At 74.3% G+C, this 113,863-nt stretch carries 105 protein-coding genes, 2 tRNA genes and 1 pseudogene (1 of these 108 cut by a window edge); 69 read left to right on the top strand and 39 right to left on the bottom strand.

The features are described from left to right. From manA to hpf, 7 genes are all read left to right on the top strand, one after another. On the top strand, nt 1–1,031 hold the 3' portion of the coding sequence (manA, locus tag ABD644_RS00540) for a mannose-6-phosphate isomerase, class I (RefSeq protein WP_344686526.1). It extends 145 nt beyond the left edge of the window; only the last 1,031 of its 1,176 coding nucleotides appear in the window; its start codon lies beyond the left edge, outside the window; it ends in the stop codon at nt 1,029–1,031. A 166-nt stretch (nt 1,032–1,197) separates the two neighbouring features. Beyond that, the gene (gene ahcY, locus ABD644_RS00535; RefSeq protein WP_344686525.1) at nt 1,198–2,667 is read left to right on the top strand and encodes an adenosylhomocysteinase; all 1,470 of its coding nucleotides are present in this window, start codon (nt 1,198–1,200) and stop codon (nt 2,665–2,667) included. Nucleotides 2,668–2,798: 131 nt separating this feature from the next. Next, the gene (gene mtrA / locus ABD644_RS00530) at nt 2,799–3,515 is read left to right on the top strand and encodes an MtrAB system response regulator MtrA (protein WP_344686524.1); all 717 of its coding nucleotides are present in this window, start codon (nt 2,799–2,801) and stop codon (nt 3,513–3,515) included. A 40-nt stretch (nt 3,516–3,555) separates the two neighbouring features. Further along, nucleotides 3,556–5,283 carry an MtrAB system histidine kinase MtrB gene (gene mtrB, locus ABD644_RS00525; protein WP_344686523.1) on the top strand — a complete coding sequence of 576 codons (1,728 nt, stop codon included), beginning with the start codon at nt 3,556–3,558 and terminating at the stop codon, nt 5,281–5,283. Further along, complete coding sequence (locus ABD644_RS00520; protein ID WP_344686522.1) at nt 5,280–7,001, top strand: LpqB family beta-propeller domain-containing protein; 1,722 nt, start codon at nt 5,280–5,282, stop codon at nt 6,999–7,001. Before mtrB ends, ABD644_RS00520 begins: the two co-directional genes overlap by 4 nt. Before the next feature lie 71 nt (nt 7,002–7,072). Next, the gene (locus tag ABD644_RS00515) at nt 7,073–7,771 is read left to right on the top strand and encodes a ComF family protein (RefSeq protein WP_344686521.1); all 699 of its coding nucleotides are present in this window, start codon (nt 7,073–7,075) and stop codon (nt 7,769–7,771) included. 140 nt (nt 7,772–7,911) lie between these two features. After that, entirely contained in the window at nt 7,912–8,598 is a 687-nt protein-coding gene (hpf, locus tag ABD644_RS00510; protein WP_344686520.1) for a ribosome hibernation-promoting factor, HPF/YfiA family, read from the top strand. Nucleotides 8,599–8,645: 47 nt separating this feature from the next. Here the strand turns inward: hpf and ABD644_RS00505 are convergent, their stop codons facing one another. Together ABD644_RS00505 and ABD644_RS00500 are read right to left on the bottom strand one after the other, a co-directional pair. Continuing rightward, nucleotides 8,646–9,200 (bottom strand): GNAT family N-acetyltransferase, encoded by a 555-nt coding sequence (locus tag ABD644_RS00505; protein WP_344686519.1) that lies wholly within the window; start codon nt 9,198–9,200, stop codon nt 8,646–8,648. 69 nt (nt 9,201–9,269) lie between these two features. Further along, entirely contained in the window at nt 9,270–9,662 is a 393-nt protein-coding gene (locus ABD644_RS00500) for a pyridoxamine 5'-phosphate oxidase family protein (RefSeq protein WP_344686518.1), read from the bottom strand. Between the two features lie 64 nt (nt 9,663–9,726). Between ABD644_RS00500 and secA the strand changes: the two genes are divergently transcribed. Then, nucleotides 9,727–12,675 (top strand): preprotein translocase subunit SecA, encoded by a 2,949-nt coding sequence (gene secA, locus ABD644_RS00495; protein WP_344686517.1) that lies wholly within the window; start codon nt 9,727–9,729, stop codon nt 12,673–12,675. Nucleotides 12,676–12,770: 95 nt separating this feature from the next. On the opposite strand, the gene ABD644_RS00490 is transcribed toward secA, so the two are convergent. Together ABD644_RS00490 and ABD644_RS00485 are read right to left on the bottom strand one after the other, a co-directional pair. After that, nucleotides 12,771–13,319: an Rv3235 family protein gene (locus ABD644_RS00490; protein WP_344686516.1), complete on the bottom strand. Its 549-nt coding sequence runs from the start codon at nt 13,317–13,319 to the stop codon at nt 12,771–12,773. 49 nt (nt 13,320–13,368) lie between these two features. Next, a complete protein-coding gene (locus ABD644_RS00485) occupies nt 13,369–14,103 on the bottom strand; it encodes a LysM peptidoglycan-binding domain-containing protein (protein ID WP_344686515.1) in 735 nt (244 codons plus the stop codon). Between the two features lie 98 nt (nt 14,104–14,201). On the opposite strand from ABD644_RS00485, the gene ABD644_RS00480 reads away from it, so the two are divergent. Next, the gene (locus ABD644_RS00480) at nt 14,202–14,768 is read left to right on the top strand and encodes a hypothetical protein (protein WP_344686514.1); all 567 of its coding nucleotides are present in this window, start codon (nt 14,202–14,204) and stop codon (nt 14,766–14,768) included. Between the two features lie 21 nt (nt 14,769–14,789). On the opposite strand, the gene ABD644_RS00475 is transcribed toward ABD644_RS00480, so the two are convergent. After that, on the bottom strand, nt 14,790–15,041 hold the full coding sequence (locus tag ABD644_RS00475; protein ID WP_344686513.1) for a helix-turn-helix domain-containing protein: 252 nt from the start codon (nt 15,039–15,041) through the stop codon (nt 14,790–14,792). A gap of 192 nt (nt 15,042–15,233) precedes the next feature. Here ABD644_RS00475 and ABD644_RS00470 point away from each other — a divergent pair, with 192 nt between their 5' ends. From ABD644_RS00470 to ABD644_RS00455, 4 genes are all read left to right on the top strand, one after another. Next, nucleotides 15,234–15,932 (top strand): SAF domain-containing protein, encoded by a 699-nt coding sequence (locus tag ABD644_RS00470; protein WP_344686512.1) that lies wholly within the window; start codon nt 15,234–15,236, stop codon nt 15,930–15,932. Further along, nucleotides 15,932–17,224 carry a CpaE/TadZ family protein gene (locus tag ABD644_RS00465; RefSeq protein WP_344686511.1) on the top strand — a complete coding sequence of 431 codons (1,293 nt, stop codon included), beginning with the start codon at nt 15,932–15,934 and terminating at the stop codon, nt 17,222–17,224. The genes ABD644_RS00470 and ABD644_RS00465 overlap by 1 nt, the downstream gene beginning before the upstream one ends. Before the next feature lie 62 nt (nt 17,225–17,286). Next, nucleotides 17,287–18,666, top strand: a complete 1,380-nt coding sequence (locus ABD644_RS00460) for a WS/DGAT/MGAT family O-acyltransferase (protein ID WP_344686510.1) — start codon at nt 17,287–17,289, stop codon at nt 18,664–18,666. Between the two features lie 72 nt (nt 18,667–18,738). Then, nucleotides 18,739–19,251, top strand: coding sequence for a DUF6912 family protein (locus tag ABD644_RS00455; protein ID WP_344686509.1), 513 nt, complete (start codon nt 18,739–18,741; stop codon nt 19,249–19,251). Nucleotides 19,252–19,256: 5 nt separating this feature from the next. On the opposite strand, the gene ABD644_RS00450 is transcribed toward ABD644_RS00455, so the two are convergent. Continuing rightward, nucleotides 19,257–23,435: a type VII secretion EssC family protein gene (locus tag ABD644_RS00450; protein WP_344686508.1), complete on the bottom strand. Its 4,179-nt coding sequence runs from the start codon at nt 23,433–23,435 to the stop codon at nt 19,257–19,259. 153 nt (nt 23,436–23,588) lie between these two features. On the opposite strand from ABD644_RS00450, the gene ABD644_RS00445 reads away from it, so the two are divergent. Further along, nucleotides 23,589–23,882 (top strand): WXG100 family type VII secretion target, encoded by a 294-nt coding sequence (locus tag ABD644_RS00445; protein WP_344686507.1) that lies wholly within the window; start codon nt 23,589–23,591, stop codon nt 23,880–23,882. 180 nt (nt 23,883–24,062) lie between these two features. Beyond that, complete coding sequence (locus tag ABD644_RS00440) at nt 24,063–24,569, top strand: MaoC family dehydratase (RefSeq protein ID WP_344686506.1); 507 nt, start codon at nt 24,063–24,065, stop codon at nt 24,567–24,569. A gap of 30 nt (nt 24,570–24,599) precedes the next feature. Here the strand turns inward: ABD644_RS00440 and ABD644_RS00435 are convergent, their stop codons facing one another. Then, nucleotides 24,600–25,046, bottom strand: a complete 447-nt coding sequence (locus tag ABD644_RS00435; RefSeq protein ID WP_344686505.1) for an NUDIX hydrolase — start codon at nt 25,044–25,046, stop codon at nt 24,600–24,602. Nucleotides 25,047–25,157: 111 nt separating this feature from the next. Between ABD644_RS00435 and ABD644_RS00430 the strand changes: the two genes are divergently transcribed. The 5 genes from ABD644_RS00430 (at nt 25,158) to ABD644_RS00410 (ending at nt 28,625) form a co-directional block, all read left to right on the top strand. Next, entirely contained in the window at nt 25,158–25,781 is a 624-nt protein-coding gene (locus ABD644_RS00430) for a DUF6758 family protein (RefSeq protein WP_344686504.1), read from the top strand. A 166-nt stretch (nt 25,782–25,947) separates the two neighbouring features. Then, entirely contained in the window at nt 25,948–26,106 is a 159-nt protein-coding gene (locus ABD644_RS00425) for a hypothetical protein (protein ID WP_344686503.1), read from the top strand. A gap of 5 nt (nt 26,107–26,111) precedes the next feature. Further along, on the top strand, nt 26,112–26,744 hold the full coding sequence (locus tag ABD644_RS00420; protein ID WP_344686502.1) for a PH domain-containing protein: 633 nt from the start codon (nt 26,112–26,114) through the stop codon (nt 26,742–26,744). A 62-nt stretch (nt 26,745–26,806) separates the two neighbouring features. After that, complete coding sequence (locus ABD644_RS00415) at nt 26,807–27,664, top strand: PHP domain-containing protein (RefSeq protein ID WP_344686501.1); 858 nt, start codon at nt 26,807–26,809, stop codon at nt 27,662–27,664. A gap of 85 nt (nt 27,665–27,749) precedes the next feature. Beyond that, nucleotides 27,750–28,625: a RecB family exonuclease gene (locus tag ABD644_RS00410; RefSeq protein WP_344686500.1), complete on the top strand. Its 876-nt coding sequence runs from the start codon at nt 27,750–27,752 to the stop codon at nt 28,623–28,625. On the opposite strand, the gene ABD644_RS00405 is transcribed toward ABD644_RS00410, so the two are convergent. The 4 genes from ABD644_RS00405 to ABD644_RS00390 form a co-directional block, all read right to left on the bottom strand. Next, entirely contained in the window at nt 28,589–29,452 is an 864-nt protein-coding gene (locus tag ABD644_RS00405) for an oxygenase MpaB family protein (RefSeq protein ID WP_344686499.1), read from the bottom strand. The genes ABD644_RS00410 and ABD644_RS00405 overlap by 37 nt on opposite strands. Further along, complete coding sequence (locus ABD644_RS00400) at nt 29,449–30,360, bottom strand: alpha/beta fold hydrolase (protein WP_344686498.1); 912 nt, start codon at nt 30,358–30,360, stop codon at nt 29,449–29,451. The genes ABD644_RS00405 and ABD644_RS00400 overlap by 4 nt, the downstream gene beginning before the upstream one ends. Before the next feature lie 66 nt (nt 30,361–30,426). Next, nucleotides 30,427–31,569 carry an outer membrane protein assembly factor BamB family protein gene (locus tag ABD644_RS00395; RefSeq protein WP_344686497.1) on the bottom strand — a complete coding sequence of 381 codons (1,143 nt, stop codon included), beginning with the start codon at nt 31,567–31,569 and terminating at the stop codon, nt 30,427–30,429. A gap of 14 nt (nt 31,570–31,583) precedes the next feature. After that, entirely contained in the window at nt 31,584–33,131 is a 1,548-nt protein-coding gene (locus ABD644_RS00390; protein ID WP_344687180.1) for a DEAD/DEAH box helicase, read from the bottom strand. A gap of 514 nt (nt 33,132–33,645) precedes the next feature. Between ABD644_RS00390 and ABD644_RS00385 the strand changes: the two genes are divergently transcribed. Together ABD644_RS00385 and ABD644_RS00380 are read left to right on the top strand one after the other, a co-directional pair. Then, nucleotides 33,646–34,296, top strand: a complete 651-nt coding sequence (locus tag ABD644_RS00385; protein WP_344686496.1) for a ferritin-like fold-containing protein — start codon at nt 33,646–33,648, stop codon at nt 34,294–34,296. Between the two features lie 10 nt (nt 34,297–34,306). Further along, a complete protein-coding gene (locus ABD644_RS00380) occupies nt 34,307–34,969 on the top strand; it encodes an SDR family NAD(P)-dependent oxidoreductase (RefSeq protein WP_344686495.1) in 663 nt (220 codons plus the stop codon). A 124-nt stretch (nt 34,970–35,093) separates the two neighbouring features. On the opposite strand, the gene ABD644_RS00375 is transcribed toward ABD644_RS00380, so the two are convergent. Both ABD644_RS00375 and ABD644_RS00370 read right to left on the bottom strand, forming a co-directional pair. After that, nucleotides 35,094–35,330, bottom strand: coding sequence for a DUF3107 domain-containing protein (locus ABD644_RS00375; RefSeq protein WP_344686494.1), 237 nt, complete (start codon nt 35,328–35,330; stop codon nt 35,094–35,096). Between the two features lie 105 nt (nt 35,331–35,435). Further along, nucleotides 35,436–36,080, bottom strand: a complete 645-nt coding sequence (locus ABD644_RS00370; RefSeq protein ID WP_344686493.1) for a TetR/AcrR family transcriptional regulator — start codon at nt 36,078–36,080, stop codon at nt 35,436–35,438. Between the two features lie 71 nt (nt 36,081–36,151). On the opposite strand from ABD644_RS00370, the gene ABD644_RS00365 reads away from it, so the two are divergent. From ABD644_RS00365 to ABD644_RS00325, 9 genes are all read left to right on the top strand, one after another. Further along, nucleotides 36,152–37,219: an alpha/beta fold hydrolase gene (locus ABD644_RS00365; protein ID WP_344686492.1), complete on the top strand. Its 1,068-nt coding sequence runs from the start codon at nt 36,152–36,154 to the stop codon at nt 37,217–37,219. A gap of 100 nt (nt 37,220–37,319) precedes the next feature. Then, complete coding sequence (locus ABD644_RS00360; protein ID WP_344686491.1) at nt 37,320–38,231, top strand: DUF3152 domain-containing protein; 912 nt, start codon at nt 37,320–37,322, stop codon at nt 38,229–38,231. A gap of 85 nt (nt 38,232–38,316) precedes the next feature. Further along, nucleotides 38,317–39,219, top strand: a complete 903-nt coding sequence (locus tag ABD644_RS00355) for an ABC transporter ATP-binding protein (RefSeq protein WP_344686490.1) — start codon at nt 38,317–38,319, stop codon at nt 39,217–39,219. After that, nucleotides 39,216–40,853 carry a hypothetical protein gene (locus ABD644_RS00350; protein ID WP_344686489.1) on the top strand — a complete coding sequence of 546 codons (1,638 nt, stop codon included), beginning with the start codon at nt 39,216–39,218 and terminating at the stop codon, nt 40,851–40,853. Before ABD644_RS00355 ends, ABD644_RS00350 begins: the two co-directional genes overlap by 4 nt. Before the next feature lie 86 nt (nt 40,854–40,939). Continuing rightward, nucleotides 40,940–42,100: an adenylyltransferase/sulfurtransferase MoeZ gene (moeZ, locus tag ABD644_RS00345; RefSeq protein ID WP_344686488.1), complete on the top strand. Its 1,161-nt coding sequence runs from the start codon at nt 40,940–40,942 to the stop codon at nt 42,098–42,100. 119 nt (nt 42,101–42,219) lie between these two features. Then, nucleotides 42,220–42,801 (top strand): TIGR03086 family metal-binding protein, encoded by a 582-nt coding sequence (locus ABD644_RS00340; RefSeq protein ID WP_344686487.1) that lies wholly within the window; start codon nt 42,220–42,222, stop codon nt 42,799–42,801. Between the two features lie 102 nt (nt 42,802–42,903). Beyond that, complete coding sequence (locus tag ABD644_RS00335; protein ID WP_344686486.1) at nt 42,904–43,194, top strand: MGMT family protein; 291 nt, start codon at nt 42,904–42,906, stop codon at nt 43,192–43,194. Between the two features lie 162 nt (nt 43,195–43,356). Next, nucleotides 43,357–46,560 (top strand): ATP-dependent helicase, encoded by a 3,204-nt coding sequence (locus ABD644_RS00330; RefSeq protein ID WP_344686485.1) that lies wholly within the window; start codon nt 43,357–43,359, stop codon nt 46,558–46,560. Continuing rightward, nucleotides 46,557–49,886, top strand: a complete 3,330-nt coding sequence (locus tag ABD644_RS00325; protein WP_344686484.1) for an ATP-dependent helicase — start codon at nt 46,557–46,559, stop codon at nt 49,884–49,886. The genes ABD644_RS00330 and ABD644_RS00325 overlap by 4 nt, the downstream gene beginning before the upstream one ends. A 5-nt stretch (nt 49,887–49,891) precedes the next feature. Here ABD644_RS00325 and ABD644_RS00320 read toward each other — a convergent pair whose 3' ends face one another. Further along, entirely contained in the window at nt 49,892–51,070 is a 1,179-nt protein-coding gene (locus ABD644_RS00320; protein WP_344686483.1) for a winged helix DNA-binding domain-containing protein, read from the bottom strand. A gap of 134 nt (nt 51,071–51,204) precedes the next feature. On the opposite strand from ABD644_RS00320, the gene ABD644_RS00315 reads away from it, so the two are divergent. Together ABD644_RS00315 and ABD644_RS00310 are read left to right on the top strand one after the other, a co-directional pair. Continuing rightward, nucleotides 51,205–52,371, top strand: a complete 1,167-nt coding sequence (locus ABD644_RS00315; protein WP_344686482.1) for an acyltransferase family protein — start codon at nt 51,205–51,207, stop codon at nt 52,369–52,371. Continuing rightward, nucleotides 52,371–53,018 (top strand): class I SAM-dependent methyltransferase, encoded by a 648-nt coding sequence (locus ABD644_RS00310; protein ID WP_344686481.1) that lies wholly within the window; start codon nt 52,371–52,373, stop codon nt 53,016–53,018. The genes ABD644_RS00315 and ABD644_RS00310 overlap by 1 nt, the downstream gene beginning before the upstream one ends. A 1-nt stretch (nt 53,019) precedes the next feature. Here the strand turns inward: ABD644_RS00310 and ABD644_RS00305 are convergent, their stop codons facing one another. Beyond that, nucleotides 53,020–53,868 (bottom strand): alpha/beta fold hydrolase, encoded by an 849-nt coding sequence (locus ABD644_RS00305; RefSeq protein WP_344686480.1) that lies wholly within the window; start codon nt 53,866–53,868, stop codon nt 53,020–53,022. 36 nt (nt 53,869–53,904) lie between these two features. On the opposite strand from ABD644_RS00305, the gene ABD644_RS00300 reads away from it, so the two are divergent. Further along, nucleotides 53,905–55,341 carry a M20/M25/M40 family metallo-hydrolase gene (locus tag ABD644_RS00300; RefSeq protein WP_344686479.1) on the top strand — a complete coding sequence of 479 codons (1,437 nt, stop codon included), beginning with the start codon at nt 53,905–53,907 and terminating at the stop codon, nt 55,339–55,341. After that, nucleotides 55,338–56,981 (top strand): serine/threonine-protein kinase, encoded by a 1,644-nt coding sequence (locus ABD644_RS00295; protein WP_344686478.1) that lies wholly within the window; start codon nt 55,338–55,340, stop codon nt 56,979–56,981. The genes ABD644_RS00300 and ABD644_RS00295 overlap by 4 nt, the downstream gene beginning before the upstream one ends. 7 nt (nt 56,982–56,988) lie before the next feature. On the opposite strand, the gene ABD644_RS00290 is transcribed toward ABD644_RS00295, so the two are convergent. Then, a complete protein-coding gene (locus tag ABD644_RS00290) occupies nt 56,989–57,774 on the bottom strand; it encodes a putative protein N(5)-glutamine methyltransferase (protein WP_344686477.1) in 786 nt (261 codons plus the stop codon). Nucleotides 57,775–57,825: 51 nt separating this feature from the next. Between ABD644_RS00290 and ABD644_RS00285 the strand changes: the two genes are divergently transcribed. From ABD644_RS00285 to nudC, 4 genes are read left to right on the top strand one after another with little or no spacing between them, the layout of a single operon-like run. Further along, complete coding sequence (locus ABD644_RS00285) at nt 57,826–58,710, top strand: DUF2510 domain-containing protein (RefSeq protein WP_344686476.1); 885 nt, start codon at nt 57,826–57,828, stop codon at nt 58,708–58,710. Nucleotides 58,711–58,768: 58 nt separating this feature from the next. Next, nucleotides 58,769–60,079, top strand: a complete 1,311-nt coding sequence (locus ABD644_RS00280) for a M16 family metallopeptidase (protein WP_344686475.1) — start codon at nt 58,769–58,771, stop codon at nt 60,077–60,079. Then, a complete protein-coding gene (locus tag ABD644_RS00275; RefSeq protein WP_344686474.1) occupies nt 60,076–61,446 on the top strand; it encodes a M16 family metallopeptidase in 1,371 nt (456 codons plus the stop codon). The genes ABD644_RS00280 and ABD644_RS00275 overlap by 4 nt, the downstream gene beginning before the upstream one ends. Next, nucleotides 61,443–62,366, top strand: a complete 924-nt coding sequence (nudC, locus tag ABD644_RS00270) for an NAD(+) diphosphatase (protein WP_344686473.1) — start codon at nt 61,443–61,445, stop codon at nt 62,364–62,366. The genes ABD644_RS00275 and nudC overlap by 4 nt, the downstream gene beginning before the upstream one ends. A gap of 51 nt (nt 62,367–62,417) precedes the next feature. Here the strand turns inward: nudC and ABD644_RS00265 are convergent, their stop codons facing one another. From ABD644_RS00265 to ABD644_RS00255, 3 genes are all read right to left on the bottom strand, one after another. Then, nucleotides 62,418–62,765 carry a nucleoside/nucleotide kinase family protein gene (locus ABD644_RS00265; RefSeq protein WP_344686472.1) on the bottom strand — a complete coding sequence of 116 codons (348 nt, stop codon included), beginning with the start codon at nt 62,763–62,765 and terminating at the stop codon, nt 62,418–62,420. Nucleotides 62,766–63,064: 299 nt separating this feature from the next. After that, a complete protein-coding gene (locus ABD644_RS00260; protein ID WP_344686471.1) occupies nt 63,065–63,625 on the bottom strand; it encodes an ANTAR domain-containing protein in 561 nt (186 codons plus the stop codon). A 119-nt stretch (nt 63,626–63,744) separates the two neighbouring features. After that, nucleotides 63,745–64,011 carry a mycoredoxin gene (locus ABD644_RS00255; RefSeq protein ID WP_344686470.1) on the bottom strand — a complete coding sequence of 89 codons (267 nt, stop codon included), beginning with the start codon at nt 64,009–64,011 and terminating at the stop codon, nt 63,745–63,747. 156 nt (nt 64,012–64,167) lie between these two features. Between ABD644_RS00255 and ABD644_RS00250 the strand changes: the two genes are divergently transcribed. The 5 genes from ABD644_RS00250 to ABD644_RS00230 all read left to right on the top strand — a co-directional run bounded on the left by ABD644_RS00250 (nt 64,168) and on the right by ABD644_RS00230 (nt 67,816). Beyond that, a complete protein-coding gene (locus ABD644_RS00250) occupies nt 64,168–66,186 on the top strand; it encodes an ATP-dependent helicase (protein ID WP_344686469.1) in 2,019 nt (672 codons plus the stop codon). A 188-nt stretch (nt 66,187–66,374) separates the two neighbouring features. Beyond that, on the top strand, nt 66,375–66,653 hold the full coding sequence (locus ABD644_RS00245) for a hypothetical protein (RefSeq protein WP_344686468.1): 279 nt from the start codon (nt 66,375–66,377) through the stop codon (nt 66,651–66,653). Between the two features lie 144 nt (nt 66,654–66,797). Then, the gene (locus ABD644_RS00240) at nt 66,798–67,154 is read left to right on the top strand and encodes a WhiB family transcriptional regulator (protein ID WP_344686467.1); all 357 of its coding nucleotides are present in this window, start codon (nt 66,798–66,800) and stop codon (nt 67,152–67,154) included. 53 nt (nt 67,155–67,207) lie between these two features. After that, complete coding sequence (locus ABD644_RS00235) at nt 67,208–67,372, top strand: hypothetical protein (protein WP_344686466.1); 165 nt, start codon at nt 67,208–67,210, stop codon at nt 67,370–67,372. A gap of 243 nt (nt 67,373–67,615) precedes the next feature. Next, nucleotides 67,616–67,816 carry a hypothetical protein gene (locus ABD644_RS00230; RefSeq protein ID WP_344686465.1) on the top strand — a complete coding sequence of 67 codons (201 nt, stop codon included), beginning with the start codon at nt 67,616–67,618 and terminating at the stop codon, nt 67,814–67,816. Between the two features lie 7 nt (nt 67,817–67,823). Here the strand turns inward: ABD644_RS00230 and ABD644_RS00225 are convergent, their stop codons facing one another. The 3 genes from ABD644_RS00225 to ABD644_RS00215 all read right to left on the bottom strand — a co-directional run bounded on the left by ABD644_RS00225 (nt 67,824) and on the right by ABD644_RS00215 (nt 70,753). After that, nucleotides 67,824–69,146 carry an ABC1 kinase family protein gene (locus ABD644_RS00225; RefSeq protein ID WP_344686464.1) on the bottom strand — a complete coding sequence of 441 codons (1,323 nt, stop codon included), beginning with the start codon at nt 69,144–69,146 and terminating at the stop codon, nt 67,824–67,826. A 197-nt stretch (nt 69,147–69,343) separates the two neighbouring features. Continuing rightward, entirely contained in the window at nt 69,344–70,432 is a 1,089-nt protein-coding gene (locus ABD644_RS00220) for a ThiF family adenylyltransferase (protein WP_344686463.1), read from the bottom strand. A 168-nt stretch (nt 70,433–70,600) separates the two neighbouring features. Further along, nucleotides 70,601–70,753, bottom strand: a complete 153-nt coding sequence (locus tag ABD644_RS00215) for a DUF5679 domain-containing protein (protein WP_012950213.1) — start codon at nt 70,751–70,753, stop codon at nt 70,601–70,603. Nucleotides 70,754–71,178: 425 nt separating this feature from the next. Between ABD644_RS00215 and ABD644_RS00210 the strand changes: the two genes are divergently transcribed. After that, a complete protein-coding gene (locus ABD644_RS00210; protein WP_344686462.1) occupies nt 71,179–71,841 on the top strand; it encodes a M48 metallopeptidase family protein in 663 nt (220 codons plus the stop codon). Between the two features lie 7 nt (nt 71,842–71,848). Here the strand turns inward: ABD644_RS00210 and ABD644_RS00205 are convergent, their stop codons facing one another. Then, nucleotides 71,849–73,228, bottom strand: coding sequence for a zinc-dependent metalloprotease (locus ABD644_RS00205; protein WP_344686461.1), 1,380 nt, complete (start codon nt 73,226–73,228; stop codon nt 71,849–71,851). 120 nt (nt 73,229–73,348) lie between these two features. Between ABD644_RS00205 and ABD644_RS00200 the strand changes: the two genes are divergently transcribed. From ABD644_RS00200 to ABD644_RS00185, 4 genes are all read left to right on the top strand, one after another. Beyond that, nucleotides 73,349–74,371 (top strand): YlbL family protein, encoded by a 1,023-nt coding sequence (locus ABD644_RS00200; RefSeq protein ID WP_344686460.1) that lies wholly within the window; start codon nt 73,349–73,351, stop codon nt 74,369–74,371. A gap of 114 nt (nt 74,372–74,485) precedes the next feature. Next, complete coding sequence (locus tag ABD644_RS00195; protein WP_344687179.1) at nt 74,486–77,440, top strand: UPF0182 family membrane protein; 2,955 nt, start codon at nt 74,486–74,488, stop codon at nt 77,438–77,440. Nucleotides 77,441–77,512: 72 nt separating this feature from the next. Continuing rightward, nucleotides 77,513–77,586: transfer RNA gene (locus ABD644_RS00190), tRNA-Met, on the top strand. Nucleotides 77,587–77,818: 232 nt separating this feature from the next. Further along, nucleotides 77,819–79,891: a DEAD/DEAH box helicase gene (locus ABD644_RS00185; protein WP_344686459.1), complete on the top strand. Its 2,073-nt coding sequence runs from the start codon at nt 77,819–77,821 to the stop codon at nt 79,889–79,891. Between the two features lie 37 nt (nt 79,892–79,928). Here ABD644_RS00185 and ABD644_RS00180 read toward each other — a convergent pair whose 3' ends face one another. Next, complete coding sequence (locus ABD644_RS00180; protein ID WP_344686458.1) at nt 79,929–81,293, bottom strand: threonine/serine exporter family protein; 1,365 nt, start codon at nt 81,291–81,293, stop codon at nt 79,929–79,931. Between the two features lie 128 nt (nt 81,294–81,421). Between ABD644_RS00180 and ABD644_RS00175 the strand changes: the two genes are divergently transcribed. Continuing rightward, nucleotides 81,422–82,975, top strand: coding sequence for a BCCT family transporter (locus tag ABD644_RS00175; RefSeq protein ID WP_344686457.1), 1,554 nt, complete (start codon nt 81,422–81,424; stop codon nt 82,973–82,975). Here the strand turns inward: ABD644_RS00175 and ABD644_RS00170 are convergent. Together ABD644_RS00170 and ABD644_RS00165 are read right to left on the bottom strand one after the other, a co-directional pair. Beyond that, the gene (locus tag ABD644_RS00170; protein ID WP_344686456.1) at nt 82,962–83,762 is read right to left on the bottom strand and encodes a class I SAM-dependent methyltransferase; all 801 of its coding nucleotides are present in this window, start codon (nt 83,760–83,762) and stop codon (nt 82,962–82,964) included. The two genes, ABD644_RS00175 and ABD644_RS00170, sit on opposite strands and share 14 nt — an antisense overlap. A 28-nt stretch (nt 83,763–83,790) precedes the next feature. Continuing rightward, nucleotides 83,791–84,228: a hypothetical protein gene (locus ABD644_RS00165; protein ID WP_344686455.1), complete on the bottom strand. Its 438-nt coding sequence runs from the start codon at nt 84,226–84,228 to the stop codon at nt 83,791–83,793. 259 nt (nt 84,229–84,487) lie between these two features. On the opposite strand from ABD644_RS00165, the gene ABD644_RS00160 reads away from it, so the two are divergent. Continuing rightward, nucleotides 84,488–86,887 carry an alpha/beta hydrolase family protein gene (locus tag ABD644_RS00160; RefSeq protein ID WP_344686454.1) on the top strand — a complete coding sequence of 800 codons (2,400 nt, stop codon included), beginning with the start codon at nt 84,488–84,490 and terminating at the stop codon, nt 86,885–86,887. Between the two features lie 59 nt (nt 86,888–86,946). Further along, nucleotides 86,947–87,023 (top strand) — tRNA-Met (locus tag ABD644_RS00155). 44 nt (nt 87,024–87,067) lie between these two features. On the opposite strand, the gene ABD644_RS00150 is transcribed toward ABD644_RS00155, so the two are convergent. The 4 genes from ABD644_RS00150 to ABD644_RS00135 form a co-directional block, all read right to left on the bottom strand. Next, a complete protein-coding gene (locus tag ABD644_RS00150) occupies nt 87,068–88,666 on the bottom strand; it encodes a GMC family oxidoreductase N-terminal domain-containing protein (RefSeq protein WP_344686453.1) in 1,599 nt (532 codons plus the stop codon). Continuing rightward, entirely contained in the window at nt 88,663–89,331 is a 669-nt protein-coding gene (locus ABD644_RS00145) for a DUF5987 family protein (protein ID WP_344686452.1), read from the bottom strand. Before ABD644_RS00145 ends, ABD644_RS00150 begins: the two co-directional genes overlap by 4 nt. After that, nucleotides 89,328–89,906 (bottom strand): hypothetical protein, encoded by a 579-nt coding sequence (locus ABD644_RS00140; protein ID WP_344686451.1) that lies wholly within the window; start codon nt 89,904–89,906, stop codon nt 89,328–89,330. Before ABD644_RS00140 ends, ABD644_RS00145 begins: the two co-directional genes overlap by 4 nt. A 77-nt stretch (nt 89,907–89,983) precedes the next feature. Further along, nucleotides 89,984–90,601 carry an SRPBCC family protein gene (locus ABD644_RS00135; protein ID WP_344686450.1) on the bottom strand — a complete coding sequence of 206 codons (618 nt, stop codon included), beginning with the start codon at nt 90,599–90,601 and terminating at the stop codon, nt 89,984–89,986. Between the two features lie 99 nt (nt 90,602–90,700). Here ABD644_RS00135 and ABD644_RS00130 point away from each other — a divergent pair, with 99 nt between their 5' ends. From ABD644_RS00130 to ABD644_RS00115, 4 genes and pseudogenes are all read left to right on the top strand, one after another. Further along, nucleotides 90,701–91,999 carry a cytochrome P450 gene (locus ABD644_RS00130; RefSeq protein WP_344686449.1) on the top strand — a complete coding sequence of 433 codons (1,299 nt, stop codon included), beginning with the start codon at nt 90,701–90,703 and terminating at the stop codon, nt 91,997–91,999. Continuing rightward, the gene (locus ABD644_RS00125; RefSeq protein WP_344686448.1) at nt 91,996–92,190 is read left to right on the top strand and encodes a ferredoxin; all 195 of its coding nucleotides are present in this window, start codon (nt 91,996–91,998) and stop codon (nt 92,188–92,190) included. Before ABD644_RS00130 ends, ABD644_RS00125 begins: the two co-directional genes overlap by 4 nt. A 40-nt stretch (nt 92,191–92,230) precedes the next feature. Then, on the top strand, nt 92,231–92,551 hold the full coding sequence (locus ABD644_RS00120; protein ID WP_344686447.1) for a GNAT family N-acetyltransferase: 321 nt from the start codon (nt 92,231–92,233) through the stop codon (nt 92,549–92,551). Then, nucleotides 92,548–93,033, top strand: a pseudogene (locus tag ABD644_RS00115) (DsbA family protein); the annotation flags it as partial. The gene ABD644_RS00120 and the pseudogene ABD644_RS00115, both read left to right, overlap by 4 nt. Nucleotides 93,034–93,051: 18 nt before the next feature. Here ABD644_RS00115 and nhaA read toward each other — a convergent pair. The 4 genes from nhaA to ABD644_RS00095 are packed head-to-tail and all read right to left on the bottom strand — an operon-like array spanning nt 93,052 to nt 97,569. Then, nucleotides 93,052–94,458, bottom strand: coding sequence for a Na+/H+ antiporter NhaA (gene nhaA, locus ABD644_RS00110; protein ID WP_344686446.1), 1,407 nt, complete (start codon nt 94,456–94,458; stop codon nt 93,052–93,054). 10 nt (nt 94,459–94,468) lie between these two features. After that, complete coding sequence (locus ABD644_RS00105; protein WP_344686445.1) at nt 94,469–94,978, bottom strand: VOC family protein; 510 nt, start codon at nt 94,976–94,978, stop codon at nt 94,469–94,471. A gap of 60 nt (nt 94,979–95,038) precedes the next feature. Next, nucleotides 95,039–96,178: a cystathionine gamma-synthase gene (locus ABD644_RS00100; protein WP_344686444.1), complete on the bottom strand. Its 1,140-nt coding sequence runs from the start codon at nt 96,176–96,178 to the stop codon at nt 95,039–95,041. Next, the gene (locus ABD644_RS00095; RefSeq protein WP_344686443.1) at nt 96,175–97,569 is read right to left on the bottom strand and encodes a cystathionine beta-synthase; all 1,395 of its coding nucleotides are present in this window, start codon (nt 97,567–97,569) and stop codon (nt 96,175–96,177) included. The genes ABD644_RS00100 and ABD644_RS00095 overlap by 4 nt, the downstream gene beginning before the upstream one ends. Nucleotides 97,570–97,683: 114 nt before the next feature. On the opposite strand from ABD644_RS00095, the gene ABD644_RS00090 reads away from it, so the two are divergent. The 7 genes from ABD644_RS00090 (at nt 97,684) to ABD644_RS00060 (ending at nt 103,333) form a co-directional block, all read left to right on the top strand. After that, on the top strand, nt 97,684–98,697 hold the full coding sequence (locus ABD644_RS00090; protein WP_344686442.1) for an aldo/keto reductase: 1,014 nt from the start codon (nt 97,684–97,686) through the stop codon (nt 98,695–98,697). After that, complete coding sequence (locus ABD644_RS00085; protein WP_344686441.1) at nt 98,694–99,170, top strand: XdhC family protein; 477 nt, start codon at nt 98,694–98,696, stop codon at nt 99,168–99,170. The genes ABD644_RS00090 and ABD644_RS00085 overlap by 4 nt, the downstream gene beginning before the upstream one ends. A gap of 3 nt (nt 99,171–99,173) precedes the next feature. Beyond that, nucleotides 99,174–100,559, top strand: a complete 1,386-nt coding sequence (locus ABD644_RS00080; protein WP_344686440.1) for an FGGY family carbohydrate kinase — start codon at nt 99,174–99,176, stop codon at nt 100,557–100,559. 66 nt (nt 100,560–100,625) lie between these two features. Next, on the top strand, nt 100,626–101,312 hold the full coding sequence (locus tag ABD644_RS00075; protein WP_344686439.1) for a hemerythrin domain-containing protein: 687 nt from the start codon (nt 100,626–100,628) through the stop codon (nt 101,310–101,312). Further along, complete coding sequence (locus ABD644_RS00070; RefSeq protein WP_344686438.1) at nt 101,309–101,941, top strand: TetR/AcrR family transcriptional regulator; 633 nt, start codon at nt 101,309–101,311, stop codon at nt 101,939–101,941. The genes ABD644_RS00075 and ABD644_RS00070 overlap by 4 nt, the downstream gene beginning before the upstream one ends. A gap of 22 nt (nt 101,942–101,963) precedes the next feature. Further along, nucleotides 101,964–102,443, top strand: coding sequence for an SRPBCC family protein (locus ABD644_RS00065; RefSeq protein ID WP_344686437.1), 480 nt, complete (start codon nt 101,964–101,966; stop codon nt 102,441–102,443). Next, complete coding sequence (locus ABD644_RS00060; protein WP_344686436.1) at nt 102,440–103,333, top strand: nitroreductase/quinone reductase family protein; 894 nt, start codon at nt 102,440–102,442, stop codon at nt 103,331–103,333. The genes ABD644_RS00065 and ABD644_RS00060 overlap by 4 nt, the downstream gene beginning before the upstream one ends. Here ABD644_RS00060 and hisN read toward each other — a convergent pair. Beyond that, complete coding sequence (gene hisN / locus ABD644_RS00055) at nt 103,320–104,135, bottom strand: histidinol-phosphatase (protein WP_344686435.1); 816 nt, start codon at nt 104,133–104,135, stop codon at nt 103,320–103,322. The two genes, ABD644_RS00060 and hisN, sit on opposite strands and share 14 nt — an antisense overlap. A gap of 71 nt (nt 104,136–104,206) precedes the next feature. Between hisN and ABD644_RS00050 the strand changes: the two genes are divergently transcribed. Together ABD644_RS00050 and ABD644_RS00045 are read left to right on the top strand one after the other, a co-directional pair. Continuing rightward, entirely contained in the window at nt 104,207–104,743 is a 537-nt protein-coding gene (locus ABD644_RS00050) for a DUF2087 domain-containing protein (protein ID WP_344686434.1), read from the top strand. Between the two features lie 84 nt (nt 104,744–104,827). Then, entirely contained in the window at nt 104,828–105,592 is a 765-nt protein-coding gene (locus tag ABD644_RS00045) for a hypothetical protein (RefSeq protein ID WP_344686433.1), read from the top strand. A gap of 58 nt (nt 105,593–105,650) precedes the next feature. Here ABD644_RS00045 and rsgA read toward each other — a convergent pair whose 3' ends face one another. The 3 genes from rsgA to ABD644_RS00030 all read right to left on the bottom strand — a co-directional run bounded on the left by rsgA (nt 105,651) and on the right by ABD644_RS00030 (nt 109,441). After that, complete coding sequence (gene rsgA, locus ABD644_RS00040; protein ID WP_344686432.1) at nt 105,651–106,544, bottom strand: ribosome small subunit-dependent GTPase A; 894 nt, start codon at nt 106,542–106,544, stop codon at nt 105,651–105,653. A gap of 104 nt (nt 106,545–106,648) precedes the next feature. Further along, nucleotides 106,649–107,929 (bottom strand): 3-phosphoshikimate 1-carboxyvinyltransferase, encoded by a 1,281-nt coding sequence (gene aroA / locus ABD644_RS00035; RefSeq protein ID WP_344686431.1) that lies wholly within the window; start codon nt 107,927–107,929, stop codon nt 106,649–106,651. A gap of 48 nt (nt 107,930–107,977) precedes the next feature. Beyond that, nucleotides 107,978–109,441 (bottom strand): NAD-dependent succinate-semialdehyde dehydrogenase, encoded by a 1,464-nt coding sequence (locus ABD644_RS00030; protein ID WP_344686430.1) that lies wholly within the window; start codon nt 109,439–109,441, stop codon nt 107,978–107,980. Between the two features lie 134 nt (nt 109,442–109,575). Between ABD644_RS00030 and ABD644_RS00025 the strand changes: the two genes are divergently transcribed. The 4 genes from ABD644_RS00025 to ABD644_RS00010 all read left to right on the top strand — a co-directional run bounded on the left by ABD644_RS00025 (nt 109,576) and on the right by ABD644_RS00010 (nt 112,973). Further along, nucleotides 109,576–110,322, top strand: coding sequence for an SOS response-associated peptidase (locus ABD644_RS00025; RefSeq protein ID WP_344686429.1), 747 nt, complete (start codon nt 109,576–109,578; stop codon nt 110,320–110,322). 2 nt (nt 110,323–110,324) lie between these two features. Next, a complete protein-coding gene (locus ABD644_RS00020; RefSeq protein ID WP_344686428.1) occupies nt 110,325–111,821 on the top strand; it encodes a fused MFS/spermidine synthase in 1,497 nt (498 codons plus the stop codon). Nucleotides 111,822–112,216: 395 nt separating this feature from the next. After that, complete coding sequence (locus tag ABD644_RS00015; RefSeq protein ID WP_344686427.1) at nt 112,217–112,411, top strand: hypothetical protein; 195 nt, start codon at nt 112,217–112,219, stop codon at nt 112,409–112,411. 112 nt (nt 112,412–112,523) lie between these two features. After that, complete coding sequence (locus ABD644_RS00010; protein WP_344686426.1) at nt 112,524–112,973, top strand: cupin domain-containing protein; 450 nt, start codon at nt 112,524–112,526, stop codon at nt 112,971–112,973. Here ABD644_RS00010 and ABD644_RS00005 read toward each other — a convergent pair. Next, complete coding sequence (locus tag ABD644_RS00005; RefSeq protein ID WP_344686425.1) at nt 112,960–113,736, bottom strand: helix-turn-helix domain-containing protein; 777 nt, start codon at nt 113,734–113,736, stop codon at nt 112,960–112,962. The genes ABD644_RS00010 and ABD644_RS00005 overlap by 14 nt on opposite strands. Between the last annotated feature and the right edge of the window lie 127 nt (nt 113,737–113,863).

Below are 113,863 nucleotides of genomic sequence, written 5' to 3'. Positions count from 1 at the left end.
CCGACGGCCGCCCGCTCAACGTGGCGATCGCGAGCGACCCGGAGGCGCTGCTCGGGCCGGCCGCGGTGGCACGCTTCGGCCCCCGGCTGCCGTTCCTGCTCAAGGTGCTGGCCGCCGACACGCCGCTGTCGTTGCAGGCGCACCCGACCACCGAGCAGGCGCAGGCCGGCTTCACCGCCGAGGAGGCCGCCGGCATCCCGCGGGACGATCCGACCCGCACCTTCAAGGACCCGTTCCACAAGCCGGAGCTGCTGCTCGCGCTGACCACCTTCGAGGCGCTGTGCGGCTTCCGGCCGGTCGAGGAGTCGCTGCACTGCCTGGCCAAGCTCCAGGTCCCCGACCTGAAGCCGACGATCGCCGCACTGGCCCGCGGCGGGCTGCAGGCCGCCATCCCGCAGCTGATCGCCCTGTCGGGCAAGCGCCGCACGGCGCTGGTGAGCGCGGTGGCCGAGGCTGCCTCCCGGTTCGTCGCCGCGCACGACCCGGAGTTCATCAACACCTACCGGTGGGCCGCCTCCCTGGCGACGACCTACCCCGGTGACGCCGGCGTCGTCATCTCGCTGATGTGCAACCACCTCAAGCTCGCCCCGGGCGAGGCCGTCTACCTGCCCGCCGGCAACCTGCACGCCTACCTGTCCGGCGCCGGCGTGGAGGTCATGGCCAGCTCCGACAACGTGCTGCGCGGCGGGCTCACCGCCAAGCACGTCGACCTGGCCGCGCTCATCGAGGTCCTCGACTTCTCCGACGGCAAGGTTCCGGTGCTCCACCCGGTGCTCGGGCCCGGCGGGCTGCGCTACCCGGTGCCGGTCGAGGACTTCGACCTCACCCGCTGCCAGCTCGGCACCGATCCCGGGACGCTGACCACCAGCGGCCCGCAGGTCGTGCTCTGCACCGAGGGCACCGCGGTGCTCGGGTCGGCCGACGGCGAGGTGACGCTGGGCAAGGGGCAGTCGGTCTTCGTGCCGGCCGGGGCCCCGGTCAGCGCTCGCGGCCCCGCCGTCCTCTACCGGGCGACCACCAACCTCCCCTGAGCACGGGTCACCCGATCGTCGTTCCTCCGGGTACCCTGGGTGACGGCACGAGCCCCGCCGAAGCCTCGGCATGCTCGCTCTCCCCGCCGTGCGCGGGGATCGCAGCGACCTTGCATCCCGACATCACGCGTCCGGCCTCGGAGCCGGGCCAACCCCTGGAGCGACAGTGACCCACGTACTGACCGACGGCGACTTCAAGGTCGCCGACCTCTCCCTCGCCGGCTTCGGCCGCAAGGAGATGCAGCTCGCCGAGCACGAGATGCCCGGCCTGATGGCGCTGCGCGCCGAGTACGGCGACGCGCAGCCCCTGGCCGGCGCCCGCATCGCCGGCTCGCTGCACATGACGGTGCAGACCGCCGTCCTCATCGAGACGCTGACCGCGCTGGGCGCCGACGTGCGCTGGGTCAGCTGCAACATCTTCTCCACGCAGGACCACGCCGCCGCGGCCGTCGTCGTGGGTGAGGGCACCCCCGAGCAGCCCGCCGGCGTCCCGGTGTTCGCCTGGAAGGGCGAGACGCTGGAGGAGTACTGGTGGTGCACGCAGCGCCTGTTCGAGTTCCGGGACTCCTCCGGCGAGGTCGTCGGCCCGAACATGCTGCTCGACGACGGCGGCGACGCGACCCTCCTGGTGCACCTCGGCACCCGCTTCGAGGGCGACGGCGTCGTCCCCGACACGACCGAGGCCGACTCCGAGGAGTACGGGGTCATCCTCGACGTCCTGCGCGGCACCCTCGCCGAGGACAAGGGCTACTGGACCCGCATCGGCCAGGCGATCAAGGGCGTCACCGAGGAGACCACCACCGGCGTCATGCGGCTCTACGAGCTCGCGCGCGACGGTCGCCTGCTCTTCCCGGCGATCAACGTCAACGACTCGGTCACCAAGAGCAAGTTCGACAACCTCTACGGCTGCCGCCACTCGCTGATCGACGGCCTCAACCGCGCCACCGACGTCATGATCGGCGGCAAGGTCGCCGTGGTCTGCGGGTACGGCGACGTCGGCAAGGGCTGCGCGGAGTCGCTGCGCGGCCAGGGCGCCCGCGTGATCGTCACCGAGATCGACCCGATCTGCGCGCTGCAGGCGGCGATGCACGGCTACGAGGTGACCACCCTCGACGAGGTCATCGGCAAGGCCGACATCATCATCACCACGACCGGCAACAAGGACATCATCAGCGCCGAGCAGCTCGGTCGGACCAAGCACCAGGCGATCATCGGCAACATCGGGCACTTCGACAACGAGATCGACATGGCCGGGCTGGCCCGCACGCCCGGCATCACCCGGACGACGGTCAAGCCGCAGGTCGACGAGTGGCGGTTCGCCGACGGCCACACGATCATCGTGCTCTCCGAGGGCCGGCTGCTGAACCTCGGCAACGCCACCGGGCACCCCAGCTTCGTCATGAGCGCCTCGTTCTCCAACCAGGTGCTCGCCCAGATCGAGCTGTGGAACAACCGGGCGGCCTACGAGGGCCAGACCCCGGGCGTCACCGTGCTCCCGAAGAAGCTCGACGAGCACGTCGCCCGGCTGCACCTCGACGCCCTCGGCGTCAAGCTCACCGAGCTCACCAAGGTGCAGGCCGACTACATCGGCGTCCCGGTCGAGGGTCCGTTCAAGAGCGACCACTACCGCTACTGAAAGAGGACCCCGCTGCCCCCCCAGCCTTCGCAAGCTCAGGCCGGGACCCTGCAGCGGGGCCGTTCCATCAGTCGTCCGGGAGAGCGGCTCACCCTGATGGGTGGGCCGCTTTCCTTGCCTGACAGCGCAGAATGGGCCCCGTGCCACCCACCGCTCCCCAGAACGGGCCCAGTCGCGGCCGTGTCCTGGTCGTCGACGACGACGCCGCCCTCGCGGAGATGCTCGGCATCGTGCTGCGCCGCGAGGGGTACGAACCGGCGTTCGTCTCCGACGGCAACCGCGCAGTCGGCGTCTTCCAGCAGACCCGACCCGACCTGGTGCTCCTGGACCTGATGCTGCCCGGCCGCAACGGCCTGCAGATCTGCCAGGACATCCGCACCCAGTCGACGGTGCCGATCGTCATGCTGACGGCCAAGGGGGACACGATCGACGTCGTCCAGGGCCTCGAGGCCGGCGCCGACGACTACGTCACCAAGCCGTTCAAGCCGGTGGAGCTGGTGGCGCGCGTGCGCGCCCAGCTGCGCCGGGGGGAGACGGGGCAGGCGGAGAACCTGGCCATCGGGGACGTCCAGATCGACGTTCCCGCGCACCAGGTCACCCGGGACGGCGTCCCGATCGCGCTGACGCCGCTGGAGTTCGACCTGCTGGTCGCCCTGGCCCGCAAGCCGCGCCAGGTGTTCACCCGGGAGCTGCTGCTCGAGCAGGTGTGGGGCTACCGGCACGCCGCGGACACCCGGCTGGTGAACGTGCACGTGCAGCGGCTGCGCGCCAAGATCGAGCGCGACCCCGAGAAGCCCGAGGTCGTGCTGACCGTGCGCGGGGTGGGTTACAAGGCGGGCCCCCCGTGAGTCGTGCCGCTGCGGCCGCGGCCGCGGTGACAATGGGGTCGTGACCCGGACGGACCTGCCACCCGGCGACGTCGCGTCCCCGACGTCGCCGGAGCCCGCGCGGCCGTCCCGTCGCGCGGCCGGCCTGCGGCGTCTGCGCGGGGCCGCGGGCGGTCGCGTGCGCGACGGCCAGCGGCGCGCCCGTCGGGGGCTGCGCCGGTTCGCCGCCCGCGCCGTGCACACCTGGCGCTCGTCGCTGCAGATCCGCATCGGCGCGATCACCATGATCGTGGCCGGCACCGTCGTGGTCATCGTCAGCCTGGTGCTGTTCAGCCAGATCCGCGACCAGCTCCTCCGCGTGAAGCGGCAGGCCGCGATCGACCAGGCGCAGAACGGGGTCCTCTACGCTCAGAGCCAGGTGGCGGGCATCGCCACCGGCGACGCCGCCAGCGTCCGCACGGCCCTGGACCGCACCGTGACCCAGCTGCTCAACCGCGGCGGCGCGGCCGGCGACTTCGACGTCGCCATGGTCTACCGGACCGGCAGCCGCGAGACTCCGGCCGAGAGCAGCCGGTTCATCCTGGGCGCCCTGCCGGCCGACATGCGCGCCGACGTCGACAACGGCGGCCAGTCCTGGAAGTACCACCTCATGCCCGACCGGGACCGGGAGCTGCAGCCCTCGCTGCTGATCGGCGCCCCCGTGGTCGCCGACTCGCCCGGCGCCGAGCAGATCGAGCTGTACTACGTCTTCCCGCTGGTCCAGGAGGAGGAGAGCCTCTTCCTGATCCGCAGCACCGTGATCATCAGCGGGGTGGCGCTCACCCTGTTCGTCGTCGGCATCGGCGTGATGGTCACCCGGCTGGTGGTCGACCCGGTCCGCCGGGCGGCGGGCACCGCGCAGCAGCTCGCCGAGGGGCAGCTCGAGCAGCGGATGACCGTGCGCGGCGAGGACGACCTCGCCCGGCTGGCGACCAGCTTCAACGCGATGGCCGACAGCCTGCAGCGGCAGATCACGCAGCTGGAGGGGCTCTCCCAGCTGCAGCAGCGGTTCACCTCCGACGTCTCCCACGAGCTCCGGACCCCGCTGACCACCGTGCAGATGGCGGCCGACGTGCTGCACGAGGCCCGGGGCGACTTCCCGCCGCACGTGGCCCGGTCCGCGGAGCTGCTGCGCGCCGAGCTGGACCGCTTCGAGAGCCTGCTCACCGACCTGCTGGAGATCAGCCGGTACGACGCCGGCGCGGCCGTCCTCGACTCCGAGCCCAGCGACCTCGGCGCGATCGTCGCCCGGGTGGCCGCGGGCATGTACTCGCTGGCCGAGCGGCACGACTGCGAGCTGGTGGTCAACCGGCCCGACGAGGACGTCATCGCCGAGGTCGACGCCCGCCGGGTGGAGCGCATCCTGCGCAACCTGGTCGGCAATGCGGTCGAGCACGGCGCCGGCCACCCCGTGGAGATCACCCTCGCGGCCAACAAGACGGCGGCCGCGGTGACGGTGCGCGATCTCGGGGTGGGCCTGAGCTCGGCCGAGGCGCAGCACGTCTTCGACCGGTTCTGGCGGGCCGACCCGTCCCGCGTGCGCACCGTGGGGGGTTCGGGACTGGGCCTGTCGATCAGTCTCGAGGACGCCCGACTGCACGGGGGCTGGCTGCAGGTATGGGGGCAGCCGGGCGCCGGCGCCCAGTTCCGGCTCACCCTGCCGCTGGTCGCCGGCGGCGACCTGACCGGCTCACCGCTGCCGCTGCGCCCCACCCTGCTGCGCCCGCGTCCACCGGGGGCACCCTCGTGACCCGCCGCTCCGGGCGGCTCGCGGTGCTCGCCGCCCTGGTCGCGCTGCTACCCGGTCTGGTGGCCTGCTCGACGGTGCCGGAGGAGTCGGCGACGGTGCAGATCACCCAGGCCCCGCAGCGCCCACCCGAGGACGTCGGCATCGAGCCGCGGCCACCCGAGGCGGGGGCCACCACGGAGGAGATCGTCCGCGGGTTCATCGAGGCCGCCGCGAGCACGCTGGCCGGGCACCCGGTGGCCCGGCAGCACCTGACCGAGCAGGCGGCCGAGTCGTGGTCGGACGAGGCCGGGATCTCGGTGATCAGCCCGAGCTTCGCCGTCGTCACCGGGGACGAGGGCTCGGTGACAGTCACTGCGGACCTGGTGGGCACGGTCGACCAGCGCGGCATCTTCGCCGTGGGCGGGACCGGGGAGTTCACGCGGGTGTTCAACCTCGAGGAGGTCGAGGGGGAGTGGCGGATCAGTAACCCGCCCGACGGGCTCATCCTGCTGCAGCCGGACTTCGAGCGGCTCTACCACCGCCGGCAGGCCTACTTCCTCGACCCGACCGTCCAGCGGGTGGTGCCCGACCCGCGCTACCTGATCACCGGGGACGCGCAGCCCACGGTGCTGGTCCTCCAGCTCCTGGCGGGCCCGTCGTCGTCGCTGGCCGCAGGCGTCCGCAATCCGCTGGCCGGCGTGCAGCTGCGCAGCACGATCACCGTCGCGGGGCAGACGGCGGTCGTCGACCTGACCGGTCTGGACACCGAGCCCGCGCCGCTGCTGGAGGAGATCTCGCCGCAGCTGGTCTGGACGCTGACGCAGCTGCCCGGGATCAGGTCGGTCGAGGTCCGTGTCGACGGAGACGCGGTCCGGCTGGACGGGGCGCCGGCGGAGCAGACCACGGAGAACTGGGCGTCCTTCGATCCCGACGCCGTCCCGGTCGACGGGGTGGGCCACTACATCGACAACGGCGCGCTCCGCGTGGTGACCGAGGGGGTGTCGGTCCAGACTCCCGCGGGTGACGGCCGGTACGGCCTGGCGTCGGCGGCCGTGAAGGCCGAGCCGCGCACCGGGGAGCTGTCGTTCCTCGTCGGTGTCCGCACCGTCGACGGCCGGGCGCAGCTGCTCGCGGGTCCCTACGACGGCAACCTGGCCGTCGTGCTCGACGAGGCAACGCTCACCGCCCCCACCGTGGCCGCCACCCGGTCCGAGGCCTGGGTGGTCCGCAACGGCACGGAGATCGTCCGGGTGCCGGCCGGCGCGTCCCCGCTGCCGGTCGACGCGCCGACGTTGCCCGGGCTGGGCCGCACCGACGTGCTCGAGCTCTCGCCGGACGGCGTCCGAGCGGCGGTCGTCGTCGACAGCACCCTCTACGTCGGCACCGTGGTGCGGACCGAGGGCGGCAGCGTGGTGCTCCGCGACCTGCGCGCCATCGCGCCATCGCTCTCGCAGGTCGTCGACGTCGCCTGGCGGGACAGCGCGCAGCTGCTGGTGCTCGCCGGCGACGCGGGCGAGGACCGCACCGACCCCTACACGGTCGGCGTCGACGGCTGGGGGCTCGACGACGTCTCGACGTCCGGGCTGCCGACTCAGCCCACGTCGGTCGCCGCGGCGCCCGCGCGGCAGCCGCTGGTGAGCGCCGGCAACACGATCTGGCAGCTGGCCGGCGGCACCTGGGTGACCCTCGAGCGCGGCGCCGAGCCGCGGCCGGGCACCGCACCCTTCTTCCCCCTCTGATCGGGGACCCCGTCGTCCCCAGCCCTCGTGAGCTCGGGTCGGGCCCCGGGACGCGGCCATAGGCTGGCCGGGTGGACGGCGGGTGGCTAGGTGCTCTCGCCGACCTGCTGATGCCGCGCACGTGTGCCGGCTGCGGGCTCCCCGGATCGGTCCTCTGCGCGCGCTGCGCCGCGCTGCTGGCGCAGCCGCGACCGGCCTCGCCGCGGCGGTTCCCCGACGGGTTCCCGCCCGCCGCGGCCGCGGGCGCCTATGCCGGTCCGGTGCGCCCGGCGCTGATCGCGTTCAAGGAGCGCGGCCGGGCCGAACTGGCCGCGCCGCTCGGCGCTGCGCTGGCGCTCGCCGTGGCCGCCGTCGTCACCGCCGCCGGCCCCGGCCTGGCCCGGCCGGTGCTGCTGGTGCCGGTGCCGAGCACGCCGGCGGCGGTGCGGGTCCGGGGGCGCGACCACGTGCGGGAACTGGCCCGCCGCGCCGAGGCCGAGCTCCGGGCGGCGGGGCTGGACGCGCGGACGACGAGGCTGTTGCGGCGGCGCGGCCGGGTGCGCGACTCGGCGGAGCTGTCGGCGGCCGCGCGCCGGGCCAACCTGGCCGGCAGCTTCGTCGTCGACATCCGTCGCGCCGGGGTGCCGCGGGGCGCGCTGCTGGTGGTCGTCGACGACGTCGTCACCAGTGGCGCCACCCTCACCGAGGCAGCGGGGGCGCTGACGCGGGTCGTCGAGGGCCCCGAGCCGGTGCTCGCGGCGGTCGTCGCTGCGACCCCGAAACGGCCGTAATTCCTGCTACCGGGCGTCACCTGCACGTTGTCCGGCGACACGCCTGGGGACGTCCGGTCGGGCTGCCGGGCCGACTGTCGGACGCGAGCACGAGGGACTAGCGTCGAAGCGACCTACAACCCGTCAAACCGGGAGGTCTCATGGAGATCGTGGTCCGCGGTCGCAACGTCGAAGTTCCCGAGCACTACCGTCAGCACGTCGAGGACAAGATCGGTCAGGTCGACCGGTTCGACGGCAAGCTCAAGATCCTGCGGGTGGACGTGGAGCTCTTCCACGAGAAGAACCCGCGCCAGTCCGCCCACTGCCAGCGCGTCGAGATCACGCTGCGCGGCAAGGGCCCGGTCGTGCGGGCCGAGGCCGACGGGGCCGACTTCTACGAGGCGCTCGACCTGGCCACCGGCAAGTTGGAGAACCGGCTCCGCCGGGCAGCCGACCGCCGACGAGTGCACCACGGCCGGCGCACGCCGCAGAGCGTCCGGATGGCCGAGAACTCCGCCGAGCTCGGCGTCGAGGGCGCCCTGGATCTCGACCGCAAGCTCGCCGAGGGTCCGCACGTGACCGACCTCGACGAGCACCTGCCCGGGCGGGTCGTGCGCGAGAAGCAGCACCCGGCCACCCCGATGACCGTCGACCAGGCCCTCCACGAGATGGAGCTGGTCGGCCACGACTTCTATCTCTTCCAGTGCGCCGATACCGGCCAGCCGACGGTCGTCTACCGCCGGCACGCCTACGACTACGGGCTCATCCGGTTGACCGATGTGCCGCTCAACGGCGACGCCGCGCACGCGCCCAAGCACGCGGCCGAGGCCGTACCGGCGACGTCCTGACCTGACGAGGGGCCGGGGGCGCGGCACCGCCGCGTCCCCGGCCTCCGTCATCCGCCGGCCAGCCGGCCGAAGAGCACGGCGTCGCCCCGGCCGCCGTCCCGGTACTCCAGGCAGCTGCGGACGACGCCCTCCTGCGTGAACCCCGCCCGCCGTGCCACCGCCTGCGAGGCGGTGTTCTCGACGTCGGTGAACAGGTGCACCCGCGCCGCCCCCCGGTCGAGCGCCCACTGCGCCAGGCCACCGGCGGCCTCCGACGCGTAGCCCTGACGGCGGGCCCAGGGCGCGACCCAGTAGCCGACCTCCGGTCCGAGCCGGCCGGTGGTCAGCGCGTGCAGGCCGCACGACCCGACGAACTCGCCGTCGACGTCGATCGCGCAGCCGAGGTCGGTGCCCGCCGCCCGGCCGCGCGGCGCGATCCCGGTGACGAAGTCCGCGGCCGCCTCCCGCGTGTACGGCGAGGGCAGCGCCGTCAGCCAGCGCTGCAGGTCGGGGTGCTGGCAGGCGCGGTACACCGGGTCGACGTCCTCCGGGCGGTACGGGCGCAGCAGGAGGCGCTCGGTGCGCACCACCTCGGTGGTCAGGTCGATGCCGGAGAAATCCACAGGCTCATCATGGCCCCGTCCCGGGTCCCGCCCTGAGCCTGCGAAGGGTGGGGAGGACGGGGTCCTCTCTCACGCGTTGCCGAGGATCCGGTCGACCGAGATCTCGACGACCACGCGGGCCGGGTTCTCCCGCGGCTGCCGGTAGCGCCGGGCGTAGCGCTCGACGGCGTCGGCGACCGACGCCGCGTCGTCGCGCACCACCGCCGTCCCCTCGAGCGTCGTCCAGCGCCGCCCCTCGACCTGGCAGACCGCGACGCGGGCCTGGCCGGCCCGCACGTGGCGGGCCTTCGCCGACGTGCCGGAGGTGATCACCCGGGCCGTGCGGCTCGCCGCGTCGAAGGTGACCCCGACCGGGACCACGTGCGGGCTGCCGTCGGCGCGCAGGGTGGTCAGCGTCGCCAGATGGCGCTCGGTGAGGAACTCCAGCAGCCCCGCGGGGAGGTCGGTGAGGTCGTAGGCCACGTCGGCAGGCTACGGATGGGCCCGGTGACACCATCGGCCGTCGCGTGCCGCCTACGCTGGGGGCGTGGTGTTCCAGAAACTGCTCCGTGCCGGCGAGGGCAAGCTCCTCCGACGTCTCTCCAAGATCGCCGACGCGGTCGAGTCGCTCTCCGACGAGACCGCCGAGCTGACCGACGCGGAGCTGCGGGCCAAGACCGACGAGTTCAAGGAGCGGTACGAGGACGGCGAGTCGCTGGACTCACTGCTCCCCGAGGCGTTCGCCGTCGTCCGCGAGGCGGCCACCCGCACCCTGGGGCAGCGGCACTACCGCGTGCAGATCATGGGCGGCGCCGCCTTGCACCTGGGCAACGTGGCGGAGATGAAGACCGGTGAGGGCAAGACCCTGACCGGGGTCCTCCCGGCCTACCTCAACGCGCTCGCCGGCAACGGCGTGCACGTGGTCACCACCAACGACTACCTCGCCTCGCGCGACGCCGAGTGGATGGGCCGGGTGCACCGGTTCCTCGGGCTGACCGTGGGCACGATCGTGTCGGGTCAGGCGCCGCCGGTGCGCCGCGAGCAGTACCTCTGCGACATCACGCACGGCACGAACAACGAGTTCGGCTTCGACTACCTGCGCGACAACATGGCGTGGAGCAAGGCCGACCTGGTCCAGCGGGGCCACTTCTACGCGATCGTCGACGAGGTCGACTCGATCCTCATCGACGAGGCCCGCACCCCGCTGATCATCAGCGGGCCCGCCGAGCAGAGCGCCAAGTGGTACGGCGAGTTCGCCCGGATCGCGCCGCTGCTGAAGAAGGACGTCCACTACGAGGTGGAGGAGGCCAAGCGCACGGTCGCCATCACCGAGGAGGGCGTGGAGTTCGTCGAGGACCAGCTCGGCATCGACAACCTCTACGAGGCGGTCAACACCCCGCTCATCGGCTACCTCAACAACGCGCTGAAGGCCAAGGAGCTCTTCCACCGCGACCAGCAGTACATCGTCAGCAACGGCGAGGTGCTCATCGTCGACGAGTTCACCGGCCGCGTGCTGGCCGGGCGCCGCTACAACGAGGGCATGCACCAGGCCATCGAGGCCAAGGAGAAGGTGAAGATCAAGGACGAGAACCAGACGCTCGCCACGATCACCCTCCAGAACTACTTCCGGCTCTACGAGAAGCTCGCCGGCATGACCGGTACGGCCTCCACCGAGGCCGCCGAGCTGCACCAGACCTACAAGCTGGGCGTCGTCCCGATCCCCACGAACAAGCCGATGGTCCGCAAGGACCAGTCCGACGTCATCTACAAGACGGAGAAGGCCAAGTTCGACGCGGTCGTCGACGACATCGCCGAGCGCCACGAGGCCGGCCAGCCGGTGCTGATCGGCACGGCGAGCGTCGAGAAGTCCGAGCTGCTCGCGAAGTTCCTGCTCCGGCGCGGCATCCCGCACGAGGTGCTGAACGCGAAGAACCACGCGCGCGAGGCGCACATCGTCGCCCAGGCCGGTCGGCTGGGCGGCGTCACGGTGTCGACCAACATGGCCGGCCGCGGCACCGACATCCAGCTCGGCGGCAACCCCGAGTTCATCGCCGACGAGGCACTGAAGGCCCGGGGACTGTCTCCGACGGAGACGCCGGAGGAGTACGAGGCCGCCTGGGACGACGCCCTCGAGGCGGCCCAGGAGCAGGTGAAGGCCGAGCACGAGGAGGTCGTCGACGCCGGCGGCCTGTACGTGCTGGGCACCGAGCGGCACGAGAGCCGGCGCATCGACAACCAGCTGCGCGGCCGGTCGGGCCGTCAGGGCGACCCGGGGGAGTCGCGGTTCTACCTCTCCCTCGGCGACGACCTGATGCGCCGGTTCAACGGGCCGATGCTCGAGGGGATGATGAACACCCTCCGGGTGCCCGACGACCAGCCGATCGAGTCGAAGATGGTCAGCCGCGCGATCCGCTCGGCGCAGACGCAGGTCGAGCAGCAGAACTTCGAGGTCCGCAAGGACGTCCTCAAGTACGACGAGGTGCTCAACCGCCAGCGCACCGTCATCTACGACGAGCGGCGCAAGGTGCTCGAGGGCGCCGACCTGCACGTGCAGATCCAGTCGATGGTCGACGACGTGATCAGCGCCTACGTCGACGGCGCCACCGAGACCGGTTACGCCGAGGACTGGGACCTCGAGCAGCTCTGGACCGGCCTGAAGGCCCTCTACCCGGTCGGGATCACCGTCAAGGAGCTCCTCCAGAAGGAGGCCGACGGCGACCAGTCGGCGCTGTCGGCCGAGAGCCTGAAGTCCGAGCTGCTCGACGACGTGCACCGCGCCTACGAGGAGCGCGAGACCAAGCTCGGCTCGGAGGTCATGCGCGAGCTCGAGCGGCGGGTGCTGCTGTCGGTCATGGACCGCAAGTGGCGCGAGCACCTCTACGAGATGGACTACCTGCGGGCCGGCATCCACTTGCGCGCGATGGCCAACCGTGACCCGGTCGTGGAGTACCAGCGCGAGGGCTACGACATGTTCATGGCCATGCTCGACGGCATCAAGGAGGAGTCCGTCGGCTTCCTGTTCAACCTCGAGGTGAAGACCAAGGAGGAGCAGGAGGCCGAGGCCAAGGCCAAGCAGGACGAGGCCGAGGCGGCGGCTCTCGCGGCCGCCCAGGCCGGGACGGCGAAGGTGCTGGCCCGCAGGGCGGCGGAGGAGAAGGCGAAGGCTGCCGCGGCGGGTGACGGCGCGAGGACGGCGCCGAAGCAGGCGTCGGCCCGGAAGTCGGCACCTGCCGCTGCCGCGCCGGTCGCGGAGCCCGCGACGCCGTCGGGCACGGGGCCGCAGCTCGCGGTCAAGGGCCTCGACGCGCCGAAGACCTCGCCGGACCAGCTCAGCTACTCGGCTCCGACGCTCGACGCCTCCCCGAAGGAGAGCGGCACGGCCAAGGCGGCGAAGTCGGCCACGGTGACGGGCACCAAGGAGACACCGCGCAACGCGCCCTGCCCCTGCGGTTCGGGCAAGAAGTACAAGCAGTGCCACGGGGCGCCGGGCCGCTGACGCCGCTCGACTACCGCTTCGGGGGTGTTCCTCCCGCACCAGGGGTTCTGCAGAACCCCGGGGGCGCGAGGAACGCCCCCGAGCCGGTTCCGCCCTCAGCCGATCTGTAGCGCGGTGCACCGCCAGCGCCCGTCGATGCCTTCGAGGCGAGCGGCGACCGCGTGCGCGCGACCGGCCCGCCGTGCCACCGCGCTGACCTCGGCGACCCCGTCCACCGGCTCGCAGACGTGGACGTGCCCGACGAACAGCGGCGAGGCGCCCTCGGCGCACCACTGAGGACGACGTCCTCCGGCCAGCGCGGCGAAGACGCCCGGCGAGGTCAGCGGCTGCACCTGGGCGAGTGGTCGGCGCCCCGCGAGCGTCTCCAGGGTGAGCGTGATGAGCCGCCGTCCGGCCGCGCCGGGGTCGGGCAGATCGCTGCGCGAGGACAGCGTCGGGCCGAACTCGGCCGCGTCGGGGTCCTGCTGGGTCATCACCCGGGGCCGGGGACCGGGCCGGTGCATCCGGCGGGGGACGGGGACCCCCGGGAGGACGAGGCGGAGCGGCCGGGGTTCCACGAGCGGCGGCTGCGGCGTGCGGACGACGACCAGCCGCAGCGCCGGGCGCGCGGCTGTCGTGACCTCCGGGTGGGGGCTGGCGGTCATTCGGACTCCTCGGGGTGGGCAGGGGGGTGGATCGGGGCGGTCCGCCGGCTCACGGCGTCGCCGGGGGCCGGAGAGCCTGGCCGGGCAGGATCAGGTCGGGCTCGGGGCCGATGACGTCGGCATTGGCCGACCACCAGGCGTGCACGGCGGCGGCGACGTCGGCGGTCGCGGGTTCGGGTCCCGATCGCCGCAGTGCGTCCTCCGCGATGTCCCAGAGGCAGTCACCGGCGACCACGACGTGCGCACCGGGTGTCTCGCCGCCGGGCCGGTCGGGGACCGCGGTGCCATCGGCCGAGGGCCAGTCGGGGACCGCGGTGCCATCGGCCGAGGGCCAGTCGGGGACCGCGGTGCCGTCGGCAGACGGCCAGTCCGGGACCGCGAGCCGACTGGCAGCTGCCGGGCCGGGGTTCGGGCCGGTTGGCGTGCCGGCGAGGGCGGGGGCCGCGACGCCCAGGCCGAGACCCAGTCCGAGTGCCAGGGCGGCGCCGCGGCGGGCACCGGCGGGCAGGACGGCACGGAGGAGCAGCCGCGCCGCAGCCCCCGCCAGCCCCGGAGCGGCTGAGGCCGCGGTGAGCGCAAGGCCCAGTGCGCCCCATGCCCAGACGCACCAGGCGGCCAGGCCGGCCGCTGACAGCAGCAGCGCATCGGCTCCGGCGGTGTCGACGGTGCGCTGGGGAGTGCTCAGCGCGGCAGCGATCTCACCCGGGGCCGGCGTGACCCCGCTCAGGAGCAGGGCGACGGCGGCCATCCCGGCGCTGGTGAGCGCGAGTCGACGAACGGACATGACCCCTCCTCTGCGATGACGGATGCAGATGAAAGCAAGCAAATGCATCCAAACGCAAGTCAACGAGTGCATCTAGGCTGCTGGCAGGAGGTGGTCACGTGCGGTGGCAGCAGTTGTTCGCCGACCTGCAGGCGCAGTTCGAGGAGGAGGAGAGCGGGGCCGAGCGCGCCGAGGTGGCCTCTCGGGCGCGTGCCGAGATCGGGGGCCTCCGGCTGGCCGACCGCCTGCGCGGTGCGACCGGGACGCCGCTGTCGCTGCACTGCGGCGGGGCCGGTCGTGTGAGCGGCGTCCTGCTCGACGTCGGGACGGACTGGCTGCTGCTCGAGGACGATCTCGGCCGCGAGGTGCTCCTGGCCACGGCGGCGGTGCGATCAGTGGCAGGCCTCGGCCGGCGGACCGTGACCGCCGAGGACGCCGGGCCGGTGCGGGCTCGGCTGGACCTACGCCGGGCGCTGCGAGGCCTGGCCCGCGACCGGGCCGTCGTGCAGGTCGTGCTCGACGACGGCGTCGCCCTCTCGGGCACGGTGGACCGCGTGGGTGCGGACTACGTCGAGCTGGCCGAGCACGCGGTCGACACCCCGCGGCGGGCGGAAGCGGTCCAGGGCGTGCGGGCCGTGGTCATCGCAGCGGTGGCGATCGTCCGCACCGTGACGCCGGGGATCTGAGCCCCGCCGGCTGACCGTCGTTCAGGCCGGGGCGTCGGCCTCGTCGGTCTCCGGAGCGACCGCCGGTTCGGCAGGCAGCGTTCCGGCCCGCGCCTCGGCGTACTTCTGCTGGATGAAGCGTTCGAGCTCGTCGACCTCGACGCGCCACTGACCGCGGCCGCCGATCTGGATCGCGATCAGCTCCTTGCGCCGGACGAGCGCGTACGCCTGCGACCACGAGACGTTGAGGATCTCCGCGACGTCGTCGAGGGTCAGGAAGCGGGGCGTGGGCATCGGGTCGTCTCCGTCCTCTCGGGGTCAGTCTGGCAGCCCGGTCGGTGGAACGTGGCAACTGTCCACACCCGAACGTGTGGACGGCGAGTGCGAGCGACTGCGTTCATGACGCATCATCTGCATCCGATCGCCGTCAACGAGCGGCAACAGGACGCGACCGAGAGGTCGTCGCCGGACCAGAGAAGGAGCGCCGTGACCGCCGTCCGCACTCCCGTTGCGCCGACGCCGGCCGAGACGACGGCGGGACCTGTGCCGCGCCGGGTGCGGCCGCCGCGCTGGCTCGACCTCCGGCTCGTGCTCGGCGTGCTGCTGGTCCTCGGTTCGGTCCTGCTCGGCGCCCGCGTCGTGAGCGCGGCCGACGCCACCGTGCCGGTGTGGGCGGTCGCCGAGGACCTCGCTGCCGGTACGGAACTGGCGGCCGGCGACCTCGTCGCCGTCGACGTCCGCCTCGACAGCACGGCCGACGCCTACCTGTCGACCAGCACGCGGCCCGAAGGGCGGACGCTCGCACGCGCCGTGCGGGCCGGCGAGTTGCTGCCGCGCTCGGTGCTCGAGGAGCCGGCCGAACTGGTCCAGGTGGCGCTGCCGGTCCAGGCCGGCTACGTGCCACCGAGTCTCGAGCGGGGTCAGCTCGTCGACGTGTACGCGCTCGCGGATCCCGCCGCGGGCGCCTCCGCGGACGCCGACGGCAGCGTCACCCTCGTCGTGGAGGACGCGCCGGTGCAGGCGCTGTCGGGGCGCAGCGACGGGGTGCTCTCGACGCCCACCACGACGGTGCAGGTCGTCGTCGCCGTGCCCGCCGGGGAGGCCGACGAGGTGCTGGCGTCGATCGGCGGACGGCCGTTGGTGGTCGTCGTCCACGAGTCGGTGGACCAGGACCCGGCCGGCTGATGGCTCTGCAGGTGTTCACGGCCGTCACCGGTGCGGCGTGGGAGTCGGAGCTCGTGGGGGCGCTCGACCGTGCCGATCACGGCGTCACCGTCGTCCGTCGCTGTGTCGACGTCGCCGAGCTGCTGGCCGCCGCCGCCACGGGCACGGGGCAGGCGGCGCTGCTGTCGGCCGAGCTGCGCCGGCTCGACGTCGACGCCGTGGCCCGGCTCGACGCCGCCGGGGTGGCCGTGGTCGGGCTGGTGGAACCGGGCGACGAGCGTGCCGCCGGGCGGCTGCGCCAGTTGGGCGTGCACATCGTCCTGCCGGCCGACGCCGAACCGGAGGTGATCGCTCGGGCGCTCCGGGACGCCGTGGCAGGGGGCGCGAGCCGCACCCGTGACGTGGCCGACCCGGCGGCGGCCCTGCCGCGGCTGGGCGTGCCGGCCGACCCGGTCGACCGTCCGGCCGGCCGCGGGCGGGTCGTCGCGGTGTGGGGACCGACCGGTGCGCCCGGTCGCACGACGGTCGCCGTCGGCCTGGCCGACGAAACCGCTCGGCTCGGGGTCTCGACCCTGCTGTTGGACGCCGACGTCTACGGGGGAGTCATCGCCCAGGTCCTGGGTCTGCTGGACGAGTCCCCGGGGATCGCCGGCGCCGCACGGCAGGCGTCGGCGGGCAGCCTCGACGGTGACGCCCTGGTGCGGCTGGCCTGGGCGGTGCGCCCCCAGCTGCGGGTGCTGACCGGGCTGGCGCGTGCGGACCGGTGGCCCGAGCTGCGCCCGAGGGCGGTCACGGCGGTGCTCGAGGAGGCGCGACGTCTGGCAGACGTGATCGTCGTGGACTGCTCGTTCAGTCTCGAGGACGACGAGGAGCTGTCGTTCGACACCGCCGCCCCCCGCCGGAACGGGGTCACGCTGGCCGTGCTCGAGGCCGCCGACACGGTGCTCTGCGTGACCGGTGCCGACCCCGTGGCGCTGCAGCGGAGCATTCGCGGGCTCGACGACCTGCGGGACGCGCTGCCCGACGTGGACCCCCTGGTCGTCGTCAACCAGGTGCGCCCTGGCCCGGTGCCCGGGGATCCGCGCCGGGAGATCGCGGAGGCGCTGGAGCGTTTCACCGGCCGGGAGGTGCGCTTCTTCCTGCCCGCGGACCGGCGGGCGACCGACGCCGCGTTGGCGTCCGGCCGCACCCTCGCCGAGGTGGCCGCGTCGTCGCCGTTGCGGGCGGAGCTCCGGGCGATGGCGGCGACGCTCGCCGGGGTGGCGATGCCGGCCGTGCAGCGGCGAGGCCGCCGGATGCGCAGAGCCGGCTGACCGTGGCTGTCGACGGTCCGCCGGGCCGCCGTACCGTGAGCCCCCCGCCCCGAAGGAGATCGATGGCCGAGCGGCTCAGCACTCTGGACTCGTCGTTCCTGTACCTGGAGGAGCCGGGGACGCCCATGCACGTGGGCGGGGTGCTGATCCTGGAGGCGCCGACCGGGGGCGTCGAAGCGCTCGCCGATCTGATCAAGGCGCGGCTCTCGCTGGTGCCGCGCTACCGGCAGCGGGTGGCGGAGGTGCCCGGGCATCTGGCCAATCCGGTGTGGGTCGACGACCCCGACTTCGATCTCGACTACCACGTCCGGCGCTCGGGCCTGCCACGTCCGGGCACCGAGGCGCAGCTGCTGGACCTGGTGTCCCGGCTCACGGCGCGGCCGCTCGATCGGCGGCGCCCGCTGTGGGAGGCCTACCTGATCGAGGGTCTCTCGGGTGGGCGGGTCGCGGTCGTGACGAAGACGCACCCCGCGCTGGTCGACGGGCTCAGTGCCATCGACATCGGGCAGGTGCTGCTCGACGTCGCCCCGGACGCGCCCGCGCCCGAGCCCGGGGAGTGGCGACCACGACGGGCCCCGAGCGGTCCGGAGCTGGTGCTGCAGGCGCTCGACGACTACGTGCGGCGCCCCTCGTCCATCATCGACGCGGTGCGGGGAGCCGTGAGCGACGTCCGGGCCACGGCTGCGCGGGTCAGCGGTTCGGCGGGCGGGCTGCTCCGCACGGCGCGCTCGGCGATCCTGCCCGCACCGCACAGCCCCCTGAACGCGCCGATCGGCGGACAGCGGCGCGTCGCGGTGGCCCGCGCGGAGCTCGACGAGCTCAAGGAGGTGCGCAAGCTCTACGGCGGCACCGTCAACGACGTCCTGCTCACCGTGGTCACCGGCGCGCTGAGGGAGTGGCTGCTCTCCCGCGGTGAGCCGGTGCTGGCCGGAACCTCGGTGCGCGCGCTCGTGCCGGTGTCGCTGCAGGACGACGACACGGCCGAGGGCAATCGGGTCTCGTCCTACCTGGTCGACCTGCCCGTCGGCGAACCCAACCCGCGCGTGCGTCTGACCCGGCTCAGCTACGCGATGCGCGGGGTCGCGGCGCACGGCCAGTCGGTCGGCGCGGACAGCCTCATCGCGCTCACCGGCTTCGCGCCGCCCACCCTGCATGCCCTGGGAGCCCGGGCGGCACGTGGCCTCTCGCGGCGCCTGTTCAACCTGGTCGTCACCAACGTGCCCGGCCCCCAGGTGCCGCTGTACGCGGCGGGCAGCCAGATGCTCGAGGTGTTCCCGGTGGTGCCGCTGGCCCGCGGGCAGGGCCTGGCGATCGGCATGACGAGCTACGACGGGCGCGTGTTCTTCGGGCTCAACGCCGACCTGGACACGGTCGGCGACGTCGACGTCCTGGCCGACCTGCTCGAGCAGGAGGTCGCCGAACTGGTGGAGTCGACCCGCTGACCTGACGCGGGCCGGGTGCCCGCGGGCGGGCGCGTTACCGTCGCCGTTCCATCGACGAGAGGGGTCAGCCGCGTGCGCGTCTACCTGCCTGCGACGACGACGGTGCTGCGGCGCCTGGTGGACGAGGGGCAACTGGCCGGCCCGCACACCGCCTTCGCGGTCACGCCGCAGCTGCGCCGGTTCTACGCGGTGAGCGACGCCGACGCCGACACCGAGGAACTGGAGTACGCGGCCCTGCTCGCCGCGGCGCGGGCCAGCCTGCGCCTTCTCGACGTCGACCCCACCGCTGCGCGCCGCCGAGCCGTGGTCGCGGCCGACGTCCCCGACGACTCCGTGACGCCGATGGAGGATCCCCAGGTCGAGCCCGGGGCGGTGCGGGTGACCGCGGACATCAGGATGCGGGACGTCGCGAGTGCGCACCTCGACGAGGCCGGGGCGGAGGACGACGTCCGTGCGGCCACCGCGGTGGTGCTCGAGGCCGATCTGGGCAGCGAGGACTCGCAGTTCGTCGTCGACCAGGCCGAGGGGCACGAGCTCGCCTGGTACGCCACCCAGGAGATCGGTGCCCTGCTCGACCTGCTCTGACCGCTTCACGACGGACCGTGCCCCCGATGGCGGGCGACCTGCACCCGCTCGGTCCGGCTGCCGGAGACCAGCCAGCCCGCCCCCGCCCGTGCGGGCAGCGGTGTGCGGGGGAGTCGGATGCCGAGCAGGTCGGCGTCGCCCGGGCCGGGGCACAGCAGAAGCCCCACGCGGGCCCGCCGCAGCGCGGCGATCGGACCCTGGTAGTGCGCCGAGAGCTGGGCGGCGTGCCCCGCGGCGATCAGCGCCGTCCGGCCGGGGCCGGCCGTCGCAGTCACCGCGCTCAGCGCGGCATGGTCCGTCGGCGTGGCCACGTCGTCGGCCACCAGGACCCCCGTGCCCGGCGGCAGCGCCGCCATCCAGGTGCGGACGGCGGCGGCGTCGGCCGGGTCCGCCCAGCGCTCCAGGGCATCGCCCGCGGGCCGCAGAGCCGACGGCGGGTCGCCGAGGCGGAGCACCGGGACACCGGCGGCGAGCAGATGGCGCACGAAGGCGTCGAGGGTGGCGGTGCGACCGCTCCCCGGAGGCCCCGCGACGAGGAGCCCGCCGGTGCGCGCCAGGTCGACGGTCAGGGGGGCGCCCTCGTCGCCGCCCGGCCCGATCGGGAGGAGCAGCGGCCGGTCACTGGTCGCGATCGGAGCCGACGGCAGCGGCAACACCGGATCGACCGGCAGCTCCGGGATGCGCAGCGGCGCCGGCCCGGTCCGCGGAGGGTGCGCGGCGTCGTGGGCCGGCTCTCGAGGCAGCGCGAGCTGGCACTCGAGCGCGTCCTCGCCGACCAGCGCCCGGCCGGGCGGGCGATGGCCCGGGACGGCGCGGGGTGGCACCCCGGCCACGGCGTAGTCGGCCCGGTCGGGCAGCGGCAGCACCAGGCGCTGACGGGCGAGGGCGGCCAATCGGCCGCCGGGGACCGCCCGATCGGCGGTCACGACGCAGGTCAGGCCCGCGGCGGCACCGTCCCTGAGCAGGCGGCTGAGCGTGGTCGATCCGTGCCCGGGGTCGGCGTCCTCCAGGATGGTGGTGAGTTCCTCGATCCCGTCGACGAGCAGCAGGATGCGGGGGGCAGCGCCGCCGCCGGGCCCGGCCCGGCGGGTCGCGACCTGGTCGGCCAGGCGCTCCACCAGTCGCGCCGTGCGCAGGTGGTCCGCCCCGCTGATGACGGTGCCGGTGTGCGGGAGTGCCGCTGCTTCCTCGCCCAGTGATCCTCCGCCGGTCTCGATCACGTGCACGTGCAGGTCGTCGGGGCCTGACCGCGTGACCGCCTCCCGCAGGACGGTGCGCAGCACGGTGCTCCGACCGCTGCCCGGCCCGCCGATCACCAACCAGGTGCCGCCGATCGCGAGGTCGAGTTCGAGGGCTGCCTGCGCCTGCGTGTCGGGCAGATCGACCAGGCCGAGCGGAAGGACCGCCGCCGTCGTGCCCTGTGGCAGCTCCGGCGCGGTGATCCGGTCGGGCAGCGGCGGGCACCAGGGGCGATGGGGGCGACGCGTGCCGGTCGCCGCGGTGAGCTGCTCGATCGCCGCGGTCAGGCGCGCCAGGTCGGTGGGGCCGGGCGACTCCGGCGGCGGGTCCGCCGCGGGCACGGGCCACGTCCACCGGCGCACCCGCGGACCGTCTGCCGCTGCCCGCGGAGCGGTCGCGGCGACGCGGGCGACCTGGACCGCGGTCGGCTCGGCGCTGCCCACCCGGACGTAGGCGCGGCCCGGCACGTCGATCGGCAAGTGGGCCGCCGACGGGGTTCCCAGGACGTCTCGTGAGTCGGCCTCGTCCGTGGTGCGCAGGCAGATCCGCAGCGTGCAGTTCGCCCGGATCTCAGGTGAGACCACCCCACTGGGGCGCTGCGTGGCCAGGACGAGGTGCACTCCCAGCGATCGACCCCGCTGCGCGATCGAGACCAGGCCCGGCACGAAGGAGGGAAGCTCCTCGGCCAGGGTGGCGAACTCGTCGACCACGATCACCAGCCGGGCCAGCTCGACCGCGTCGGGCAGGGCGGCGATGTCGGGGACGCGGTGGGCGGCCAGGATCGACTCCCGCCGGGCCAGCTCGGCCGTGAGCGAGCGCAGCGCACGGGCGGTGGTCTGGCCGTCGAGGTCGGTGACCACGCCGACGGTGTGCGGCAGGGCCGCCGCCTCGGCGAACGCGGCGCCGCCCTTGTAGTCCACGAGCAGGAACGAGCACCGATCGGGGGGATGGGCCAGCGCCAGACCCGCGATCAGCGTCTGCAGCAGCTCGGACTTGCCCGAGCCCGTCGTCCCCGCCACGAGGACGTGCGGGCCGGAGCGGACCAGGTCGACCGCGTAGGGACCGTCCGCCGTGCGCCCCACCGCGACCTGCAGCCGGTCACGCGAGCGGGACCACGAGCCGGTGAGGCCGTCGGCGTCGAACCCGACCCCGGCGCTCGGCAGCTCGAGCAGGCGGACCGCGCGGGGCAGGATGCCGACCGTGTCCGCCGGGGCGAGGGCCGCCAGGTCACGCGCGAAGCGCGCCGCTGTGGCGGGGGGCAGCCGGTCGACCGCCGCGACGTGCACGTCGGGCAGTCCGCTGCGGCTGAGGACGGCGGCGTCCCCGGTCTCCCCGCTGAGCCGCAACGACACGGCCAACCCCACCGGCAGCGTGTCCGCGGAGACCGCCGACGTGAGCACGGCGACCCCGGCGTCCCGAGCTTCTCGCAGCAGCGCCACGAGACGTGGATCCAGTGGCCGGTCGACGAGCACGACCGCCTGGCTCCGCGGAGGTCCCGCCGTGCGTTCCGCGGCTGACCGGCGGGCGGCCAGCAGAGCGGAGAAGCGGCGGAGCAGTTCGTCGTCCGCCTCGGGGCGCCCGTGAGCCTGGACGTGCACCGAGGTCGGTGACAGGTGCGGGAGCCATCGTGCCCACGCCCAGCGCGCGAGCCCCGCGGTATCGGCGAGCAGGATCAGCTCGACCTGGCCCGGCGGATGCAACGCCGTCAGCTGCGCGACGACCGCACGGAGCACGCCGGTGGCCACGTCCACCGGACCGATCACGGCGAGCCCCCCGTCGCGCGCGAGATCCACCACGACCGGTGCATCGGGGGCGGTCTGCCGGCGACGGGTGCCATCGCCGTCCACCCGGGTCACGCCGGTGGGTCCCGTGCCCGTGCCGAGCCGGACACCGAGGGCGCCGGAGGCACCGAGCGTCCGGCTCCACAGCACGTCGGTCCGCCGCCGTGCCGCGGCGGTGAGTGTCGCCAGGTCGGGGTGGGTGCGCTGGAGGGCGCCCACGTGCGCGCGCACGGCCTCGTCGAGACGGGTGTCGGCAGCGAGGACCTCGACGGCGTGCGACGCGGCCGTGCGGCGCCCGGTGCGCCGACCGGTCCATCGCTCGGACAGCCACGTGCCGAGGGCGACCACCGGGCTGAGCAGGGCGAAGAACAGGAAGGTCGGGGCGCTGAGCAACCAGGCCATGAGCACGCCGGCGACGGCCGGCAGTGCGATCGCGGCCCAGGCGAGCCGCCGGGACGGCGGCGGCTCCGGTGCGCGGGGGAAAGCGACCTCGACGTCGGGGATCGGCGGCTCGAGGCGGGGGGACGGTCGGAGCCGGTGCCGCCCGCCGGGACCGGCGGCGAGGCTCGCGGACGACTGGCCCGGGCCGGCGATCGTCATCGCGGTGCCACCCAGCCGCAGCACGGCGCCGACCGGCCAGGGGCGCGGCTCCGCGTCGAGTTCGACGTCGCCGAGCCGGCTGCCGTTCGTGGAGCCGAGATCGGCCACCGTGATGCGTCCGCCGCCGACCTGCACCGCGACATGACGTCGCGAGACGTCGGGATCCTCGACGACGACGGTGGCCTCGCCGCCGCGCCCCAGGACGTGCCGTCCCTGCCCGAGGGGCAGCGTCCGGCCGGCCTCCGGACCCCCGACGACGTGCAGTTCGAGGGCGCTGGAGCGGCGCGCGCGCCACGCGGGGGGTACCGGCCGGCCGAGCCCGAGGAGGGCTCCGTGCGCGAGCGCCGGCACGCTGATCGGCAGATCCTCCGGCAGCCGCACCGAGCCGTCCCAGATGCCGTCGACCGGGACACCCAACGCTCGTGCGAGGGCAGGCAGCACGGTGCCGAGCGACGCGGAGTCCGGTGCGGTGAGCTCGACGTCGACGGCGCCGTCGGCGGCGAACAGGGTCCAGCACCGCGTACCCGGCGAGGGGGCCGGCGGATCGGACGGGGTGGCGGTCACCGGGGGATCGTGACCGACGATCCGCTGGCGCGGTGCCCGCGGGCGGCGACCTGTGGACAACCTCCGTACCTGTGGACAACGCAGGGGGCGGAGCGGCCGGACGCCCTAGCGTGCGGCAGGACCGGGAGGCTCCCGGCGCCCAGAGGAGGATCCATGAAGGTCGACATCGCGACCCTGCAGTCGATGGCCGGGCAGTGCCGGTCCGAGGCGGCCGAGAGCACCGCCCGGCACGCGACGCTCTCCAGCAGCATCAACGGCTCGGTGCTCGAGGGCTGGACCGACAGCCAGGCCGCCGTCCGCTTCACCGAGCTCTACGAGCAGTGGCGGATGTCGGCCCAGGGCGTCAGTGACGCGCTGACCGGCATGGGAACGCTGCTGACCAACGTCGCCGGCTCCTACCAGCAGCACGAGGCCGACATGGCTGCACGCATCGGCGCCATGCTCTGACGACGGTCACGGGGCCGGCCGGCTGCCGCCCGGGAGGCGGTCGCCGGCGCCGTCCGTAAGATCATCCACCGTCCAGACGGGTCGCCGGCGCTCCGTGGTGGGCAGTGCGCGCCCGTCGTCCGGGGCGCGGACCGCCCGGTGCCGGCGGGTACCCGCGCGCGTCGACGTCGGGAGCAGCACATGCAGTTCGGTCGGTACTACGAGGAGTTCGAGGTCGGGGCCGTCTACAAGCACTGGCCCGGGAAGACCGTCACCGAGTACGACGACCACCTGTTCTGCCTGCTCACGATGAACCACCATCCGCTGCACATGGATGTGAACTACGCGGAGAAGACCACCGACTTCGGCAAGAACGTGGTCGTGGGCAACTACATCTACTCGCTGCTGCTCGGCATGAGCGTTCCCGACGTGTCGGGCAAGGCGATCGCCAACCTGGAGATCGAGTCGCTGCGGCACGTGGCGCCGACCTTCCACGGCGACACGATCTACGGCGAGACGACGGTCCTCGACAAGACCGAGTCGAAGTCGAAGGACGACCGCGGGATCGTCCACGTGGAGACGATCGGCTACAAGCAGGACGGCACGGTGGTCTGCATCTTCCGGCGCAAGGTCATGGTGCCCAAGCGCTCCTACGGGGAGAGCCGCGGCGGCGAGCAGCCCGGTCGTCCCGAGCCCGCACCGCGCTGAACGCGACGGGCACGTGGGCTCCGGGATATCTCAGCGGGGGAGCAGGCCCCAGCTCCGCAGGGTGTCGACCAGCCGCGGCGTGCAGTCCAGCCGGTCCAGGTCGGCGCGGTCGGCGAACCTGACGTCGGCCGCGTCGTCCCCGGCCGTCGGTGTGGCCATGGGGTCGATCAGCGTGCAGGCGAAGTCGACGACGTCGTACTGCAACTCGCCGGCCGGGACCAGCACCCGCCCGACCACCTCCCCGACCCGGACGTCCAGTCCGGTCTCCTCCCGGATCTCCCGGACGACGGCCTGCTCGGGTGTCTCCCCGGCCTCCACCCGGCCGCCGGGCAGCGTCCAGCGACCGCGGTGCGGGTCGTGGCCCCGCTGGACGAGCAGCAGCCGCCCTGCCCCGTCGTGCACGACGGCACCGACGCAGGGGACGACCTGCGGGGACGTGCCGCCGGTGGCGGCGCCGTCGTCGTGGCCGGGGACCATGCGCGGCAGGCTACGCAGCCCGTACCCGCTGCCACGCCGCACCCACGGCACGCAGTCGAATGGCTGCGCTCCGCTTGACGATTCCGGCTCATCACAGGACGGTGTTGCCCGATGAGCGTGTCGCCGGTCTGCCCGCGCTGTGGTGAGCAGTTGGTGGTCCGCCCGGGGTCCGCGGCTCAGGCTTGGTGCCACGTACACGGAGCGGTCACCCCGCTGCACCACGCCGTCCTGCTGGCCCACGACGCGATCGTCGCGGTCACCGCCGATGCACGGGTGCCCGCCTGGGTGCCCGACCCCATGCCGTCGGGGTGGGCGGTCACCGGCCTGGCCTGGGGAGGTGAGCCGGGCGCTCGGGCGATCGTCGTCAACTGCGCCGGGCCGGCACCCCTCGGCGGTTCGGCCGAGCTCCTGCTGGTCGCCGAGGAGCCCGGAACCGGCGTCGGCTGCGGCTACGCCGGACTGCCGGGGCTCGACCCCGGCGACGTCATCACCGGCCAGTCCTCGGTCGACGTGAAAGCGGCCGGCCAGCGTGCGCCGTTGTGGGCCGTACCGACGTCCGACGACCGCGCCGCGTTCGTCGGCGAGGCCTACGGTGTGTGGCTGTGGCTGGTCATGTGGCCCATGAACGCCGCCTGGTTGCTGGCGGAGCAGCTGGAGCTGCTCGACCTGCGCGACCGCATCTACCCCGACCTGCCGCTCGGGCCACCGAGCGAGCACCTGCTGCCCGGCAGCTGAACCGGAACCCGACGGTCTTCTCCCAGGTCGGCGCGCCGCGGATGCGACGGGTGGGACCTGTGTTACCCATGGGACGAACGCGTCCGCCGCACTCCGGGCGGGCCGCCTGACCCCGACAGTCCGGCCCCCACCGGTCTGCCCCCATCGAGCGCACCCGGAGGTGACGGTGAACCTCAAGAAGGTCATCACCTGGCTGGTCGTCGCGTTCGTCGTCTTCTACGTGATCCAGGCCCCGGAGTCCTCGGCCCAGCTGGTGCGCAACGCCGGTGAGGCCCTCGGCGACGCGGCTTCCTCGCTGGCGGCGTTCGTCGGCTCGTTGGTCTGAGCCCCGTGTCGGGTCCGCCGGCCGGGCTGCCTACCCGGGCGCGCAAGGACGTCGCGAAGTACCTGCTGCCCACCGAGGACGCGGTGGTGGTCACCCGCCGGCACTGGGCGGTGCTGATCGAGCCGACGGCGAAGTTCCTGCCGGTCTTCCTGGCCGGCGGCTGGCTGCTGCTGTTCGACCCGGACAACCGGGTCACCAGCTCCGCCGGCCTGCTGGTGATCCTCGCCGCGCTGGTCTACTACGGCCTGCGCGTGGCCGAGTGGTGGATGCGCCACTTCATCGTCAGCCGCCGCCGGGTGCTGCTCACCTCGGGCGTCATCGTCCGCACGGTCACCCTGCTGCCGTTGCGCCGCATCACCGACCTGACCTGGCAGGAGACCCTCCTCGGCCAGGTGCTCGGCTACGGCACCTTCCGGTTCGAGTCGGCCGGCCAGGACCAGGCCCTGCGGCACCTCACCTTCATGCCCGACGCGCAGACCCGGTACCGGCAGGTCAGCGAGCTGTTGTTCGGCAGTGACGTCGGCGCCGCGACGATGGGCGACGACGAGGGCAACGACGAGCGCGAGACCGTCGGCCGGCCCCCGGGGGGTGTCGACCGCCGCGACACGCAGCCGATCCCGCGGCCGCCGCAGGCGTGACGTCCCGCTCGCCCGCCGACCCGGTGGGTGCCTGCCGGCCGCGTACGGCAGGCTGACCCGCGATGCGGATCGACCTGCACCTCCATTCCTCGGTGTCCGACGGCACGGAGGACCCGGCCACGCTGATGGAGACCGCGCGCCGTGCCGGGTTGGACGTCGTCGCGCTCACCGACCACGACACCACCGGCGGCTGGGCCCTGGCCGAACGCGCGCGGCCGCGCGGTCTCACCGTCCTGCCAGGCATGGAGTTCTCCTGCCGGTGGTTCCCGCCCGCGGACCGGCCGATCAGCGTCCACCTGCTCGCCTACCTCTTCGACCCCACGCACCCGGGCCTGGCCGCGGAGCGGGAGCGGCTGCGTGCGGAACGGCTCACCCGCGCCGAGCGGATCGTCCGGACCCTGGTCGACGGCGGCTACCCGCTGGTGTGGGAGGAGATCGTCGCCGGGTGTGCCGGGGGAGTGGTCGGCCGTCCGCACATCGCCCGGGCGCTCGTCGACGCCGGGGCCGCCGAATCGGTCGACCACGCCTTCGCGACCTTGCTGCACCACCGCAGCCCCTACTACGTGGCCAAGGCCGACACCGACGTCTTCGAGGGCATCGCGCTGGTGCGCGCCGCGGGTGGGGTCCCCGTCTTCGCCCACGGCCTGGCGACGAAACGGGGACGGACGGTCGGTGACGACGCGATCGCCGCCATGGCCGAGGCCGGCCTGCTCGGCCTCGAGGTCGACCATCCCGACCACTCACCGGCCGAACGCGCACACCTCCGGGGTCTGGCCGGCGACCTCGGCCTCATCGTCACCGGGTCCAGCGACTACCACGGCACCAACAAGCAGACCGTCATCGGCGCCTGCACCACCGCTCCCGCCCAGCTGGAGGCGCTCCTCGACGCGGGGATCGGCAGCGAGCCGTTCCGCGACTGACACGCGGCCACCCGGTGTCCAGGAACCGTCGGACCCCGCGGTTACCGTGACGCGACGGATCCACCGACGGCGAGGGGGTGCCCCGATGAGCCAGATCGAGATGCCGGGCATGCCGCGCCGGCTGTTCTCCGCGACCCCGAGCAAGCTCGCCTCGTTCGCCGACTGCCCGCGCCGGTACCGGTTCGCCTACGTCGACCGCCCGACCCCGCCCAAGGGGCCGGCGTGGGCGCACAACAGCGTCGGCGCCGCCGTCCACGCGGCGCTGCGCTCCTGGTGGGAGCTGCCGGTCGAGAAGCGGACGACGGGGGCTGCGCGCCAGCTGCTCTACACGGCCTGGTCGGCCAACGGGTTCCGCGACGACGAGCAGTCCGGCCGCTGGCGGGCCCGCGCCGCGGGCTGGCTGACCGACTACGTCGAGGAGCTGGACCCGACCGACGAGCCGGTGGGCACCGAGCGCACGGTCGGCGCCACCACCGAGCGGCTGGCGCTCTCGGGCCGCGTCGACCGCATCGACCAGCGCGGCGACGAGCTGGTCGTCGTCGACTACAAGACCGGGCGCACCCCGAGCACCGACGACGAGGCCCGCGGCTCGCCGGCTCTGGCGGCCTACGTCCTCGGCGTCCGGAGAACCCTCCGGAGGCCCTGCACCCGGGTCGAGCTGCACCACCTGCCCAGCGGCACGGTGGCCGCGTTCGAGCACACCGACCGATCGCTGGCCAACCACGTGCGTCGCGCGGAGGACATCGCGCTCGACATCACCGCGGCCACCGAGGCCGCAGCGGCCGGCGAGGACCCCGACGTCGCGTTCCCGACCACTCCCGGCATGCAGTGCAGCTGGTGCGACTTCCGGCCCAGCTGCCCCACCGGGCAGGCCGCCGCGCCCGCGCGCGACACGTGGAGCTTCCTCGCGGAGGAGGAGCCGGCTCAGGCAGCCGGGTCGGCCGCCGACACCCGTTCGTAGCCGCCCCACACGATCGGCGAGCGCCGCGCGCGCTGGGGGAGCCGCAGCATCGTCTGCCGGAACGCCTTCACCCCGGCGGTGGCTGCCGCGTCGGTGAGCCCCAGCCCGGGCAGCGAGTACATCCGCCGCGCCCACTGCGGCAGCAGCGCGACCGCCAGGGAGGCGAGCCCGCCCCACGCGGGCTGGGCCGGCGTCAGGTAGCGGACCCACGTCGGCATCGGCGGCAGCACGATCAGCCGGTAGGCGTCTCGCGCCGCCGGGGTCACCGCCAGCGCCGGCCGGATCTCCTCGAAGTAGGCGGCCAGCTCGGGCACCGACGCCGGCACCTCGTCCGGCGAGATCCCGATCAACTCCGCGGCGGTCACCTGCTCGGCCACGTACCGGTCCGCGTCGCCGTCGGTCAGCGGAACCCCGGCCCGTCGGGCGACGCTCAGCAGCGAGTCGACCTCGCAGCAGTGCACCCAGAGCAGCAGGTCGGGGTCGTCCACGCGGTAAGTCCGCCCGGTCGTCTCCTCGACGCCACCGAGCCTGCGGTGGATGTCGCGCACCCGGGCCGCCGCGCGCACGGCCTCGGTGCGGGTGCCGAACGTCAGCGTGTCGACGTAGGTGGCCGTCCGGATCAGCCGCGGCCACGGCTCCTCCCGGAAACCGCCGGAGAACCGCGCGACGCCGTCCATGGCCACCGGGTGCAGCGCCTGCAGCAGCAGCGCCCGGAGCCCGCCGACGGAGAACGTCGGGTCGGAGTGCACGCGCCAGCTGACGCTGTCCGGCCCGAAGAACCCGAGGACGTCCTCCTCGGGCGTCCACCCCGACGGCAGGGGGATCACGAGCGCACGCTCGCCCAGAAGTCCAGGAGCACCTCGAGCGTGCGGCGCGGGTTCTCCACCGCCGGCGAGTGGATGGAGTTGTCGATGACCTCGTAGCGGGCGCCCAGACGCCTGGCCATTTCGGCCTGCACGTGCGGGAGCCAGGCGTCGTCGGCCTCGCCGTGCGCGACCAGGAGCGGCACGCCGGCCGTCGCCAGCTCCGCGCACCGGTCGGGCTCCGAGAGCATCGCGTCGGCCATCCCGCGCAGTCCGGCGGCGGAGTTGGCCAGGAACCGCCGCGCGTAGAACTCGCGGGTGGGCGCGGGCACCGCCTGCGCCCTGGGGTCGGTCATCGCCACCTGCTCGAGCGTCTCGTGCACCAGCTGCACCCCGCCGGCGTCCAGCAGCGGCCCGAGGTGGGCGAGCAGGTCGGCCCGCCGCCCGGTCAGTTCCGACGGCCCCGATCCCAGCAGCGTGAACGACGTGAATGCGGCCGGGTCGGCGAGGACGGAGGAGCGGCAGACCAGCCCGCCGAAGCTGTGCCCGACCAGGTGCAGCGGCTCGCCGGACTCCTCCCGCAGCACGGCCGCGACGGCGAGGACGTCGGCCCCGAGTTCCTCGACCGAGTACCGCGCCGGGTCCTCAGGACCGGGGGACTCGTACTGGCCTCGCTGGTCGATGGCGACCACGCGGTAGCCGGCCTCGGGGAGGGGTGAGAACAGCGGCGCGAAGTCCTCCTTGCTGCCGGTGTAGCCGGCGACCATGAGCACCGTGCCGCGGACGCCGTCGCCGCCGGTGTCCAGCGCGGCCAGCGGGCCGGCACCGCCGGCGAAGGTGCGGTGCGCGGCGTCGTGGTCGGCGAGTTGCCGGAGATCGTCGGGGGCGATGGCGAGGGGCACGTCGGGAGCGGCGCCGCCGGGCAGGACCATGCCTTCAGTGAACCTCGCCGGCGGGCACTGCGCCGCAGCGGGTCAGCAAGAGAGTGCCGCAGCGGGTTATCTGTAGGCGACGACGCGGTCGGTCAGCTGGTGGACGAGGACCGGGCCCAGCGCCGTCGCGGCGCCACCCTCGGCGAGCCCCTCGACCGCCGCCGGATCACCCACGGGCTCCCCGGTCACGACGTCGCGGAAGACGAAGCCGGCCGCCTCCGGCACCACGACGACCCCCTCGGCGGTGCCGCGTTTCTCGGTCAGCGGCGCGGTCGGCAGTCCGAGGGCGGGGACGGCCCAGCGCTCGTCGCCGGTGGCCGGGTCGAGGGCGTGCAGGATGCCGTCGACCCGGAGCAGCGCGGCGACGCCGGCCGACGTCATGAGGGCGTCCCCGGCCGAGGGCAGCGACCCCAGCGGTGCGCCGTCCGCCCCGGAGAGCAGCTGGATCTCGTCGCGGACCACGACGCCGACCAGCCGGTCGGCGCCCAGCAGTCGCACCTCGTCGTCGGTCACGTCGGGCAGGTCCCGGCTCCACCGGGCGTCCCCGGCGAACCCGTCGAGCAGGCGCAGCTGGACGGCGGGGGATCCCGAGCAGCGCTGCAGCAGCGCGATCCCCGACGCCCCGGCCTGCGCGTCGAGGATGCGGCACCGCTCCGGCGGCTCGTACCGCCAGCGGATGTTGTCGTTGTTCGGGTCGAGGGTCACCAGGCCCGACCTGGTGACGGCCAGCACGATGCTGTCGGTCGACTCGAGCCGCACGTCGGCGCGGAAGTTCAGGTTGCGCGTCCAGGTACGCACCCCGGTGCCGGAGTCCAGCGCCACCGCCTCGTCGCAGCGGTCCTCGGTGCGGAACACCGCCACCGCGACGCCGTTGGTGACGGCGACGTCGCACAGCCGGGCGTTGCTGCGCGTGTAGTGCCACGCCTCGTCGCCGGTCAGCGGGTCGACCGCGCGCACCCCGTGCTCGGACGCCACGACCACGCGACCGTCGTCGACGACGTCCCCGGGCATCGGCTCGGAGACCGCCGACCACGCCTGCGACACGGTGCCGGCCGGCGCCCCCACGGGGACGCCGGCCGGCTCGGCGGTCGTGCTCTCGGTTGCGGCGGCGTCCGAACCCCGCCACAGCAGGGTGGCGACGACGACCAGCGCCACGGAGGCGGCGATCCACACCCATACCCGCAGCGGCGGGCGGTAGAGACGGACCACGGGCGCCGAGGCCGCTACGCGGCGGACTCGGAGCCGCCGCCGCGGTTGGCGCCGCCGCGGCGACGACGGCGACGCGGCTTGCCCGACCCGCCCTCGCCCGAGCCCTGACCGGAGCTCTGGCCCGAGCCCTGGCCGCTGGCGTCGGACGCCGGGACGGAGCCGCCGCCGAGGTCGGCGCCGGCGGCACCGGCCGCGGCCGCGCCGCTGCCCCTGGTGCGGCGCCGGGGACGGCTCTTGCCGTCACCGGTGGTCCGCTCGCCCTCGGCGGCGTCACCCGAGGCGCGGTCGCGCGAGGGGCGGTCGCCGGCGGGACGGCGCGAGTCGCCCCGGCCACCCGCGGCCGGGCGGTTGCGCTTGCCGGTCTCGCCGAGGTCCTCGAGGGTCTCGGCCTCCAGGCCCTCACGGGTGCGCTGCGACCGCGGGAGCCGGCCGGTCGCCGTCTCCGGGACGTCGAGGTCGCTGTACACCCACGGCGAGGTGGAGTACGTCTCCGGCGGGTCGTCGAAGCCGAGGCCGAGCGCCTTGTTGATCAGCTGCCAGCGGGGGATGTCGTCCCAGTCGACCAGGGTGACGGCGACACCGGTGCTGCCCGCACGGCCGGTGCGGCCGATCCGGTGCACGTAGGTCTTCTCGTCTTCGGGGCACTGGTAGTTCACGACGTGGCTGACGCCGGTGACGTCGATGCCGCGCGCCGCGACGTCGGTGGCGACCAGGACGTCGACCTTGCCGCTGCGGAACGCGCGCAGCGCCTGCTCGCGGGCGCCCTGGCCGAGGTCGCCGTGCACGGCGGCGGCGGCGAAGCCGCGGTCGACCAGCTCGTCGGCGACCTTCTGGGCGGTGCGCTTGGTGCGGCAGAAGACCATGACCAGGCCGCGGTCGCGGGACTGCAGGACCCGCGAGAGCAGCTCCGGCTTGTCCAGGTTGTGCGCCCGGTAGATGAACTGGGTGGTCTGCGGGACCGTCGATCCCTCGTCGTTGCCGTGGGCGCGGATGTGCGTCGGCTGCGTCATGAACGACCGCGACAGCGTCACGATCGGGCCGGGCATCGTCGCGGAGAACAGCATGGTCTGCCGCTTGTCCGGGACCATCGCCAGGATCCGCTCGATGTCGGGAAGGAAGCCCAGGTCGAGCATCTCGTCGGCCTCGTCGAGGACGAGGACCTTCACCTTGCCGAGGATCAGGTGGCCCTGCTGGGCCAGGTCGAGCAGCCGGCCGGGGGTGCCGACCACGATCTCGACGCCGTTCTGCAGCGCCTGCACCTGCGGCTCGAACGCGCGGCCACCGTAGATCGCCTGCACGCGGATGCGGCGCTTGGCGCCTGCGGCGGCCAGGTCGCGGGAGACCTGCACGCACAGCTCACGGGTGGGGACGACGACCAGCGCCTGCGGGACGCCGTCGCCGCCCTCGTCGACGGGGACGACGCGCTGCAGCATCGGGACGCCGAAGCCCAGGGTCTTGCCGGTGCCGGTGCGGGCCTGACCGATCAGGTCGTGGCCGGCCAGCGCCAGCGGCAGGGTCAGCTCCTGGATCGCGAAGGTGCGGGTGATCCCGACCTCGGTCAGCGCGGCGACGATGTCGGGGTGGACGTCGAAGTCGCTGAAGAGCGGGCTGTCGGGGGCGACGGGTGCGCCGCCGAGCTCCTCGACCTGCGACTCGATCTCCTCGGGAGCCGGTGCGCCGGTCTCCGCGTGGTCGAGGGCCGTCGGCTCCAGGTCGGGCGTGGACGTGGGGGTGTTCTCGGTGGAGGTCAGTGCTCTCGCCTCTGGTCTGCTGGGGGACCGGCTCCGGCGACGGGGCTCCGCCGCTCCGGACCTGTCCCGGTGGTTGTCGCGGGATCAGTTCCAGCGCCAACGCAGCCAGCAGAACCGGGCCGTGTCATCAGATCGGCCCGGGAGACAGCCCGTAGGGGCGTCGTCCAGCGGTCGTCAGCGCACAGATACACAGCGCGCCCGAGGGCTCGCCGATTCCCATCCTAACCTGCGGGGCCGGCCAGCCCCCTCTGCGCCGCGCGTCCAGGGACGTGCATCACACTCCTCGGGGGCAGTGCCGCCCACCCGAGCAGTCAGGAGCACGTGGATGACCCCGGTCGACTCGACGGCCGTCGCCGATCTGCTGGGCGTGCTCGCGTATGCCGAGCTGACGGCGTTCGACCGGCTGGCCGAGGACGCGCGCCTGGCGCCCACGCTGCACGGACGTGCGGCGCTGGCGAAGATGGCGGCGGCCGAGATCGGACACCACGTGCGACTCACCGAGCGGCTGGCCGAGCTGGGCGTCGACCCGGCGGCCGCGATGGCGCCGTTCGTCCCGGCGCTCGACACCTTCCACGAGAGCACCCGGCCCAAGACCTGGCTCGAGGGCCTGGTGAAGGCCTACGTCGGCGACGGGCTGGCCAGTGACTTCTACCGGGAGATCGCCTCGTTCCTGCCGGAGCCGGACCGCGCCCTGGTGCTCGAGGTCCTCGCCGACACCGGCCATGCCGACTTCGCCGTCCGGGAGGTGCGAGCGGCGATCGCCGCCGACCGCACCGTCGGTGGGCGGCTCGCGCTGTGGGGACGGCGGCTCGTGGGGGAGGCCATGACGCAGTCGCAGGCGGTGATCGCCGAGCACGACAGGCTGGCCGAGCTGATCATGACCGGCACCGGCGACATCGCCGGCGTGGGCCGGCTCATCGAGCGGATCACGACCGCGCACACCGAGCGCATGGCCACCCTCGGCCTGCGCGGCTGAGGAGGAGCCCGTGCCGCACCTGCTGATCATCGGCGCCGGCCCGGGCATCTCGGCCGCCACCGCCCGCCGGTTCGGGCGCGCGGGGTACGCGGTGGGCCTCGTCGCCCGGCGCGAGGAGCCGCTGGCCGAGCTGGGGGCGGAGCTGCGCGCAGAAGGCATCCGCACCGGATGGGCGGCTGCCGAGGCGGGCGACCCGGCGGCGCTGACCGAGGCGGTGCTGCGGCTGGTCGGGGAGCTCGGGCCGGCGGACGTCGTCCTCTACAACGTCTCCGTGGGGCGCGAGGTGACCGTGGCGGAGCTGACGCCCGACGACCTGCTGCGCGACCTCGCCGCCGGGACCGTCGGCCTGCAGACGGCGGTCCGCGCGGTCCTGCCCGGCATGCGGGAGCGGGGCGGCGGCACGGTGCTGGTGACCGGCGGCGGCTCGGCGGACAAGCCGATCCGCTCGATGGCGACGCTCGGCGTCCAGAAGGCGGCGCTGCGCGCCCTCGCGGAGCTGCAGGCCATCGCCCTGGCCGACGACGGCGTGCACGTGGCGACGGTGACCGTCCGGGGCTTCGTGGGCGAGGACCGCCAGATCACGCCGCAGCGGGTGGCCGAGCTCTACGCCGACCTGGTCGCCGAGACGGCGGGCCCGCGCGAGGGCTGGCGCACCGTCGTCGACCTGCAATGACACTGCGATCCTCCGGATCGCACCGCGGCCACGTGCCGTGCCCCGATGGCGCTGAGCGCGTCAGGGCCCTTCGGCGGGAGGCCTCCGGCCCCCGCGCCGAAGGGCCCGGAATCGTGTGCTTTGGCTACGCGCCCGCGATGAAGCCCACGCGCCGCTGGTCGGCCTGGGCGATCTCGACGTAGGCGATGCGGTCCACGGGGACGAGCACCCGCCGGCCGCGGTCGTCGACCAGCGTCAGCAGGCCGTCCTTGGTCGAACCGGCCATGGCGGCGGCCACGTCGGCCGCGATCTCGTCTGGGGTCTTGGGGCTGTCGATGACCAGCTCCCGGGCGGAGTGCTGAACACCGATCTTCACTTCCACGTGGGCGATGCCTCCTCGGTTCGCGCGACTGCCGCCAACGCTAGACCAGCCCCGGCCCGCGCGACCGTTCCGACGGGTGCGCCGACAGCGAACGCGGCTGACGGACTAGCGGGGGTCGCCGTCGACCCGGGGGAAGCCGGAGATGCCGCGCCAGGCGAGCGCGGACATCAGGGAGACCGCCTCGTCGCGGGACACGGTGCCCTTGCGCGGCAGCCACCAGCGGGCGCTGGTCTCGGCCAGGCCGGTGAGGCCCGAGGCCAGCAGGAGGGCGCGCTCGGGGTCGGCCCCGGTGTCGGCCGCGATCACCTCGGCGATCGCCTCGACGCAGACCTCGGTGCCGCGGTCGACGATGGCGCGCACGTCGCCGTCGTTGCGCAGGTCGGACTCGAAGACCAGGCGGAACGCCTCGCCCTCGGCGTCGATGAAGTCGAAGTAGGCCCCGACAGCGGCGTCGACGCGAGCGCGGTTGTCGTCGGTGCCGCCCATGGCCTCGCCGACCCGGTCGGCCAGCTCGGAAACGTGCTCCTCGAGCAGCGCCAGGTAGAGGTCCCGCTTGCCGGGGAAGTGCTGGTAGAGCACCGGCTTGCTGACGCCGGCCCGGTCGGCGATGTCGTCCATGGCGGCGGCGTGGAACCCCTGGGCGACGAAGACGTCCTGCGCCGCGCGGAGCAACTGGAGCCGCCGGGCGCTCCGCGGGAGGCGGGACGTGCGGCGGTTGCTGGCGTCGGCGGGGCGCGGGGTCGGCTGCATGACAGCGTCGATGTTACCGGCGAGTTGCGGTTCCGCATGTCCGGTGGCGGAAGTGTCCTACCGTCGGGGGGATGTCCGAGCAGCCCGTCCCGACCGCGCCCGCGGGTCCGCGCGCGGCAGCGCTGTCGGATCGGCCGCTGCCGCGGCTGACGACGCTGCCGCCCCCGTGGCCGGGCGCCGACGTGCCGGTCCGGGGCGGCCACGTGTTCGTCCGGCACACGCCGTGGCGCGGACCCGTCGAGGGCGATGGACGGGGCGCCCCGCGGGAGCGTGCGGTCTACGTCCACGGCCTCGGGGGTGCCTCCACCAACTGGACCGATCTGGCCGCGCTGCTCGCCGTCCGGTTCGACGGCTGGGCGCTGGACCTGCCGGGCTTCGGGCGGTCGCAGCCGCCGCCGCGCGGGCGGTACTCCATCCGCGGGCACGCCGGCGCGGTGGTCGACGTCCTGGAGCACGTGCGGCAGCGGCCGGGCGAGGCCGAGGGGCAGCCGGTTCACCTGCTGGGCAACTCCCTCGGCGGGCTGGTCAGCGTGCTCGTCGCCGCCCGCCGTCCCGACCTGGTGGCCTCCCTGACGCTCGTCTCCCCGGCGATGCCGGTCTACCGGGTGCCGCCCGCGTTCAGCCGGGCGCTCCTGCTGCTCCTGCTGCCGGGCATCCCGTCGCTCGCCGAGCGCCGGATGGCCGGCATCGCCCCGGAGCAGCACGTGCGGGCCATGGTGCGGATGTGCTTCGGGGACCCGAGGCGAGTGCCGCGACAGCGGATCGAGCAGGCCGTCGAGGAGATGCGCGAGCGGGCCGAGCAACCGTGGGCCGACCGGGCGCTCACCCGCAGCATGCGCGGCCTGATCACGTCCTACCTGCGCGTGGGTGGCACGAACGCGTGGCGCATGGCTCGCTCGCTCCGAATGCCGTCGTTGGTGGTGTGGGGGGACCGCGACCGGCTCGTCGACCCCGCGCTCGCCCCGCGGCTGGCCGGCGCGATCCCCGACGCGGGACTGCACGTCCTGGAGGGGGTCGGGCACGTGGCCATGCTCGAGGCACCCGAGCCGACGGCCCGCGCGGTGCTCGGGCTGGTCGAGCGGCGTGACGTGCCGATGTCTCGCGCTGCTGCCGCCGCGCCACGCAGCGTGAGACCCTGAGGCGGCCGACTGACGAGACCGGGAGGGGCGGCCAGTGGGAGCACGCCCGGCCGATGGCCGGCCCGAAGGTCCGCGGCGCGTCCGCCGGGACCTTCCTCCGGTGCCCCGTCCTCCGGCCGCCCGCCCGCAGGTGCGGACGGCGGGCCGCGCGCCGCTCGCCGCGCGGGTCGACGTCCTGGATCGTCCCGCCGTGCGGACGGCGGTCCGCGAGGAGCCCGGGCGGCTGCGCCGGTTCGTCCGGCGCTACGGCTGGCGCGCCTACGCCGTGCCGTTCCTGACCGTCGCGACGCTGCTGACCCTCGTCGACCTCGCGGTCAACGATCCGGCACCCGCCTCGAGCATCAGTACCGCGCCGTCGGTGGTGCAGACGCCGGCACCGACACCGGCGCCCACGCCGGTCGCCCAGGCGTCCGCTCCGGCCGCGGGCGACGCCGGCCCCACCGAGACCGCGCCCGTGCCCGCCGCAGGGACCTACGTCGAACTGGGCGCCGGCTCGCTGTCCGTCGTCGACGGCAGCTCACGGGTCTACGGCACCGGTCCGCTGACCCGCTTCATCGTCGAGGTCGAGCACGGCATCGACGTCGACGGCGCGGCCTTCGCCGAGGCTGTGACGCTGACCCTGGGCGATCCCCGCTCGTGGGGCGCCGGAGGCCGCATGTCGTTCCAGCGGGTCGGCGCCGCCGAGGCCGCGGCCGGCGAGTTCGACATCCGCGTCGCGCTGGTCAGCCCGGGAAGCATGGAGCGGTACTGCCCCGGCGTGGGAACCGGCGGCTACACCTCCTGCCGCTACGGCGACCGCGCCGTCATCAACCTCGCCCGCTGGGCCACCGCCGTCCCGCACTACGACGGCGACATCGCCACCTACCGGCTGTACGTGGTGAATCACGAGGTCGGGCACGCGCTCGGCAACGGCCACCGGCCCTGCCCCGGCCCGGGCGAGGTCGCGCCGGTCATGCAGCAGCAGACCCTCCGCCTCGACGGCTGCACCAAGAACGCGTGGCCGTACCCCTGACGCAGCCACATCGGGTCTAGGCTGCTGTTCCGGTGCGCCGGGAAGTCTGGTCGGCAGTCGAGTTCCCGACTGCGATCGGAGCGTCATGTCCGCTGTTCCCGCGCTGCGCGCCGAGGGGCTGAGCAAGCGCTTCTCCACCACCCTGGCGGTCGACGACCTCACGCTCACTGTCCCGCCCGGTGAGGTGTTCGGTTTCCTCGGTCCCAACGGGGCGGGCAAGTCCACCACCATCCGCATGGTGCTCGGCCTCCTCCGCCCGAGCGCCGGCGCCGCCTGGGTGTTCGGCGAACCCGTGGCGGAGGTGGAGCGGGCGCACTCCCGGCTCGCCTACGTGCCCGCCGACGTCGCCCTGTGGCCCGCGTTCACCGGTCAGGAGTGCCTGGACCTCATGGCCGGGCTCGGGCCGGGCACCGACCTGACCTACCGCGCCGAACTCGTCCGCCGGTTCGAGCTCGACACCGGGAAGCGGGCCCGCGCCTACTCGAGCGGCAACCGGCAGAAGGTGGCCCTCGTCGCCGCCTTCGCGACGCGTGCCCCGCTGCTCGTGCTCGACGAGCCGACGAGCGGGCTCGATCCGCTGATGGAGCGGGAGTTCCGGCGGTGCATCGCGGAGGCGGCCGAGCGGGGGCAGGCCGTCTTCCTCAGCTCGCACCAGCTCGCGGAGGTCGAGGCGGTCTGCCATCGGGTGGGCATCCTGCGAGCGGGCCGGCTCGTCGAGGTCGCCGGGATGAGCGAGCTGCGGCGCCTGCGTCGCACCGAGGTCGTCGTCGATCTCGCCCGCCCCGCCCCGGAGCTGGACCGGCTGGCCGACCTGCCGGGCGTCGTCGACCTGCGGCGGAGGTCGGACCTGCAGATCAGTCTGTCGCTCACCGGACCGCCGGGCGCCGTGCTGCGGGCCCTGGGGGAGGTCGACGTCGAGCGGCTCGACGTCCGGGAGCCGTCGCTCGAGGAGATCTTCCTCGACTACTACGGGGAGGTCCCGGCGTGAGCGCCGGGACGGCAGCCCGGACCGCCCGACCGCCGCAGGTCGCGCTCCCGCCCGCGACCGGGCCGGTCGTCGGGGCGGTCAGCCGGCAGCTGCGGCGCGGCACGCTCGTGGTCAGCGCCATCGCGGGGGTGATGCCCGCGTTCGTGGCGGCCCAGTACCAGGGCACGTTCAGCGGCGCCGTGCCGGCGTCCTCGCTGGAGGCGCTGGCGCAGAACCCGGCCATCCGGACCCTGTTCGGGCCGCCCGTCGCCCTCGACGACCCGGGCGGCTTCACGGTCTGGCGGCTGGGCACGGTGTTGGCGGTGCTGGTCGGCATCTGGGCGGCCCTGGCGGCGACCCGCGTGACCCGCGGAGAGGAGGAGGCCGGCCGGTGGGATCTGCTGCTGGCCGGGCGCCTGCGACTCGCGGTCCTGATCCGGGCCCACGTCGTCGTGCTGCTCGGCGCGGCGGTGCTGCCCGGACTGGCCGCGGCGCTGGGCCTGCTGCTCTCCGGCACGGATGCGACGGGTTCGCTGCTGTTCGGGACCATGATCGCCGGCACGGGCATGACCGGTGTCGCGCTCGGTGTCCTCGGGGCGCAGCTGCTCGCCGAGCGCCGCGCTGCCTCGGGTCTCGCCGTGGCCGTGCTGCTCGGCATGCTGCTGGTGCGCATGGTCGGGGACGGCGTCCCGGCGCTGGCGTTCCTGCAGTGGGCCAGCCCGTTCGGCCTGCTGGGCCGGGCGGAGCCCTTCGGCGCCGACCGGTGGGTGCCCGCCCTCGTCCTGATGGGCATGGTCTCCGTGGTGGCCACCGCCGCCGTCCGCGCCTCCGATGACCGGGACGTGGGCAGTGCCCGTCTGCGCGGCCGCGACCGGGTGTCCGCGCCCAGCCGGTTGGTCCGCTCTCTCGGCGGGCTGGCCGTGCACCGTGTCCGCCGTCCGGTGATCACCTGGGGCGCCGGTCTGGCGGCGTACTTCCTGCTCATCGGCCTGCTCGCCCGCACGATGGTCGACTTCCTCGCGGACAACCCGCTGTTCGCCCGGCTCGCCGCCCAGGCGGGGTTCGTCCAGCTCGGGTCGGTGGAGGGCTACGTGTCCGCGCTGTTCTCGCTGCTCGCCGTCCCGGTCGGGGCGTTCGCGGCGGGCCGCGTCGCGCACGCCGCCGCCGACGAACAGGCCGGCCGGCTGACCCCGCTGCTCTCGCTGCCGGTGTCACGGGTGCGATGGGCGGCGACCGAGGCGGTCGTCGTCACGGTCGGAACCACCGTCCTCGCAGCGGTCGCGGGCCTGGCGACGTGGGCGGGTACGGCGTGGGTCGGTGCGGACCTGGGCGTCGGTGCCGCTCTGGCCGGCGCGCTGAACGCCGTCCCCGTCGCCCTGCTGTGCCTGGGGGCGGCGCTCCTGGCGCTGGGGTGGGTCCCGGCATCGGTGCTCGCGGTCGGCGTCCTCCCCGCCGCCGGGGGCTACCTGCTCCTGGTCTTCGCGGACACCTTCGCGTGGCCGGAGTGGGTGCGTGCCGTCTCGCCGTTCGCCCACCTGGCGTCGGTCCCCGCCGAGTCCGTGGATGCGGGCGGGGCCGCCGGCATGCTCGTCGTGGTGCTCGCGCTGGCCGCCGCCGGGCTGGCCGGCTACGCGCGGCGCGACCTCCGGGGCTGAGCGGGAAGAGCGGGCCGTGTCACGCTGTTATGCGCACGAACGCCGGCTCCGCGCCGGTCGTGCCCGTACGTCGTGAGGAGCAACCCGTGTCCCTGCCACCCCTGGTGGAGCCCGCCGCCGACCTCTCCATCGAGGAGGTCCGCCGCTACAGCCGCCACCTGATCATCCCCGACGTCGGGATGGACGGGCAGAAGCGGCTGAAGAACGCCAAGGTGCTCGCCGTCGGCGCGGGCGGCCTCGGCTCGCCGGTGCTGATGTACCTCGCCGCAGCCGGTGTCGGCACGCTCGGCATCGTCGAGTTCGACACCGTCGACGAGTCCAACCTGCAGCGCCAGATCATCCACGGGCAGTCCGACGTGGGCCGGTCCAAGGCCGAGAGCGCGCGGGACTCGATCAAGGAGATCAACCCGCTGATCGACGTCCGGCTGCACGAGACGCGGCTGGACAGCGACAACGTCGTGGACATCTTCAGCCAGTACGACCTGATCGTCGACGGCACCGACAACTTCGCGACGCGCTACCTGGTCAACGACGCGTGCGTGCTGCTGGACAAGCCCTACGTCTGGGGCTCGATCTACCGGTTCGACGGCCAGGTGTCGGTCTTCTGGAACGAGCACGGCCCCAACTACCGCGACCTGTACCCGGTCCCGCCGCCGCCCGGCATGGTGCCGAGCTGCGCCGAGGGCGGCGTGCTCGGCGTCCTCTGCGCCACGATCGGCGCCATCCAGGCCACCGAGGCGGTCAAGCTGATCACCGGCATCGGCGAGTCGCTGCTCGGCCGGCTGATGGTCTACGACGCCCTGGAGATGACCTTCCGGACGATCAAGGTGCGCAAGGACCCGGAGGCCGAGCCGATCACGGGGCTCATCGACTACGACGCGTTCTGCGGTGTCGTGTCGGTCGAGGCGCAGGAGGCGGCCGCGGGCGCGACGATCACCGTCGACGAGCTCAAGGACATGATGGACGCCGGCAAGGACTTCGAGCTCATCGACGTCCGCGAGGTCAACGAGTACGAGATCGTGTCGATCCCGGGCGCGAAGCTCATCCCCAAGGACGAGATCCTCTCCGGCCGGGCGCTGTCGCAGCTGCCGCAGGACAAGCCGATCGTGCTGCACTGCAAGACCGGCGTCCGCTCGGCGGAGGTGCTGGCGGCGGTCAAGAACGCCGGCTTCTCCGACGCCGTGCACGTGCAGGGCGGCGTGACGGCCTGGGCGACCCGCATCGACAAGACGCTGCCCACGTATTAAGGACCCCGTCCCCCTCACGCCTCGCAGGCTCGGCGCGAGCCTCTGGACGGGGCCGCAGGGCCCGGTTCCGCTCCCTCCCCGGGGAGCGGGCCGGGCCTTCGGCATGTTCACTGGGGTGCATGGCTGACTTCTCACCCGTGGAGCTGCTCGAACTCTTCCAGCGCGCGCAGGCGCAGTTCACCGACCGGGTGGACGCCGTCGCGCCCGACCAGTGGGAGGACGAGGCACTGCCCGGCTGGACCGTCGCCGACCTCGTCGCGCACCTGGTGACCGAGGCGCTGTGGGTTCCGCCGCTGCTGGCCGGTGAGCCGGTCGCGGAAGGCCGGTTCCCCGAGGCCACCAGCGACCTGCTCGGCGACGATCCGTTCACCGGCTGGGAATCCGCCGCCGACGACGCGCTCTCGGCGTTCGCCGAGGACGACGCGCTGGTGCGCACCGTGCACCTGTCCCGCGGGCCGACGCCGGCGACCGAGTACATCTTCGAGATGACCGCGGACCTGACCGTGCACACCTGGGACCTCGCCCGCGCGACCGACGGCGACACCGAGCTGGACGGGGAACTGCTCACCGCGGCGCTGGTCTACGCCGACCGGCTGCCCGACGACGGCATCCCCGGCATCATCGACCCGCCGCTGGACGTCCCGCCGTCGGCCGATCCGCAGACCCGGCTGCTGGCGCGCTTCGGCCGCAAGGCCACCTGAGCCGGGCCGGTCGCCGCGCTCGATGTCCCTGAGCAGGACGTTTCCGCCGACGGAATGCCCGCCTCCGGGACATCGTCCGCGGCCGTGCCCGACGATGGGCCCGTGACGGATCCGATCGACGTCGACGAGGCGGTGTTCGACGTCGTCGAGCGGATCCCGCCGGGCCGGGTGAGCACCTACGGGGCGATCGGCCGGCTGGTCGGCATCGGGCCGCGCCGGGTGGCTCGGGCGCTGTCCTCCGGCGGCGGCGCCGTCCCGTGGTTCCGGGTGGTGCGTGCGGATGGCACCGTCGCCGAGCCGGTCCGCGTCGAGCAGCTGGCCCGGCTCGCCGCCGAGGGCGTGCCGGTGCGGCACGGGCGGGTCGACCTGCGCACCGTGGGCTGGCCCGACTGAAAGGACCCCGCTGCCCCGGGCCGCGCTTTGCGGGAGTTTCTCGCGCCTTGGGGGTCCTGCAGGACACGCAAGGCGCGAACAAACACCCGGAAAGGAACGGGCCGTCGACACACCTGCCCCGCGAGTCCCGGAACTGTCGGGGGGCCGTGCTTCCATCGGGGCGTGGCAGTTCGGGGGAGCGAGGCGGCGCCGGTCTACCGGCTGGTGCAGCCCGACGCCGCCGTGGCGGTCGCCCCGCCCCGTCTCGACCCGACCCAGCAGGCCGTCGTCGGCCATGCGGCCGGCCCGCTGCTCGTGCTGGCCGGGCCGGGCACGGGCAAGACGACGACGATCGTCGAGGCGGTCGCCTCCCGCATCGAGGCCGGCGTCGACCCCGAGCAGATCCTCGTCCTGACCTTCAGCCGCAAGGCCGCGGCCGAGCTGCGCAGCCGCATCACCGCCCGGGTCGCGAAGACCATCCGCGAGCCGCTGGCCCGCACCTTCCACTCCTACGCCTACGGCGTCCTCCGGCGGGCGGCACTGCTGCGCGGTGACCCGCCACCCCGCCTGCTCACGTCCGCCGAGCAGGACGCCGTCGTCGCCGAGCTGCTGCGCGGCGACGTCGAGGAGGAGGGTGCGGTCCGCTGGCCGGCCGAGCTGGCCCCGGCCCTGGCGACGGCGGGCTTCCGCACCGAGCTGCGGGAACTCCTGCTGCGCGCCACCGAGCGCGGCGTGGGTTCCGCGCAGCTCGCGGCGTGGGGCCGGGCGACCGGCCGCGACCACTGGGTGCTGGCCGCTGCGTTCCAGGAGCAGTACGAGGGCGTCACCGCCTTCTCCACCGCGGGGCGCGGCGACGCGTCCGGGTACGACCCGGCCGAGCTGGTCCGCACGGCGATCGCCGAGCTGGCGAGTGATCCCGAGCTGCTCGGGCAGGAGCGCGAGCGCGCGTCGTGGCTGTTCGTCGACGAGTACCAGGACACCGACCCGGCCCAGGTCGAGCTGCTCGACCTGCTCGCCGGCGGCGGCGGCAACCTCGTGGCCGTCGGCGATCCCGACCAGTCGATCTACGCCTTCCGCGGTGCCGAGCCGCGCGGGATCGTCGAGTTCCCCGACCGGTTCCGCCACACCGACGGCCGGCGCGCGGGGCGCGTCTCGCTCGGTGTGTGCCGGCGCTCGGGTGAGGAGCTGCTGCGGGTCACCCGTCGGATCGCCGAGAGCCTCCCGGGCCCGTGGGAGCACCGTCGGCTCGCCGCCGGTGAGTCCGCCGACCCGGGGAGCGCCGAGGTCCACGTGTTCGGTTCGGCCGCCGTCGAGGCCGCCTACCTGGCCGACGTCCTCCGCCGTGCCCATCTGCTCGACGCCGTGCCGTGGTCGCAGATGGCGGTCGTCGTCCGCACCGCGGGCGCCCTCGGCCCGTTGCGCCGGGCCCTCGCCTCGGCGGGCGTACCGGTCGCGGTCTCCTCCGACGACCTGCCGCTGGCCGCGCAGCCCGCGGTCGCCCCGCTGCTCAGCTGCCTCACGGCCCTGCTGCCGGCGGCCGGCGCCGGCCCGGAGGGGGCCGCGCCGCCGGTGGGCCTCGACGAGCCGGCAGCCGAGGCGCTGCTGGCCTCGCCGCTGGGCGGGGCCACCGTGCTCGACCTGCGCCGGCTGCGCCGCGCGGTGCGCGTCGCGCTCGCCAAGCAGGGCGTCGACCCGCTCGAGCGTGGCGCGCCGCTGGCCACCGCGATCGAGGACGACGCACTGCTCGAGTCGCTGCCCGAGCACCTGTCGCGGCCCGCCCGGCGGGTCGCGGCCGTCCTGGCGGCGGGCCGGTTCGCCCTCGCCGAGGGGGGCACGGCCGAGGACGTCCTCTGGGCGATGTGGCAGCGCAGCGGCCTGGCGGCGCGGTGGGCCCGGGCCAGCGCGGCGGGCGGTGCGTCCGGTGCCGTCGCCGACCGCGATCTCGACGCCGTGGTCGCCCTGTTCGACGCGGCCGCGGGCTTCGTCGACCGGCTGCCGTCGGCCGACGTCCGGGCATTCGTCGCCCACCTGTCGGCGCAGGAGCTGCCCGCCGACAGCGGCGCCTCACGCGCGGTCGCGGGGGAGACGGTGCGGCTGCTCACGGCGCACGCCTCCAAGGGGCTCGAGTGGGACCTGGTCTGCGTCGCGGGCGTGCAGGAGGGCGTGTGGCCCGACCTCCGGGAGCGCTCCTCGCTGCTGGGCACCGAGGAGCTCGTCGAGCGGGCGGCCGGCATCGACGCCACGTCCGTCGACCGGCGGACGCTCGCGCTGGCCGAGGAGCGGCGGTTGTTCTACGTCGCCTGCACGCGGGCCCGGCGCCGCCTCGTCGTCACCGCCGTGGAGGGTGCTCTCGACGGCGCCGACGCGGGCGCGACCGCGTCCCGGTTCCTCGACCTGGTCGCCCCGCCGCCCGACGAGGGCCGGGCACCGACCGAGCTCCCGCGGTCGCTGACGCTGCCGGCACTGGTCGCGGAGCTGCGCCGCGCACTGACCGACCCGCTCACGCCCCCGGCCCGGCGGTCGGCCGCCGCGTCCGTGCTGCGCCGCCTCGCCGACGACGGCGTGCCCGGGGCCGCGCCCGCACACTGGTGGGGGCTGGCGCCGCTGTCCGACGACGCGCCGCTCGTGCCGGCCGAGGAGCCGGTCCGCGTCCGGCCGTCGGCCATCGAGACGTTCCAGCGGTGCCCGCTGAAGTGGGTGCTGAGCGCGGTCGGGGCCGAGGCATCGCCCGACATGACGCGAACGGTGGGTACAGCGGTCCACGCCGTCGCCCAGCAGGTCGCCGAGGGCCTCCCGGCGGTGGACGCACCGGCGGTCCTCGCCGCCGAGCTCGACCAGCTCGACCTCGGTCCCGGCTGGTCCGACCAGCGGCAGCGGCAGGCGGCGCAGGACATGCTCGGCCGCTTCCTCGCCTGGCACGCCGCCGACGGTCGCGAGCTCGTCGGAGTCGAGGTCGAGTTCGACGCCACCGTCGGCCGGGCGCTGATCCGGGGCAAGGTCGACCGGCTGGAGCGGGACGCCGACGGGCGGCTGGTGGTCGTCGACCTCAAGACGGGCAAGACGGCCGCCAGGAACATCGAGGAGCACGGCCAGCTCGCCGCCTACCAGGTCGCGGTCGCGGCGGGCGGGTTCGGCGAGCACGGCAGCAGCCCCGGTGGCGCCGCGCTGCTGCAGGTCGGCACCGGGGCGAAGGCGAAGGAGCAGCACCAGGAGCCGTTGCCCGCCGACGTGCCACCGGAACAGACCTGGGCCGGCGAACTGCTGGCCGAGGTGGGCGAGGGCATGGGCGCCGGCACCTTCGAGGTGCGCACCGGCACGCACTGCGCGCGCTGCACGGCCCGGCGCACCTGCCCGCTCCAGGAGCCCGGCCGGCAGGTGACCGGATGAGCGTCGGCCACGAGCAACTCTCCTTCGACGAGCTGTTCGCCGAGGAGCCGGCGGAGGCGAAGCGGCCTGGCCGCCTGCTCGACCCGGCGGAGGTGGCCCGGCGCTGCGGGCTCTCCTACGGGCCGTCACCCGAGCAGGCCCGGGTCGTCGAGGCCCCGGCCGACCGGCCGCTGGTCGTCGTCGCGGGCGCGGGGTCCGGCAAGACCGAGACGATGGCCGCCCGCGTCTCCTGGCTGGTCGCCAACCGGATCGTGGAGCCCGAGGCGATCCTGGGGCTCACCTTCACCCGGAAGGCCGCGAGCGAGCTGAACGAGCGGATCCGGCTGCGGCTCGGGGCGCTGGCCCGCCACCCGGAGACGAAGCAGGACCTGCGCGAGCGGCTGGAGATCGCGCAGCCGACGGTCTCGACCTACCACGGCTACGCGGCCGCGCTCGTCGCCGAGCACGGGCTGCGGATCGGCGTGGAGCCCGGGGCCGGGGTACTGGGCCCCGCCATGTGCTGGGGGCAGGCCGCCAGCGTCGTGTCGGCCTGGACCGGCGACATGTCCGACGTGCCGCTGACCCTGCTCACCACGGTCGAGGACGTGCTCGCGCTGGCCGCCGAGCTCGGCGAGCACGACATCACCCCGGCGGCCCTGCGCGTCTGGACCGCGAGGCTCGAGGCGCAGATCGCGAGCTACCCCGACGCCCCCCGGAAGAAGGGGCCCTACGCCCCGGTGCTGGAGATGCTGGCCCGGCAGAAGGCGCGCGCGGCCCTGCTGCCGCTGGTCGAGGCGTTCGAGGCCCGCAAGCGCTCCGCGGGGGCCATCGACTACGCCGACCAGGTCGCCTACGCGGCGAGGATCGCCGTCGCCGCCCCCGAGGTGGGCCGCCGCGAGCGCGCCCGCTGGCAGGTCGTGCTGCTCGACGAGTACCAGGACACCAGCGTCGGGCAGCTGCGCATGCTCGAGGCCCTGTTCGGCCGCGACACCGGACATCCGGTGCTCGCGGTCGGCGATCCCCGACAGTCGATCTACGGCTGGCGCGGGGCCTCGGCCGGCACGATCGAGCGGTTCGCCCGCACGTTTCCCGGCGTCCCCGACCGGCGGGCGGAACGGCTCACGCTCGCCACCAGCTGGCGCAACGACGAGCGGGTCCTGGCCGTCGCCAACGCCGTCTCGGCCATGCTCCCCGCGCCCGAGCAGCCGCTGCCCGACCTCGCGCCCGCGCCGGCAGCCGGCCGGGGCGCGGTGACCGTCGGGCTGTACGAGACCGTCGCCGACGAGACCGAGGCGCTCGCCGACCGGCTGGCCGCGTGCTGGCACCAGCAGGAAGCACTCGACGGCCCCAGCGCGGACCGCCGGCCCACTGTTGCGGTGCTGGTCCGCGCACGGAAGCAGCTGCCGGGCATCGCCGCCGCCCTGCGCCGGCGCGACGTCCCGGTGGAGGTCGTCGGGCTCGGCGGCCTGCTCGAGGTGCCCGAGGTCTCCGACGTCGTCGCGACGCTCACCGTGCTGGTCGACCCTACGGCCGGGGACGCGCTCGGCCGCCTGCTCACCGGCGCTCGGTGGCGGATCGGGCCGCGCGACCTCGCCGCCCTCGAGGCCCAGGCGCGGGCCCTGGTGCACTCCCGCCGGCCGGAGCGCCCCACGGGGGACGCGCCGGACGCGGCGCCCGTCGTCGAGGCGCCCGCCGAGCGCGGCAGCATCGTCGAGGCGCTCGACGATCTCGGTGGCCCCGACCCCTACTCCGCGACCGGCTACCGGCGGCTGCGGCGGCTCGGCGCCGAGCTGGCGCAGCTGCGGACGCGGTTGGGGGAGTCGTTGCCCGACCTGGTCGACGAGGTCGCCCGCACCCTCGGCCTGGAGACCGAGCTGGCCAGCGCTCCGGGCGTCAGCCCCGCCGGCGCCCGCGCCCACCTGGACGCCCTGCACGGGGTGGCGGCGGAGTTCACCGAGCTGGCCGAGCTGCCGTCGCTGCCGGCGTTCCTGGGCTACCTCCGCGATGCCGAGGAGCGCGAGCGCGGCCTCGAGCCGGGGGAGGTCGCGGTCAACCCGGAGGCCGTGCAGCTGCTGACCGGGCACTCGGCGAAGGGCCTGGAGTGGGACGTCGTCGCCGTGCCCGGCATGACCGCCGACCAGTTCCCCGCCAAGACCGACACCAGCGACTCCTGGGTGAAGGACCCGGGAGCGGTGCCCGCCGAGCTGCGGCTGACCGACCGCGAGGAGCTGCCCCGGCTCCGGCTGCCCGTGCCGGGCTCCGGCGACCAGGCCGTGGTGAAGGCGGCCTTGGAGGAGTACGTCCAGGAGTGGAAGGACTTCGGGCTGGCCGAGGAGATCCGCCTCGGCTACGTGGCGGTCACCCGCGCCCGGCACCTGCTGGTCTGCTCGGGGAGCTGGTGGCGCGACGGGGTGAAGCCGTGCGGGCCGTCGTCGCTGCTCACGACGGCGCGAGCCGCCTGCGAGGCGGGGGCCGGTGACGTCGTGCACTGGGCCGAGGCGCCGGCCGACGACGCCACGAACCCGGCCCTCGCCGAGTGGCCGATCGGCAGCTGGCCGGCCGATCCGCTGTCCTCGGGCCGGCGCCGGGCGCTCACCGCCGCCGCCGAACTGGTCGACGGCGCCGCGCCGCACCCCCTCGACCCGGCGACGACGCTCGGCGAGCCCGACGACCTCGTGGCGCAGTGGGTGCGCGACGCCGACCTGCTGCTGCGCGAGCGGGCGCGCCACGCCAGCCCGACCGTCGACGTCCCGCTGCCCTCGCACCTCTCGGTCTCGGCGCTGGTCGCGCTGCGCCGCGACCCCGGGGAGCTGGCGCGACGGCTCCGGCGACCGATGCCGGCGGCCCCGGCACCCCAGGCCCGGCGGGGCACCGCCTTCCACGCCTGGCTCGAGGAGCGCTTCGGCGCCGCCCGGCTGGTCGACCTCGACGAGCTGCCCGGGTCCGGCGACGAGTTCGCCGCCCCCGACGGCGCGCTGGCCGACCTGCAGGAGGCGTTCCTCGCCAGCGAGTGGGCCGACCGGCAGCCGATGGAGGTCGAGGTGCCCTTCGAGACCCCCCTGGGACCGTTGATCCTGCGCGGGCGGATCGACGCCGTCTACGCCGACGCCGACGGCCGCTACGAGGTCATCGACTGGAAGACCGGGCCGCCGCCCTCGGGCGGGGAGCTCACCGCGGCCGGCGTGCAGCTCGCCGCCTACCGGCTGGGCTGGTCACGGCTCCTGGGCGTCCCCGTCGAGCACGTGAGCGCGGGCTTCCACCACGTCGCCGCCGGTGTGACCCTGCGGCCGGTCGACCTGCTCGACGAGGCCGGCCTGCTCGCCCTGGTCACCGGCACGGCCCACTGACGGGGTCAGCGGGGCACGGCATCGTCGAGGGGGTGCATGGCGGTGCGCCCTTCGGCGAGCGCGGCCATCGCAGTGTGCTCCAGCACCGGCACCGGCCCGCCGAACCAGAACTCGCCGACCGCGGCACACCGGTCCAGCACCGCGGACCGGTGCGGCTGCGCCGGGTCGAACAGCAGCACCCGGACGGCCGGCCGAGGGGCGTCGGTCAGGTCCCAGACGCCTTCGACGCGGCCGTCGACCAGCACGGTGGAGGTCGCGTTGCCTCCCCGGTCGTAGACGAGGGGACGGAGCGACGGGTCGAGGAACCTGTCCCGGTCGCGGTAGCCCATGAGGTACGGGTCCAGGACCGGGAGCAGCACCACGGAGCCCGCCCCGGCCGGTGCGGCGTCGGCGCTCGACAGGTCGTCGACGCTCATCAGGAGGTCGTCCGGAGCCCCGGCCAGACGCACCACGACCTGCGCCTCGACCAGCCCGTCGACCGCCGGCCGGACCGTGCTCAGGGGCAGTCCCGACCACCAGGCGACATCGCGGTGGCTGACCGGCCCGTAGGCCGCCACGTAGCGGTGCACCAGCAGCTCGATCGCGGTGGCCTCCGCCACCGCCGACAGGTCGAGGTCGGGGTACACGTCGTCCCATCGGCGGTAGCGGAACGCGCTGCTGCGCCGGGTGCCCGTCGGCCGGTCGCGAAGGATCAGCCCCTCGTCGCACAGCATCGAGACGACGGCGGGCAACCGGTCGTCGGCTCCGAGCAGCCTCCGCAGCTCGCCCGCGCCCAGCGCCCGCCCGCCCAGCGCGTCGAGCACCCTCGGCGCCCACTGCTCGTAGTGGTCGCGGGCCACGCGCAACCACCGGCGGTCCCCGGAGAGGGTGGCCGCCCGCGTCGCGGCGAAGAGGACCGGCGCCAGGTCCCGCGGCACGACGAACACGGTTCCGCGCATGCATTTGAGCCGCAGCAGCGACCGGCGCTCGTACAGCTCGCGGTCGAGGTCCTCCGGCCGGAACGAGGTCAGCCGGGCGAACGCCGACAGGTACGGGCTGAGCGAGCTGGTGGCGTGCAGGCCGATCAGGTCTCCGGCGAGCGAGACGACGTCGGCACCCGCCGAGCCGGGCGCGAGGTGCTGCTTGACCAGCAGGTGCGGCAGCAGCCCGGCCGGGGTGACGCCTTCCGGGTCGATGGTGCGCACGGACGCTCCCGTCGGTCGGCGACGATCCCCTGGGTACCGCCCGGCCCGGTGCCGCGCACAGGGGCTTACGGGCACGGGTGCCCGGGGCCCTCGTTCCCTACCAGCGTTCTTCCGTCGGGCGCACGCTCTCGGCCATGGCCATCCGGCCGGGCAGGGGACCGGCACCGTCCCGGCAGCCGGCGACGGCGGCAGCCCGCCACGCCTACCTGGACAACCTCAAGGTCCTGCTGATCGCCGCGATCATCGCCGCACACGCGCTGATCGGCTACTCCGATCTGGGTGGCAACGCGTGGGCCTACAGCGAGGTGCGCGAGACGACGCTGGCCGAGCCCACGTTCGTGGTGCTCGTCGTGGTCGCCTTCCCGTTCGGGATCTTCCTGATCGCCCTGCTCTTCCTGGTGGCCGGCCTGCTGACGTCCGGCTCCTACGACCGGAAGGGCGCCGGCCGGTTCGTCCACGACCGGCTGCTGCGCCTCGGGGCCCCGTACGTCGTCGGCACGCTGCTGCTCTGGCCGGCGCTCAACTACGCGCTGTACCGGCCGTTGGGCTACGAGCGCGGCTCCTACTGGGACGAGTTCGTCCGTGACGTCCCCACCGGCAGCGTCATGTGGTTTGCCGCCGTCCTGCTGGTCCTGTCCCTCGGCTACGCCGGGCTGCGACGGTGGCGGCCGGAGCGGGCCCGCACGAGCCGGCCGATCAGCCTGCGGGCGTTGCTGCTGCTCGCGGCAGCCGTGGCGGCGGTCAGCTTCCTCGTCCGGTTGGCGTCGCCCTACAACAGCTGGGGGCTCTGGGGCCTGCACGCCTGGCAGTGGCCGGAGTGCCTCGCCGCGTTCGCCCTCGGCGCCATCGCCGCCGGGCAGGGCTGGCTCGTCGCGGTGCCCGAACCGGTGCGGCGTCACGCGCGCACAGCCACCCTGCTCGGCGCCCTCGGGTTGGCCGTGTTCATCGCACTGCCGCTCGGCTTCCCCATCGACTACGCCGCCGGGGGATGGCACTGGCAGGCCGCGGTGGCGGCCGCACTCGAGGGCGTGCTCACGGTCTTCGGGCCGGTCTGGCTCCTTGCGGTCGCCCAGCGGCGCCTGGCCCGTCCGCTGCCGCACGGGACGGCGCTGGCCCGCAGCTCCTACGGCGCGTTCGTGCTCCAGGGCGTCTTCCTCTACGGGACCGCGCTGGCCCTGCGCCCGGTGCCGGTGCCCGCGGAGGTCAAGGCGGTGACGGTCGCGCTCGCGTCCGTCATCGGCTCGTTCGCTGTGTCGTGGTTGCTGATCAGCCGGGTCCCGGCGTTGCGGAGGGTGCTCTGATGACCGACGTCGAGGCGCAGCAGGCGCACTGGGCGGCCACGTTCGCGGCGCACCCGGAGATGTACGGCGGGCAGCCCAGCGCACCCGGCGCCTACGCGGTCGAGCTGTTCGTGCGCGAGGGGTGCCGAACGGTCCTCGAACTCGGTGCCGGGCAGGGGCGGGACACGCTGGCGTTCCTCCGCGCCGGGCTCCGCGTGACCGCCCTCGACTACGCGGCGGAGGCGCTGGCCGGCATCGAGCAGTCGGCCGGTGCGGACGCCGAGCGGCTGGCCACCGTCGCCGCCGACGTCCGACGGCCGCTGCCCCTGCCGGATGCGAGCGTCGACGCGGTCTACAGCCACATGCTGCTGAACATGGCGCTGACCACGCCGGAACTCGAGGCTCTGGCCGCCGAGATCCGACGCGTGCTCCGTCCCGGGGGCCTGCACGTCTACACCGTGCGGCACACCGGCGACGCCCACTGCGGCGCCGGTACCGCTCTCGGCGACGGCATGTTCGAGAACGGGGGCTTCGTCGTGCACTTCTTCGACCGCGCGCTGGTCGACCGGCTGGCCACCGGATGCACGCTGCTCGACCTCACGCCGTTCGAGGAGGGGGACCTGCCGCGCCGGCTCTGGCGGGTGACCCTGCGGCGGGAGGGGCCGTGAGTCAGCTGCCGGCGACCCGGTCCAGGATCGCCGCGGCCAGCTGCTCGGGCGCCTGCTCGGGGATCCAGTGGGTGATACCCGGCAGCTGCACGAACCGGTAGTCGCCGGTGACGAACTCGGCGCACGCCTCCGCGGCGATGCGGCCGATAGCCACGTCGCCGTCGCTCCACACGTAGGTGGTCGGCACGTCGACCTTGTCCACCCGGGTGCCGGAGCTCATCGCGCGGTACCAGTTCAGCGCCGCGGTCAGCGCGCCCGGCGCCGACAGCACCGCCACGTACTGGTCGATGGCCTCGGCCGGGATCCCGGTGTCGCCGTTCCCGCTCAGCATCCGCCGCAGCCGGCGTGCGTCGTCCTCCAGCAGCACGTCCTCGGCCTTGCCCGCCTGCCAGAACAGCCGGATGTAGGCAGAGCGCTCCTTCTGCTCCGGGTCCACGCGGTAGGCGACCGTGTAGGCGGCCGGGTGCGGCACCGACACCGCGGTCAGCGTGCGGACCCGGTCGGCGTGCCAGGCGGCCAGCGTCCACGCCACGTTCGCGCCCCAGTCGTGGCCGACCACGTCGACGCGGGGCAGCTCGAGCGCGTTCAGCAGGTCGACGGTCACCTGGGCCAGGCTCGGCATCGAGTAGGCCTCGACCTCCGCGGGCCGCGCGCCGGGGGAGTAGCCGAGCTGGTCGGGCGCGTAGGTCCGCAGCCCGGCGTCGGTCAGCAGGGGCGTCACCGCCGCCCACGACTGCGAGGTCTCCGGGAAGCCGTGCAGCAGCAGCACCGGCCGCCCGTCCTCGGGCCCGTCGACCCGTACGTCGAAGACGAGATCACCGACGTCGACCTGCAGTACCTGTCCCGACATGGGGTGGACGCTAGCCCGGCGCTACCGTCGGTGCCCGTGAGCAGCAGCCCAGAACGCGACAACGCCGAACGTGCCTATGTCCGTGCCCACCTCGACGACCTGCACGCCGACCTGGACGCCTGGCTGCGCATCCCGTCGATCTCCGCCGACCCGGCGCACGCCGACGACGTCGCCGCCAGCGCGGCCTGGCTGGCCGGAGCGCTGACCCGGGTCGGTTTCCCGATCGTCGAGATCTGGCCGACCCCCGGCGCGCCCGCGGTCTACGCCGAGTGGCCCAGCGCCGACGCCGGCGCGCCGGTCGCCCTGGTCTACGGGCACCACGACGTCCAGCCGGTCGACCCGCCCGAGCTGTGGGTGCACCCGCCGTTCGAGCCCACCGTCGTCGACGGCGAGGACGGTCCCGAGCTGCACGCCCGCGGCGCCATCGACGACAAGGGCAACGTCGCCTTCCACCTGCTCGGCCTGCGGGCGCACCTGGCCTCGACCGGTCGCGACACCCCCGCCGTCACGGTCAAGCTGCTCATCGAGGGCGAGGAGGAGTCCGGCTCGCCGCACTTCGCCGCGCTGCTCGCCGAGCGCAGGGACCGGCTGGCCTGCGACGTCGTCGTCGTCAGCGACACCGGCATGGCCGCGCGGGACATCCCCAGCGCGGTCGTCTCGATGCGCGGCCTCGCCGACGCCGAGATCACGCTGCGCGGGCCGGCGATCGACCTGCACTCCGGCTCCTTCGGCGGCGCCGTCCCGAACCCGCTGCACGCCATGGCGTCGCTGCTCGCCGCCCTGCACGACGAGCAGGGCCGGGTCACCCTGCCCGGCTTCTACGACCGGGTCCGCGCGCTCACCGACCGCGAGCGCGAGCTCATGGCCCGCGTGCCCTTCGACGAGAAGGAGTGGCTGGCGGGCCCGGCGGCCTCCCGCGTCGCCACCGGCGAGGACGGGTTCAGCACCCTGGAGCGGGTGGGCGCCCGGCCCACCGCCGAGGTCAACGGCATGTGGGGTGGCTACACCGGCCCCGGCCACAAGACGATCGTCCCCGCCGAGGCCCACGCCAAGGTCACGTTCCGGCTGGTGGCCGATCAGCGTCCGGAGGACGTCGGCCCGCAGCTGCGGGCCTGGGTCGAGGCCCATCTCCCCGACGGCATCGAGGCGGAGGTGCACACCCCGCCCGGCGGTGTCTCCCCGTGCGCCAGCGACCTGGACTCCCCGGCGATGGGCGCGCTGCTCGCCGCGATCGCCCGGGCCTGGGACAGCGAGCCCGGCGACGTGCTGTACCTCCGCGAGGGCGGCAGCGGGCCGGAGGCCGACCTGGTCGACGTGCTGGGCGCACCGCTGGTGTTCCTCGGCGCGGGCCTGCCCACCGATCGCATCCACTCGCCGAACGAGCGCGTGCTGCTCGAGATGCTCTACCGGGCCGCCGAGGCCGCGGCGCACCTGTGGCGAGAGCTCGCGGCGCTCCCGCGGGACACGCGGTGACGCCGGGCGCCGACCAGCCGGTCGAGACCTTCGGTCCCTACCGCGTGCTCGGCGTCCTGGGCAACGGCGGGATGGGACGCGTGCTGCGCGCCTACGACGCCGAGCACGAGCGGGAGGTCGCCCTCAAGGTCCTGCACCCGCAGTGGGCGCAGGACGAGAGCTACCGCAGCCGCTTCCGCCGGGAGGCGCAGATCGCCGCCCGGCTCAACGAGCCGCACGTCATCCCCATCCACCGGTACGGGGAGATCGACGGCCAGCTGTTCCTCGACATGCGGCTCGTCGAGGGCGAGAACCTCGACTCGCTGCTGCGCCGGCTCGGCCCGATGGACCCCGCCCGGGCCGTCGACCTGGTCTGCCAGGTCAGCCACGCGCTCGACGCCGCGCACTCCCGCGGACTGGTGCACCGCGACGTGAAGCCCTCCAACGTGCTGCTCGTGCCCCGCATGGACGGCGCCGACCTCACCACCTCGGCGGCCGGCGACGACTTCGCCTACCTCGCCGACTTCGGCATCGCCCGCGTCGCCGACGAGGGCGGCGGCCCTGCGCTGACCGCCACCGGCACGGCCGTCGGCAGCACCGAGTACATGGCGCCGGAGCGGTTCGGCTCCGCCGCCCCTGACGCCCGCTCCGACGTCTACTCGCTGGCCAGCGTGCTGTTCGAGCTGCTCACCGGGCAGCGCCCGTTCATGGCGGGCGACCCGTTGGCGCTGATGTACGCGCACCTGCACCAGGAGCCGGAGCGGCCCTCGCGGCTGCGCCCGTCGCTGCCACCGGCCCTGGACGACGTCGTCGGCAAGGGCATGGCCAAGGACCCCGCGGGGCGGTGGCAGACCGCCGGGCAGTTCGCCGCCGCCGCGCGGGCGGCACTGACCGCGAGCGGGGTGCCGGTGCCGCGCGACGACGCCGCCACGACGGTGGGCCCGGTGCCCGACGACGGGGCGCGCGCCGCCACCCGCCCGGAGCAGGTATCTCCGGGGCCGGGTGTGCCGGCGCCGCCCACCCTGATCGGGGCGACCCCGCCGTCCGGGCCCCTCGCGCAGGCGCCGCCGGCGGCCCGGCCGCGCTGGGCGGCCCGCGCACCGTGGATCGTCGCCGCCGCGGCGCTGGCCGCCGTGGTGCTGCTCACCGCGCTGCTGGTCGTGCTCGACGGCCGGGCCGACGACGCCCGGGCCGGTGCCTCCGACGCCGCCGAGCGGCTGGTGGCCCTCGGCCTCCCGGAGGCCCTGGATCGGCAGGCGTGCACGGTCGGCACACCGGGCGAGGGGGAGCTGTACACGCTCAGCTGCCCGGCGGCCGGCCAGCCCGAAGGCTTCCCGACCGTCACCTACACCGCCTACACCGGCGACGGCGCGCAGACGGCGGTCGCCGACTCGATCGAGCGGTTCGGCCTCGCCGAGCTCGACGACGTGTACGCCTGCGGGGGCTCCGACCGGCCCGAGGGCTGGGTGCAGCTCGAGGACTTCGACGGCAACGCCGTCGGCCGGCTGTCGTGCACCGTCGACGACGACGGCGACCCGCAGCTGCGCTGGTACTGGGACGACCTGGGCACCCTCGGTTTCGCCGAGCTGCGCGGGGGCGGCACCGACGCGCTGTCCGCGCTGCGGTCGTGGTGGACCGACCACGCCGACCGGGACCTCTGAACCCCGGTCAGTCGCGGGTGCCGACGACGACCGTCGCGCCCCGGTCGGCGTCCTCGACGACCACCGGGGTCAGCCCGGCCGCCCGCACCGCCTCCGTGGCGGCCGCGACCTGGCTCTTACCGGTCTCGAACAGCACCGCCCCGCCCGGTGCCAGCCACTGCGGGGCTCCGGCGATGACCCGGCGCAGCACGGCCAGGCCGTCGTCGCCGCCGTCCAGGGCCACGGCCGGTTCGTGGTCGCGTGCCTCCGGCGGCATCAGCGCGATCGCCGTCGTCGGCACGTAGGGGGCGTTGGCGACGAGCACGCCGATCCGTCCGCGCAGCCCGGCGGGGAGGGCGGCGAAGAGGTCGCCGGTGTGCACGTGCCCGCCGGGGAGGTTGCGCCGCGCCCAGCCGACCGCGGCCGGGTCGACGTCGGCGGCGTGCAGCTCGATCCCCGGGACGGCCGCGGCCACCGCCGCACCGACCGCGCCCGACCCGCAGCACAGGTCCACCACCACCGACCCCGGGGCGGTGCGGGCGATCGCCTCGCCGGCCAGTGCCTCGGTGCGGCGGCGCGGGACGAAGACGCCCGGACCGACCTGGATCCGCAGGCCGTGGAACTGCGCCCAGCCCAGCACGTGCTCCAGCGGCTCACCGGCCACCCGGCGGGCCAGGGCGCCCGCCAGTCCGGTGGGGTCGTCGGCGCCCGCCAGCAGCAGCGCGGCCTCGTCCTCGGCGAACACGCAGCCGGCGGCCCGCAGGGCGGCGACGACCTCTCCGGCACTCGACGGCGGGGGACTCGGCGGCGGCATGGGGCGGCGACGCTACCCCGTCGTCCTGGATCGGCCTTCTAGATTGGCGCCGTGACCCATCCCGACGGCCCGAGCACGCCCCCCGGCTGGTACCCCGACCCCGACGGGGCGCCGGGCTTCGTCCGGTGGTGGAACGGGATCAGCTGGTCCGACGTCGCGACGCCGGCCGGGCCCGGGGTCACCGTGCAGCAGCCGCCCGGATACGCGCCCCGGCCGCCGGCTCCGGTCGTCCCGCCCCCCGCGGCGCCGGGCAGCGGCCCGCGGACCGGGCTGATCGTGGGTCTCGGTGTGCTGGGCCTGGTCCTCGTCGTCCTGATCGGGTTCCTGGTCTCCAATTCCGGCGGCGAGGACGCCGTCGCCGGTCCCTCGACGCCCACCGTGCCCGGCCCGCCGCCCGCCGCCGGGCCGACCTTCCCGCCCGGGACGGTGCGGATCATCGACGAGGCCGCCGGCATCTCCTACCCGTTCCTCGGCGACGGCTGGTACGAGTGGGATCTCGGTGTCCAGTACGAGATCAGCGAGATCGCCGGGCAGTACTTCACCACGCAGGAGGTGGTGCCCGAGGGCGGCATCTTCATCGCCCAGTGCACCTCGGGCCCGCTGACCGACGCCTACGGATGGGGCGGGCCCGCGACGCTGCAGCCGACGGTGCGGACCGTCGCCGACAGCGCCCGCGCCAACTACTACCCGGGCCCGAACGAGCGGCAGGTGCTCCGCGACGAGCCGCGGACCGTCGACGGGCACGCCGCCCACCTCTACGAGTTCAACCTGTCGTGGGACGCCCCGGGCTACGACGCGAGCGGGGAACGGGCGGCGATGCTGCTCATCGACGTCGGCCGCGCGAGTCCCGCGCTGCTCTACATCTCCATCCCCAACACCCACGCCGAGCTGTACGGCGTCATCGACCGCGTCCTGGAGGACGTCGACGTCCTGTGACCGCGCCGAGCCAGGACGCCCGGCTCGTCGGTCGCATCCGGCGGCTACTGTCGCTGGCGTGACAGCTGCTGGTGCCGAACTGACCCTGCGGCACCCGGTGGAGCGGTTCTCGCTCGACAACGGGTTGCGCGTCGTCCTCGCCCCCGACCGGAGCGTGCCGGTCGTGGCGGTGAGCGTCTTCTACGACGTCGGGATGCGCAACGAGCCGGAGGGCCGCACCGGGTTCGCGCACCTCTTCGAGCACATGATGTTCCAGGGCTCGGCGCACGTGCCGAAGATGGAGCACGCCCGCCTGGTGCAGGCCGCCGGCGGCACGTTCAACGGCTCCACGCACCAGGACTACACGAACTACTACCAGGCGCTGCCCTCCGAAGCCCTGGAACGCGCGCTGTTCCTCGAGGCCGACCGGATGGCCGCCCCGGCGATCACCGAGGAGAACCTCCGCAACCAGATCGACGTGGTGAAGGAGGAGATCCGGGTCAACGTGCTGAACCGGCCCTACGGCGCCTTCCCCTGGTTGCAGCTGCCGCAGATCGCGTTCGACAGCTTCGCCAACACCCACGACGGCTACGGCTCGTTCGTCGACCTGGAGTCCTCGACGGTCGCCGACGCCGCGGACTTCTTCTCGCGCTACTACGCACCGGGCAACGCCGTCCTCTGCATCGGGGGAGACCTCGACGTCGCCGAGACCGAGCGGCTGGTGCGGCGCTGGTTCGGCCCGGTCGAGGCCCGTGAGGTGCCGCCGATCCCGGCGACGGGGGAGCCGCGGCCGACGACGGTCCGCTCCGGCGTCGTCGAGGACGCCCTGGCGCCTGCGCCCGCCGTCGCGCTCGGCTGGCGGGTGCCCGACCCGGTCGGCGACTTCGACCGCTACCTCGGCACCGTGCTGCTGGCCGAGCTGCTCAGCGAGGGCGACGCCTCGCGTCTGGAGCGGCGGCTGATCCACGACGACCGGATCGCCATCGCGCAGAGCAGCTACGTCGGCCTCTTCGGCGACCCGTTCGACGTCCGCGACGCGACCCTGCTCACCACTCAGGTGCACCACCCCGTGGGCATCCCGGTGGAGAAGGTGCTCGCCGCGGTGCACGAGGAGGTGGCCCGGATCGCCGACGGCGACGTCGGCGCCGACGAGCTGGGTCGGGTGCAGGCCCGGACCGAGGCCCAACTGCTGCGCGAGGCCGACTCGGTGCTGGGGCGGACGCTCGGGTTCGCGGCCGCCGAGATCGTGCACGGCCGCGCCGAGCTGGCCGGCGAGCTCGCCGCCCGCCTCGCGCGGATCACCCCGGACGAGGTGCAGGCAGCCGCCCGCGACCTCGACCCGAACACCGTCGCGGTGCTCGAGCTGCGCGCGACCGGAGGACGCAAGTGAGTGCCGAGCTGGACCTGGCTCTGATCCCGCCGTTGGGTGAGGCCCGCGCCCACCCGGTGCCGCCGGCGCACGAGACGCACCTGCCGTCCGGGCTGCACGTCGTCGTCGTGCCCCGCCCCGGGGTGCCGCTGGTGGAGCTGCGACTGCGCATCCCGTTCTCCGCGCCGAACGCCCATCTCGCGGCGGTGCACACCGCCCGCGCCAGCGTGCTGTCCGGTGCGGTCCTGCTCGGCACCGAGCAGCACGACCAGACCGGCGTCGCCGAGCTGCTGCAGAGCCACGGCGCCGAGATGTCGGTCACGACCGACCCCGACCGGCTGCTGTTCGGGACGACGCTGCTCGCCGAGGGGCTCGCGCCCGTGCTCGGCGTGCTCGCCGAGCTGCTCACGGCGGCCACGTACCCCGCCGACCGGGTCGAGGGCGAGCGCGACCGGGTGGCCGAGCGGATCGCGATCGCCCGCTCCCAGCCCGGGATCATCGCCCGCACGGCCCTGGCCGCCCGGCGCTACGGCTCGCACCCCTACGCCGTCCAGCTGCCCGACCCGGAGCTCGTCCTCGACGTCCGCGCGCCCGCGCTGCGGCGGATGCACCGCGAGCACGTCCTGCCCGCCGGCAGCAGCCTGGTCCTGGTCGGCGACCTGGACCCGAAGGCGGCCACCGCGGCCGTCGCCGAGGCGCTGGCCGGCTGGGTGGGTGCGGGCACGGCGCAGGAGACCCCGCCCGCGCCGGTGCTGCGGGCGCCGGAGATCGAACTGGTCGACCGGCCCGGGGCGGTGCAGTCCAACGTCCGGCTCGGCGGTCCGGCCCCGCGCCGGACGGACCCCGACCTCGCGGCCACCCGGCTGGCCAGCATGATCTTCGGCGGGTACTTCTCGTCGCGGCTGGTGGAGAACATCCGCGAGCGTCGCGGGTACACCTACAGCCCGCGCAGCGCCGTCGACCACCAGGCGGCGGGGTCCTCGTTCCTCGTCGAGGCCGACGTCGCCACCGAGGTGACCGGGCCGGCCCTGCTCGAGACCTGGTACGAGCTCGGCCGCATGGCGCTGACCTCGGTCACCGAGGCCGAGCTCGACGGCGCCCGTCGCTACATCCTCGGCAGCATGGCGCTGTCCACCGCCACGCACGCCGGCCTGGCCAGCACGCTGTCGGCACTGGTCGGCGCCGGGCTCCCGCCGGACTGGCTGACCGATCACCAACGCGCGCTGGCGGGCGTGACGGCCGAGGAGGTGCAGGAGGCCGCCCGGCGCTACCTGGCCCCGGCCGGGCTGACCGCCGTCGTCGTCGGGGACGCGGCCCGCGTCGCCGACCAGCTGCGCACGCTCGCGCCGGTGGAGGTCACCGGCGGTGGGGACGGCGACGGGGCATGAGCGTCCCCGAGTCGGCCTGGCCCGAGGGGACGCCGAATTCCACCGGCAGCGTGCCCGTTCTCTCGCGGACCGCGCACGACCGCACCCACCTGGGGCGGGCCCTGCCCGATCCTGCCGCCGGGCGGCCGGTGCGCGTGCTCACCGTGGACCGGGAGCGCACCGCCCCCGTCCGGGAGGGCGACGGCGGGCCGTACCTGGTGTGGGACGAGCAGCCGGAGCTGCCCACCGGCGCGGTGTTCCTGGGCGAGGCCGACGGGGTGCCGTACGCCGCCGTCCGCGGCGAGCGGTCGCTGACCGTCAACGGCCGGCCGGTCGACTCGTGGTCGGGCCTGCGCGAGGTCGGCGCCGACCTCGACGACCTCGACGCGGGGCTGCTGGTGCAGGCGGTCGCGATCCTCGAGTGGCACGACCGGCACCGGTTCAGCCCGACCACCGGCGCGGCGACCACGATCGAGCGCGCCGGCTGGGTGCAGCGCGACCCGACCACCGGCCACGAGTTCTTCCCCCGCACCGACCCGGCCGTGATCATGCTCGTGCACGACGGCGCCGACCGCGTCGTGCTCGGCCGGCAGGCGGTCTGGCCGCCGGGGCGGTTCTCCATCCTGGCCGGCTTCGTCGAACCGGGGGAGTCCGCGGAGGCCGCCGTCGCCCGGGAGGTCGCGGAGGAGGTCGGCCTGCGGGTCACCGACGTCCGGTACGTGGCCAGCCAGCCGTGGCCGTTCCCGCAGTCGCTGATGCTCGGGTTCGTGGCCCGCGCCGAGGAGGCCGGCGAGCTGGTTCTCGACCCCGACGAGATCGAGGAGGCCCGCTGGTTCACCCGCGACGAGCTGCGCTCGGGCGCCGGGCCCCGGGCGCTCCCGCCGCCGGTCTCGATCGCCCGGCACATCCTCGATCGCTGGGTGGCCGGCGAGTTCAGCTGATGAAAGGACCCCCTGCCCCGCACGTTCGCGCCGGGGCCCTGCAGGGGGCCGTCAGGAGAAGCATCCCTGGAGCACCAGCGCGGGCCGGTCGGGGTGGTCGGCGAGGACGACCGCGTCGGCGAGCGCGACCGGGTCCACCTCGTCGTCGTAGCGGTCGAACGCCGGCAGCTCCCACGCCTGCTCGGGCGGGGTGAGCCTGCGGCGCGCCGCCGTGGCCATCCGCAGGTGCACCACGAGGTCGAAGTCGAGGCCGACGCCCTGCAGCAGCGCACCGGGGACCAGCAGCACCCCGCGCGGCGGCATCGGTCTCGGACGGTCGCGGACGGCGCGGTCGCGAACGGTGTCCCAGAGCGCCGGCAGGTAGGTGCCCGCACCGCCGGGGCCGAGCGGCGCCAGCACCTCCCGGGCCAGCGCCCCGGCGTCCAGCCAGTCGGTGTAGCGGGCGTCGGGGTCGGTGCGGCCGTGCTCCAGCCGCAGCGAGGCCGGGCGGTAGAAGCCGTCGGCCGGGACGACGACCGCGGCGCGCCCCAGTGCGGGGAGCCGCTCGGCGACGGCGGCGGCCAGGTCACCTGGGCGGGCGGCATCGGGCCCGTCGACGGCGACCCGGAGGGCGGCGGCCCCGGGGTGGGCCGGGACGGCGGCGAGAAGAGTGGCGAGACGGTCGGCCAGGGCTGCGGGTGCCAGCGGCTCCGGACGGGTCAGGAGCGGCCGTCCACCGCGATCGGGACGGTCGGGGGCCCACCGTGCGCGGGCAGGCGGGGGATCGGCGCGACCACGGCCATGGGCAGCGGGACGGGCTCGGTCGCGGGCCGGTCGGCGGTCATGGCGTCGAGGACCTCGCGAGCGAGCTCGGCCACCGGCCGGCCCTGCGAGCGGGCGTCGCGTCGCATCGTCTCGAACGCCGCGCGGGGGTCGGTGCCGAACCGCTCGGCGAGCACTCCGATGGCGCGCTCGGTCGCGACGCGGGCAGCGAGGGCGTGCTCGAGCTGCGCCACCGTGCGCTCCAGGGCGGCGATGCGGGCGTCGACGGGGTCGATGTCGGGGCAGGCCTCCACCGGCCCCCGCGCCGAGCGCCGGGTGCTGCGGTCGGGCTCGGCCAGGGCGCCGAACTCCTCGGCCACGAGGTCGGCGAGCGTGAGCCCCTCCACCAGGTCGGCGGCCGGCTCAGCGCCGGCGGGGGAGACCACCGACCAGCCGCGGGTGGTGCGCGCGAGCGCCACCGGCGGGGTGCCGGCGCCGTCCTGCGTCCACGGGTGCACGGAACGATTGTGCGCGACCGGGGCCGAGGAGGCGGCTCGAACGGCGGGTGACCCCCCGTCGCGGCCGCTCTCGGGGCAGGCGTGCCCCGATGAGGGCCGTGGACCGGGGATCATGCGGGTCATGCCTCCGTCTGCAGGTCCAGCTGCGCCTTGACCTGGTCGATGCTGGGGTTGGTCAGCGCGCTGCCGTCGGCGAAGACCAGGGTGGGCACGGTGCGGTTGCCCTTGTTGGCGTTCATCACCACGTCCGCTGCCTGGTCGTCGAGCTCGATGTTGACCTCGGCGAACTCGATCCCCTCGTGCTGCATCAGCCGCTTGAGCCGGACGCAGTAGCCGCACCACGACGTCGTGTACATCGTGACGGGGACGGCGGGGGTCGAGGTCATCGGGGGGATCCTCCATGGTCGGGGCGAGCGGGTCCACCCCCGGAGGGGTAGGTCCTGGATGTGTCCGGATCAACGTGGTCCACCTGGGGATGCTTCCCCGCGGTGTCCCTCCCGGCTGGGAGACTCGGTCCGACGACGCACGACCGAGGGGGGCGGATGACGCGCAGCGCGGCACAGGCGGGGGCGACCACCCGCGCCGAGGCGGTGCTCGCCGGCCTCGACGACGAGCAGCGCGAGGCCGCGCAGGCCGTCTCGGGGCCGGTCTGCATCCTGGCCGGCGCCGGCACCGGCAAGACCCGCACCATCACCCACCGCATCGCCTACGGGGTGCACACCGGTGTCTACGTCCCCGAGCAGGTCCTGGCGGTCACCTTCACCGCCCGGGCGGCGGGGGAGCTGCGCGCCCGGCTGGCCGCGCTCGACGTGGGGGGCGTGCAGGCGCGCACCTTCCACGCCGCGGCGATGCGGCAGTTGCGGTACTTCGCCCCGCGGGTGCTCGGCGGTCCGATGCCGGGTCTGGTGGAGAACAAGCTGCGCATCGTCGCGTCGGCAGCGGCGCGCTCGCGGCTCACCACCGACCGCACCAGCCTCCGCGACCTGGCCAGCGAGATCGAGTGGGCCAAGACGACGCTGGCGACGCCCGAGGACTACCCGGCCCGTGCGAAGGCCGCCGGCCGCGAGCCGCCGTTCGAGGCAGCGGCGGTGGCGCAGGTCTACGCGAGCTACGAGTCGGCCAAGCAGCGCGACGGCGCACTCGACTTCGAGGACCTGCTGCTCGTCACCGCCTTCGCCCTCGAGGAGCACCGCGACGTGGCCCGGGAGGTGAGGGGGCAGTACCGGCACTTCGTCGTCGACGAGTACCAGGACGTCAACCCCCTGCAGCAGCGGCTGCTCGACGCCTGGCTGGGTGGGCGCGCCGACGTCTGCGTCGTCGGCGACCCGAACCAGACCATCTACTCCTTCACCGGCGCCGACCCCGACTACCTGCTCGGGTTCGCCGACCGCTATCCCGACTCCGCCGTCGTGAAGCTCGAGCGCGACTACCGCTCCACCCCGCAGGTGGTGGGCCTGGCCAACCGGCTGATCGGGCAGGCGCCGCGGCGCAAGGGGCTGCCCGGTCTGCGGCTGCTCGGCCAGCGCGCCGACGGGCCGGAGCCGCGCTTCACCGAGCACCCCGACGAGCCGGCCGAGGCCGCCGCCGTCGCCGCGCGCTGCCGGGCGCTCATCGACGGCGGGATGCCGGCGTCGGAGATCGCCGTCCTCTTCCGGATCAACGCCCAGTCGCAGGTGTACGAGGCGGCGCTGGCCGACGTCGGCGTGCCGTACGTGCTCAAGGGCGGCGAGCGGTTCTTCGAGCGGCCCGAGGTGCGGGAGGCCATCCTCCTGCTCCGTGGCGCGGCGGCCGGGGGCAGCGAGCCCGGCCTCCTGGTGCCCACGGTGCGCGACGTGCTGGCGTCGACGGGCTGGGTGGAGCACCGGCCCCCGCCCGGGGGCGCCGCCCGCGACCGCTGGCAGTCGCTGGCCGCACTGGTCGATCTCGCCGTCGACCTGGTGGCGGAGAACCCGGCGCTGGACCTCGCCGGCTTCGTGGGGCATCTCGCCGAGCGCGCCGACGCCCAGCACGCCCCCACGGTGCAGGGGGTGACCCTGGCGTCGATGCACGCGGCCAAGGGGCTGGAGTGGGACGTCGTGTTCGTCGTCGGCCTCGTCGACGGCGTCGTCCCCATCTCCCAGTCGCTGAACCGGCCCGCCGCGGTCGAGGAGGAGCGCCGCCTGCTCTACGTGGCGATCACCCGGGCTCGCGAGCAGCTCACCCTGTCGTGGTCCCTGGCCCGCAACCCGGGCGCCAAACGGGCTCGCCCGCGCAGCCGCTTCCTCACCGGGCTGGCACCCGACTCGGGGCCCACCGCCCCGGCGGCGCGGCGGTCGGCGAAGAAGCAGAAGGTCGTGCTCGAGGGCGAGGCGGGGGAGCTGTTCGAACGGCTTCGTGCGTGGCGCAGTCAGGCGGCCCAGTCGCAGTCGGTCCCGGCCTACGTCGTGTTCACCGATGCCACCCTGCAGGCGATCGCCGAGACCCGGCCCGCGAACCTGCGGGAGTTGTCCGGCCTGCCGGGCATCGGGGCCCGGAAGCTCGAGCTGTACGGCGCGGACGTCCTCTCCACCGTCACTGGGTGATCACCCAGCGCAACGACAGGAGGGTCACGGAACCTGCCTGCCCCCGTGCGGAGGACGCGCCGATTAATTGCGTTGACCGCCGTCGCAGCCGCGCCCTACTGTCTGGATCGCGCTCGGGGGACTCCTCGTGGCGCGCCAACGTGAAACCGGCCCGAGCGGCCGGTGCACACCCCGGAAGGAGGGGACCGATGATCACCAGCACGTGGACGTTCGCCCCCGCCGGGGTCCTCGGCCAGGGGAGCGCTGACGCGCGTCCGTACCCGGGCGTCGCTGTTCGCCTCCCGGCCGTCGCGCCTCAGGTCGCGGTCCAGGGCACCGGTGTGCCCATCGCCCGGCTGCGCGGCATGACCGGCATCGACTGCACCCCCCGCGGCGAGTTCCTCGCCCAGCGCTTCGTCGCGAAGCACAGCACCCAGAACGACGGCACCACCCTCGGGTTCCATCCCTCGGGCAGACCACTGAGCTAGCCGCTCACCGGTCCTCCTCGAGGCCGCGGAACCCGAACCCCGGGATCCGCGGCCTTTTCGTTTCTCCGCGGCCCCCGCCCCGACCACCGGTCGGCGGGTTCCACCGCCGGCCGTCGCAGACGACGAGTACGAGGAGGAGCGGCAGTGCAGCAGACGATCGACCGCCCGACGTCCCACCGCCGACCCGGGCTCCCCCGGACCGGCCACTTCCCACCGAGCCACCAGCCGAGGCGACCGCACACGCCCCTGGCCCCCGCACCGGTCCGGCGCCCCCTGCCGTGCCGGGTCGAGGACCCGGAGCTGTGGTTCGCCGAGAGCCCGGCCCAGCTCGAGCTGGCCAAGAGCTTCTGCACCGACTGCCCGGTGCGGGACGCCTGCCTGGCCGGCGCCCTCGACCGCGCCGAACCCTGGGGCGTCTGGGGCGGCGAGATCTTCGAGCGGGGAGCCGTCATCGCGCGCAAGCGGCCTCGCGGCCGCCCGCGCAAGGTGGCCGCGGCGTGACCGACGGACCGACCGACACCACATCCAGACAGACACCAGAAGGACGACCTGCCATGTACCTGCTCGAACACCAGATGGCCGACAGCCGGATGCACGAACTGCGCACCGAGGCGCTCGCCGCGTCCCGCGCGCACCGGCTCTACCTGGCTCGCCGCGCGGCACGTCGCGCGGAGCGCGCGGTCCGCCGGGCCGCACGGGCCAGCGCCTCCGTCTACTGAGGACCTCGCGATCGTCGAAGATCGCACCGCGGCCAGGAGCCGTTCCCCCAGCAGACGGAGCCCCACTGTCGCGCCTGCGCGGACTCCTCCGGGGCCCACGTGGCCCGACCCGCAGTAGACGGACCGGGCCGGGTCCGGACGCTCCCGAGTGCGTCCGGACCCGGCCTCGCCGCGCCCGGGCCCCCTGGCGATCAGGTGCCGAGGCACTACCGACCTCGGCCGCGACTGCGGCAGGCTGGCCCGGTGCCCGAACTGCCGAACCGGTTCCGGTGCGCCCACTGCGGCCGGGCGGGAACGCCGGCCGACGTCGCCACCGGGTGGTCGATGTCGAGCCCGCCGCGGCCCACCGGGTCGACCGCCGCGGCCGACCCCCAGGTGACGGCGCTGTGCCCCGACTGCGCCCGGAGAGTGCTGCGCGACCTCGAGGGCAAGCTCGACCCCTGAGCCCCCACTACTCCGTGAAGCCGGGCAGCCACTCCTCGAGGATGCTGCGGAAGTCGCCGGCAGCATCGAGCTGGCACAGGACGCCGATCGAGCCGATCGTCACCCGATGGATCATCAGGTAGGCCGGAGGCAGGTTCAGCTGGCGGCCCAGCCGGCTGGCCTCGTTGCGCGGGTCGGCGATCCGGGCTGCCTGCTCCTGCATCCAGGCACGGGTGAAGTGGAAGTGGTGGGTCAGGAGCGGGTCCAGCAGCGGCCGCAGGTAGTCGAGGACGGCCTCGGCGTCGACCTCGACGCTGGGGCGGACGAAGCCCTCGACGCGCAGGTCGGCGAGCACCTCGTCGGCCTTCCCGGCCAGCGCCCACCGCAGCAGCCGGCCGATGGGCTCCGGGTGACCGTCGGGGAGCCGCGCCGTCGCGCCGAAGTCGATGACGCCGAGGCGTCCGTCGTCGAGCAGCCGGAAGTTGCCCGGGTGCGGGTCGGCGTGCAGCATCCCGGCCCGCTCGGGCCCGGAGAAGTGCAGCAGGGCCAGCAGCATCCCGGCGTGGTCGCGCTGCTCGCGGGTGCCCGAGGCGATGACCTTCGACAGCGGGGTGCCGTCGATCCACTCGGACACGATCACCTTGGGCGCGCTCGCCACCACGCGGGGAACCGCGATCTGCGGGTCACCGGCGTAGGCCGCCGCGAACTGGCGCTGGGCGTCGGCCTCCAGGCTGTAGTCGAGCTCCTCGACCACCCGCGCCTTGAGCTCGGCGATCAGGGGCTTGACGTCCATGCCCGGGAAGAGGGCCGCGAACAGGCGGGCGAAGCGGGCGAGCTGGTTGAGGTCGGCCATCAGCGCCGTCGCCGCGCCCGGGTACTGGATCTTGACCGCGACGTCGCGGCCGTCCCGCCAGGTCGCCCGGTGCACCTGGCCGATGCTGGCCGCGGCCGCGGGCTCGTCGTCGAAGTCCTTGAACCGGGTGCGCCAGGTGCCCCCGAGCTGCTGGGCGAGCACCGCGTGGACGGTGCGCACCGCCATCGGCGGTGCCTCCTCCTGCAGCTTGACCAGCGCCTCGCGGTACGGGGCGGCGATCTCCTCGGGCACGGCCGCCTCGAACACCGACAGGGTCTGGCCCAGCTTCATGGCCCCGCCCTTGAGCTGCCCGAGCACCGCGAACAGCTGCTCGGCGGTGCGCTGCTGCAGCTCGGCGGCGACGGCGTCGGCGGGGCGGCCGGACAGCCGCTTGCCCAAGCCCAGCGTGGCGCGTCCGGCGGCCCCCAGGGGGAGTGATGCCAGGCGCGCGGTCCGGGAGACCGAACCGCGGGGCATCACCGCTCCGTCGTCACTCACGCGGCCTCCTCGCCGGCGTCCCGTCCGCTGCTCGCAGCGCCGCCGTGTCGTTTCGGGTGAGCTCGTGAGCTCGAGGGCTGGGTCGTTCGACTGCCCATTGTCCCCTGTCGGGCCGTCACGTGGACCGATGGTGCCTTGTCGTGCCCCCCGGTGAGGGGAATCCCGACCCTGTTCGGTACCGGAGTCGCCCGTGGGGGTTACCCCGCGCCCGGTCGGCGGTCGGTGGCCGTGGCACCGGACCGGCAGTCGCACGCGGGGTGCGGGGGCCACCGGCGCACCGCCGGAAGCAGGTCGGGGAGCCGCAGCTCCACCGTGGCCTCGAGGGTGACCGGTGCCGGGCCGTCGTCGCGGACCGTGCCGTCGAGGTAGGCCAGCACCTGCACGGCCGCGGTGACGGCGGTGAGCAGGCAGGTGACCGTGGCGCCGGAGGGCGGCGCCTCGCCGGCGGTGAGCTGGGCGGCGAGGGACGCCCATCGGGGATCGGCGTCGCGCCGGTGCAGGTCGCCGCAGCGCAGGCACGCCGTGCGCCCCGGGACCACGAGCGGGCCGACGACACCGGTCTCCCCGCGCACGGTCGCGACCAGGTGCGGCTGCCCCGTGCGCTGGTACCCGGCGACCAGCGGGTCCGAGGCCGCCCACGGCCGCGCCAGGACCACGAGGTCGGCCGGCGTGCCGTCGGGCAGGGGCCGCAGATCGGTGAGCGGGCTGGCGCGGCGGACGGCGTCGGCGGCGGCCAGCGCTCTCGGCCGGCCCTCGTCGGTGGCGGCGATCCCGCCGACCACCGCGTCGCCGGCGCGGGCCGCCCCGCCGTCGCGCACGCAGACCCGGCCCACCCCGCTCGCGGCCAGGACGGCGGCCAGCGGGGCCCCCACGCGCGTGGCGCCGTCGACGACGACCACGGCTGCGCGGCGGGCCCGCCACACGGAGCCGCCGGCGCCGCGCACGGCGGCGGGCAGCTCGGTGGCGGCCCGCGCGGCGGCGGCCGGGCCGGGGTCGGACGCCAGGAGGTCCGCCGGATCGAGATCGAGCAGCAGCCCGGTGCCGCGGAGCGCGTCGAGCAGGCCGGCCAGCACGGCGGGCTCGACCCCGTCGCGGGCGGCGTCGGCCAGCACGGTGCGCTGCGACCGCCGCCCGTCGAGGGCTCGCAGCAGCGCGGCCAGGTCACCGCCGCCCGGCGTCACCAGCACTCCATCGGTGGCATCGACCCCGCCCACCTGCACGGCGTCGCCGCCGCCACGGAGCAGGGGAGTGGCGGCCGGCAGCAGGGGATGGACGACGTCGTTCACCCCGGCAGCGTGGCAGTCACCGGCCCCGGCCCGCCGGCGTCGTCCACAGGGCCGGGGACGACGACGGCGGCGCCCCCCGAAGGGAACGCCGCCGAGTGACGTGCTGGAACGGCCACCCTCAGGGGCCCGCGCCGAGCGTGCGAGGCGTGGGGAGAGGGTGGTCCTCTTTCAGGCCTTGCCGAGGATCCGGTTCATCTTGGTGCCGCAGACCGGGCAGGTGCCCTGGGCCATCCGGCGACCGGACTCGCTGACCTTGACCTCGCCGTCGAAGTCGCGCTTCTCCTTGCACTTCACGCAGTAGCCGTTGTAGCTCTCCGCCACGGGATCTCCTCGTTCTCGACAGGGGCCACGGCACGCGCGCCGGGCGCCATTGCGCAGGGACGGTACCCGTGCCGCCCCCGGATGACGCGGCTGGGCGCACGCTGCCCGCAGCCGCGACCCGCCCGCGGGGGCGGTGACGCACGGCCGACTACCCACAGCCTGTGGACAAAGGTGTGGATCACGTGGGGACCCGTCGGCGTGTCCCTGTGCGCGACCCGGGGACGGGCCGGGGGACGGCGCCCGCCGAAGGTCCCGCAGCGGGGCATCGACCTGCGGTAACGCCCGGTCCGGGGGTGTGGACGACGACGCGCGCGGCCCGGTGTCACCGGGGAGAGCGGTCCCCGTGTCCACCGTCCGTGCGACAGGCACCCGACCGGGTGCCTGCCCGCGGGCGCGCGGCCCGTCCGGTGCCTTACGGTGCCCCCGTGCCCGGATCGACTCCCGACGCGACCGCGTCCCCCGAGCCGGCCGGCGAGATCCCGGTCGGTGGCGGGGTCCGTCATGCCCTCCCCGCCGCCCGCAGCGGCCGGGGCTCCGGTCCCGACGGGCCGCTTGGGCCCGGGGGAGACGTCGTCGAGGTCCGGCGCAGCGCCCGCCGCCGCCGGACGGTGACGGCATACCGGGAGCAGGGGCGCACCGTCGTCCTGATCCCGGCCGCCTTCAGCCCCGCCGAGGAGCGGCGCTGGGTGGCGCAGATGGTGGCCAAGCTGCAGACCCGCGAGGAGCGGCGGCGCAAGTCCCTCGGCGGCGACGAGGACCTGATGGCCCGCGCCCGGGCCCTCTCCGAGGCCCACTTCGACGGGCTGGCCGAGCCGGCCGACGTCAAGTGGGTCGACAACCAGCACCGGCGGTGGGGGTCGTGCACCCCCGCCGACCGCACGATCCGCCTGTCGAGCCGGTTGCGGTCGATGCCGGAGTACGTCGTCGACTACGTCCTCGTGCACGAACTGGTGCACCTGCTCGAGCCGGGGCACAACGACCGGTTCTGGACGCTGGTGGCCCGCTACCCCCGCGCCGAGCGGGCGCGCGGCTTCCTGGAGGGCGTCGAGCAGGCCACCGCCGGGCCCGGCGCCGACCTCGTCGATTGACCGCGACCTAGGCGCGCTCGCCCGGCTCGTCGTCGGGCTGTTCCTCGGCCGGCTTGGCGTCGTCGGCGGTCAGGGCCGCGAACTCGTCGTCCAGCCCCTGCCGCGCCACGAAGTCCATCGGCTCGTCGAGGTCCTCGGAGGTGGGCAGCAGGTCGGGATGCGACCACAGCCGGTCGCGGTCGGCGGTGCCGTAGCGCTGGCCCATGGCCCCCCACACCGTGGCGGCGTCGCGGAGTCGCCGTGGGCGCAGCTGCAGCCCCACGAGGGTCGCGAAGGTCTGCTCGGCCGGGCCGCCGGAGGCGCGGCGCCGGCGCATCGTCTCGGCCAGCGCCGAGTGGCCCGGCAGCCGGTCCTTCGCCGCCTCGGCCACGACCGTGTCCACCCAGCCCTCGACCAGGGCCAGGAGGGTCTCCAGCCGGCGCAGGGCCATCTGCTGCTCGGGTGTCTCCTCCGGCTCGAGCACGCCACTGCCGAGCAGCTGCTGGATGCTCTCCGGGTTGCTGGGGTCCAGGCCCCCCTCCATGCCGGACATGGCCTCGGTCAGGCCGCGCTCGATGGCCTCCCGGTCGATGGTGATGCCCCGGGCGTAGGCGTGCACCGCGTCGGCGAGCTGCTGACGGAGCCACGGCACGTGGGCGAACAGGCGCTGCGAGGCGGCCTCGCGCAGCGCCAGGAACAGCCGCACCTCGTCGGCCGGCCGGTCGACGCCGGCGGCGAACTCGGCGACGTTCTGCGGCACCAGGACGCCGGTGCCGGCCGGGGCCAGGGGGATGCCGACGTCGGTGCTGGTGAGCACCTCGTCGGCGAGCTTGCCCAGTGCCTGGCCCACCTGGGCGCCGAACATCATCCCGCCCATCCGGCCCATGATCCCGGCGACCGGCCCGAACGACATCGCGGCCTCCTGCGGCAGCGCGCTGGTCATCGCGGCCACCACCCGCTCCGCCAGCGGGTCGATCAGTGCCGACCAGGCCGGCAGCGTCTTCTCCACCCACTCGACGCGCGACCACGCGGTCGTGCGGTCGATGCCCGAGGGCAGCTCCGTCACCTGGTCCAGCCACAGGTCGGCGAGCCGCAGCGCCTCGGCGACGGCGGTGCGCTCGGCCTCCGACGTCGGCTGGTGCCCGGCGGCGAGCTGGCTGATCGCACCCTGGCGGGCCAGATCCCAGTTGACCGGGCCGCCCGACCAGTTCATCAGCTTCTGCAGCTCCGCGAACAGCGGCATCTTGGCCATCAGGTCCTCGGGGGAGCCGCCGGCACCGATGCTGCCGAAGAGCGCGCCGAGACCGAACGGGTCGCTGGCGGGGCCGCCCTGGCCACCCTCGCCGCCCTGGTCACGGCGCTCCGGGTCTCGGTCGGGGAGGCCGAAGCCGAACGGCACATCACTCATGGGTCCACGGTAGACGCGTGATCTTCCGGCCGGGGGCGTCGCGGTGGTCCTCGCGGCGCGTGGTGGTTGCGCCCTGGGCGGACACCCCTCTCGAGGGATCGCCGCATAGGCTCGCCCGTCGTGAGCCGTCGGATCGCCGCCCTGACCACCGGTGCCCTGCTCCTGGTGGTGCTGGGAGTCCTGGGCACGACGCTGCCGGTGCCCTACGTCGCGCAGGTCCCCGGCCCGACGTTCAACACGCTCGGGGACATCGACGGCGAGCCGATCATCTCCGTCGAGGGGCGGGAGCCCGACGAGGTCGACGGCAACCTCAACCTGACCACCGTGGGGGTCAGCCGCGGCGGGCTGAGCCTGGTGCAGGCGATCCGCGGCTGGTTCGACGACGAGGTCGCCGTCGTCCCCGAGGACTCGGTGTACCCGCCGGACCAGACCGACGAGGAGACCCGCCGGGCCAACCGCGAGGCGTTCCTGACCTCCGAGCAGGCGGCGGAGTCCGCGGCGCTGGGCCACCTCGGGTATCCCGACAAGGTGGTGGTGAAGGGCTTCGCCGAGGACTCGCCGTCCGAGGGCCGGCTCGAGGAGGGTGACGCGCTCGAGACGGTCGACGGCCGCCCGACCCCCGATCTGGAGGCCCTCGACGCGGTGCTCACCTCGATCCCGGGGGGCACCGAGGTGACGGTCGAGTACACGCGTCTCGGGGAGCCGGGCAGCACGACGATCACCACGAAGCCGGCGACCGAGCGGGAGGGGTCGCTGCTGGGCGTGTCGGTCATCGTCCAGCCCACCGCGCCGTTCGACGTCGACATCCAGGTCGAGGACGTCGGCGGCCCGTCGGCGGGGCTCATGCTCGCCCTCGGCATCCTCGACCTCGTCGACGACGAGGACCTGACCGGCGGATCGTTCGTGGCCGGCACCGGCACGATCGACCCCGAGGGGGCCGTCGGCCCGATCGGGGGCATCACGCTGAAGATGGTCACCGCCCGCGACATCGGCGCCGACCTGTTCCTCGTGCCCGCCGACAACTGCGCCGAGGCGCTGCGCGTGGAGGATCCCGGGTTCCCCCTGGCCCGGGTGGCCACGCTCGACGACGCCCTCGCCGCCTTGGCCGACCTGGACGCCGGCCGCACCCCCGAGACCTGCTGACCCGGCCGGGAACCCCGACCGCCGCGGTGCGTTGTGCTGGGATAGCCGGGGGTTCGGACCGAGGACCGCTCCCCCTGCCCGGATGCTGCAACTCGAAGGAGATCCCACGTGGCCATGCGGCCCCCCGTGCCCGTGCCTGCCCTGTCACGGCGCGCGAAGCTCCTCCTCGGCGCCGTGGGCGTCCTGCTCGTGCTGTTCACCGCGATCGGGACGCTGACCAACGTCTACGTCGACTACCTCTGGTTCGACGAGACCGGCTACACCGAGGTCTTCTGGACCGAGTTGCAGACGCGCGCGCTGCTCTTCGCCGTCGCCGGCGTGGCCACCGGTGGGGTGGTCGCCGGGTCGATCTACCTGGCCTACCGGTTCCGCCCGACGTTCCGGCCGATGTCGCTGGAGCAGCAGAACCTGGAGCGGTACCGCCAGTCCCTCGAGCCGCGCCGCGGCCTGGTGCTCACGGCCGTCGCCGTCGTCCTCGGGCTGTTCGCCGGGTTCACCGCGCAGGGCAGCTGGGAGACCTGGCTGACCTTCCGCAACAGCACCGAGTTCGGCCAGGTCGACCCGGAGTTCGGCATCGACCTGTCGTTCTTCGTGTTCGACTACCCCTTCTACCGGCTGGTGCTCGGCTTCGGCTTCGCGATCGTGCTGCTGTCGCTGATCGGCTCCCTGCTCACCCACTACGTGTTCGGCGGCCTGCGGCTGCAGACGCCGGGCCAGAAGCTCACGCCCGCCGCCCGGGTGCAGATCTCGGTGCTCCTGGGCGTCTTCGTGGCACTCAAGGCCGTCGCGTACTGGTTCGACCGGTACGGGTTGGTCTACTCCGACCGCGGTGAGGTCTTCACCGGCGCCAGCTACACCGACGTCAACGCGCTGCTGACGCCGAAGACGATCCTGGTGTGGGTGGCCGCGCTGTGCGCCGTCGCGTTCTTCGCCAACATCTTCGTCCGCAACTTCCTGCTGCCGGCCGGCGCGCTGGTGCTGCTGCTGGTGACCAGCCTCGTGGTCGGCGTGGCCTACCCGGCGATCGTGCAGCAGTTCGTGGTCAAGCCCAGCGCCGACCAGAAGGAGGCGCTCTACATCGAGCGGGCCATCGCCTCCACGCTGGACGCCTACGGACTCGGCGACGTGGAGTACATCGACTACACCCAGGACACGACCGGCACCGAGGTCGACACCGAGGCCGCGCTCGCCGAGCTGCGCAACGACACCGAGACGATCCCCAACGCCCGGCTGCTGGACCCGAACGTGCTGGCCGACACGTTCACCGCACGCCAGCAGATCCGCAACGTCTACGGCTTCCCGGAGAAGCTCGACATCGACCGGTACACGGTGGACGGCGAGACCCGTGACTACGTGGTCGCCGTCCGCGAGCTCAACAGCGAGGGCCTGAGCGAGAACCAGGACACCTGGATCAACCGGCACACCGTCTACACCCATGGCAACGGGTTCGTCGCGGCGCCGGCGAACGAGGTCGTCGCGGGGCAGGAGGGCGGCGAGCCCAACTTCACCACCAAGGACCTGCCGACGACCGGTGAGATCGTCCCGGAGGAGCCGCGGATCTACTACGGCGAGCTGATCCAGGACGGCGGCCAGGACGTGTACTCCGTCGTCGGGGCCCCCGAGGGCGGGACGCCTCGGGAGTTCGACCAGCCGGAGGGCGGCAGCGACGAGGGCCAGATCAGCAACACCTACGACGGTGAGGGCGGCGTCTCGGTCGGCAGCTTCTTCCGCCAGCTGACCTTCGCGATCTACTACCGCGAGCGCAACTTCCTGCTCTCGGGCGCGGTCAACGACGCCTCGCGCGTGCTGTACGTGCGCGACCCCCGGGACCGGGTGGAGAAGACGGCCCCGTTCCTGGAGGTCGACGGCGACCCCTACCCGGCGGTCATCGACGGGCGGGTTCTCTGGATGCTCGACGGCTACACGACGTCGGAGTCCTACCCCTACGCGGAGCAGATGGAGCTGGGCCAGGCTGCGGCCGACGCGCTGACCGGCACGGGGACGACGGCGCTGCCCGACGAGACGTTCAACTACATCCGCAACTCGGTGAAGGCCACCGTCGACGCCTACGACGGCACGGTGACCCTGTACGCCTGGGACGAGCAGGACCCGGTCCTGCAGACCTACATGAAGGCGTTCCCCGGCGTCATCCAGCCGAAGTCGGAGATGAGCGAGGAGCTCGTCAGCCACGTCCGGTACCCCGAGGACCTGTTCAAGGTGCAGCGCGAGATCCTCTCCCGCTACCACGTGACCGACCCGGGCGACTTCTACGCGCAGAGCGACCGCTGGCAGATTCCGAACGACCCGACGCGGAACACCGAGGAGGACCAGCCGCCGTACTACATCCTCGCGCAGCGGCCGACCGACGACGGCGCGAGCTTCCAGCTGACCAGCGCGCTCAACGCGTTCCAGCGGGACAACCTCTCGGCGTTCATCTCGGCCTCCAGCGATCCGGAGAGCTACGGCGAGGTCCAGGTGCTGCGCCTGCCCGGGAACACCCCGTTCCGCGGGCCCCGGCAGGTGCAGAACGCCTTCGAGTCCAACAACCAGGTCAGACCGGACCTGACCCTGTTCAACAGCGAGAACTCCGATCCGGTGTTCGGCAACCTGCTCACGCTGCCGATCGGGAACGCGGGGCTGCTCTACGTGGAGCCGCTCTACGTCCGCGGCACCGGCGAGGGCGGCTTCCCGCTGCTGCAGAAGGTGCTGGTCAACTTCGGTGACCGGATCGGCTACGCCGACACCCTGGAGGAGGCGCTGGACCAGGTCTTCGGTGCCGGCGCCGGCGAGGGAGCCAGCGGCGACGACACCCCGCCGACGGACGAGCCGAGCAGTCCGACGCCGACCACGCCGGCGCCCACGACCACGCCGCCGGACGGCGGCGAGTCGGGCGACCAGAGCCTGGCCGAGGAGGTCGCCGCCATCAACGACGCCCTCGACGCGCTGGCCGATGCCCAGCGGTCCGGGGACTTCGCGGCCCAGGGTGCGGCGCTGGCCGACCTGCAGGACGCCGTCGAGGCCTACCAGGCCGCGCAGGCGGCCGGCGCTACCGCGTCACCCGGCGGATGAGTCGCGGGGAGGAGGGTGTGACCGACCCCGCGCCCTCCTCCCGCTCCCGCGCTGGTATGGTGGTCTCACCGACGCGGGGTGGAGCAGCTCGGTAGCTCGCTGGGCTCATAACCCAGAGGTCGCAGGTTCGAATCCTGCCCCCGCTACAACGCTGAAACGGTCCTCACAGTCGCTGTGAGGGCCGTTTCCGTTTCGCGTCTGGCGAGGTGCCGCGTCCCATCGCGACATCGATCGCCCCGCAGGACGGCGAGCGGACCCGCGGCAACCGTGCCGCGCCTGCCGGAGGAGGAGTCTGTGGCTCGACGAGGCCAGCGCGCGTCGGGCAGGGGCCGGACCGCTCCGCGGAACCCGCGCCCCGCGCGCGAGCGTGGCGACATCATGGCGGTGCTCGCCCGCGCCGTCCGTGAGGTCGAGGCGGCCGCCCAGCGCGGCCCCGTGACGCCCGCGGTGCGCGCGAAGTTCCAGGTCGTCGCCCTGCTCGTGCGCGAGCAGCATGCCCGGGTCCGGGCGGACGAGACCAGCGCCCCCCAGCGGGCCGAGCAGCTCAAGCGCCTCGACGGGATCGCGACGATCCTCGCGAAGACCGCCGTCCGCGACCCGGCTCTCCTCGCGCTCCTCAGCGAGGACGCGGTCGTCACCGACGCGGCCAGGTCGTTGAAGCGGGACATGCTGAGGGCCGCCGGTATCGAGCCGGCGCCCGACGAGACCAGGCCGCCGGAGCCGGCGGCCGCTCCCGCCGCCACCGAGCGTCGGGTCGTGCCACAGTCGGTCGTCTCGCGACAGCTGGCCAACCCCTTCCTCGCTCCCGACTTCTCGGCCCCGCGGCCGAGCGCGGCCCGCCCGCGCCGGCTGGCCGGTTGGGAGCTCCTCGGCCCGCTGCTCCGCTCGTTCGAGCGCGCCGCCCCCGGAGCTCCGGCATGCATGGCCCTGCCGGCGCCGTCCTCCCTGCACGCGGCGGGTGGCCTGGAGCTGATGCCGCACCAGGCGCAGGTCGTGGCCGCTGCCGCCGCCGGCCACCGCACGTTCCTGCTCGCCGACGAGCCGGGCCTGGGCAAGACGGCACAGGCCCTGCTGGCCGCGGAGGCAGCGGGCGCCTATCCGCTGCTGGTGGTCGTGCCGAACGTCGTCAAGACCAACTGGGCCCGCGAGGCCGGCCGCTGGACACCCCAGCGCTCGGCCACCGTGATCCACGGCAACGGTGACACCATCGACGGCTTCGCCGACATCGTCGTCGTCAACTACGAGGTGCTCGACCGCCACGTGGGGTGGATCGGTGACTTCGGCTTCCGCGGGATGGTCGTCGACGAGGCGCACTTCATCAAGAACACGGCCTCGCAGCGCTCGCAGCACGTCCTGGAGCTCTCCGAGCGCATCCGGTCCCGGATCGCGCGTCCCCTGCTGATGGCCCTCACCGGCACCCCGCTGATCAACGACATCGAGGACTTCCGGGCCATCTGGCAGTTCCTCGGCTGGATCGACGAGGCGAATCCGCTCGGCGAGCTGATGGAGGCGCTGGAGGAGACCGGTCTGACCCCGGCCGACCCCGGGTTCTACCCCGCCGCCCGCGACTGCGTGGTCGACCTGGGCATCGTCCGCCGCCGCAAGGTCGACGTGGCAGCCGACATCCCCGCGCGCCGCATCGCCGACCTGCCCGTCGAGCTGGACGGGCCGGCCGGCCGGTCCATCCGGGCGGCCGAGCGGGACCTCGCCCGCCGGATGGTGGCGCGCTACGAGACCGCGCTCGCGAACCGCTCGTCCGACGTCGGCGAGGGCATCGATCACGAACTGGTGCGCAGGGTGGCCCGGGCGGAGCTGAAGGACGCGGCCACGTCGACCGGCGAGAACGTGTTCAGCATGGTGCGGCGCATCGGTCAGGCGAAGGCCCCCCTCGCCGCCGACTACGCGGCCCAGCTCGCGCGCAGCGCCGGCAAGGTGGTCTTCTTCGCCAAGCACGTCGACGTGATGGACGCCGCCGAGGAGACCTTCGCCCGCCAGGGCATCCGGTTCTCGTCGATCCGGGGCGACCAGACGTCGTCGTCGCGGCAGAAGAACATCGACGCCTTCGTGAACGAGCCCGACGTCGCCATCGCGGTCTGCTCCCTGACCGCCGCGGGCGTGGGCCTCAACCTGCAGGTCGCCTCGAACATCGTGCTCGCCGAGCTCTCCTGGACCAACGCCGAGCAGACGCAGGCCATCGACCGCAGCCACCGCATCGGCCAGTCGGAGCCCGTCACCGCGTGGCGCATCATCGCCGCGCAGACCATCGACAGCCGGATCGCCGAGCTGATCGACAGCAAGGCGGGGCTCGCCGCCAGGGCCCTCGACGGCTCGGACGAGGAGCTGGCGTCCTCTGCCGACGTGCAGCTCGAGGCGCTCGTCGCCCTGCTGACCGATGCGCTGTCGGTCGCCCCGCAGCCGGGCGTGGCCGCGCTGGAGTTCGACCGACCCTGAGGCCCCGGCCGCGGCGAGAGCGGGGCACCGGTCCCGATCAGGGGGCGCTGGACCGGCTCCGCCCGCCTGCCGTGCGGTCCGGCGGACGTCGTCGCCACCGGGGCGGACCGGCCGGGCGCAGCCCGGCCAGCCGCCGGAGCAGCCGTGCGTCGGTGCGACCGACCGCCTGCGCGAGGAACTCGCCGAGGATCGCGCCGGCGGCCAGCGCCAGCCCGGTCGAGACCGCCTGGCCCAGCAGGGAGACGCCCGCGAGCATGTCGCCCTCCGCGAGGTGTCGCAGGCCGCGGTAGATCGCCAGACCGGGCAGCAGCGGGATGATCCCCCCGGCGACGTACACGAGGGTCGGCACCTGCTGCCGATGGGCGAAGAGGAGGGCGCCGACGCCGATCACCACCGCCGCGGTCGCCGAGGCGAGCGCCGGTGGCAGCCGGAGCCAGTCGACCGTGACGAACACCGCCCAGCCGACCGCCCCGGCCAGCCCCGCGGTCGGAACGGTGCGGCGCGGTGCGAAGTTCGCGACGGCGAAGGACGCCGACACCACCGCCGCGGCCAGCAGCTGCCAGGGGATGCGGTCCAGGCCGGGCAACGGAGGATCCCCGATCCGCACCGGCAGCCCGAGCCGGACCGCCACCGACAGCGTGGCTGCCACCCCGCTGATGATCCCTGCCGTCAACAGGAACGTCTCGAAGGTGCGCGCGCTGGCGGTCACGTAGAAGCCGGTGATCGCGTCCTGGACGGCGCCCACCAGCGTGACCCCCGGCAGCAGCAGCACGATCCCGCCGGCGACCACGAGCGCGGGGTGGATGCCGGTTCCCGCGGTCACCAGCGCGACCGCCGTCGCCGTCGCGATCGCACCGCCCAGGGCGTTCTGGTAGAAGGTGGGCACGCCCGCCCGGCCCAGCACGCCGTTGGCCAGGTCGATCAGCACGGTCGCGGCGAAGGCCGCCCCGGTCACCACCGGCCCGGCGCCGAGCAGCACCGCCACCGAGGCGGCGAGCGTGGCCCGCGCCGCCGTGACGACGGCCCGGGGGTAGGGGTGCCGCGAGGTGGCGACCGCGTCCAGCCGCCGGGTGGCCTCCGCCCGGCCGAACCGCCCGGCGAGGAATCCGCTGACGACGTTGTGCACGGCGGTCACGCGCGTGTAGTCGATCTCGCGCTGGTGCACCAGGCGCATGGAGGTGACCGGAGCGACGTCGTCGGGGCTGGGATGCCCCGAGAGCGACAGCGACGTGTACGTGATGTCGCACTCGACGCGGTGCAGGCCGCCGGCCTCGGCGATCTGCGTGCACGTCGCGGTGACCGACGAGGCGCCCGCACCACCGGAGAGCAGCACCTCGCCGGCGCGCAGTGCCAGGTCCAGGACGAGGTGCGGCTCGCGCGGATCGGGCGTGTCGCTGTTCACGCCCCCACGATCCCCGACGGCGATTCGACCACCGTCCCAGGGGTACTGCGCTCCCAGACCTGAGCCCGTGGGCCCCCGCCAGTCCCGCGCCCGTCTGCCGCGTCCACATCCACGAGGAGTTGAACCACGTGCGGAGGACCTCCGTCGTCTTCTGGGCAGCCCTTGCCCTCGTCCTGCCCTTCGTCGTCTGGGGGGCGCTCTCCCCGGACTCGCTCGCCGCCGCGGCCGATGCGGCCCGGGCGTTCGTCGTCGACCGGTTCGGCTGGTTCTACCTGCTCACGGCGTCGGTGATGCTCGGGGCTGTGATCGCGCTGGCGGCCTCCCGCTACGGGAAGGTCCGGCTGGGCAAGGACGACGACGAACCGGAATACAGCACCGGCGCCTGGTTCGCGATGCTGTTCGCCGCCGGGATGGGCATCGGACTGGTGTTCTGGGGGGTCGCCGAGCCCGTCGCCCACTACCTCACCCCGCCCACGGCGGACCCGGAGACAACCCAGGCCGCGCGGGACGCCCTGCGGTACTCGTTCTTCCACTGGGGCCTGCACCCCTGGGCGATCTACTCCCTTCTCGCCCTCGCGCTGGCCTACGCCCGGTTCCGCCGTGGCTGGAAGGCCACGGTCAGCGGCGCCCTGCGGCCCGTGCTGGGCGACCGCGTGGACGGTCCGCTGGGCACCGTGGTGGACACCGTGGCCGTCGTCGCGACGGTGTTCGGGGTGGCGACGTCGCTGGGCCTGGGCGCGGCGCAGATCAACGGGGGCCTGGCCACCGCCACGGACGGCATCGAGATCGGCTCGGGGTTCCAGCTGGGGATCATCGCCGTCGTCACGGTGCTGTTCCTGCTCTCGGCCCTGTCGGGCATCGACCGCGGGATCAAGTGGCTCTCGACGGCCAACGGGATCCTGGCCATCGCGCTGCTGGCCTTCGTGTTGTTCACCGGCCCGACCGGGCGGCTCATCGGCGCGTTCACCACCACCATCGGCAGCTATGTGACCGAGCTGCCGGCGATGAGCCTGCAGACGGGCCCCTTCGACGCCGACCGATCGGACTGGATCAACGGCTGGACGGTCTTCTACTGGGCGTGGTGGATCTCCTGGTCGCCCTTCGTGGCCACGTTCATCGCCCGCATCTCGCGGGGCCGCACCATCCGCGAATTCGTGGTCGGCGTGCTGGCCGTGCCGACCCTCGTCAGCGCCCTGTGGTTCTCGGTGTTCGGAAGCTCGGGGATCCTCGCCGAGCGCGCCGGGGCCGGGCTGGGGGAGCAGGCGACCGAAGCCCAGCTCTTCGGCCTCTTCGGCACGCTGCCACTCGGGGCGATCGCGAGCGGAGTGGCGATCCTGCTGATCGTCACGTTCTTCGTCACCAGCGCGGACTCCGCGACGTTCGTGCTGGGCTCGCTGAGCACCAAGGGCGGGGCGGACCCGGCTCGGTCGGTGACCGTCGTCTGGGGCCTGGTGATCTCGGCGTCGGCGGCCGTGCTGCTGGTGAGTGGCGGGCTGGGCGGCCTGCAGACGGCGGCCATCGTGGCCGCGTTCCCGTTCGCCGTGGTGCTGTTGGTCATGCTCTGGTCGCTGGTGAAGGGTCTGCGCGAGGAGCGACGACCACGCCGCGAGGTCGCGCCGCCGTCGTCGTCGCCCACCCGACCGGCCGCTGAGCGGGACGCGGTCCCGCTCAGCGCGTCGTGAGCCGCCAGGCGCTGGTCAGGTACGTGACCTCGAGCTCGTCCCGGCCGCGGGTGTCGGGGTGGGTGGCCAGCAGCTCGCGGATCCGGCGGAGGTAGGCCTCGCGCCCGTCGTCGTCGAGCAGTGCGACGCGGCTGCTGCTGGCCGCGCGGCCGACGACGGCCTCCGGGGGTACCCGCTGCACCCAGCGGGTGGCGTACGCGACGACCTCGCCCCCGAATTCGGTGGCGAAGGCCTCGACCACCGCCGCGTTGCTCTCCGGTCGGTCACCGGTCTGGTCGCGGGCATCGGCGGCGAGCAGCTCGGCGAGCGCTCTCGACCAGGCGGTCGTGTCCTCGCGCGTGTGCCAGGTGAAGCTGACCGCGCCTCCCGGCCGGAGCACCCGGCGGAACTCGGCGGCCGAGCGGGCCGGCTCGAACCAGTGCGCCGCCTGGGCGGCGACCACGGCGTCGACGTCGTCGTCCGGCAGCGGCAGCTCCTCCGCGCGACCCACGAAGGTGGGCAGGCCGGGCAGTCGGGCGCTCAGCTGCTCCAGCATGTCCGCCGACGTGTCGACGGCGACCACGTCGTGCCCCGCAGCCACCAGCGACTCGCTGAGCTGACCGGTGCCCGCTCCGAGGTCCAGGATGCGGCGTCGCTCGGCGTGGCCGGCGTCGCCACCGGCGAGAAATGCCACCACGTCGTCCGGGTAGCCCGGACGCCAGGCGGCGTAGTCGGATGCGACGGCCCCGAAGGAGCGAGCGCGCTCGTTCCTGGCCGCTGCCCACCGGGTGTCACCAGGGAACGTCATGCACCGAGGCTACGGTTCGGTCCAATGGTCAGGCCAGGGCGAGCGCCGGCTCCGTGCGTCGTCTCGGCGGGCCGACCCGCGACGGGCTGACCGGCGTGGCTCGCGGCGCCGGTGGCGTCACGGCGTGCACCGGCTTGGCCGGGCGGGCGCCGGGCTCGGCCCGCAGGAGGTGCGGCCGGGTTCGGTCGTCGAGCTCGTCCGGAGCGGTGGGTGCCGGGCGGCCGAGGGCCGCGGCCAGCGCCTCCTTGCGCGGCGGGTGCTTGGGGTCGGGCAGCCGGAGCTCGGCGAGGTCCTTCCACGTGGAGTGCCGCAGGCCGTCGACGACGCAGCGCACCCGGGCCGACACCCGGCCGTCGGCCTCGTGCCGCCAGCCGAGCAGCTCGCCGGAGTACCAGATGCCGCGATGGTGGATCTCCACGGGCTGGGGTCGGCCGACGAACGTGCTCGTCGCCGATTCCCCCATCACGGAGCGGACTCTAGGTCGGTGCGCGGGCGGCGATCGGGAGGCGCGCGCGGCGTCTGGGACCGGTGTGACGGGGCGGTCCGGCGGTGCAGGGAGGGACGTCGGACGGCGCGGGGCGACGCTTTCGTGACCTGCCCCCGTGACCAGCGCTCTTCACCGGGACTCCAGGTTCCGGCACCATGCGGTCCCTCCGGAGAGGGAGCGTGCCGTGCACGGGGAGACGAGTGGAGTCGGCGGGTCGGCCCAGCGCACGCTGCTGGGCGTGAGCCCTGGGCTGGGTGCGGTCGAGGGCTTCAGCGGCGACGACCTGACCAATCCGGCCGCGGCGGTGGCCGGGGGCGAGGTGCCCTTCGCGGGTCACCACGGCGGCGCGGTCACCGCGCTCGAGCTGCGCATCCACGGTGTGGGGGGAGCGTCGGCGGAGGAGAACCTCGAGACCCCGTCCGTCCTCCAGGTGGCCGGAGACCACCGCGCCGGGTTCTACCGGCCGTGGTTCCCCGGCGGCTCGGCCGCCGGCCGCCCGCGGGTCGAGGCGTACTGCTGGGGCAAGCTGAACTACCAGGCGTCGTGGTCGGCGCTGTGGCTGCTGCTCCTGCCGTTCGGTCTGGTCAACGTCGCGCACTGGGCGCTGCCTGCGGACCGGCATCCCAGGCTGCTCACCGCGTCGCGGGTGGTGCTCCGGCTGCTCGGGCTGGCCCTGACCACCGCCTTCGTCGGCACCACGGCGTACCTGTGCCTGGACGTGCTGGCCTGGCAGGCGGCGCGCTACAACCGGCTGTGGGACTGGCTGGACTTCTTCAGCCAGCGGTCGATCGGGGTGCGGCTGACGCTGGCGGCGGTGCCGGTGCTGCTCGTGATCGCCGGCCTCTGGTGGCTGAGCCACCGGACCCAGGGCGACTACGAAAAGCGGCAGTCGGGCTACGGCGCGCCGGACGAGGACGGCTGGACGCTGTCCAGCAGCTCGTTCTGGTGCGGGGACACACCGCTGAGGCGGCAGCGTCAGGCGCATCTCACCGTCGCGAGCGCGGTGCTGATCGCCGTGCTGGCAATGCCCGCGGCGCCTTTGCCCTGGCTCCGCTGCTCCCTGCTCGTCCTTGCCGGCCTGCTCGCGCTCGGGGCGGTCGTCTGCCTGGCGACGCCGTGGGTCGACCGGGTGACGCAGGGTGGCGCAGACCGGGGCCGCCGCGACACCGTGAGCGAGGCGGTGGCCTGGGGGTCGTTCGGCCTGGCGGCGGCCACCGCCCTGGGGCGCATCTGGTGGCAGCCCACAGTGCTCGACAGGGGGTCCTACGCGGGCGAGCCGGGCGCTGAGGCCATTCCCTACGACGCCCGGTTCCAGGACGTCCTCCTGCTCGTCCCGCTCGGCCTGTGCCTCGTCCTCCTCATCCTCGTGTGGGGCCAGAAGCCGTGGCGCGATGGCAGGCAGTCGCTCGACGTCATGGCGAAGGGGTTCACCCCGGTGGTCGTCGCGCTCCTGGCCTCCCTGGTGGCCGGCGTCTTCGGCAGCACGGTGATCATGTCCGTCGCCAACGTCCTCGCCCGACCGACGGCCACGGAGGAGGGGTCCGGCCGCGGGCTGATCGTGCCCTACGCGGCCTATGCCGGTGGGCTGGCCTTCGCGGTGACGCTGGCCAGCGTGCTCGTGGTGGGGATCGTCCTGGCCGGGAAGCGCCGACGGATGGCCCGGCACGTGCGCGAGTGCGACGGGCTGGGCACGCTCGCGTCGGTGTATGCCGACCGCGGTGCGGCGCATGCCGGGCCCGACTGCCGGAAGGAGGTCGCCGGGACCTGGGCGACGTCGAAGCTGACCGACTCCGGGGCCGGGGGGCTCGTCGGGATCGTCCTGCCCACGGCGGTGGCTCTGGTGGGCTACGAGGCATACCTGCTCGGCGGGGGAGGTGTGGCCTGGCTGGGCGCCGTCGCCCAGTACGGCACCACGATCGGTGTCTTCGTGACGGGCCTGTTCGTCGTGTACCTGCGCTCCGCCCTGACCAGCAGCATCAAGCGCAAGCGGTTCGGGTTCTTCTGGGACGTCGTGACGTTCTGGCCGCGCGCCTGCCATCCCCTCGGCCCGCCCAGCTACGCCGAGCGGTCGGTGCCGGAGGTGGTGACGCGCATCCGGCGGGTGGTCGGTGACGAGGCCCGCGACGGTGGGGACCCTGCCGTCGCGCAGGAGATGGCGGAGTCCTTCCCGCCGGGCGGGATCCGCGAGCCGCACTCGCCGGTGCTGCTCGTGGGGTACAGCCAGGGCTCGGTGATCGCGCACGCGGCCATCGCGCAGCTGCCGGAGGGCGTGCGCCACCGGGTGGCGCTGCTCACGCTCGCGGCGCCCCTGCGGCGGCTCTACGGCCGGGCCTTCCCCGCCTACTTCGGCACCGCGCAGCTCGACGTCCTGCGGAGTCGGCTGTCCACGACGGGCACGGTCCGCTGGATCAACCTGGTCCGGCGCAGCGACTACGTCGGAGGGTGGGTGCTGCAGGACCCCGGCACGAGCGGCGCCGTGCTGGACCGCGAGATCTTCGACCCACCCGTCCTCTGGGCCGACGCGGATCCCGCTCCGCCGCCGATGCACCTGCACAGCGACTGGTTCGCCGACCCGCAGACCAGGCGGTTCGCGAGCGAACTCGCCGGCATCATTTCCCCGCATCCGGCCGGTCCATAGGCGGCGATCGGGTGCCCGCGGCGTCGGTCGAGGACCGACGTGTATCCTGGCAGATGCGACGCGGGGTGGAGCAGCTCGGTAGCTCGCTGGGCTCATAACCCAGAGGTCACAGGTTCGAATCCTGTCCCCGCTACCACTCGCGAGAAGCCCGGCCCCCCAGGGGCCGGGCTTCTCCGTCTCTCAGGCCGAGCCGGGCGCCGGCACCCCGGCGGTCACCGCGATCCCCGCCTCCGCGGCGCAGCGCGCGATGGCGACCGACGCCCGCTCGGCGAGCGCGGCGATGGTCAGCGACGGGTTGACCGTGAGCGAGGTCGGCACCGCGCTGCCGTCGGTCACGAACAGCCCGGGAGAACCGCGCAGCTCGTGGTCGGACGTCAGTGCCGAGGTGGCCGGGTCGTCACCGATCCGGCACGACGACAGCGGATGGGCCGAGAGCGAGGGCTGCCCGCCGACCCAGGAGAGGTGCCGGCCGAGGCCGTCCTTCTCGATGATCGCCCGGATCTCGGCGTCGGACCGCTCCCATCCCCGGAGGGTGGCCGCGTTGGGCCGATAGCTCAGCGTGGTCACCGAGGCGGTCGGCGCCGCGCGCACGAAGTTGCCGGTCGGCGGCGGGGGACCGAAGACTCCCTCGTTGTCGTCCTCGGTCAGCGCCAGCACGGTCAGCCACGACCGCCAGCGGGCGCTGAGCGTCTTCTTGTCCACGCCGAACCACTGCGGCTCCGCGCCGGTGCCGTCCTCCGGCAGGACGTTGGTGATCGAGGGGAAGTAGATCTGCTGGAGCCCGAAACGCTCGAACTCCGGCAGCCGGCCGTCGAGGAAGTCGTAGCTCATGGAGCCGATCGGCTTGCCGATGTGGAAGGCCTCGTAGGCGACCCCCGGCTCCCGCTCCAGGCCCAGCACCGAGCCCAGCTTCTCCTCGTCCAGCACCGCCATCGACACGCGGTCGCCGTTGGGGGAGAAGTACCGGCCCACGGCCGACGGCACGCCGCCCAGGGCCGCTGCCGAGCGCTGCAGGATCACCGGCGTGCCCATGGCCCCGGCCGCCATGATCACGATCTTCGCCTCGATCGAGCCGGCGCCCTGGACGAGCCGGTAGTCGGACGGGTCGACGACGGTGTAGTCGACGCGGTAGCGGTATCCGGGGGTGGTCGCGGGCCCGACCAGCTGCACCTCGTGCAGCGGCCGCACCTGCGCCCCGTGCGCGCGGGCCGCCGGCAGGTAGTTGAGCAGCATCGAGCGCTTGGCGTCGAACCGGCAGCCCGACAGCATCCAGTTGCAGTTGGTGCAGCGCGGCAGGTCGACGGCGAGCGGGACCGGGTTGCAGGTGTGCCCGGCGTTGCGGCACGCCGCCGCCCACACGCCGCCGGCGTAGGGCACGTCGTCCCACGTCTGCTGCGCGACGGGGAGCGTCTCCTCGACCCGGTCGTACCAGGGATCGAGTTCCGCCCGGGTCAGCGCTGCGGGCCACAGCCGCCGGCGGCCGGTGGAGCCGGTGCGGTCGAAGACGAAGGACGGCGCGCGCAGCGACGCGGCGAAGTAGACGACGCTCGAGCCGCCGACGCAGTTGCCGGCGACCACCTGCACGCCGTCGCCGTTGATCAGGTCGACGTACCGGGTGTACGTGCCCACCTGCAGGTCGTGGGCGAAGTCCTCGGTCGCCATCTCCGGGCCGCGTTCGAGCATCACGACCGAGGCGCCACCGGCGGCCAGGTTGTAGGCGGGGATCGCGCCGCCGAAGCCGGTGCCGACGACGACGACGTCGACGGTCTCCACGCTCATGCCGGTTGTCCCGTCCGGGTGGTCCGTGGGTGCGGCCGGGCCAGCCGGCGCCGGTAGGAGAAGACCGGATACCGCCAGAGCCCGTCGGCGTCGGGCTGGGGGAAGTCCAGCCACGCCAGGCCGGGGTGCCCGGACCGGACGGCGTCGGGCGTGCTGAGGTGCCCGGCGGTGTGGAAGGCGAGCATGGCGATCCCGGCCAGGCCGTACCAGACCAGCTGGTCGGGCCGGCCGGTGTCCAGGAGCTGGAGGGCGAGGCCGGTCCGGTGCTCGAACGGCAGGCCCACGAACGGGGGGACGGTGGGGTCGGGCAGCACGCCGACCGTGGCCGCGTACCGGACCGCCTCGGCGTTCAGCCCGGCCGCGAGCGCGGGGACCGCCGGGGCGAGCCCGACCGGCCCGAACCGCATCATGTCGACGGCGCCGGCCTGCACCGCGCCCGGACCGGCCGCGACCCCAGCGATCGCCCGGTCGTCGGGGGACCGCTTCTCGCCGGGAACCATCGTGTCGCTCCAGGCCTCGAGCGTGAGCGTCTCCGCGTCCAGCGACCGGGGCAGCACGTCGGCCCGGGCGGCGGGCATCCGCAGCCCGGTCAGGGGCAGGGTGAGTGCGGCGGCCGACACGATCTGCAGCAGCCGCCGGCGGGAGAGCGCCGCGTCCGAGCTCATCGCACGCAGGTCGGGTCCAGGGGGACGCCCGCGTCGGCCCCGAGGCCGGAGCCCCCGCGGCCGTATGCCCGGAGGTACGCGGCGAGTTCCGGGCTCACCTGCTCGACCGCCCGGGCCGCCTCCGCGATGCCCGCCGGCTGCCCGCCGACGGTCAGGTTGCGCAGCCGCCCGGCCGCCTGGCCGGTGCCCTTGTCGAACCAGTAGCTGCCGTCCCAGCGGACCACCGGCACGTCACCGCGGGAGAACTGCACGCTCCAGTGGTCCCGCTGCCAGTACTGGCACGCCGGGGCGGCCAGGGCCACCCGCGCGGGCTCGGCGAGAGCGAACGCCAGAGCCCCGCCGTTGTCGACGGTGATGTCCCGCTTGGCGTACTCGACGCACAGCGGGTCGTCCGGGTAGGCGGAGAGGTCCGGCGCCTCGCCCTCGCCGAACCGGTGGACCTCGCACTCGTCGGCGAACGGCGGGGCGTAGTACGGGGTCACCGGGGCCCCGCTGTCGGTATGGGCCTGCGCGGCCCCGGCCGTCGTCCCGACGATCAGGGCGGCCACCGGCAGCACGATCGTTCTCCAGCGCATGGAGATGCCTCCGCGGGTCGTCCGGGCCCCGAGCGCGGCCCGTGTGTGACCGGTGCAACGAGGCGGCGGAGCCCTGGTTACTCGTGAGTACGCCGCGCGAGGGCCTCGGCGCGGCCGCGGATGCCGAGCAGCATCCGGCGCGCCATCACGAAGTGCCCGACGTCCATGGCGATCGCCAGCGGCAGGGTGCGCGGCGTCGGGCGGAACCGGTAGCGCACCCGGTTGATCAGCCGGGTCCGGCCCGGCGCGACGCGGTCGAGGACGAACGCGCTGCTGATCGACGCCTCCGGCGCGCGGATCTCCAGGACCAGGCAGCGCCCCGGCTCGACGCGGCGCGCGACGAACCCGCTGCCGTCGGGCGAGGTGGCCAGCACGTCGCCCACCCGCAGGTCCTGCAACTCGGGGACGACGCGGTCCGCGCTGGGCCGCCCGGCGTTGTCGAAGCGGTCGTAGCTGTACCAGCCGCCCCGGCCGTAGGCGCCCATCTGCGCGAGCCAGGGCCAGACCTGCTCGGGCTCGGCGGCGATCTCCACGACGTTCGTGGCGTCGAACCAGGGGCGGTCCACCAGCTCGTCGCCGGGCAGCGGCCGGCCGACCTCCTCCGCGGTGGCGCCCCACCGGGTCTGCCACCGCCGGTACCCGGCGTAGGTGCCCGCCGCCAGGGCGATACCGGCGAGTGCGCGACGACCGTCCACCCGAGCCTCCTCGTCCCGTCGCGACGGGGGTGTTGTGCTGGTCGGCAACTCTTCTCTAGCGTTCCGGTCACCGTTGACCGTTTCCCAGGGAGGACCCCCGTGTCCGTGGACGCCGCCGCCCCGATCGACCCCGCCGGCATCGATCTGGACAGCATCGACCTGTCCGACCGGGATTTCTGGGTCCGCCCGCCTGCCGAGCGGCACGCGGTGTTCGACCTGCTCCGCCGCGAGCGGCCCTTCGCGTTCTTCGCCGAGCCCGAGGTGCCGATGCTCGAGCCCGGCCCCGGGTACTTCGCGGTCACCCGCTACGCCGACCTGGAGGCGATCAGTTCCCAGCCGGCGATCTTCTGCTCGGGCCAGGGTGCGGTGTCCATCCAGGACATCCCGACCGATCTCAACGAGTTCTACGGCTCGATGATCAGCATGGACGACCCGCGGCACGCCAAGATCCGGCGGCTGGTGTCCAAGACGTTCACGCCGCGGATGCTCGAGCGGGTGCTCGACTCGGTCCGCGAGATCGTCGCCGACGTGCTCGCCGCGGCCCGCCGGAAGGCCGAGGCCGGTGACGGGACCATCGACGTCGTCGCCGACATCGCCGCCCCGATCCCGCTGCGGGTCATCTGCGACATGATGGGCGTCCCCGAGGCCGACCGGGCGATGGTGCTGGCGCAGTCCAACATCATCCTGTCCGGCGGGGACCCGGAGCTCGTCGAGGACCAGGACGACCCGCTCACCGCGTTCCTCGTGGCCGGCATGGAGCTCGCCGGGCTCATGGAACGGCTGGCGGCCGAGCGGCTGGCCGAGCCGCGCGACGACCTGACGACGGCGCTGGTGACCACCGAGGTCGACGGCGAGAAGCTCTCCCACCAGGAGATCGCGTCGTTCTTCATCCTCCTGCTCGTCGCCGGCAACGAGACCACGCGCAACGCGATCAGCCAGGGCATCCTCGCGCTCTCGGAGCACCCCGACCAGCGCGCCCGCTGGATGGCAGACCCGTCGATCGACCGCACGGCCGTCGAGGAGATCGTCCGCTGGGCGAGCCCGGTCACCTGGATGCGCCGCACCGCGACCCAGGACGGCGAGCTGCACGGGCACCGGTACTCGGCCGGCGACAAGTTCCTGCTCTTCTACGGCGCCGCGAATCGCGACCCGGAGGTCTTCGCCGACCCGCAGCGCTTCGACCTGACGCGCGACCCGAACCCGCACGTCGGGTTCGGCAGCAAGGGGCCGCACTTCTGCCTCGGCGCGCACCTGGCCCGCCGCGAGATCACGGTGACCTTCCGGATGCTGTTCGACCTGCTGCCCGACCTCGAGGTCGCCGGGGAGCCGGACCGGCTGCGGTCCTCGTTCGTCAACGGCATCAAGCGGTTGCCCGCGCGGCTCGGTCCGGCCCGATGACCCGCGTCGAGCTCGACCCGGAGCGGTGCGTCGGCTCGGGCACCTGCGAGATGTTCGCGCCCGACGTCTTCGAGGTCGGTGATGACGGCGTCGTCCACGTGCTGGTCCCGGCGTTCGACGGCGCGGAACCCGACGAGGTCCGCGAGGCGGTGCAGGCCTGCCCCACGCAGGCCCTCTCCCTGGTCGACTGACCCCGGAACACCGGTCGCCGCAGCCGGGTTGACCGTCGGCATGAGTGACTCGACCGAGCAGGCGGAACAGGCCGAGCTGACCGTCCGCGACGTCCCCGACGAGCACCGGTACGAGATCCGCGAGGGCGAGCGCGTGCTCGGCATCGCGGTCTACCGCCGCCGCGGCGACATCACCGAGTTCCTGCACACCGAGGTCGATCAGGACGCCGGGCGCCCGGGGGTCGGCGGGACGCTGGTGCGCGCGGCGCTCGACGACGTCCGGGCCCGCGGCGGCTCGGTGGTGCCGAGCTGCCCGTTCGTGCGTGGCTGGATCGACCGGCACGGCGAGTACGCCGACCTCGTCGTCCGCTCCGACTCGTGAGCGAGGCCGGCTTCGACGAGGCGACCGAGCACGTCTACGGCGACCCCGGCGCGCCGGTGACCGTCGTCGAGTACGGCGACTTCGAGTGCCCGTACTGCGCGGCCGCCGCCCCCGTCCTGCGGCAGCTCGTCGACGAGTCGGGTGGCCGGGTGCGGCTGCTCTTCCGCAACTTCCCGCTGCCCGGGGTCCATCCGCACGCGCTCACCGCCGCCCTGGCGGTCGAGGCCGCTGGGGCGCAGGGCGCCTACTGGGAGATGCACCACCTGGTCTTCGGCAAGCAGGAGCGCCTCGACGACCGGTCGCTCGAGGCCTACGCCGACCACCTCGGACTCGACGGCAGCCGGGTCGTCGGCGAGGCCGCGCAGGTGTTCGGCGACAAGGTGGAGGCCGACTTCTCCGCCGGGCTCGACGAGGGCGTGGTCGGCACCCCGACGCTGATCATCGACGGCGAGCCCTACCTGGGTCGGGTCGAGATCGGTGCCCTGCGCCGGGCGGTCGGGTCAGGGAACGGGATGCTCGGTGCCGGCCCGGCTGGGGACGCCGGGAGCGACCCAGGGCCGCGGCGGCAGCGACGGTGGCCCTTCGGTGCCCGGCGAGCAGAGCGGGAACCGCTCGCCGAGGAACCGCAGCAGGACGACGCCGAGGACCGCGGCGGCCACTGACCCGGCCAGGATCCCGATGGTCGCCTGCTCGCGCAGCGTCTCGTCGGCGAAGGCGAGGTCGGCGATGAACAGCGAGATCGTGAACCCGATCCCGGCCAGGGTCGCGCCGGCCATCAGGTGCGACCAGCGCACCCCGCCGGGCAGGATCCCCCAGCCGGTGCGCAGCGCGACGGCGGCGCCCACCGTGATGCCCACGGCGTTGCCGACGAGCAGGGCGACGACGACCCCGAGGGTGACCGGCGAGGCGGCCGCCGCCCGGAGCGTCTCGGCGTCGAGGGAGACCCCGGCGTTGGCCAGCCCGAACACCGGGACGACGCCGTACGCGGTCCACCGGTGCAGGGCGTACTGCAGTCGCGCGTTGGCCGGGACGGTGGCGGCCACCGCCATCGAGGCCAGGGCGGCGCGCTCGGCGTCGGGCCGCTCGCGCAGCGCGCGCCCGTAGACCTTGAGGCGGTCGATCACCGCCTGCTCCGGCGGCCGGGAGGGCAGCACCAGGCCCAGCACGACGCCGGCCAGCGTGGCGTGCACCCCCGAGGCGTGCACCGCCAGCCACAGCGCGACGCCGGCGACCAGGTAGGGCGTCAGCCGCCAGATCCCGGCCCAGCGCAGCCCCAGCAGGACCAGCACGAGCACCCCGGAGACGGCGAGGGGCGCCAGGTGGAGGTCGCCGCTGTAGAACAGCGCCATCACCGAGATCGCGCCGATGTCGTCGACGATCGCCAGGGTCAGCAGGAACAGCCGCAGCCGGTCGGGGCAGCGCGGGCCGAACAGCGCCAGGATGCCGAGCACGAACGCGGTGTCGGTCGACATGACGACGCCCCAGCCGGCGCTGGCCGGCCCGGACGGGTTGAACGCCAGGTAGACCAGCGCGGGGACCAGCAGCCCGCCGAGTGCCCCCAGCGCCGGGGCCATCACGTTGCGGCGGTCCCGCAGCTCACCGGTGGCCACCTCGCGGGTGATCTCCAGGCCCACGACCAGGAAGAACAGCGCCATCGCGGCGTCGTTCACCCAGTGCTGCAGGTCCATGGTCAGCGCGACGTCGCCGACCCCGAGGGTCGCCGTCGTCGCCCAGAACGAGTCGTAGCTGGTGGCCCAGAGCGAGTTCGCCCAGGCGAGGGCGAGCACCGTCGCGGCCAGGAGCAGCGCCGACCCGCCGGCCTCCGTGCCCACGTAGAGCCGGGAGCCGGGGGAGAGGGTCGGCAGCGAGACCCGCGGGGTGGGACCGGGACGAGGGGGCTGGCTCACCGGCGGAGAGCTACAGGACCTGCTGGCCGTACATCTCGCCGAGCGGATCGGCGATCAGCTCGATGCGGGCGCCGTCGGGGTCGCGGAAGTAGACCGAGACCCCGCTGTGCACCTCGTGCGGCACCCCGGCCTCGGTGAGCCGCCCGACCAGCGCCTCCCAGCGGGCGGGCTCGACGCTGATCGCCATGTGGTGCAGCCCGCCGAGCACCTCGGCGTACGGGCCGACGTCGAGACCCGGGAAGTCGAAGAAGGCCAGGAGGTTGCCGTTGCCGATGTCGAAGAAGAAGTGCGAGGACCCCGGGTAGTCGCGGTTCTCGATCAGCTCGGTGAGCGGGAAGCCCAACACGTCCTGGTAGAAGCGGACCGTCCGCTCGACGTCGCTGCTGATCAGGGCGGTGTGGTGCAGGCCCCGGGCGGTCGAGGCGGGACGTTCCCCGGCCGGCTTCAGGTGGTCCGTGCGGATGCGGTCGCGCTCGGCGGTGATCGCGGTGAGGTCCGGGGGGCTCTGCGTCGTGCTCATGGCGATCTCCAACCGCGGCGGCAGGGTTCTGCTTCCCGGATTCTGCCCGGTCGGCGAGGGTCAGCCCAGCGCCTGCTCCAGGTCGGCGAGCAGGTCGTCGACGTCCTCGATGCCGACCGACAGCCGGACCAGGTCGCCGGGCACCTCCAGCGGTGAACCCGCGGCGCTGGCGTGCGTCATCCGGCCCGGGTGCTCGATCAGCGACTCGACGCCGCCGAGCGACTCGGCCAGCGTGAACAGCTGAGCCCGTTCGCATACCTTCAGCGCCGCATCCTCGCCGCCGGCCAGCCGGAACGAGACCATCCCGCCGAAGCCTGACATCTGCCTCGCGGCGACGTCGTGCCCGGGGTGGTCGGGCAGGCCGGGGTACAGCACCGTCGCGACGGCGGGGTGGTCGAGCAGGAACTCGGCGACCCGTGCGGCATTGGCGCAGTGCCGGTCCATGCGGACGCCGAGGGTCTTGAGGCTGCGCAGCACCAGCCACGAGTCGAACGGGCTGGCCACCGCGCCCATCGCGTTGTGGTTGTACGCCAGCCGCTCGCCGAGAGCCGGGTCCGAGGTGACCAGCGCGCCCCCGACCACGTCGGAGTGCCCGCCGAGGTACTTCGTCGTCGAGTGGACGACGACGTCCGCGCCGAGCGTGAGCGGCCGCTGCAGGTAGGGCGAGGCGAAGGTGTTGTCGACGACGAGCAGCGCGCCGGCCTCGTGGGCGACCGACGCCGTCCGCGCGATGTCGGTGATGTTCAGCAGCGGGTTGCTCGGCGTCTCGCACCAGACCACCCGCGTCGTCGGGCGCATCGCCGCGCGCAGCGCGTCGGGGTCGTCGAGGTCGGTGGGCGTGTACTCCAGGCCCCACTCCGACAGCACGCGGGAGATCAGCCGGAACGTGCCGCCGTAGGCGTCCCCGCCGAGGACGACGTGGTCCCCGGGACGGCAGACCGTGCGCAGCAGGGTGTCCTCGGCGGCCAGCCCGGAGGCGAAGGCCAGCGCCGTCGCGCCCTCCTCCAGTGCGGCCAGCGCCTCGTGCAGGGTCGTCCGGGTCGGGTTGCCGCTGCGGCTGTACTCGTAGCCGCCGCGCAGCCCGCCGACGCCGTCCTGCTTGTAGGTCGTGGTCAGGTGCAGGGGGAGGATCACCGCGCCGGTCGCCGCGTCGGGCTCCTGGCCGGCGTGGATGGCGCGGGTGTTGAAGCCCTGGGTCATGAGCCGACCGTAGGCGCGAGCCCGGCGAGATGACCGAGCACGTCCTGGCGGGTGACCACCCCGGCCGGCTTCCCGTCGACGTGCACGAGCAGCGCGTCGGCCGAGCCGAGGGCGCCGACGGCGGCACCCACCGGCTCGCCGGAGCCGATGATCGGCAGCGGCGGCGACATGTGCTTCTCGACCCGGTCGGCGAGGTTCGCCGTCCCGGCGAAGAGCGCGTCGAGCAGCGTCTTCTCGTCGACCGAGCCGACCACCTCGCCGGCGGTCACCGGCGGCTCGGCCCGCACCACCGGGAGCTGGCTCACGCCGTACTCCCGCAGGATGTCGATGGCGTCGCGGACGGTCTCGTTGGGGTGGGTGTGCACCAGCGTCGGCCGCTCGCCGGACTTGGCGCGCAGCACGTCACCCACCGTCTCGCCGGCGGCCACGTCGAGGAAGCCGTAGTCGGCCATCCACTGGTCGCTGAAGATCTTGTTCAGGTAGCCGCGCCCGCCGTCGGGGAGCAGCACCACGACGACGTCGTCCCTGGTCAGCTTCTCGGCGGCGCGCAGCGCGGCGACGACGGCCATGCCGCACGAGCCGCCGACGAGCAGCCCCTCCTCGCGGGCGAGCCGGCGGGTCATCGCGAACGAGTCGCCGTCGGAGACGGCGATGATCTCGTCGGCGATCTCCCGGTCGTAGGTCGACGGCCAGAAGTCCTCGCCGACCCCCTCGACGAGGTAGGGCCGGCCCGTTCCCCCGGAGTACACCGAGCCCTCGGGGTCGGCGCCGACGATCGTGACCCGGCCGCCCGAGGCCTCCTTCAGGTAGCGCCCGGTGCCGCTGATCGTGCCGCCGGTGCCCATGCCGGTGACGAAGTGCGTGATCCGGCCGTCGGTCTGCGCCCAGATCTCCGGTCCGGTCGTCTCGTAGTGCGACTGCGGGTTGGCCGGGTTGGAGTACTGGTCGGGCTTCCAGCCGCCGGGGGTCTCGCGGGCCAGCCGGTCGGAGACCGAGTAGTAGCTGCGTGGGTCCGACGGGTCGACGGCGGTGGGGCACACGACCACCTCGGCGCCGTAGGCCTTCAGGACGTTGATCTTGTCCTGGGACACCTTGTCGGGGCAGATGAAGATGCAGCGGTAGCCGCGCTGCTGGGCGACCAGGGCGAGCCCGATGCCGGTGTTGCCGCTGGTCGGCTCGACGATCGTGCCGCCGGGCTTCAGCTCACCGCTGGCCTCCGCCGCGTCGACCATCCGGACGGCGATGCGGTCCTTCACCGAGCCGCCCGGGTTGAGGTACTCGACCTTGGCCAGCACCAGGGGCGCGTCCGGACCGAGGTGCTCGGTGACCTTCGTGAGCCGGACCAGCGGGGTGTTGCCGACCAGGTCCACGACGGACTCGGCGTACTGCACGGGGCCCTCCTCGCCGGGCGCCGACCACCGGCACCCGGCCCCATCCCATCAGACGGGAGGCCGGTGCCGACGTCCCCGTGTGTTCGGCGGAGCCGGGTGGACGAGGATGTGGGCATGACCTCAACAGTCGGGACCCGCACCCTCGGCCGGAACGGCCTGACCGTCTCCGCGCTCGGACTCGGTTGCATGGGGATGAGCCAGTCGTACGGACCGGCCGACCGGACGGAGTCGATCGCGACCGTGCACCGCGCGCTCGACCTCGGCGTCACGTTCCTCGACACCTCCGACTTCTACGGCCTCGGGCACAACGAGGAGCTCGTCGGGGAGGCGATCGCGGGCCGCCGCGACGAGGTGCAGCTGGCCACCAAGTTCTCGCTGGCCATCGGTCCCGACGGCAAGCGCCGGGTCGACGGGCGGCCGGAGTACGTGAAGTCCTGTGCCGAGGAGAGCCTGCGCCGGCTCGGCGTCGACGTCATCGACCTCTACTACCAGCACCGGGTCGACCCGCAGGTGCCGATCGAGGACACCGTGGGCGCGATGGCCGAGCTCGTGGCGCAGGGCAAGGTCCGCCACCTGGGTCTGTCGGAGGCCAGCGCGGCCTCGATCCGGCGGGCCGCGGCGGTGCACCCGATCGCCGCGCTGCAGAGCGAGTGGTCGCTGTGGACCCGCGACCTGGAGATCTCGGGGGTGCTCGGCGTGGCCCGCGAGCACGGCATCGGCATCGTGCCGTTCAGCCCGCTGGGCCGCGGGTTCCTCACCGGCGCGATCACCAGCCCCGCGGACTTCGGCGACGACGACTTCCGCAAGAACCAGCCCCGCTTCCAGGGCGAGGCCTTCCAGGCGAACCTGCGGCTGGTCGAGGCCGTGCGGGACCTCGCCGCGGAGAAGGGTGTGACGGCCGGTCAGCTCGCGCTGGCCTGGGTGCTCGCGCAGGGCGACGACGTCGTCCCCATCCCGGGCACCAAGCGCCGGACCTACCTGGAGGAGAACGCCGCCGCGACCGCGATCGAGCTCACCGGCGACGACCTGGCCCGGCTCGAGGCGATCGCGCCGCCGGGGGCCGCGGAGGGCACCCGCTACCCCGATGCCGGCTACGCCTACGGCGACAGCCCGGAGCGTCCGGCGTGAGCGCCGACCGGCTGCTGGTGGCCGTGTTCGCGTCCTCGACGGCGGAGGTGCTGCTGCGCTGGGGCGCCGAGCTCGGCTTCCGGACGGTGCTGGTCGAACCGGGCGACGCAGCGGTGGAGGTGCGGGCCGACCGGACGGTGCGCGGTTTCGCCGAGCTCGAAGACGAGCTGGCGGCCGGTACCGCCGACGTCGTGGTCACCGACCACCACCGCGACGAGCTCGGCGAGCTGCTGCGCGACGCCCTGGCGCACCCGGCCCGCTGGGTCGGCGTGATGGGCAACCCTCGGCAGGAGGGCCCGCACGTCGCGGCGCTGACCGCGCTCGGGGTGCCGGCCGAGGAGATCGCCCGCGTGCACCGGCCGATCGGCCTGGACATCGGGTCCAAGCAGGCGGCCGAGATCGCCGTCTCGACGCTGGCCGGCCTGCTCGCCGACCGCAACGGACGCCCGGGCGGGTTCGCCCACGGCGGCTGATCGGTGTCCGGGGTCCTGCTCGGCGCCGATCTGGGCACGAGCGGGCTGAAGCTGGTCGCGCTCGACGAGGCCGGCTCGGTCGTCGCCGAGACCGAGGCCGGGTATCAGGTCCACCACCCCGCGCCCGACCGTGCCGAGGGCGACGTCGGGGAGTGGCGCGCCGCGTTCGGCGACGCGCTCGCGGCGCTGCTGCCGCAGCTGGGTGGGGCCCCGGTGCGGGCCGTCGGGCTGTCCGGCCAGATGCACGGCGCGGTGCTCGTCGACGCCGCCGGCGCGGCGCTGCGCCCCGCGCTGCTGTGGCCCGACCGCCGGGCGACGGCGGAGGTCGCGCGCTGGCGCGAGCTGCCGACCCCCGACCGCGCCGGGCTGGCCAACCCGCTGGTGCCGGGCATGACCGGGCCGATGGCGGCCTGGCTCGCCCGGCACGAGCCCGGTGCGGTGGACGCGGCGGCCGCGCTGCTGCTGCCCAAGGACGCGCTGCGGGCCGCGCTGCTGCCGGGCACCGACCCGCGGGTCACCGACCGCAGCGACGCCTCGGCGACCCTGCTCTGGGACGTGGTGGCCGACCACTGGTCCGCGGCGGCTGTGGAAGCCGCGGGCATCTCGCCGTCCATGCTGCCGGTGGTGCGCGCCTCCACCGACGTCGCGGGGGTGCTGACCGGCCCGCTCGAGGGCGTGCCTGTCGTCGTCGGAGGCGCGGACACACCGCTGGCGCTGCTCGCGCTCGGGCCGGCGGACGGGATCGTGGTCAACCTCGGTACCGGCGCGCAGGTGCTCCGCCCCGGCGCGCCACCGCAGCCGGCCGACGACCCGCCGGTGCACACCTACGCCGACGTCGACGGCGGCTGGTACGCCATGGCCGCCCTGCAGAACGCGGGTTCGGCCTGGCAGTGGGTCTGCGACGTGCTCGGGCTGAGCTGGGCGGACCTGTTCGCCGCCGCGGCGGCCGCGCCTTCCGGTGCCGGCGGCGTCGTGTTCCGGCCGTTCCTCACCGGTGAGCGAGGCGGTGTCGCGGGGCCGGACGACCGTGGTGGCTGGACCGGCCTCTCCGCCGGCACCACCCGGGCCGAGCTGGCCCGGGCCGCCGTGGAGGGCGTCGTCTTCGCGATCGCCTCGGCCGCCGCGCTGCTCGACGTGCCTGACGGCCTGGTGCTGCTCAGCGGTGGGGGCGCCCGCTCCGCCCTGGTGCCGCAGCTGCTCGCCGACGTGCTCGACCGGCCGGTGCGGCCGGTGTGGCTCCGCAGCGCCTCTGCTGTGGGCGCCGCCCTGCTGGCCGCCCGCGGTGCGGGCCTGGAGGTGGCGCCGGCCGGACCCTCCGGCGCCGAGCTGGCGCCGCGCAGCGAGCCCCTGCTGACGGGCGCGTACGCGGAGTGGACGGAGACCCGGTAGATTCCACTAGAACGCTCTTGTGTTGAAAACGCATTGGTTCTAGCCTTCTCTCCGGAGGCGAGTGCCATGACCGCACTGGATGCACCGGCCGACACCCGGATGATGGGGATCGTCCACTCCGCTCTGCAGCGCGACCTGATGCGCGCGCGCGAGGTCCTCGACTCCCAGCCCCCGCCGGAGGGCCGGCAGCGCAGGGCGTTGGGCGGGCACGTGACCTGGTTGATGGAGTTCCTGCACGCGCACCACAGCTCCGAGGACGAGGGTCTGTGGCCGAAGGTCCGCAGCCGCAATCCCGGCGCCGGCGATCTGCTCGACTCGCTGGAGGCCGACCACGCGCGCATCGCGCCCGCCGCGGACGCGGTGGCCGAGACCGCCCGGAGGTACACGACCACGACGACGGACGGACCTCGGGCGGCGCTGGCCCAGGCCGTCGACCGCCTCATCGAGGTGCTCTTCCCGCACCTGGACCGCGAGGTCGCCGAGGCCATGCCCGTGGTCGCGGCCAGCATCACGGCCAGGGAGTGGGACGAGATCGAGCAGCGGTTCAACATCGCGCCCAAGTCGCTTCGCCAGCTCGCCACGGAGGGCCATTGGCTGCTCGAGGGCATCGACGCAGAGGGCTACGACGTCGTCGTCCACAAGGTCCCGCCGCTGCAGCGGTTCGTCCTGATCCACGGGTTCGGTCCGGGCTACCGCCGGCAGGCCGCGGCGCGCTGGACGCCGGTCGTACCCCGACCGCGGCTGCCCTCGTGACGGCAGCGTCACCGACGCCGGGACGCCGCGCCTACCGGTCGCCGCGCCGGCAGCAGCAGGCGGCCGAGACCCGGGCCGCGGTCCTGGCTGCGGCCGCCGAGCTGTTCGCCGGACGAGGCTGGACCGCGACCGGGATGCGGGACGTCGCCGCGGCCGCGGGGGTGTCGGTCGAGACGGTGTACGCGAACTTCCCGTCGAAGGCCGAGCTGTTGATGGCCGCGATCGATGTCGGGGTCGTCGGTGACGACGAGCCGGTTCCGCTGGCCCAGCGCCGTGAGTTCGCAGCGTTGGCCACGGGCAGCACGGCCGATCGCATCGCCGCCGCGGCGCGGCTCATCACCGCGATCAACCGGCGCATCGGCGGGCTGCGCCGGGCGCTCGGCGAGGCTGCCGTGAGCGATCCGGTGCTCGCCCAGAAGGTGGCGGAGTCCGAGGGTCGCCGCCGCACCAACACGCGGGAGGGCGTCGAACTCGTGGTGGGCCGCCCGGTCGACGACGACGTGGCGGACACCGTGTGGGCGTTCACCGGTGTTGACGTCTTCCACCTGCTCACCGACATCGCCGGGTGGTCCACCCGCCGGTACGAGGAGTGGGTGCGGCGGACGCTCAGCAGGGTGCTGACCGAGTAGCCGGAGGAGGAGGCCCGAGACCGTGAGCCGGGTCCAGAAGAACAGCCGCGTCGACGTCGACGTCGACGCGCCCGTGCAGGACGTGTGGGCGGTCGTCGCCGACGTGACGCGCGTCGGCGAGTGGAGCCATGAGTGCCGCTCCGCGCAGTGGTCGTCGGGGACGGGGCAGGCGGTACCCGGCGCGCGTTTCCGGGGGCGCAACCGGGCGCGCGGGCTGTCGTGGAGCCGCACGTGCGAGATCGTCGCGGTCGATGAACCGCACGAGATCGTCTGGCGCACCGTGCCGTCGTGGCTCTTCCCGGACAGCACCGAGTGGCGCATCGGGCTGCAGCCGTCGGGACGCGGCACGAGGGTCACCCAGACGTTCCGGGTACTGCGCGCGCCCTGGCTGCTCGACCGGGTCTACGCCCAGCTCATCCCGGCCCATCGCGACCGGGACGCCCGGCTCGAAGCGGACCTGGTGCGCCTCGGTGCCGCGGCACGGCGAGCAGTTCGGCGGTGAACCGGCGGCTGACCCGGCTGGGCGGGCGCATCGGTGTCGCCCTGTACCGGGGCCTCGACGGCCGGCTCTCCAGCGGCAGCAAGGACGTCCACGTCCTGTTGATGACGACGCCCGGCCGCCGGACCGGTCTGCCACGCTCGACGTGCGTGCGCTATCTCGAGACGGCCGAGGGCCTGCTCGTCTGGGGGACGGGATCGGGCTCGCGTCGCGACCCCGACTGGTTCCAGAACCTGCGGGCCGCCGGGCGTGCCGACGTCCAGGTGCGCGCCGACCGGTTCGAGGTCGAGGCCCGGGAGCTCGCGGGAGTCGAGCGGGACGAGGTGTGGCAGCACACCGTGCTGGCCGAGGCGCCCGAGGTGGCGACGTTCGCCCGGAAGGCCGGCCGGACGATCCCGGTGGCCGTGCTCGTGCCGGCGAGAGGTTCCGGGAACGTGCAGGGAACGACCGACCACTCGGTCTGGATCCGGGCAGATGCCGCCGCGGTCTGGGACGTCTACACCGACCCGCGCCGGATCCCGGAGTGGCAGACCGGATCGCCGGTCGTCGGGGATCTCCACGGGGCGGGGGAGGCGGGGACGACCTACGTCTCGCGTCGTGGCCGCCTGGCTGCGACGACCGTCGTGGTCTCGGCCGAGCGACCCCGCCGTCTCGTCAGCCGGACCGTCGCCTCCCTGGGCCTGACGTTCACGGTGGAGTCCACGCTCCAGGCCGTCGGCGGCGGGACCCGGCTCGACCTCACCGTGCAGACGGAGTGGCCGCGGGGCCTGCGCCTCCTCGGGCGCATCGTCGAGCTGGCGATCCTCGGCCGTCGCGAGGCCGCGAAGGAGCTCACCCGCCTCAAGGCCCTCGTCGAGGGCGGTGGCCCGGGTCCGCGGCTCAGTCGGAGGTGACCGGGGTCGGTCGCAGCCGGACGTGGTCGAGGGCGGCGTCGTGCAGCGCGCCGTTGGTGGCCAGCGCGTGCCCTCCGGCCGGCCCGGGCGTGCCGGTCAGGTCGGTGAACCGGCCGCCGGCCTCGCGCACGATGACGTCGAGGGCGGCGAGGTCCCAGACCGACACCTCGGGCTCGCAGGCGATGTCGACGGCGCCCTCGGCCAGCAGGCAGTAGCTCCAGAAGTCGCCGTAGGCGCGGGTGCGCCAGACCGAGCGGGTGAGGTCGAGGAAGCCGTCGAGCAGGCCTCGCTCCTCCCAGCCCGACAGGCTCGAGTACGACAGGCTCGCGTCGGCGAGGTCGGTCACCTCCGACACCCGGCAGCGGGTGGCCGACTCCAGCCGGCGCCCGGTCCACGCGCCGACGTCCTTGGCCGCCCACCAGCGCTTGTTCAGGGCCGGCGCCGAGACCAGGCCGACCACCGGCTCGGTCCCGTCGAACAGGGCGATCAGCGTGGCCCACACCGGGACGCCCCGCACGAAGTTCTTGGTGCCGTCGATCGGGTCGAGCACCCACTTGCGCGAGCCGTGCCCGGTCGTGCCGAACTCCTCGCCCATGACCGCGTCGCGGGTGCGGGCCCGGCTCAGGGTGATCCGCAGCTGCTCCTCGACGGCGCGATCGGCGTCGGTGACCGGCGTCAGGTCGGGCTTGGTGTCGACTATCAGGTCCTGGGCCTTGAAGCGGTCCAGGCTGATCGAGTCGGCCTGGTCGGCCAGCACGTGTGCCAGCCGCATGTCCTCGTTGAACCCCCGGACCGACGTCATGGACACCGAACCTAGTCGGGCGCGGTCCCGGGGCCGCAGAACCGCCCCCTTCGCGCCGTTACGGTCGGGGTGTGGACGCAGCGACGATCGTGGGGCTGCTGGCCGATCCGGCCCGGCTGAAGGTCGTCGCCGCCCTCGCCCTCGGGGCGGGGACGATCGAGGACGTCGCCCGCCTGTCCGGACTCGCCCTCAAGGACGTCGCGCTGGCGGCCCGCCGGCTGGCCCGCGCCGGTCTGGTGCACCGGGACGGGCACGTGCTGCAGCTGCACGCCGACCGGTTCGGGGCGGCCGCCCGCGCCGCCGCCGAGGCCGCCCCGACGCCGGAGCCGCTGTCGGCCGACCCGGCCGAGGACGCGGTGCTCTCGGCGTTCGTGCGCGACGGGCGGCTGGTCTCCATCCCGGCGCAGCACGGCAAGCGGGTCGTGGTCCTGCAGCACCTGGTGCGGGTGTTCGAGCCGGGGGTGCGCTATCCGGAGCGGGAGGTCAACGCGCTGCTCGCGGTCTGGCACCCCGACGTCGCGGCGCTGCGGCGGTACCTCGTCGACGAGGGGCTGCTCACCCGCGAGGCCGGGGTGTATTGGCGCAGCGGCGGCTGGGTCGACGTCTGAACCCCGCGCGATCATGGCGCCGGAACCACCTCCCGCGCCGAAAACCTGGTCGCGGCGCCATGATCACGGGCCCACACTGCTGGCGTGCCCACCCTGTCCGCGGACGCCTTCGCCGCCCTCGCCCGGTCCTCGCCGTGGCGCTGGACGACGCTGCGGTTCACCGACCGGCGGACCCGCTCGGGCGGCCGGATCCCGGTGCGCGCCTGGCTGCGACGTCCTGACGCGCTGCGGGTGGAGACCCCGGACGGCGAGCTGCTGCAGGTCGTTCGCGAGCGCCGCTCGGACGTGGGCGTGCTGACCCTCGGCGGGGGCCGGACCGTGTCCCTGCCATGGCCGACGGAGGGGGAACCCCCGGCCACGCGGCCCGACGGGCTGGTGGCCGAGCGGCCGGACGGGCTGAGCTACGACGCGCCCATGTACCAGGACTACTTCTGGGTGGCGATGCTCGACCCGGTCGAGCTCGCCGACGGGCGGGACCACGACACGGGCGAGGCCGACGGGCCACCGCTGCTCGTCGACGACCTGGCCGAGGTCGACCACGGCGGCCGCCCGGCGTGGGAGGCCGTGGTCCGGCCGACGGCCGTCTACGAGCCGCGCTGCGCGTGTTGTCCGCTGCTGCGCACCCGGGAGATCGACATCCTCGAGTGCGGCGCGCCGATGCTGGACGCGTATCCGGGGGCGTTCCGGGTGCGGCTCGACGTCGGCACCGGGGTGTGCGTGCGGACCCAGGAGATCGGCGGCCTCACGCCCGGCGCCGGACACGAGATGCTGATCGAGGCGGTCGACGAGCCGATGGCCGACGCCCTGTTCCGGGACCATCGCCGCCGGCGCCGCGGCTTCTTCCGCTGACTGGCCCCCTCGCAGGATCCCGCCGCGAGCTTGCGAGCGGTGGGGGGCGAGGGGGTCCTTACCACCCGGGCCCGACCTGACCGACGGCGCCCAGGAGCACCCGCAGCGCGGCCAGTTGCTGCTGCCGGACCGGGGAACCGGCCCACGCGTCGAGCGCGCACTCCGGGTCCTCCGCCGTGTGCCCGCAGCCGGGCGGACAGTCGGTCGCCGCCTCGGCGATGTCCTCGAAGGCCTCGATGACGTCGTCGGCGGTGACGTGGGCCAGCCCGAAGCTCCGGATGCCGGGGGTGTCGATGACCGTCCCGCCGTCGGGCAGGTCGAAGAGCACCGCCGACGACGAGGTGTGCCGGCCCTTGCCGATCTTGCTGACCACTCCGGTGGCCCGGAACGCGTCGGGCACGAGGCGGTTCACCAGGGTCGACTTGCCGACGCCGGACTGCCCGACGAACACGCTCATCCGCCAGGCGAGCCGGTCGACCAGCTCGTCGAGCGGCCGCTCCCGGCTGATCGACACCGCGTCGAGGCCCAGGCCGGCGTAGCGGGCCAGCAGGGCGTCGGGGGAGCCGAGGTCGGTCTTGGTCAGGCACAGCAGGGGCTCGAGGCCGCCGGCGTAGGCCGCGACCAGGCAGCGGTCGATGAAGCCCAGCGCGGGCTCGGGGTCGGTGACCGCGGTGACGATCACCAGCAGGTCGGCATTGGCGACGACGATCCGCTCGGTGGGGTCGGTGTCGTCGGCGGTGCGCCGCAGCGAGGTGGTGCGCTCCTCGATCGCGACGATGCGGGCGAGGGTGTCCGCCCGCCCGCTGGTGTCGCCGACCAGCCGCACCCGGTCGCCGACGACGACCCCGTGCTTGCCGAGCTCGCGGGCGCGCATGGCGGTCACGTCGACCGGCCCCCCGTCGGGGCCCTCGACCCGGACCGTCATCCGGCCGCGGTCGACGGCCACCACCATCCCGGGGACGGCGTCGGCGTGCGCGGGACGGGTGCGGGTGCGCGGCCGGGACCCGCGGCGGCCCGGCCGGACGCGGACGTCGTCCTCGTCCAGGCTCCGGGGGCTCAGGAGCCGACCCCTGCCGTCGCGCCGACGAGGTCGGCCCAGCGCTCGCAGAAGTCGGGCAGCGTCTTGCTCACCGCGCCCGGGTCGGTCACCGTCACGCCCTCGACGGCCAGGCCCAGGACGGCGGCCGCGTGGACCATGCGGTGGTCGGCGTAGGAGTCGACCTGCGCGGCGCGGTGCGGGCCGGGCTCGACGACGAGCCCGTCGGGCAGCTGGGTCACCGTCGCGCCGACCGCCGTCAGCACCTCGTCGAGGGCCTGTAGCCGGTCGGTCTCGTGCCCGCGCAGGTGCGCGATGCCGGTCAGCCGCGAGGTGCCGTCGGCCAGCGCGCAGAGCGCGGCGAGCACCGGGGTGAGCTCGCCGACCTCGCCCAGGTCGGCGACCAGGGGGCGGATGGTCTCCGGGCCGGTGACCTGCAGGCCCTCGGCGGTGCGCGCCACGTGGGCGCCCATCTGCGTGAACAGCTTGTCGAGCTGCGCGCCGGGCTGCGTGGTGACCTCCGGCCAGTCCCGCACGGTCACCCGTCCGCCGGTGACCAGCGCCGCGGCGAGGAAGGGGGCGGCATTGGACAGGTCGGGCTCGATGACCACGTCGCGCGCGGCGATCGGGCCCGGTGCGACCCGCCACCCCCGCTCGGTCGCGGTGACCTCGACGCCGTGCTCGCGCAGCGTCGCCACGGTCATCTCGACGTGCGGCATGGAGGGCAGATCCCCGGCGACGGCGAGGTCGATCCCCTCGTCGAACCGGGCCGCGGCGAGGAGCAGGCCGGAGACGACCTGCGAGGACTCGCTCGCGTCCACCTCGACGGCGCCGCCCCGCACCCGGCCGGTGCCGTGCACGGTGAACGGCGCCCGCCCGCGGCCGCCGTCATCGATCTCGACGCCGAGGGCGCGCAGTCCGGCGAGCAGCCCGGCGTTGGGCCGGTCGCGGAGCCGGGGGTCGCCGTCGACCCGCACCGGCCCGTCGGCCAGCGCGGCGACCGGGGGCAGGAACCGCAGCACGGTGCCGGCCAGGCCGGCGTCGACCTCGGCCGGGCCGCGCAGCCGACCGGGGTTGACCACCCAGTCGGCGCCGTCCTCGGTGATGCCGACGCCGAGCGCGCGCAGCCCGCCGGCCATCAGGTCGGTGTCGCGCGCCCGCAGCGGGCGCACGATCCGGCTCGGGCCGTCGGACAGCGCGGCCAGGATCAATGCCCGTGCGGTGATCGACTTGGAGCCCGGCAGGCTGACGACGGCGTCGACCGGCGCGCTGCGGTGCGGCGTCGTCCAGACCTCGGTCACGGGCAGGATTCTGCCCGGTCCGACGAACCGCACCGCTCGCGCACCGGTTCAGCCGGCCTGCGGCTTGTCCGACTTCTTCACCGGAACCGTGCGCACGAGCCGCCGGTTGGCGAACTCGGCCATGGCGAGCTCGGAGAGCTCACGGCCGTAGCCGGACCGCTTGATCCCGCCGAAGGGCAGCTCCGGGGAGGAGCCGGTGGGCTGATTGATCCACACCATGCCGGCCTCGAGCCGCTCGGCCACCGATCGGGCACGGTCGAGGTCACTGCTCATGACGGTGGCGCCGAGGCCGTAATCGCTGTCGTTGGCCAGCGCGACGGCCGCGTCCGCGTCCTTCACCTTGTAGACGACGGCCGCCGGGCCGAACAGCTCCTCGCGGTAGGCCCGCATCTCCGGGGTGACGTCGGTGAGGATCGTCGCCTCGACGAACGCGCCGGGGTGCTCGGGCCGCTTGCCGCCCGCGACGACGGTGGCGCCCTTGTCGATCGCGTCCTGGATCTGCGCGTGCAGGTCCTCGGCCGCTCGCTCCGAGCTCAGCGGTGCCAGTGACGTCGACGGGTCGGCCGGATCGCCGGGCGAGAACGTCGAGAAGGCCTGCTTGAGGCCCTCGACGAAGGGCTCGAAGAGCTCCTCGGTGACGATCAGCCGCTTGGAAGCGGTGCACGCCTGACCGGTGTTCTGCATCCGGCCCATCGTGGCGGCCTTGACCGTGGCGCCGAGGTCGTCGGCGTCGAGCACGATGAACGGGTCGCTGCCGCCGAGCTCCAGCACCGACTTCTTCAGGTACTTGCCAGCGAGTGCGCCGACGGCGCTGCCCGCACGCTCGCTGCCGGTCAGGGTCACGCCCTGGATTCGGGGATCGGCGATGACCTGCTCGACGTCGGCGATCCGCAGGAACGTGTTGGTGAAGACGCCCTCGGGAGCGCCGGCGTCGGTGAACAGCTGCTCGATCGCCACAGCGCACTGCGGCGTGATCTCGGCGTGCTTGAGGATGACCGTGTTGCCCAGCACCAGGTTGGGGCCCGCAACGCGGACGACCTGGTAGAAGGGGTAGTTCCACGGCTCGATGGCCAGCAGGACGCCGACGGGCCGGGTCTCGACGACCGCCTCGCCCTTGCCCATCAGCGGCTGGATCGACGTCGGCTCGAGGAATCCGGGGCCGTTGTCGGCGTAGTACTTCAGGATCATCGAGCACAGATAGAGCTCGCCGGTCGCTTCCTGCTGCCGCTTGCCCATCTCCGTGGTGATCAGGGCCGCGAGGTCGTCCCGGCGTTCGTCCATCAGCTCGGCGGCCCGCCGGACCACGGCCGCGCGCTCCTCGACCGGCCGGTCGCGCCACTCCTGGTAGGCGGCGTGGGCGCGCCCGATGATCCCGTCGATCTCCGAGGTCTCGGTGAAGGGGAACTCCTTCTCCGTCTCGCCGGTGTAGGGGTTCACCGTCGCGTACTTCCGGGCGCCGGAGTCGCTGGCGGTCGTCGAGCGTTCGGTCTGGGGGCTCTGCGTCGTGGTCACGTCGGGGATCCTCGTCTCTCGTCCGTCGTCTTCTCCTGCCACCCCTACCCGCGCAGCCGCGGACCACGCAAGCGCGGGCCGCCTGTCGGTCCCCCCACCTAGAGTCGGTGGCACACCCGAGGGAGGACGCGCCCATGTGCGGTCGCTACGCGGCCAGCCGCAACCCCGACGACCTGGCGATCGAGTTCGAGGCGGTCAAGGCCGAGGGGCAGAAGCCGCTGCCGGCCGACTACAACGTCGCCCCGACCAAGGACGTCTACGTCGTCCGGCACAAGAAGGAGCGCGACGCCGAGGGCGCCCTGACCGGCGGGGGCCACCGCGAGCTGCGGGCCGTCCGCTGGGGGCTGGTGCCCTCGTGGGCCAAGGACGTCTCGGTCGGCAACCGCATGCTCAACGCCCGGGTGGAGTCGCTGACCGACAAGCCGGCCTTCCGCACGGCGGCGCGCATCCGCCGGTGCCTGGTGCCGGCCGACGGCTGGTTCGAGTGGGCCAAGCGCCTGGACTCGCCGACCAAGCAGCCGTACTTCATCACCCCGCAGGACGGCTCGGTGCTCGCCTTCGCCGGCCTCTGGGAGGTCTGGGGGCGGGGGGAGGACCGGCTCTACACGTGCACGGTCGTGACGGAGCCGGCCGTCGGCGCGCTCACCGAGATCCACGACCGCATGCCCCTGGTGCTCCCGCCCGATCGCTGGGCCGCGTGGCTGGACCCGACACGAGAGGACGTCGAGAACCTCGCCGTCCCCACCCCGCCGGAGCTGGTCGAGGCGCTCGAGCTGCGCCCGGTGTCCACGGCAGTGAACAACGTGGCCAACAACGGCCGGGAGCTGCTCGCGCGCGCCGAGTCGGTGGCCGAGCCCGCCGACCAGCCCGCGCTGTTCTGACGGTGGCCGCACCGGAACCCCTGCCGCGCTGGGTGGCGGCCGCGGTCACGTTCCTGTGCTCCGGTGCCGTGCTGGTCATGGAGATCGTCGGTCTTCGCCTCATCGCGCCCTACGTCGGCGTCACGCTGCAGACCAGCACGGCCGTCATCGGGTTCGCCCTCGCCGCGATCGCGATCGGCGCGTGGACCGGGGGCGCCGCCGCCGACCGCACCGACCCGCGCCGGCTGCTGGCGCCGCTCATGGTGGCCGGAGGAGCCCTCGTCGTCGCCGTCCTGCCGTTGGTGCGCTTCACCGGTGCATTGCTGAGCGGCGCCGACGCCGGGGGAGTGCTGCTGCTGGCCGCGGTCGCGGTCGTCGTGCCGGCGGCGCTGCTCTCGGCGGTGCCGCCGATGGTGGTCAAGCTGCAGCTGTCGAGCCTGTCGGAGACAGGGTCGGTGGTCGGCCGGCTGTCGGGCATCGGCACCCTCGGCGCGATCGCGGCGACCTTCGCCACCGGCTTCCTGCTCATCGCGGTGCTGCCCAGCAGCGTCATCCTCGTCGGCACCGGCACGGTCACCGTCGCCGCGGGAGTCACGGTCGGCGTGCTGCTGCGCCGCCGGACGCCGTCGGCGGGGCGCGTGCCGCCGGCGCTGCTGTCGCTGGCCGTCGTCGGCGTGGGGCTCGCGGCCGTGGCCCCGACGCCGTGCGAGGAGGAGACCGCCTACCACTGCGCCCGCGTCGTCGCCGATCCCGAGCGGGACACCGGCCGGGCGTTGCTGCTCGACACCCTGCGGCACTCCTACGTCGACCTCGCCGACCCGACGCATCTCGAGTTCGAGTACGTGCGGGCGATCGCGGCGGTCACCGACGTGATCGCTCCTTCCGGCGAGGCCGTCTCGGCGCTGCACATCGGCGGGGGCGGGCTCACGCTGCCGCGCTACCTCGCCGAGGTGCGGCCGGGCACCGACAGCCTGGTGATCGAGGTCGACCCCGGCGTGGTCGCCATCGACCGGGAGCAGCTGGCGCTGGAGACCTCCGACCGGCTGCGGGTGCGGGTCGCCGACGGCCGGGTCGGGCTCGCCGACGAGCGCCCGGGTGCGCGCGATCTCGTCGTCGGTGACGCCTTCGGGGGGCTGTCGGTGCCCTGGCAGCTGACCACCCGCGAGGCGCTCGAGCTGGTCGACGCCGCGCTGGCCGACGACGGCGTCTACGCGGTCAACCTCATCGACCACCCGCCGCTGCGCTTCGTGCGCGCGGAGCTGGCCACGCTCCAGGAGGTCTTCCCGCACGTGCTGCTGCTCGCCCGTGCGCCGGTGCTCGCGGGGGAGGACGGCGGCAACCTCGTCGCCGTCGCGTCGCGGTCGCCGTTGCCGGTGGACGCCATCGCCGCCGGGCTGGCCGAGCGGGACCTCGCCTGGCAAGTGGCTGAGGGGTCGCAGCTCGACGCCTTCGTCGGCGATGCCCAGGTGCTCACCGACGACTTCGCCCCGGTCGACCAGCTCCTCACGCCCTACGGCTGACAGCCGAGCCGGGGCGAGCGCGTCTCTGAAGGCGGCCTATGGGACGCGCTCGCTCCCTCAACGGTGTGCGCTGGGCAGCACCTTTCCCGCCGAAAGCTGCTGGGTGGCGCACACCGCTCGGCCGCCGAGACCGTCCGTGGCTGGTGTCCCTGAGTTCGCCGGCCGCTTGGAGACACCCGCCGGAGCGACGCACGCGCTTCCGCGGAATCGCCGAGCCGAACATCTCGCTTAGGACGGTTCCGCGGAAGCGGCTGGACGGTGTCACGTCCTCCGGCGGGCGACGCGCTGGTTGATCGGTGACTTGGTGCCGGTCAACCAGCTCCCTCCCTCGACAGCTGAATGCGGTAACCCCGGGGTCCGGGCCTACCCCTGGTCCACCGGGGTAGGGGAGGTCGATGGATGCAGTGTCGTTCGGCAAGGCCGGTCTGCAGGGTTGGCGGGCGAAGGTCGGAGACGCCGTCGCGGGACCGATCTCGCACCGCTCACCGTTGACCGACGACCAGGTGCGAGCCGTGGTCGGTGGACTGTTCTTCGTGCTCTCGGTGACCTACGTGGTGAGCACCGTCTGGCGTCTCCTGCGCAAGGGCTGACGCAGGCGCCCGGACCCGGCTCGCGACCGGCACCGTTGATCCCACGCTCCGACGGGACGATCCTCGCCCCCACCCGACGGCGGGCGACGCGGTAGTTGGAGGACACACGTCCATGGATGAGCCGACGATCCGACCGTATGCACTGCAGGCCGGGGAGGGCTGGACGTACCGGTTCGCCGAACTCGGCATCGACTTCGTGGTGAAGGTCGGGGAGCAGCGGCAGGGCAGAGGGCTGGGATTCTTCGAGTTGACGACCCGGGCCGGCGAGGAGCCGCCGAACCACACCCACGCGACCGAGGACGAGTTCTTCTACGTCCTGCAGGGGGAGGTCGCGTTCCGGTGCGGCGACGATCGATTCGAGGTCACCGACGGCGGCTGCGTCTTCCTGCCGCGCGGTATCGAACACGGCTACCGCATCAAGAACGACGGCGACGCCCGACTCCTCGTCGTCACGACGCCCGTACCGGACGACGCCGGCTGGGGCGGTTTCGTCGGCAGCTTCGAGCGCGACTCGGAGCTGCGCGTCGTGCCGCCGTGGGAAAGACGTCTCACCGGCCCCTGAGCACCGCCGCGGTGTGCGCGTCGGCGGGCAGGAAGGCCTCGATGCTCAGCTCGGCGGCGGTGAGGTCGACGGCGGTGCCGAAGGTGGTCACGGTGCTGAGGAAGGTCAGCGGGCCGTCGTCGTGCCGGAGCCGCAGCGGGACGGCGATGCCGTCGGGCGGCGCGGGGTCCCGGCCGCCGGGCAGCGCCACCAGCTCGCGGTGCAGGGCGGCCAGCCCGGGGTCGGCGGTCAGGTGCGCCTCCCGGGCCAGCCGGGTGAGCAGGTGCGTGCGCCACTGCGGCAGGTTGAGGATGCGCCCCGCCAGCCCGCGGGGGTGCAGGCCCAGCCGCAGCACGTTCACCGGCGGCTCCAGCAGCTCCGGCGCGACGCCGTCGGTGAGCAGCGCGATGCTGCGGTTGCCGGCGACCAGGTGCCACCCCCGGTCGACGACGACGGCGGGATACGGCTCGTAGGCGGCGAGCACCAGGTCGAGCGCCGCGCGGACGGCGCTCATGTCCGGGTCGTCGAGCCCCCGCCGTCCGTACACGGGTGCGTACCCGGCGGCCAGCAGCAGCTCGTTGCGCTCGCGCAGCGGAACCTCCAGCTGCTCGGCCAGGTGCAGCACCATCTCCCGGCTCGGCCGGGAGCGGCCGGTCTCGACGAAGCTCAGGTGCCGAGCCGACACCCTCGCATCGTTGGACAGGTCGAGCTGGCTGAGCCGGCGGCGCTGCCGCCAGTCGCGCAGCAGCTCTCCCACCGGCGGTCGGGTCGCCATGGTGCTCATGGGTTGCTCCTATGTCAAGCCGCCTGCGGCAGGGAGGCCGCGGCGGTCTGGTCGGTGGGTCGGAGGAGGTTGAAGACGATGCGGGCGAGGCGTCGTTTGAGGGCGCGCAAGGCCTCCATCGTGGTGT

The sequence above is a fragment of the Blastococcus jejuensis genome (assembly GCF_039534705.1).
GTDB lineage: Bacteria > Actinomycetota > Actinomycetes > Mycobacteriales > Geodermatophilaceae > Blastococcus_B > Blastococcus_B jejuensis.
The sequence above is the reverse complement of the archived record's forward strand: the minus strand, read 5'-3'. Positions and strand labels throughout refer to the sequence as shown.

What these genes read in the sequence shown, in the direction of transcription:
- ABD644_RS00090 (WP_344686442.1), top strand. Translation starts at nt 97,684, where the DNA reads ATGACCTCAACAGTCGGGACCCGCACCCTCGGCCGGAACGGCCTGACC.
- ABD644_RS00010 (WP_344686426.1), top strand. Translation starts at nt 112,524, where the DNA reads ATGGATGAGCCGACGATCCGACCGTATGCACTGCAGGCCGGGGAGGGC.
- ABD644_RS00310 (WP_344686481.1), top strand. Translation starts at nt 52,371, where the DNA reads ATGACCGACGTCGAGGCGCAGCAGGCGCACTGGGCGGCCACGTTCGCG.
- ABD644_RS00465 (WP_344686511.1), top strand. Translation starts at nt 15,932, where the DNA reads ATGGCTCTGCAGGTGTTCACGGCCGTCACCGGTGCGGCGTGGGAGTCG.
- ABD644_RS00245 (WP_344686468.1), top strand. Translation starts at nt 66,375, where the DNA reads ATGATCACCAGCACGTGGACGTTCGCCCCCGCCGGGGTCCTCGGCCAG.
- ABD644_RS00370 (WP_344686493.1), bottom strand. Translation starts at nt 36,080, where the DNA reads ATGCAGCCGACCCCGCGCCCCGCCGACGCCAGCAACCGCCGCACGTCC.
- ABD644_RS00120 (WP_344686447.1), top strand. Translation starts at nt 92,231, where the DNA reads ATGAGTGACTCGACCGAGCAGGCGGAACAGGCCGAGCTGACCGTCCGC.
- ABD644_RS00445 (WP_344686507.1), top strand. Translation starts at nt 23,589, where the DNA reads ATGAAGGTCGACATCGCGACCCTGCAGTCGATGGCCGGGCAGTGCCGG.
- ABD644_RS00435 (WP_344686505.1), bottom strand. Translation starts at nt 25,046, where the DNA reads ATGGTCCCCGGCCACGACGACGGCGCCGCCACCGGCGGCACGTCCCCG.
- ABD644_RS00195 (WP_344687179.1), top strand. Translation starts at nt 74,486, where the DNA reads ATGCGGCCCCCCGTGCCCGTGCCTGCCCTGTCACGGCGCGCGAAGCTC.
- ABD644_RS00410 (WP_344686500.1), top strand. Translation starts at nt 27,750, where the DNA reads ATGAGCCAGATCGAGATGCCGGGCATGCCGCGCCGGCTGTTCTCCGCG.
- ABD644_RS00025 (WP_344686429.1), top strand. Translation starts at nt 109,576, where the DNA reads ATGTGCGGTCGCTACGCGGCCAGCCGCAACCCCGACGACCTGGCGATC.
- ABD644_RS00315 (WP_344686482.1), top strand. Translation starts at nt 51,205, where the DNA reads ATGGCCATCCGGCCGGGCAGGGGACCGGCACCGTCCCGGCAGCCGGCG.
- ABD644_RS00385 (WP_344686496.1), top strand. Translation starts at nt 33,646, where the DNA reads ATGACCCCGGTCGACTCGACGGCCGTCGCCGATCTGCTGGGCGTGCTC.
- ABD644_RS00475 (WP_344686513.1), bottom strand. Translation starts at nt 15,041, where the DNA reads ATGCCCACGCCCCGCTTCCTGACCCTCGACGACGTCGCGGAGATCCTC.
- ABD644_RS00105 (WP_344686445.1), bottom strand. Translation starts at nt 94,978, where the DNA reads ATGAGCACGACGCAGAGCCCCCCGGACCTCACCGCGATCACCGCCGAG.
- ABD644_RS00490 (WP_344686516.1), bottom strand. Translation starts at nt 13,319, where the DNA reads ATGACCGCCAGCCCCCACCCGGAGGTCACGACAGCCGCGCGCCCGGCG.
- hisN (WP_344686435.1), bottom strand. Translation starts at nt 104,135, where the DNA reads ATGACGTCGGTCCGGGGGTTCAACGAGGACATGCGGCTGGCACACGTG.
- ABD644_RS00485 (WP_344686515.1), bottom strand. Translation starts at nt 14,103, where the DNA reads ATGTCCGTTCGTCGACTCGCGCTCACCAGCGCCGGGATGGCCGCCGTC.
- ABD644_RS00430 (WP_344686504.1), top strand. Translation starts at nt 25,158, where the DNA reads ATGAGCGTGTCGCCGGTCTGCCCGCGCTGTGGTGAGCAGTTGGTGGTC.
- ABD644_RS00340 (WP_344686487.1), top strand. Translation starts at nt 42,220, where the DNA reads ATGGCTGACTTCTCACCCGTGGAGCTGCTCGAACTCTTCCAGCGCGCG.
- ABD644_RS00125 (WP_344686448.1), top strand. Translation starts at nt 91,996, where the DNA reads ATGACCCGCGTCGAGCTCGACCCGGAGCGGTGCGTCGGCTCGGGCACC.
- ABD644_RS00365 (WP_344686492.1), top strand. Translation starts at nt 36,152, where the DNA reads ATGTCCGAGCAGCCCGTCCCGACCGCGCCCGCGGGTCCGCGCGCGGCA.
- ABD644_RS00255 (WP_344686470.1), bottom strand. Translation starts at nt 64,011, where the DNA reads ATGACCTCGACCCCCGCCGTCCCCGTCACGATGTACACGACGTCGTGG.
- ABD644_RS00100 (WP_344686444.1), bottom strand. Translation starts at nt 96,178, where the DNA reads ATGACCCAGGGCTTCAACACCCGCGCCATCCACGCCGGCCAGGAGCCC.
- ABD644_RS00415 (WP_344686501.1), top strand. Translation starts at nt 26,807, where the DNA reads ATGCGGATCGACCTGCACCTCCATTCCTCGGTGTCCGACGGCACGGAG.
- ABD644_RS00355 (WP_344686490.1), top strand. Translation starts at nt 38,317, where the DNA reads ATGTCCGCTGTTCCCGCGCTGCGCGCCGAGGGGCTGAGCAAGCGCTTC.
- ABD644_RS00205 (WP_344686461.1), bottom strand. Translation starts at nt 73,228, where the DNA reads ATGAGTGATGTGCCGTTCGGCTTCGGCCTCCCCGACCGAGACCCGGAG.
- ABD644_RS00075 (WP_344686439.1), top strand. Translation starts at nt 100,626, where the DNA reads ATGACCGCACTGGATGCACCGGCCGACACCCGGATGATGGGGATCGTC.
- ABD644_RS00325 (WP_344686484.1), top strand. Translation starts at nt 46,557, where the DNA reads ATGAGCGTCGGCCACGAGCAACTCTCCTTCGACGAGCTGTTCGCCGAG.
- ABD644_RS00005 (WP_344686425.1), bottom strand. Translation starts at nt 113,736, where the DNA reads ATGAGCACCATGGCGACCCGACCGCCGGTGGGAGAGCTGCTGCGCGAC.
- ABD644_RS00145 (WP_344686452.1), bottom strand. Translation starts at nt 89,331, where the DNA reads ATGAGCTCGGACGCGGCGCTCTCCCGCCGGCGGCTGCTGCAGATCGTG.
- ABD644_RS00250 (WP_344686469.1), top strand. Translation starts at nt 64,168, where the DNA reads ATGACGCGCAGCGCGGCACAGGCGGGGGCGACCACCCGCGCCGAGGCG.
- ABD644_RS00015 (WP_344686427.1), top strand. Translation starts at nt 112,217, where the DNA reads ATGGATGCAGTGTCGTTCGGCAAGGCCGGTCTGCAGGGTTGGCGGGCG.
- ABD644_RS00305 (WP_344686480.1), bottom strand. Translation starts at nt 53,868, where the DNA reads ATGTCGGGACAGGTACTGCAGGTCGACGTCGGTGATCTCGTCTTCGAC.
- ABD644_RS00440 (WP_344686506.1), top strand. Translation starts at nt 24,063, where the DNA reads ATGCAGTTCGGTCGGTACTACGAGGAGTTCGAGGTCGGGGCCGTCTAC.
- ABD644_RS00460 (WP_344686510.1), top strand. Translation starts at nt 17,287, where the DNA reads ATGGCCGAGCGGCTCAGCACTCTGGACTCGTCGTTCCTGTACCTGGAG.
- hpf (WP_344686520.1), top strand. Translation starts at nt 7,912, where the DNA reads ATGGAGATCGTGGTCCGCGGTCGCAACGTCGAAGTTCCCGAGCACTAC.
- ABD644_RS00400 (WP_344686498.1), bottom strand. Translation starts at nt 30,360, where the DNA reads ATGGTCCTGCCCGGCGGCGCCGCTCCCGACGTGCCCCTCGCCATCGCC.
- ABD644_RS00290 (WP_344686477.1), bottom strand. Translation starts at nt 57,774, where the DNA reads ATGCCGCCGCCGAGTCCCCCGCCGTCGAGTGCCGGAGAGGTCGTCGCC.
- nudC (WP_344686473.1), top strand. Translation starts at nt 61,443, where the DNA reads ATGAGCGTCCCCGAGTCGGCCTGGCCCGAGGGGACGCCGAATTCCACC.
- mtrA (WP_344686524.1), top strand. Translation starts at nt 2,799, where the DNA reads ATGGGCCCCGTGCCACCCACCGCTCCCCAGAACGGGCCCAGTCGCGGC.
- ABD644_RS00185 (WP_344686459.1), top strand. Translation starts at nt 77,819, where the DNA reads ATGGCGGTGCTCGCCCGCGCCGTCCGTGAGGTCGAGGCGGCCGCCCAG.
- ABD644_RS00170 (WP_344686456.1), bottom strand. Translation starts at nt 83,762, where the DNA reads ATGACGTTCCCTGGTGACACCCGGTGGGCAGCGGCCAGGAACGAGCGC.
- ABD644_RS00235 (WP_344686466.1), top strand. Translation starts at nt 67,208, where the DNA reads ATGTACCTGCTCGAACACCAGATGGCCGACAGCCGGATGCACGAACTG.
- ABD644_RS00140 (WP_344686451.1), bottom strand. Translation starts at nt 89,906, where the DNA reads ATGCGCTGGAGAACGATCGTGCTGCCGGTGGCCGCCCTGATCGTCGGG.
- rsgA (WP_344686432.1), bottom strand. Translation starts at nt 106,544, where the DNA reads ATGGTGGTGGCCGTCGACCGCGGCCGGATGACGGTCCGGGTCGAGGGC.
- ABD644_RS00150 (WP_344686453.1), bottom strand. Translation starts at nt 88,666, where the DNA reads ATGAGCGTGGAGACCGTCGACGTCGTCGTCGTCGGCACCGGCTTCGGC.